Origin of the sequence: Chelatococcus sp. CO-6 (assembly GCF_001271345.1) — a bacterium.
Classification (GTDB): Bacteria; Pseudomonadota; Alphaproteobacteria; order Rhizobiales; family Beijerinckiaceae; genus Chelatococcus_A; species Chelatococcus_A caeni.
In genome coordinates this window covers 1863052-1976562 of sequence record NZ_CP012398.1, presented here as the reverse complement: position 1 = coordinate 1976562, position 113511 = coordinate 1863052, and the positions used below count along the sequence as shown (strand labels likewise).

At 70.0% G+C, this 113511-nt stretch carries 103 protein-coding genes, 2 tRNA genes and 1 pseudogene (2 of these 106 cut by a window edge); 63 read left to right on the top strand and 43 right to left on the bottom strand.

Going from position 1 to position 113511, the window contains the following annotated elements; all coding sequences use genetic code 11:
- The 5 genes from pstA to phaR form a co-directional block, all read right to left on the bottom strand.
- On the bottom strand, window positions 1-525 hold the beginning of the coding sequence (pstA, locus tag AL346_RS09280; RefSeq protein ID WP_019403746.1) for a phosphate ABC transporter permease PstA. 1230 nt of this gene lie to the left of the window's left edge; the window shows 525 of its 1755 coding nt (coding positions 1-525); it begins with the start codon at window positions 523-525; its stop codon lies off the left edge, out of view.
- Window positions 518-1891, bottom strand: a complete 1374-nt coding sequence (pstC, locus tag AL346_RS09275) for a phosphate ABC transporter permease subunit PstC (RefSeq protein ID WP_019403745.1) — start codon at window positions 1889-1891, stop codon at window positions 518-520. Before pstC ends, pstA begins: the two co-directional genes overlap by 8 nt.
- 112 nt (window positions 1892-2003) lie before the next feature.
- Complete coding sequence (locus tag AL346_RS09270; protein ID WP_019403744.1) at window positions 2004-3050, bottom strand: PstS family phosphate ABC transporter substrate-binding protein; 1047 nt, start codon at window positions 3048-3050, stop codon at window positions 2004-2006.
- A gap of 157 nt (window positions 3051-3207) precedes the next feature.
- Window positions 3208-4500: an ATP-binding protein gene (locus tag AL346_RS09265; protein WP_019403743.1), complete on the bottom strand. Its 1293-nt coding sequence runs from the start codon at window positions 4498-4500 to the stop codon at window positions 3208-3210.
- A gap of 121 nt (window positions 4501-4621) precedes the next feature.
- Complete coding sequence (gene phaR, locus AL346_RS09260; RefSeq protein ID WP_019403742.1) at window positions 4622-5227, bottom strand: polyhydroxyalkanoate synthesis repressor PhaR; 606 nt, start codon at window positions 5225-5227, stop codon at window positions 4622-4624.
- 302 nt (window positions 5228-5529) lie between these two features.
- On the opposite strand from phaR, the gene AL346_RS09255 reads away from it, so the two are divergent.
- The gene (locus tag AL346_RS09255; protein ID WP_019403741.1) at window positions 5530-6708 is read left to right on the top strand and encodes an acetyl-CoA C-acetyltransferase; all 1179 of its coding nucleotides are present in this window, start codon (window positions 5530-5532) and stop codon (window positions 6706-6708) included.
- A 77-nt stretch (window positions 6709-6785) separates the two neighbouring features.
- Window positions 6786-7514, top strand: coding sequence for an acetoacetyl-CoA reductase (phbB, locus tag AL346_RS09250; RefSeq protein ID WP_019403740.1), 729 nt, complete (start codon window positions 6786-6788; stop codon window positions 7512-7514).
- Window positions 7515-7530: 16 nt separating this feature from the next.
- Here the strand turns inward: phbB and AL346_RS09245 are convergent, their stop codons facing one another.
- The 3 genes from AL346_RS09245 to AL346_RS09235 form a co-directional block, all read right to left on the bottom strand.
- A complete protein-coding gene (locus tag AL346_RS09245) occupies window positions 7531-8850 on the bottom strand; it encodes an HlyD family type I secretion periplasmic adaptor subunit (protein ID WP_019403739.1) in 1320 nt (439 codons plus the stop codon).
- Complete coding sequence (locus tag AL346_RS09240) at window positions 8847-10586, bottom strand: type I secretion system permease/ATPase (protein ID WP_040405228.1); 1740 nt, start codon at window positions 10584-10586, stop codon at window positions 8847-8849. Before AL346_RS09240 ends, AL346_RS09245 begins: the two co-directional genes overlap by 4 nt.
- Before the next feature lie 382 nt (window positions 10587-10968).
- Entirely contained in the window at window positions 10969-11706 is a 738-nt protein-coding gene (locus AL346_RS09235) for an RluA family pseudouridine synthase (RefSeq protein WP_019403737.1), read from the bottom strand.
- A gap of 57 nt (window positions 11707-11763) precedes the next feature.
- On the opposite strand from AL346_RS09235, the pseudogene ftsY reads away from it, so the two are divergent.
- Together ftsY and AL346_RS09225 are read left to right on the top strand one after the other, a co-directional pair.
- Window positions 11764-12887 (top strand): annotated as a pseudogene (gene ftsY, locus AL346_RS09230) (signal recognition particle-docking protein FtsY).
- A gap of 4 nt (window positions 12888-12891) precedes the next feature.
- Entirely contained in the window at window positions 12892-13554 is a 663-nt protein-coding gene (locus tag AL346_RS09225) for a septation protein A (RefSeq protein WP_019403735.1), read from the top strand.
- Window positions 13555-13563: 9 nt separating this feature from the next.
- On the opposite strand, the gene AL346_RS09220 is transcribed toward AL346_RS09225, so the two are convergent.
- The 6 genes from AL346_RS09220 to ccmA all read right to left on the bottom strand — a co-directional run bounded on the left by AL346_RS09220 (window position 13564) and on the right by ccmA (window position 18062).
- Window positions 13564-14889 carry an adenylate/guanylate cyclase domain-containing protein gene (locus AL346_RS09220; protein ID WP_053193556.1) on the bottom strand — a complete coding sequence of 442 codons (1326 nt, stop codon included), beginning with the start codon at window positions 14887-14889 and terminating at the stop codon, window positions 13564-13566.
- 8 nt (window positions 14890-14897) lie between these two features.
- A complete protein-coding gene (locus AL346_RS09215; RefSeq protein ID WP_019403733.1) occupies window positions 14898-15518 on the bottom strand; it encodes a DsbE family thiol:disulfide interchange protein in 621 nt (206 codons plus the stop codon).
- Window positions 15515-15688 (bottom strand): heme exporter protein CcmD, encoded by a 174-nt coding sequence (gene ccmD / locus AL346_RS24580; RefSeq protein ID WP_082312471.1) that lies wholly within the window; start codon window positions 15686-15688, stop codon window positions 15515-15517. Before ccmD ends, AL346_RS09215 begins: the two co-directional genes overlap by 4 nt.
- Window positions 15685-16461: a heme ABC transporter permease gene (locus AL346_RS09210; RefSeq protein ID WP_019401332.1), complete on the bottom strand. Its 777-nt coding sequence runs from the start codon at window positions 16459-16461 to the stop codon at window positions 15685-15687. Before AL346_RS09210 ends, ccmD begins: the two co-directional genes overlap by 4 nt.
- Window positions 16462-16540: 79 nt before the next feature.
- A complete protein-coding gene (gene ccmB, locus AL346_RS09205) occupies window positions 16541-17209 on the bottom strand; it encodes a heme exporter protein CcmB (RefSeq protein ID WP_019401331.1) in 669 nt (222 codons plus the stop codon).
- A gap of 208 nt (window positions 17210-17417) precedes the next feature.
- Window positions 17418-18062, bottom strand: coding sequence for a heme ABC exporter ATP-binding protein CcmA (gene ccmA, locus AL346_RS09200; RefSeq protein WP_019400866.1), 645 nt, complete (start codon window positions 18060-18062; stop codon window positions 17418-17420).
- Window positions 18063-18265: 203 nt separating this feature from the next.
- On the opposite strand from ccmA, the gene acnA reads away from it, so the two are divergent.
- The 9 genes from acnA to AL346_RS09155 all read left to right on the top strand — a co-directional run bounded on the left by acnA (window position 18266) and on the right by AL346_RS09155 (window position 28146).
- A complete protein-coding gene (gene acnA, locus AL346_RS09195) occupies window positions 18266-20974 on the top strand; it encodes an aconitate hydratase AcnA (protein ID WP_019400865.1) in 2709 nt (902 codons plus the stop codon).
- 195 nt (window positions 20975-21169) lie between these two features.
- Window positions 21170-21448 carry an acyl carrier protein gene (locus AL346_RS09190; RefSeq protein ID WP_019400864.1) on the top strand — a complete coding sequence of 93 codons (279 nt, stop codon included), beginning with the start codon at window positions 21170-21172 and terminating at the stop codon, window positions 21446-21448.
- A 78-nt stretch (window positions 21449-21526) separates the two neighbouring features.
- Complete coding sequence (locus AL346_RS09185; protein ID WP_019400863.1) at window positions 21527-22000, top strand: 3-hydroxyacyl-ACP dehydratase FabZ family protein; 474 nt, start codon at window positions 21527-21529, stop codon at window positions 21998-22000.
- A gap of 1 nt (window position 22001) precedes the next feature.
- Window positions 22002-23138, top strand: coding sequence for a beta-ketoacyl-ACP synthase (locus tag AL346_RS09180; RefSeq protein WP_019400862.1), 1137 nt, complete (start codon window positions 22002-22004; stop codon window positions 23136-23138).
- A gap of 12 nt (window positions 23139-23150) precedes the next feature.
- A complete protein-coding gene (locus tag AL346_RS09175; protein WP_019400861.1) occupies window positions 23151-24434 on the top strand; it encodes a beta-ketoacyl-ACP synthase in 1284 nt (427 codons plus the stop codon).
- Window positions 24431-25192 carry an SDR family oxidoreductase gene (locus tag AL346_RS09170; RefSeq protein WP_019400860.1) on the top strand — a complete coding sequence of 254 codons (762 nt, stop codon included), beginning with the start codon at window positions 24431-24433 and terminating at the stop codon, window positions 25190-25192. The genes AL346_RS09175 and AL346_RS09170 overlap by 4 nt, the downstream gene beginning before the upstream one ends.
- Before the next feature lie 44 nt (window positions 25193-25236).
- Window positions 25237-26259 carry a zinc-binding dehydrogenase gene (locus tag AL346_RS09165; RefSeq protein ID WP_026014898.1) on the top strand — a complete coding sequence of 341 codons (1023 nt, stop codon included), beginning with the start codon at window positions 25237-25239 and terminating at the stop codon, window positions 26257-26259.
- Window positions 26260-26317: 58 nt separating this feature from the next.
- Window positions 26318-27250, top strand: a complete 933-nt coding sequence (locus AL346_RS09160) for a lipid A biosynthesis lauroyl acyltransferase (RefSeq protein WP_019400857.1) — start codon at window positions 26318-26320, stop codon at window positions 27248-27250.
- Between the two features lie 92 nt (window positions 27251-27342).
- Entirely contained in the window at window positions 27343-28146 is an 804-nt protein-coding gene (locus tag AL346_RS09155; protein ID WP_019400856.1) for a thioredoxin family protein, read from the top strand.
- Between the two features lie 14 nt (window positions 28147-28160).
- Here the strand turns inward: AL346_RS09155 and ggt are convergent, their stop codons facing one another.
- On the bottom strand, window positions 28161-29927 hold the full coding sequence (gene ggt, locus AL346_RS09150; RefSeq protein ID WP_019400855.1) for a gamma-glutamyltransferase: 1767 nt from the start codon (window positions 29925-29927) through the stop codon (window positions 28161-28163).
- A 115-nt stretch (window positions 29928-30042) separates the two neighbouring features.
- On the opposite strand from ggt, the gene AL346_RS09145 reads away from it, so the two are divergent.
- The gene (locus AL346_RS09145; RefSeq protein WP_019400854.1) at window positions 30043-30684 is read left to right on the top strand and encodes a LysE family translocator; all 642 of its coding nucleotides are present in this window, start codon (window positions 30043-30045) and stop codon (window positions 30682-30684) included.
- A 17-nt stretch (window positions 30685-30701) separates the two neighbouring features.
- Here the strand turns inward: AL346_RS09145 and AL346_RS25355 are convergent, their stop codons facing one another.
- The 5 genes from AL346_RS25355 to AL346_RS09120 all read right to left on the bottom strand — a co-directional run bounded on the left by AL346_RS25355 (window position 30702) and on the right by AL346_RS09120 (window position 34260).
- On the bottom strand, window positions 30702-31280 hold the full coding sequence (locus tag AL346_RS25355) for a LemA family protein (protein ID WP_019400853.1): 579 nt from the start codon (window positions 31278-31280) through the stop codon (window positions 30702-30704).
- A gap of 31 nt (window positions 31281-31311) precedes the next feature.
- Window positions 31312-31794 (bottom strand): hypothetical protein, encoded by a 483-nt coding sequence (locus AL346_RS25350; RefSeq protein ID WP_019400852.1) that lies wholly within the window; start codon window positions 31792-31794, stop codon window positions 31312-31314.
- A gap of 9 nt (window positions 31795-31803) precedes the next feature.
- Window positions 31804-32988, bottom strand: a complete 1185-nt coding sequence (gene rlmN, locus AL346_RS09130) for a 23S rRNA (adenine(2503)-C(2))-methyltransferase RlmN (RefSeq protein WP_371179625.1) — start codon at window positions 32986-32988, stop codon at window positions 31804-31806.
- A gap of 204 nt (window positions 32989-33192) precedes the next feature.
- Window positions 33193-33744: an invasion associated locus B family protein gene (locus AL346_RS09125; RefSeq protein WP_156332723.1), complete on the bottom strand. Its 552-nt coding sequence runs from the start codon at window positions 33742-33744 to the stop codon at window positions 33193-33195.
- Window positions 33745-33888: 144 nt separating this feature from the next.
- Complete coding sequence (locus AL346_RS09120; protein ID WP_019400849.1) at window positions 33889-34260, bottom strand: YkvA family protein; 372 nt, start codon at window positions 34258-34260, stop codon at window positions 33889-33891.
- A gap of 251 nt (window positions 34261-34511) precedes the next feature.
- Here AL346_RS09120 and AL346_RS09115 point away from each other — a divergent pair, with 251 nt between their 5' ends.
- Together AL346_RS09115 and AL346_RS09110 are read left to right on the top strand one after the other, a co-directional pair.
- The gene (locus AL346_RS09115; RefSeq protein ID WP_019400848.1) at window positions 34512-35297 is read left to right on the top strand and encodes an SDR family NAD(P)-dependent oxidoreductase; all 786 of its coding nucleotides are present in this window, start codon (window positions 34512-34514) and stop codon (window positions 35295-35297) included.
- 216 nt (window positions 35298-35513) lie between these two features.
- Window positions 35514-36503, top strand: coding sequence for an HWE histidine kinase domain-containing protein (locus AL346_RS09110; RefSeq protein ID WP_019400847.1), 990 nt, complete (start codon window positions 35514-35516; stop codon window positions 36501-36503).
- Here AL346_RS09110 and thpR read toward each other — a convergent pair whose 3' ends face one another.
- From thpR to AL346_RS09095, 3 genes are all read right to left on the bottom strand, one after another.
- Complete coding sequence (thpR, locus tag AL346_RS09105) at window positions 36504-37079, bottom strand: RNA 2',3'-cyclic phosphodiesterase (protein WP_026014895.1); 576 nt, start codon at window positions 37077-37079, stop codon at window positions 36504-36506.
- 197 nt (window positions 37080-37276) lie between these two features.
- On the bottom strand, window positions 37277-38323 hold the full coding sequence (locus AL346_RS09100) for an aldo/keto reductase (RefSeq protein WP_019400845.1): 1047 nt from the start codon (window positions 38321-38323) through the stop codon (window positions 37277-37279).
- Window positions 38324-38387: 64 nt separating this feature from the next.
- Window positions 38388-39038, bottom strand: coding sequence for an arylesterase (locus AL346_RS09095; RefSeq protein WP_019400844.1), 651 nt, complete (start codon window positions 39036-39038; stop codon window positions 38388-38390).
- Window positions 39039-39099: 61 nt separating this feature from the next.
- On the opposite strand from AL346_RS09095, the gene AL346_RS09090 reads away from it, so the two are divergent.
- The 3 genes from AL346_RS09090 (at window position 39100) to AL346_RS09080 (ending at window position 43372) form a co-directional block, all read left to right on the top strand.
- Window positions 39100-39819, top strand: a complete 720-nt coding sequence (locus AL346_RS09090) for an ABC transporter ATP-binding protein (protein ID WP_019400843.1) — start codon at window positions 39100-39102, stop codon at window positions 39817-39819.
- An 8-nt stretch (window positions 39820-39827) separates the two neighbouring features.
- Window positions 39828-42407 carry an ABC transporter permease gene (locus AL346_RS09085; protein ID WP_053194049.1) on the top strand — a complete coding sequence of 860 codons (2580 nt, stop codon included), beginning with the start codon at window positions 39828-39830 and terminating at the stop codon, window positions 42405-42407.
- 179 nt (window positions 42408-42586) lie between these two features.
- Complete coding sequence (locus AL346_RS09080; protein ID WP_019402366.1) at window positions 42587-43372, top strand: Bax inhibitor-1/YccA family protein; 786 nt, start codon at window positions 42587-42589, stop codon at window positions 43370-43372.
- A gap of 113 nt (window positions 43373-43485) precedes the next feature.
- Here AL346_RS09080 and AL346_RS09075 read toward each other — a convergent pair whose 3' ends face one another.
- Both AL346_RS09075 and AL346_RS09070 read right to left on the bottom strand, forming a co-directional pair.
- Window positions 43486-43935 carry a DUF2794 domain-containing protein gene (locus AL346_RS09075; RefSeq protein WP_019402365.1) on the bottom strand — a complete coding sequence of 150 codons (450 nt, stop codon included), beginning with the start codon at window positions 43933-43935 and terminating at the stop codon, window positions 43486-43488.
- A 374-nt stretch (window positions 43936-44309) separates the two neighbouring features.
- A complete protein-coding gene (locus AL346_RS09070; RefSeq protein WP_019402364.1) occupies window positions 44310-44918 on the bottom strand; it encodes a peroxidase-related enzyme in 609 nt (202 codons plus the stop codon).
- 143 nt (window positions 44919-45061) lie between these two features.
- Here AL346_RS09070 and AL346_RS09065 point away from each other — a divergent pair, with 143 nt between their 5' ends.
- The 4 genes from AL346_RS09065 (at window position 45062) to AL346_RS09050 (ending at window position 52563) form a co-directional block, all read left to right on the top strand.
- Window positions 45062-49891, top strand: a complete 4830-nt coding sequence (locus AL346_RS09065) for an NAD-glutamate dehydrogenase (RefSeq protein ID WP_371179634.1) — start codon at window positions 45062-45064, stop codon at window positions 49889-49891.
- Window positions 49884-50552, top strand: a complete 669-nt coding sequence (gene bluB, locus AL346_RS09060; RefSeq protein WP_019402362.1) for a 5,6-dimethylbenzimidazole synthase — start codon at window positions 49884-49886, stop codon at window positions 50550-50552. The genes AL346_RS09065 and bluB overlap by 8 nt, the downstream gene beginning before the upstream one ends.
- Entirely contained in the window at window positions 50552-51952 is a 1401-nt protein-coding gene (locus tag AL346_RS09055; RefSeq protein WP_019402361.1) for an MFS transporter, read from the top strand. The genes bluB and AL346_RS09055 overlap by 1 nt, the downstream gene beginning before the upstream one ends.
- A 110-nt stretch (window positions 51953-52062) precedes the next feature.
- Window positions 52063-52563 (top strand): L,D-transpeptidase, encoded by a 501-nt coding sequence (locus tag AL346_RS09050; protein WP_019402360.1) that lies wholly within the window; start codon window positions 52063-52065, stop codon window positions 52561-52563.
- Between the two features lie 944 nt (window positions 52564-53507).
- Here AL346_RS09050 and AL346_RS09045 read toward each other — a convergent pair.
- Complete coding sequence (locus AL346_RS09045) at window positions 53508-54827, bottom strand: cyclopropane-fatty-acyl-phospholipid synthase family protein (protein WP_019402359.1); 1320 nt, start codon at window positions 54825-54827, stop codon at window positions 53508-53510.
- A 255-nt stretch (window positions 54828-55082) separates the two neighbouring features.
- Here AL346_RS09045 and AL346_RS09040 point away from each other — a divergent pair, with 255 nt between their 5' ends.
- On the top strand, window positions 55083-55631 hold the full coding sequence (locus tag AL346_RS09040; protein WP_019402358.1) for an AAA family ATPase: 549 nt from the start codon (window positions 55083-55085) through the stop codon (window positions 55629-55631).
- Here the strand turns inward: AL346_RS09040 and AL346_RS09035 are convergent.
- The 3 genes from AL346_RS09035 to AL346_RS09025 all read right to left on the bottom strand — a co-directional run bounded on the left by AL346_RS09035 (window position 55609) and on the right by AL346_RS09025 (window position 57453).
- Window positions 55609-56151, bottom strand: a complete 543-nt coding sequence (locus tag AL346_RS09035) for a thermonuclease family protein (protein ID WP_082312615.1) — start codon at window positions 56149-56151, stop codon at window positions 55609-55611. The two genes, AL346_RS09040 and AL346_RS09035, sit on opposite strands and share 23 nt — an antisense overlap.
- A gap of 184 nt (window positions 56152-56335) precedes the next feature.
- Window positions 56336-57046, bottom strand: coding sequence for an OmpW family protein (locus AL346_RS09030; RefSeq protein WP_019402356.1), 711 nt, complete (start codon window positions 57044-57046; stop codon window positions 56336-56338).
- Window positions 57047-57216: 170 nt separating this feature from the next.
- Complete coding sequence (locus AL346_RS09025; protein ID WP_019402355.1) at window positions 57217-57453, bottom strand: DUF1674 domain-containing protein; 237 nt, start codon at window positions 57451-57453, stop codon at window positions 57217-57219.
- Window positions 57454-57602: 149 nt separating this feature from the next.
- On the opposite strand from AL346_RS09025, the gene htpX reads away from it, so the two are divergent.
- From htpX to purH, 4 genes are all read left to right on the top strand, one after another.
- On the top strand, window positions 57603-58547 hold the full coding sequence (htpX, locus tag AL346_RS09020; protein ID WP_053193552.1) for a zinc metalloprotease HtpX: 945 nt from the start codon (window positions 57603-57605) through the stop codon (window positions 58545-58547).
- Window positions 58548-58550: 3 nt separating this feature from the next.
- Entirely contained in the window at window positions 58551-59906 is a 1356-nt protein-coding gene (locus AL346_RS09015) for an RsmB/NOP family class I SAM-dependent RNA methyltransferase (RefSeq protein ID WP_053193549.1), read from the top strand.
- Window positions 59907-60073: 167 nt separating this feature from the next.
- Window positions 60074-61822, top strand: coding sequence for a heparinase II/III family protein (locus AL346_RS09010; protein ID WP_245258874.1), 1749 nt, complete (start codon window positions 60074-60076; stop codon window positions 61820-61822).
- Window positions 61823-61947: 125 nt separating this feature from the next.
- On the top strand, window positions 61948-63540 hold the full coding sequence (gene purH / locus AL346_RS09005) for a bifunctional phosphoribosylaminoimidazolecarboxamide formyltransferase/IMP cyclohydrolase (protein WP_019401715.1): 1593 nt from the start codon (window positions 61948-61950) through the stop codon (window positions 63538-63540).
- A 56-nt stretch (window positions 63541-63596) separates the two neighbouring features.
- Here purH and acs read toward each other — a convergent pair whose 3' ends face one another.
- From acs to hemC, 6 genes are all read right to left on the bottom strand, one after another.
- Window positions 63597-65546: an acetate--CoA ligase gene (acs, locus tag AL346_RS09000; protein WP_019401714.1), complete on the bottom strand. Its 1950-nt coding sequence runs from the start codon at window positions 65544-65546 to the stop codon at window positions 63597-63599.
- Between the two features lie 421 nt (window positions 65547-65967).
- Window positions 65968-66043: transfer RNA gene (locus AL346_RS08995), tRNA-Thr, on the bottom strand.
- A gap of 97 nt (window positions 66044-66140) precedes the next feature.
- Window positions 66141-68030 (bottom strand): heme biosynthesis HemY N-terminal domain-containing protein, encoded by a 1890-nt coding sequence (locus AL346_RS08990; protein ID WP_019401713.1) that lies wholly within the window; start codon window positions 68028-68030, stop codon window positions 66141-66143.
- Window positions 68031-68040: 10 nt separating this feature from the next.
- Window positions 68041-69357 (bottom strand): COG4223 family protein, encoded by a 1317-nt coding sequence (locus AL346_RS08985; RefSeq protein ID WP_053193547.1) that lies wholly within the window; start codon window positions 69355-69357, stop codon window positions 68041-68043.
- A gap of 114 nt (window positions 69358-69471) precedes the next feature.
- Complete coding sequence (locus tag AL346_RS08980) at window positions 69472-70191, bottom strand: uroporphyrinogen-III synthase (protein ID WP_019404924.1); 720 nt, start codon at window positions 70189-70191, stop codon at window positions 69472-69474.
- A 2-nt stretch (window positions 70192-70193) separates the two neighbouring features.
- Window positions 70194-71123: a hydroxymethylbilane synthase gene (hemC, locus tag AL346_RS08975; protein WP_019404925.1), complete on the bottom strand. Its 930-nt coding sequence runs from the start codon at window positions 71121-71123 to the stop codon at window positions 70194-70196.
- 214 nt (window positions 71124-71337) lie between these two features.
- Between hemC and tsaD the strand changes: the two genes are divergently transcribed.
- The 10 genes from tsaD (at window position 71338) to AL346_RS08925 (ending at window position 79599) form a co-directional block, all read left to right on the top strand.
- Window positions 71338-72378 carry a tRNA (adenosine(37)-N6)-threonylcarbamoyltransferase complex transferase subunit TsaD gene (gene tsaD, locus AL346_RS08970; RefSeq protein WP_019404926.1) on the top strand — a complete coding sequence of 347 codons (1041 nt, stop codon included), beginning with the start codon at window positions 71338-71340 and terminating at the stop codon, window positions 72376-72378.
- Window positions 72375-73373: an NAD(P)H-dependent glycerol-3-phosphate dehydrogenase gene (locus tag AL346_RS08965; RefSeq protein ID WP_019404927.1), complete on the top strand. Its 999-nt coding sequence runs from the start codon at window positions 72375-72377 to the stop codon at window positions 73371-73373. The genes tsaD and AL346_RS08965 overlap by 4 nt, the downstream gene beginning before the upstream one ends.
- Window positions 73374-73389: 16 nt before the next feature.
- Window positions 73390-73803 carry an EVE domain-containing protein gene (locus AL346_RS08960; protein WP_019404928.1) on the top strand — a complete coding sequence of 138 codons (414 nt, stop codon included), beginning with the start codon at window positions 73390-73392 and terminating at the stop codon, window positions 73801-73803.
- A gap of 66 nt (window positions 73804-73869) precedes the next feature.
- Window positions 73870-74364, top strand: a complete 495-nt coding sequence (locus tag AL346_RS08955; protein ID WP_157672293.1) for a TerB family tellurite resistance protein — start codon at window positions 73870-73872, stop codon at window positions 74362-74364.
- Window positions 74364-75140, top strand: coding sequence for a glutamine amidotransferase (locus AL346_RS08950; protein WP_019404930.1), 777 nt, complete (start codon window positions 74364-74366; stop codon window positions 75138-75140). The genes AL346_RS08955 and AL346_RS08950 overlap by 1 nt, the downstream gene beginning before the upstream one ends.
- A 61-nt stretch (window positions 75141-75201) precedes the next feature.
- Window positions 75202-76608 carry an adenylate/guanylate cyclase domain-containing protein gene (locus tag AL346_RS08945; protein WP_019404931.1) on the top strand — a complete coding sequence of 469 codons (1407 nt, stop codon included), beginning with the start codon at window positions 75202-75204 and terminating at the stop codon, window positions 76606-76608.
- Window positions 76609-76627: 19 nt separating this feature from the next.
- The gene (locus tag AL346_RS08940) at window positions 76628-76975 is read left to right on the top strand and encodes a 4a-hydroxytetrahydrobiopterin dehydratase (RefSeq protein ID WP_019404932.1); all 348 of its coding nucleotides are present in this window, start codon (window positions 76628-76630) and stop codon (window positions 76973-76975) included.
- Between the two features lie 58 nt (window positions 76976-77033).
- Window positions 77034-77666: a MarC family protein gene (locus AL346_RS08935; protein ID WP_019404933.1), complete on the top strand. Its 633-nt coding sequence runs from the start codon at window positions 77034-77036 to the stop codon at window positions 77664-77666.
- Between the two features lie 198 nt (window positions 77667-77864).
- Window positions 77865-79079: an ImmA/IrrE family metallo-endopeptidase gene (locus AL346_RS08930; protein ID WP_019404934.1), complete on the top strand. Its 1215-nt coding sequence runs from the start codon at window positions 77865-77867 to the stop codon at window positions 79077-79079.
- A 10-nt stretch (window positions 79080-79089) separates the two neighbouring features.
- A complete protein-coding gene (locus AL346_RS08925) occupies window positions 79090-79599 on the top strand; it encodes a DUF4411 family protein (protein WP_026015621.1) in 510 nt (169 codons plus the stop codon).
- A 112-nt stretch (window positions 79600-79711) separates the two neighbouring features.
- Here the strand turns inward: AL346_RS08925 and AL346_RS08920 are convergent.
- Window positions 79712-79787 (bottom strand) — tRNA-Ala (locus AL346_RS08920).
- 147 nt (window positions 79788-79934) lie between these two features.
- On the opposite strand from AL346_RS08920, the gene AL346_RS08915 reads away from it, so the two are divergent.
- The 9 genes from AL346_RS08915 (at window position 79935) to AL346_RS08875 (ending at window position 87367) form a co-directional block, all read left to right on the top strand.
- Window positions 79935-80225, top strand: coding sequence for a YggT family protein (locus tag AL346_RS08915; RefSeq protein ID WP_019404936.1), 291 nt, complete (start codon window positions 79935-79937; stop codon window positions 80223-80225).
- A 23-nt stretch (window positions 80226-80248) separates the two neighbouring features.
- Window positions 80249-80575 carry a DUF167 family protein gene (locus AL346_RS08910; protein WP_019404937.1) on the top strand — a complete coding sequence of 109 codons (327 nt, stop codon included), beginning with the start codon at window positions 80249-80251 and terminating at the stop codon, window positions 80573-80575.
- Window positions 80572-81483 (top strand): bifunctional methylenetetrahydrofolate dehydrogenase/methenyltetrahydrofolate cyclohydrolase FolD, encoded by a 912-nt coding sequence (folD, locus tag AL346_RS08905; RefSeq protein WP_019404938.1) that lies wholly within the window; start codon window positions 80572-80574, stop codon window positions 81481-81483. Before AL346_RS08910 ends, folD begins: the two co-directional genes overlap by 4 nt.
- Before the next feature lie 94 nt (window positions 81484-81577).
- Window positions 81578-82624 (top strand): MaoC family dehydratase, encoded by a 1047-nt coding sequence (locus AL346_RS08900; protein ID WP_053193543.1) that lies wholly within the window; start codon window positions 81578-81580, stop codon window positions 82622-82624.
- Window positions 82625-82761: 137 nt separating this feature from the next.
- Window positions 82762-83175, top strand: coding sequence for a succinate dehydrogenase, cytochrome b556 subunit (gene sdhC, locus AL346_RS08895; RefSeq protein WP_019404940.1), 414 nt, complete (start codon window positions 82762-82764; stop codon window positions 83173-83175).
- 11 nt (window positions 83176-83186) lie between these two features.
- Window positions 83187-83582: a succinate dehydrogenase, hydrophobic membrane anchor protein gene (gene sdhD, locus AL346_RS08890; protein WP_019404941.1), complete on the top strand. Its 396-nt coding sequence runs from the start codon at window positions 83187-83189 to the stop codon at window positions 83580-83582.
- A gap of 4 nt (window positions 83583-83586) precedes the next feature.
- Window positions 83587-85623, top strand: coding sequence for a succinate dehydrogenase flavoprotein subunit (sdhA, locus tag AL346_RS08885; RefSeq protein ID WP_019404942.1), 2037 nt, complete (start codon window positions 83587-83589; stop codon window positions 85621-85623).
- A gap of 75 nt (window positions 85624-85698) precedes the next feature.
- Entirely contained in the window at window positions 85699-86484 is a 786-nt protein-coding gene (locus AL346_RS08880; RefSeq protein ID WP_019404943.1) for a succinate dehydrogenase iron-sulfur subunit, read from the top strand.
- Between the two features lie 205 nt (window positions 86485-86689).
- A complete protein-coding gene (locus tag AL346_RS08875) occupies window positions 86690-87367 on the top strand; it encodes an AprI/Inh family metalloprotease inhibitor (RefSeq protein WP_245303229.1) in 678 nt (225 codons plus the stop codon).
- A gap of 43 nt (window positions 87368-87410) precedes the next feature.
- Here the strand turns inward: AL346_RS08875 and AL346_RS08870 are convergent, their stop codons facing one another.
- The gene (locus tag AL346_RS08870) at window positions 87411-87998 is read right to left on the bottom strand and encodes a GNAT family N-acetyltransferase (protein ID WP_019402722.1); all 588 of its coding nucleotides are present in this window, start codon (window positions 87996-87998) and stop codon (window positions 87411-87413) included.
- Here AL346_RS08870 and AL346_RS25345 point away from each other — a divergent pair.
- The 10 genes from AL346_RS25345 (at window position 87991) to lpdA (ending at window position 100129) form a co-directional block, all read left to right on the top strand.
- Window positions 87991-88188, top strand: a complete 198-nt coding sequence (locus AL346_RS25345) for a hypothetical protein (protein WP_157672253.1) — start codon at window positions 87991-87993, stop codon at window positions 88186-88188. The two genes, AL346_RS08870 and AL346_RS25345, sit on opposite strands and share 8 nt — an antisense overlap.
- Window positions 88185-88811, top strand: a complete 627-nt coding sequence (locus AL346_RS08865) for a glutathione S-transferase family protein (protein WP_019402723.1) — start codon at window positions 88185-88187, stop codon at window positions 88809-88811. Before AL346_RS25345 ends, AL346_RS08865 begins: the two co-directional genes overlap by 4 nt.
- Before the next feature lie 39 nt (window positions 88812-88850).
- Entirely contained in the window at window positions 88851-90083 is a 1233-nt protein-coding gene (zapE, locus tag AL346_RS08860; RefSeq protein WP_050996645.1) for a cell division protein ZapE, read from the top strand.
- Window positions 90080-90703 (top strand): TetR/AcrR family transcriptional regulator, encoded by a 624-nt coding sequence (locus AL346_RS08855; protein ID WP_019402725.1) that lies wholly within the window; start codon window positions 90080-90082, stop codon window positions 90701-90703. The genes zapE and AL346_RS08855 overlap by 4 nt, the downstream gene beginning before the upstream one ends.
- Before the next feature lie 303 nt (window positions 90704-91006).
- Window positions 91007-91972 (top strand): malate dehydrogenase, encoded by a 966-nt coding sequence (mdh, locus tag AL346_RS08850; RefSeq protein ID WP_019402726.1) that lies wholly within the window; start codon window positions 91007-91009, stop codon window positions 91970-91972.
- Between the two features lie 100 nt (window positions 91973-92072).
- The gene (gene sucC / locus AL346_RS08845; RefSeq protein ID WP_019402727.1) at window positions 92073-93269 is read left to right on the top strand and encodes an ADP-forming succinate--CoA ligase subunit beta; all 1197 of its coding nucleotides are present in this window, start codon (window positions 92073-92075) and stop codon (window positions 93267-93269) included.
- Window positions 93270-93272: 3 nt separating this feature from the next.
- Window positions 93273-94157, top strand: coding sequence for a succinate--CoA ligase subunit alpha (gene sucD, locus AL346_RS08840; RefSeq protein WP_053193536.1), 885 nt, complete (start codon window positions 93273-93275; stop codon window positions 94155-94157).
- 203 nt (window positions 94158-94360) lie between these two features.
- Window positions 94361-97321: a 2-oxoglutarate dehydrogenase E1 component gene (locus tag AL346_RS08835; RefSeq protein WP_019402729.1), complete on the top strand. Its 2961-nt coding sequence runs from the start codon at window positions 94361-94363 to the stop codon at window positions 97319-97321.
- 73 nt (window positions 97322-97394) lie between these two features.
- Complete coding sequence (gene odhB, locus AL346_RS08830) at window positions 97395-98627, top strand: 2-oxoglutarate dehydrogenase complex dihydrolipoyllysine-residue succinyltransferase (RefSeq protein WP_019402730.1); 1233 nt, start codon at window positions 97395-97397, stop codon at window positions 98625-98627.
- Between the two features lie 101 nt (window positions 98628-98728).
- Window positions 98729-100129 carry a dihydrolipoyl dehydrogenase gene (lpdA, locus tag AL346_RS08825; RefSeq protein ID WP_019402731.1) on the top strand — a complete coding sequence of 467 codons (1401 nt, stop codon included), beginning with the start codon at window positions 98729-98731 and terminating at the stop codon, window positions 100127-100129.
- A gap of 300 nt (window positions 100130-100429) precedes the next feature.
- Here lpdA and AL346_RS08820 read toward each other — a convergent pair whose 3' ends face one another.
- Window positions 100430-101362 carry a tyrosine recombinase XerC gene (locus tag AL346_RS08820; protein ID WP_019402732.1) on the bottom strand — a complete coding sequence of 311 codons (933 nt, stop codon included), beginning with the start codon at window positions 101360-101362 and terminating at the stop codon, window positions 100430-100432.
- 70 nt (window positions 101363-101432) lie between these two features.
- Between AL346_RS08820 and AL346_RS08815 the strand changes: the two genes are divergently transcribed.
- Window positions 101433-103637, top strand: a complete 2205-nt coding sequence (locus AL346_RS08815; RefSeq protein WP_019402733.1) for a primosomal protein N' — start codon at window positions 101433-101435, stop codon at window positions 103635-103637.
- A gap of 21 nt (window positions 103638-103658) precedes the next feature.
- Here the strand turns inward: AL346_RS08815 and AL346_RS08810 are convergent, their stop codons facing one another.
- A complete protein-coding gene (locus AL346_RS08810) occupies window positions 103659-104579 on the bottom strand; it encodes a pseudouridine-5'-phosphate glycosidase (RefSeq protein ID WP_019402734.1) in 921 nt (306 codons plus the stop codon).
- Entirely contained in the window at window positions 104576-105496 is a 921-nt protein-coding gene (locus AL346_RS08805; RefSeq protein WP_019402735.1) for a carbohydrate kinase family protein, read from the bottom strand. The genes AL346_RS08810 and AL346_RS08805 overlap by 4 nt, the downstream gene beginning before the upstream one ends.
- Before the next feature lie 306 nt (window positions 105497-105802).
- Between AL346_RS08805 and AL346_RS08800 the strand changes: the two genes are divergently transcribed.
- The 5 genes from AL346_RS08800 (at window position 105803) to AL346_RS08780 (ending at window position 110797) form a co-directional block, all read left to right on the top strand.
- Entirely contained in the window at window positions 105803-106363 is a 561-nt protein-coding gene (locus AL346_RS08800) for a F0F1 ATP synthase subunit delta (protein ID WP_019402736.1), read from the top strand.
- Entirely contained in the window at window positions 106363-107892 is a 1530-nt protein-coding gene (gene atpA / locus AL346_RS08795; RefSeq protein WP_019402737.1) for a F0F1 ATP synthase subunit alpha, read from the top strand. Before AL346_RS08800 ends, atpA begins: the two co-directional genes overlap by 1 nt.
- Window positions 107893-107948: 56 nt before the next feature.
- A complete protein-coding gene (locus AL346_RS08790) occupies window positions 107949-108830 on the top strand; it encodes a F0F1 ATP synthase subunit gamma (RefSeq protein WP_019402738.1) in 882 nt (293 codons plus the stop codon).
- Between the two features lie 35 nt (window positions 108831-108865).
- The gene (gene atpD / locus AL346_RS08785; protein ID WP_019402739.1) at window positions 108866-110317 is read left to right on the top strand and encodes a F0F1 ATP synthase subunit beta; all 1452 of its coding nucleotides are present in this window, start codon (window positions 108866-108868) and stop codon (window positions 110315-110317) included.
- A gap of 78 nt (window positions 110318-110395) precedes the next feature.
- The gene (locus AL346_RS08780) at window positions 110396-110797 is read left to right on the top strand and encodes a F0F1 ATP synthase subunit epsilon (RefSeq protein ID WP_019402740.1); all 402 of its coding nucleotides are present in this window, start codon (window positions 110396-110398) and stop codon (window positions 110795-110797) included.
- Between the two features lie 67 nt (window positions 110798-110864).
- On the opposite strand, the gene AL346_RS08775 is transcribed toward AL346_RS08780, so the two are convergent.
- From AL346_RS08775 to AL346_RS08765, 3 genes are all read right to left on the bottom strand, one after another.
- Window positions 110865-112481 carry an acyl-CoA synthetase gene (locus AL346_RS08775; RefSeq protein ID WP_019402741.1) on the bottom strand — a complete coding sequence of 539 codons (1617 nt, stop codon included), beginning with the start codon at window positions 112479-112481 and terminating at the stop codon, window positions 110865-110867.
- An 81-nt stretch (window positions 112482-112562) separates the two neighbouring features.
- Window positions 112563-113309 (bottom strand): ABC transporter permease, encoded by a 747-nt coding sequence (locus AL346_RS08770; RefSeq protein ID WP_040404703.1) that lies wholly within the window; start codon window positions 113307-113309, stop codon window positions 112563-112565.
- Window positions 113310-113407: 98 nt separating this feature from the next.
- A protein-coding gene (locus tag AL346_RS08765) for an ABC transporter ATP-binding protein (protein WP_019402743.1) crosses the window boundary here: on the bottom strand, window positions 113408-113511 show its 3' portion. It continues 685 nt past the right edge of the window; the window shows 104 of its 789 coding nt (coding positions 686-789); the start codon falls outside the window, past its right edge; it ends in the stop codon at window positions 113408-113410.

The window sequence follows — 113511 nt, the reverse complement described above, 5'->3', positions numbered from 1 at the left end:
GCCGGCGCTCTCGCGCCGCCCGGTCATCAGGCCCTTGAGATAGAGGTCGGCCGCGTCATCGAACAGCGCCTCGATCGTCACCGGCTGGCCGATGACGGCGGGATCGGCCAGCACCCGATCGCGCAGCGTTATGGCCGCACCGGAGGACAGGAGGTCGTTGTTGAGCTTGCGGCGCAGGGCACGCGTCGTGACCTGCGGGAAGAGCTCCTGCAGGCCCGCGCGCAGCACCGCGTCGTAGTCGCCGCTGCGCAGCGCCTGCGGATCGGTCGTGCCGTCGCTGGAGACCTGCTCCAGCGTCGGCGTCACGGTCATCGTCAGGCGATATTCGGTGAAGGCCGGCATCGCCTTGACGACGACGTCGCTGATCAGGACGACGAGGAAGATCGCCGCGAGCGCGATGGCGCCGATGCCATAGGCACGGAACCGTGCCTCCGCGGCGTGGCGCCGCCTCAGCCGCGCCTGGGCCTCGTCCGAGGAGAGACCGAACCGACGGGCGCCTGGAGGGGGTGCAGCAATGTCAGTCATATTGCTCTCGGTATTTGCGGACGATGCGCAGGGCGATGATGTTGAGCGCCAGCGTGAAGAAGAAGAGCACGAAGCCGAGGGCGAAGGCCGACAGGGTCTTGGCGCTGTCGAACTCCTGGTCGCCGACGAGCAGCGTCTTGATCTGCACGGTGACCGTCGTCACGGCCTCGAGCGGATTGAAGGTGAGATTGCCGGCGAGGCCCGCCGCCATGACGACGATCATCGTCTCGCCGACGGCCCGCGAGATGGCGAGCATGAGGGCCGAGACGATGCCGGGCAGCGCGGCCGGCAGCACGACGCGCTTGATGGTTTCCGACCGGGTCGCGCCCATGCCGTAGGAGCCGTCGCGCAGCGACTGCGGCACGGCGTTGATGACGTCGTCCGACAGGGACGAGACGAAGGGGATGATCATGACGCCCATGACGAGGCCGGCGGCGAGCGCGCTCTCCGACGCGACGGAGAGGCCGAGCGTTTCGCCGACGCTCTTGATGAAGGGCGCCACGGTAAGCGCGGCGAAGAAGCCGAACACCACGGTCGGGATGCCGGCGAGCACCTCCAGCACGGGCTTGGCGACGGCCCGGACGCGCGGTGTCGCGTATTCGGACATGTAGATCGCCGCGAAGAGGCCGACCGGCCCCGCGACCATCATCGCGATCAGCATGATCAAGGTGGTGCCGGCGAAGAGCGGCACGGCGCCGAAGGTGCCGGACTGGCCGACCTGGTCGGCCCGGATCGCCGTCTGCGGCGACCACTGCAGGCCGAAGAGGAAATCGTACCAGGGATAGCGTGCGAAGAAGCGCAGCGTCTCGAACAGCACCGAGAAGACGATGCCAACGGTCGTCAGGATGGCGACGCCCGAGCAGGCGATGAGGACGACCTTGGTGACGTGCTCGAAGCTGTTGCGGGCGCGGAAGTCGGGCGCAAGGCGCCGGCGGCCGAAGGCAAAGCCCGCCGCCGCCCCGGCAAGGCCGAGGACGAGGAGCGCCACCTCCGCCTCCGTGCGCGCGCCCGAGTAGGCGTCGGCCGCAACGGCAATGCCGGGATCGGGCGCGCCCGCGAACTGGCCGAGGGCGACGAGGCGCGCCTCGCGCAGGCGCCCCTCCTGTTCCAGCGCGTTCTGCGGCGCGAGCTCCGCCGGCAGGGCCGCGAGCGTGCGCGCCTCGACGTAGCGCGGCGCCAGCGGCGTCCACACCGCGAGGGCGACGAGCATCGGCAGGACGCAGAGCGTGGCCAGAAACAGGCCGTGATAGACGGGCAACGAATGAAGCCGCGCGCCGCCGCCTACGAACGCACGCCCCCTGGAGCGCCCGAAGGCGAAGGCCGCCAGCGCGACGGCGACAATGAGCAGGAAGAATAAGCTAACCATCTCCGCCCCCGGGAGAGCAGCGGCAGGAGGCCGCGTCGGCGACGGGCTCTACCGCATTTTGACGGCAAAACGAAGCGGGTGGCCGTCCACCCGCTTCGCCTTCGTCAGCGGATCAGAGGCCGGCGTCGGCCGACAGGGGCTTCTGCGCCTCGACGTCCGCCCGCACCTGCGTGAGCTGGTCGGCCGGCAGCGGCACGAGGCCCTTGCGCGAGAGGTAGCCGTCCTCGCCGAGCGCCTTCTCGGAGACGTACTCGCCGATGAACTTGTCCAGGCCCGGCACCACGCCGATGTGCTGCTTCTTGAAGTAGACGAACAGCGGGCGCGACACCGAGTACTTGCCGTCGGCGATGGTGTCGAAGTCCGGCGTCACGCCGTCGATCTTGGCACCCTTGATCTTGGCCGCGTTCTCCTCGAGGAAGGAGTAGCCGAAGATGCCGACCGCCTTCGGGTTGGCGTCGAGCTTCTGGACGATGAGGTTGTCGTTCTCGCCGGCATCGATGTAGGCGCCGTCCTCACGGATCGTCTTCCAGGCAGCGGCGAAGGCCTTCGCATCGCTCTTCTTGAGGTCGGCGAGGATCTTCTCGGCGCCCGGCTCCATGACGAGCTCGAGGAAGGAATCACGCGTGCCGGAGGTCGGCGGCGGGCCGAGCACCTCGATCTTCTCGTTCGGCAGCGCCTTGTCGATGTCCGACCAGTTCTTGTAGGGGTTGGCGACGAGCTTGCCGTCCGCGCCGGGCACTTCCTTGGCGAGGGCGAGGAAGAGCTGCTCCTTGCTCAGGTTGAAGTCCGGGCCGGACTTGGAATTGGCGACGGTCAGGCCGTCGAAGCCGACCTTGAGCTCGATGATGTCGGCGACGCCGTTCTTCTGGCAGTCGTCGAACTCGGACTTCTTGATGCGGCGCGAGGCGTTGGTGGCATCCGGGTGGTCGGTGCCGACGCCGGCGCAGAACAGCTTCATGCCGCCGCCCGTGCCGGTCGACTCGACGACCGGGGCCTTGCCGGCGCCCGAGCGGCCGAACTGCTCGGCGACCGCCGTGGTGAAGGGATAGACCGTCGAGGAGCCGACGATGCGGATCTGGTCGCGCGCCTGAGCGGCACCGGCAGCGGCGACGCCGGCCAGCGTGAGGGCGGCGACGCTGACGAGGGAACGGAAATTCACGGTATATCTCCCTGATCTCTTGGAGCGGGGCGACGATCGCACGGCTGTGACGGGGCCATGCCGCATCCGCTTCGGCGATGCCGCAGGCACCACCGACGGCCCTTTGTCTATGACGGCAAGGTGACAACCGAATGACAGCGTAACAATTTGATTTGTCTTAATTTTGCGATTCGTCGCCGAGCGCTGGCAGCGTCACCGTGAACGAGGCGCCCCGGCCCACGTCGCTGGCGATGGCGAGGCGTCCGCGGTGGCGCATCACGATGTGCTTGACGATGGCGAGGCCGAGGCCCGTGCCGCCCTTGCCCCGGCTGGCCGCGACATCGACGCGGTAGAAGCGCTCGGTCAGGCGCGGCAGGTGCTCGGGCGCGATGCCGGGGCCATAGTCGCGCACCACGACCGACACCTCGCCGCCGCCGCCGCCGCCGGGCGCCGTGGTCACGACCCGCACGTCGACCCGGCCGCCGCCTTCGCCGTATTTCACGGCATTCTCGATGAGGTTCTCGAAGACGCGCAGGAGTTCGTCGCGCTCGCCGCGTACGTTGACCGGTCCCGGCGGGGCCTCGAGCACGATCTCGACCCCGCGCTCGCGCGCCAGCGGCGAGAGCGTGTCGATCATGTGGCGCAGCAGGGCGATGACGTCGACGATCGCCGTCGGCTGCACGTGCACGCTGAGCTCGATGCGCGACAGCGACAGGAGGTCGTCGATGAGCCGCGCCATGCGCTGCGCCTGCTCGCGCATGATGGCGAGGAAGCGCTCGCGCGCGGCCGCGTCGTTGCGGGCCGGCCCCTGCAGGGTCTCGATGAAGCCCATCAGGGAGGCGAGCGGCGTGCGCAGCTCATGGCTCGCATTGGCGACGAAGTCGACCCGCATGTGCTCGAGCCGGCGCGCCGGCGTCAGATCGCGGAAATAGAGGGCGGCGCCGGCACGGCCGGAATCGTCGCCGGCTTCGCCGGACAGGGGGGCGATATGCACTTCGAAGGCGCGCTCCACCGGCACGCGCTCGACATATTCGACCGCCTCGGCCTGGCCGCCCTTCACCACCCGCTCGAGGCCGTCGAGCACATCGGGCGCGCGCAGCGCGAAGGACAGAGGATGGGCGTTGCGCAGGCCCGGCAGCACCGCTGTCGCCGCCCGATTGGCGTCGACCACGAGGCCGCGCCGATCGACGATGACGACAGGATCCGGCAGGGCCGCCAGCACCGCCGCCGGCCCGAAGGCGTGTTTCTGGCGCCGCTCGCTCGTCGTGACGACGCGGCCGCTCAGCGGCCGTCGGTCGCGGAAGGCGAGCCCTGCGACGACGAGGCTGGCAACCGCGGCGAGCGCGGTCGAGATCCCGACCGAGCCGCCGGCGAGCGCGGCGAGCGTGAAGATGGCGCTGCTGAGGCCGGCGGTTCTGAGCGCGATGGCATTGGCGCTAAGCCGCAGGCTGTTCTTGGTCGTCTCGATCATGCCCTTGCCCGAACCGGCCGCTCCCCCGGCAACCGAGGCCGGCGAATCGGGACGGGCGGCACGTTAAGAGATCATCTCAACCGCTCTTCCGCGTCATCCCGATGACAGTGGCGTCGCGCCCTCAGCCGCGGCCGGAGCCCTTGCCGGCCAGTTCGTCCAGCCGCGCCTGCATCTCGAGCACCTGGCGCTTGAGGTCGTCGAGGTCGCCGCCCGGCTGCCGGGCCTCGCCCTCGCGCGGCCTCGCCGCGGCCTCGCCCTGCTGCTCGCCGCGCGGGCTGAAGGGGGAGAACAGCTTGAGCGCCTCGCCGAACATCGCCATGTTCGTGCGCACGTGCTCTTCCATGCTCTTGAAGGCGGCTGCCGGGCCGAAGGCCTCGGCCATCTTCTCGCGCAGCTTCTGCTGCTCGCGCGTGAAGTTCTCGATGGAGAACTCCAGGTAGCTCGGCACGAGCGCCTGCATGCTGTCGCCGTAGAAGCGGATGAGCTGGCGCAGGAAGGCGACCGGAAGCAGGTTCTGCCCGGCCTTGTTCTCTTCCTCGAAGATGATCTGCGTCAGCACCGAACGGGTGATGTCCTCGTTGGTCTTGGCGTCGAAGACGATGAAGTCCTCGCCGTCCCGCACCATCTGCGCGAGATCCTCCAAGGTGACGTATGTGCTGGTTCCCGTGTGATAGAGGCGGCGGTTGGCGTATTTCTTGATGACGGTCGGATTTTCTTCTGTCGCCATGGCTCTGCTTTGTCTCGTCCCGGCCCCGGTAAGGGCTCATGCCGCGGCGCCCGAAGCATTTCCGGCATCGGAACCGGTTGCCTGCGCACGGCCTCCCCGGCGCAGACGATAGGCGCTAATCAGCCCGACGAAAACTCATTTGTGCGACATGGGGGCGCGGTGCGCGCCCGATGTGGCGCTTGACGCTCCGCGGAGGCCCCCCGAAGATGGCTTCGACCCGTCCACATGGCCCCCGTCCAGGCGGTCGCAGCATGACAGCAAGGCCGCCAAGAGCGGCGGAACAAGGAACAAGGGAGATCACCATGGCCTCCACGGACATCGTCATCGTCGCCGCCACGCGCACTGCGGTCGGCTCCTTCAACGGCGCCTTCGCCAACGTGCCCGCGCATGTGCTGGGCGCCACCGCCATCAAGGGCGCCCTCGAGCGGGCGGGCGTCGCCGCCGAGGAGGTCGACGAGGTCATCCTCGGCCAGGTGCTGACGGCCGCCGAAGGACAGAACCCGGCCCGCCAGGCCGCCATGAAGGCGGGCATCCCGGTCGACAAGACGGCTTGGAGCCTCAACCAGGTCTGCGGCTCGGGCCTGCGCGCCGTCGCCCTCGGCATGCAGCAGATCGCCAACGGCGACGCTTCCGTCATCGTCGCCGGCGGGCAGGAATCGATGTCGCTGGCGCCGCACGCGGCCCACATGCGTGCCGGCACGAAGTTCGGCGACGTGCAGTTCGTCGACACGATGATTCGCGACGGGCTGTGGGATGCCTTCCACGGCTACCACATGGGCGTGACGGCCGAGAACGTGGCCCAGAAGTGGCAGATCAGCCGCGAGGAGCAGGACGCCTTCGCCGTCGCCTCCCAGAACAAGGCGGAAGCCGCCAAGAAGGCCGGCCGCTTCGCGAAGGAGATCACGCCCGTGACGGTCGCCTCGCGCAAGGGCGACGTCGTCGTCGACACCGACGAGTACATCCGCGACGGGGCGACCCTCGACGCGGTCGCCAAGCTGCGGCCCGCCTTCCAGAAGGACGGCACGGTGACGGCGGGCAACGCCTCGGGCCTCAACGACGGGGCCGCGGCGCTCGTGCTGATGACAGCGGCCGAAGCCGAGCGGCGCGGCCTCAAGCCGATCGCTCGCATCGCCTCCTGGGCGACGGCCGGCGTCGAGCCCGCCGTCATGGGCTCGGGCCCCATCCCCGCCTCGCGCAAGGCCCTCGAGAAGGCGGGCTGGAAGGCGCAGGACCTCGACCTCGTCGAGGCCAACGAGGCCTTCGCCGCCCAGGCGCTCGCCGTCAACAAGGACATGGGCTGGAACCCGGACATCGTGAACGTCAATGGCGGGGCCATCGCCATCGGCCATCCCATCGGCGCCTCCGGCGCGCGCATCCTGACGACCCTGCTGCACGAGATGGGCCGGCGCGACGCGAAGAAGGGCCTCGCGACGCTGTGCATCGGCGGCGGCATGGGCGTCGCCATGTGCGTGGAGCGCTGAGGAGGGCGGACCCGGAGGGGCGTTCCGGCGGCGGCCACGCCCCTTCCCGACAACGATAACGGCAGAGGGAGAGAAACATGGCACGAGTTGCAGTCGTCACCGGCGGCACGCGCGGCATCGGCTCCGCGATCGCGCGCGCCCTGAAAGCGGCGGGGCACACGGTGGCCGCCAACTATGCGGGCAACGACGAGGCCGCCGCCCGCTTTAAGAGCGAGACCGGCATCGCCGTCTACAAATGGGACGTGGGCGATGCCGGCGCCTGTGCGGACGGGCTCGCGCGCGTCGCGGCCGATCTCGGCCCGGTGGACGTCCTCGTCAACAATGCCGGCATCACCCGCGACGGCATGTTCCACCGCATGAACCTCGAGCAGTGGCAGGCGGTGATCCGCACCAATCTCGATTCCATGTTCACGATGACCCGCCCGGTCATCGAGGGCATGCGCGAGCGCGGCTTCGGCCGCATCATCAACATCTCGTCCATCAACGGCCAGAAGGGTCAGATGGGCCAGTCCAACTATTCCGCCGCCAAGGCCGGCGTCATCGGCTTCACCAAGGCGCTGGCGCAGGAGAACGCCGCCAAGGGCGTCACGGTCAACTGCATCTGCCCCGGCTACATCGATACCGACATGGTGGCGGCGGTGCCGGAGGACGTGCTCAAGAAGATCATCGCCGGCATTCCCGTCGGCCGCCTCGGTCGCGCCGAGGAAATCGCCGCCGCGGTGGTCTATCTCGCCTCCGATACCGCCGCCTTCGCCACCGGCTCGGTGCTGACCATCAACGGCGGCCAGTACATCGCCAACGGCTGAGCCCTGCCGGCGCGCGTCACTCCTCCCGGAAGGCGCGCGCCAGCTGGTCGGTCAGTGGCTTCATCACGTAGGACAGGGCCGAGCGCGAGCCGGTCCGGATATGGACCTCGACCGGCATGCCGGGGACGAGCTTGAGATCCCGCAGGCGGGCGAGCTCCTCCGGCGCGATGTGGATCCGGACCTTGTAGAACGTCTCGCCCGTCGCCGCGACCGTGAGGAGATCGGGCGCGACACCGGTGACGGTGCCGGCGAGTTCGGGCGTGGTGCGCTGGTTGAAGGCCGAAAAGCGGGCCACCGTCGTCTGGCCCGGCGTCACCTGGTCTATGTCGACAGGCGAGACCCGTGCCTCGATGATGAGCTCGTCGCTGCGCGGCACGATGAGCATCATGACCTGTCCCGCGCTGACGACCCCGCCGACCGTGTGTACATCGAGCTGGTGGACGATGCCGTCCTGGGGCGCGCGGATGTCGACGCGCGCGAGCTGGTCCTGCGCCGCGACCCTGCGCTCGACATATTCCCCGATGCGGGTTTCGTAGTCGCGCAACTCCTGCATCACCTCGGTCCGGCGGTTCTGGTCAAGCTGCATGATCTGCAGCTGCGTCTCGGCGATGCGCCCCCGGGCCTGGGCGATGGCGGCGACGATCTGGCCGCGCTCGCCGCCGAGGCGGGCGGCCTCCCGCTGCAGCAGCTTGAGCCGGTTGATCTGGACGAGGTTGCGCTCGAACAGCGCCAGGACCCCGGCGAGCTCGTCCTCGATCAGCGCGATCTCCTCGCTCTTCGCGGCCTGCTGGGCATCGAGGCCCTCGATCTCGCGCAGCGACTGCGAGATGCGCTCGCGCAGCTGCGCCTTCTGCCCCTCCATCGCCAAGCGGCGCGCCCTGAAGAGGCGGCTTTCGCCGTCGATCACCGCGGCGGCCTCTGCGTCCGTGCCGGCCCTGGTGGCCAGCTCCGCCGGGAAGGCGATCTCGGAGAGGCCGTCCCGTTCGGCGGCGAGCCGCGCGACGCGGCCGACCGCCTGGTCGAGCTGCTTGGAGACGAGCTGCAGGCTGGCCGTGGCGACGGTGGCGTCGAGCCGCGCCAGAACGTCGCCCGCCCGCACCACGTCGCTTTCCCTGACATTGAGCTGGCCGATGACGCCGCCCGTCGGATGCTGCACGCGCTTGACGTTCGATTCGACGACGAGAACGCCGGGGGCGATGACGGCGCCGGCCAGCTGCGCCACCGATGCCCAGCCGCCGATCGTGCCGAGCAGCAGGAAGGAGATCGCGAGGCCCAGCGCCATGTTGCGCCGGATCGAGCGTTCCTCGCGGCCGCGGAGGGAGGACGTCGCGCTCATTGCACGCCGGCCTTCCTGTCCTCGACGACCGCGAGCGGCGGACCATTCCGGGCCGGACCGGGCTGCCTGCGCCCGCGCATCACCTCCTGGTGCGTGCCGAAGGCCTGTAGCGCCCCGTCACGGAGGATGGCGATCAGGTCGACCCCGACGAGCACGGCCGGGCGGTGGGCCACGACGACGACGATGCCGCCGCGGGCGCGCACGCCCCGGATGGCTTGCGTCAGCGCCGCTTCCCCCTCCGCATCGAGGTTGGAATTGGGCTCGTCGAGGACCACGAGGAAGGGATCGCGATAGAGCGCCCGGGCGAGCGCCAGGCGCTGGCGCTGACCCGCCGACAGCGCCTCGCCGCCCTCGCCGATCTCGGTCTCGTAGCCGTCCGGCAGGCGCAGGATCATCCCGTGCACGCCCGCTGCCGTGGCGGCAGCGATGACCGCCGCGGCGTCCGGCTCGTCCTCGAAGCGGGCAATGTTGGCGGCGACGGTGCCGGCGAACAGCTCCACGTCCTGGGGCAGGTAGCCGATGTGGCGGCCGAGCGCCGTCTCGTCCCACTGGTCGAGCGCGGCGCCGTCGAGGCGCACCGTTCCCGACAGGAGCGGCCAGACGCCGACGAGGCCGCGCACGAGGGACGACTTGCCGGCGGCGCTCGGGCCGATGATGCCGAGCCCCTGCCCCGCCTGCAGCTTGAAGGAGACGTTGCGCACGCTCGGCCGGCGCTGGCCGGGCGCCGCCACCGAGAGCTGCTCGACGGCGAGGCCGGCGACGGGCGGCGGCAGATCGAGCGGCCGCGCCGGCGGCGGCAGGGCCTGGAGCAGCCCGGCGAGCCGGCGCCAGCTCGCGCGCGCGGCGACGAAGGACTTCCACTGCCCGATGGCGAGCTCCACCGGCGCGAGCGCCCGGGTCGCGGCGATGGAGGCGGCGATGATCGCCCCGGCCGTCACCTCGCCGCGGATGGTCAGCCACGCGCCGAGCGCCAGGATGAGCGACTGCAGCAGGAGGCGCAGGACGCGTGAGGCAGCGCCGAGCCCACCGACGATGTCGCCCGCCCGCCGCTGCTCGGCGAGAAATGCGTCGTTGAGGCGCAGCCAGCGCGCCGTCAGCCGCTCGCCGAAGCCCATGGCGCGCAGCACCTCGGCGTTGCGGCGGCCGGCGAGGCCGAGGCTGATGCGCTGCACGTTCTGCGCGGCCAGCACGCGCTGGGGCCGGCGCGACAGGATCTCGGCCGCCACCGTCAGGCCGACGAGCACCAGGGCGCCCGCCGTCGCGAGGAGGCCGAGGAAGGGATGCAGCACGAAGACGAAGAGCAGGTAGAGCGGCATCCACGGCAGGTCGAAGAAGGCCGAGGGGCCGGGCCCGGCAGCAAAATTGCGCAGGTTGTCGAGGTCGCGCACCGGGGTGAGGCCGTCGTCCTCGATCGCGCTCCTCAGCGGCAGCGCCAGAACGCAGCGGAAGACGCGAGGCCCGAGTTCGGCATGAACCTGACTGGCGATGCGGGCCAGCACCCGGCTGCGCACCGCCTCGAGCAGTCCCTGGAACCCGAACAGGAGCACGACGAGAACGCACAGCGCGGCAAGAGTCGCCTCGCTGCGGCTCGACAGCACCCGGTCGTAGACCTGCAGCATGAAGACGGAGCCAGACAGCGCCAGGCAGTTGACCACGCCGGAGATGAGGGCAAGGCCTCCGAAAACCCAACGCAGTCGCCGAAATGCAGTCGCCAGTTCACTGCGCGGCTCACTCATCGGCTCGTGTCCCTAGGACAGTCCGCCGCAGCGGACGACGTCAGGCAGACGCGGCAATCGCGCAGCCGCCGGGTGCGGAGCCGGGGGGCGGCGTGCTGCGGCACACCGTGGGGGAAGGTGGAAGGACCGCCGCCCCCCGGCCGAAGCGCCCCTGACCGGAAGCGCCCGCACAATCTGTATACGCCTACAATTTTACTCAATAAACCTGAGTGACAAGGGCGCCACATCAATTGCGCTGGAAGCAAAATACCAGCTGAATATTATTGATTGCACCATGAATGACTGAAAGCCCGCCATTCACCCGACACAGGATGGCATGCAGATACGTCGAGCGATATGGCACCGGGACGCAGCGACGTCGTGCGGGCAGCGAATCACCGCCTCAGCGTCCCGCTGCCGTGTCCCCCGGCGTCGTCTCGCACCAGCCGGCGGCGCCGAGGGCGTCGTGCATGTGCGGCGGCGCGGGGGCCGCGATCCGCACGGCCTCGCGGCTGGGATAGAGCGGGATGGCGAGCGCGGCGGCATGCAGGTGCAGCCCCGGCCCGCCGATGCGCGGGGCGTTGCCGTAGATGGTGTCGCCGAGGATCGGAAAGCCCGCCGCAGCGCAATGGACGCGCAACTGGTGGGTGCGGCCGGTCACCGGCGTCAGCGCGAGCCAGGCGAGGCCTTCGCCCCGCCCGAGGACGCGCCAGCGCGTCAGAGCCGGCTGGCCGGCGGCGTCCACCTTCATCCACCAGCCGCGCGCGCGATCGCGCGGGGCGAGCGGCAGGTCGATCTCGCCCGCGTCGCCGGCGGGGCCTCCCTCGACGATGGCCCAGTAGGTCTTCTCGACCTTGCCCGACTGGAACAGGCGTCCCAGCTTGTCGAGCGCCTTGCGATGGCGGCCGAGCACGAGGCAGCCGGAGGTGTCGCGGTCGAGCCGGTGGGCGAGCTCGGGCCGCCGCGGCAGGCCGAAGCGCAGCGCGTCGAGATGGTCGCTCAGCGTCTCGTCGCTCGTCGCCGTGCCGCTGCGCGGGCCGGGATGAACGGGCATGCCCGCCGGCTTGTCGATCACCAGCATCAGCGCGTCGCGATAGAGGAGGCGCGACACTATATCGAACGGCAACTCTTTCTCGTTCATGCGCTTCGGGCTATCGAGGGGGCAGGCCGAGGGCAAGGGAAAAGAACGCGAGGACAGATGAGCGACGGCGACAAGGACAAGCGCGGGATGCTGGCCCGGCTCTTCCGGCGCGGCGAGACCGCCCAGCCGGAGCCGCAGGCGCCGCCTCCCGAAGCCGAGGCGCCGCAGCCGCCATCACCGCCGCAGGAGGCTCCGCCGCAGGAGGCTCCGCCCCAGGCAGCGCCCCAAACGTCGCCCGAGGCCACTCCCCAGCCCGCGCCCCGGCGCAGCTGGTGGCAGCGGCTGAAGGAGGGGCTGGCGCGCACCTCGTCCTCGCTCGGCCTCGGCATCACCGAGCTCTTCTCCAAGCGCCGCCTCGACGCCGCGACCATCGACGACCTCGAGGACATCCTGATCCAGGCCGACCTCGGCATCGAGACTTCCGCTCGCATCACCCGCTCGATCGCCGAGGGGCGCTACGACAAGGCCATCGACCCCGAGGAGGTCAAGGCCGTGCTGGCGCGCGAGGTGGAGGCGGTGCTCGCCCCCGTGGCGCATCCGCTTGCCGTCGACGCCGGCAGGAAGCCCTTCGTCATCCTCATGGTGGGGGTCAACGGCTCGGGCAAGACGACCACCATCGGCAAGCTCGCGGCGAAGTTCCGCGCCGAGGGGCGCAAGGTCATGCTGGCGGCGGGCGACACCTTCCGTGCCGCGGCCATCGAGCAGCTCAAGGTGTGGGGCGAGCGCACCGGCGCGGCGGTGATCGCCCGCGAGCAGGGGCGGATGCGGCGGGCCTCGCCTTCGACGCCCTCAGCGAGGCGCGCGAAACCGGCACGGACATCGTGCTCGTCGACACCGCCGGGCGCCTGCAGAACAAGGCCGGCCTCATGGCCGAGCTCGAGAAGGTGGTGCGCGTGATGAAGAAGCTCGACGAGACGGCGCCGCATGCCGTGCTCCTCGTGCTCGACGCCACGACCGGCCAGAACGCGGTGAACCAGGTGGAGATCTTCGGCAAGACGGCCGGCGTCACCGGCCTCGTCATGACCAAGCTCGACGGCACCGCCCGCGGCGGCATTCTCGTCTCCATCGCCGCCAAGTTCGGCCTGCCCGTGCATTTCATCGGCGTCGGCGAGGGCGTCGAGGACCTCGAACCCTTCACGGCGCGCGATTTCGCCCGCGCCATCGCCGGACTGGAAGCCTAAAAGCATGTCGAAAGAACTCGTGGAAAGCGACCCGAAGGGCCAGCACCTGCCGCCGCTCATCAAGCTCGCGCTGGAGCTCGGGCCGCTCGGGCTGTTCTTCCTCGCCAACACCCGCCCCGAGCTGTTCGCGCCGCTCATGCAGCCGCTCGTGCCGGCCTCGATCCTCGCGGGCGGACAGGCCGGCATCTTTACGGCGACGGCGGTCTTCATGCTGGCGACGCTGGTGGCGCTCGCCCTCCACTACCGGCTGGTCGGCAAGCTGCCGATCATGCCGCTCGTCTCCGGCGTCGTCGTCCTCGTCTTCGGCACGCTGACGCTCGTCCTGCACGACGAACTGTTCATCAAGCTGAAGCCGACCATCGTCAACACGCTGTTCGGCTCGGTGCTGCTCGGCGGGCTCCTATTCGGCAAGTCGCTGCTCGGCTTCGTGCTCGACAGCGTCTTCGAGCTCGACGCCGAGGGCTGGCGCAAGCTGACCCTGCGCTGGGGCCTGTTCTTCTTCTTTCTGGCGCTGCTGAACGAGGTCGTCTGGCGCACGCAGACGACGGACTTCTGGGTGAACTTCAAGGTCTTCGGCGTGATGCCCATCACGCTCGCCTTCGCGCTCGCGCAGACGCCGCTCATCATGCGCCACAGCCCGGCGACGGAAGAGGACCGCAAGCCCTGAGCCGCAGGCTCAGACGGCGCTGTTCTCCAGCGTGTAGATCGGCATCGCCTCGTTGCGCCCGCGCAGGGCCTGCGTTCCGAGGCTGCGCCATGGCGAGCCGGCGCTCTGTGGATCCTCGCCCGCCGCCTTGAGCGCGTCGCGCGAGGCGACCAGCGGCACCTCGAAGGCCTTGGTCGCATCCTCGAGCCGGGCCGCGACGTTCACGGCATCGCCCATGACGGTGAATTCCAGGCGCTGCTCGTCGCCGATGGCGCCGACGAAGGCCGTGCCGAAGTGCACGCCGATGCCGACTGCGACCGGGACGGCGTCGGTTGCCTTGCGCAGGCCGTTCCACTCGTCGACGGACGCGAGCATGGAGCGGCAGAAGGCGAGCGCCCGGGCCGCATCGTCGCCGTTCGTCTGCGGCAGGCCGAAGATGATGAAGGCGCCGTCGCCGATGAACTTGTCGATGACACCGCCGTGCTGGCGCGCCGCCCGCGTGACGCGGGCGCGGAAGGCGCCGATGAAGCCGGTGAGCGCCGCCGGGCTCATCGCCTCGCCCATGGCGGTGGAGCCGCGAATGTCGATGAAGACGAGCGCCACCTCGGCGCGGCGCCCCGTCCGCAGCTCCTCGATGTTGTCGCTCGACAGCACGGGCAGGAGCTCGGCAGGAAGATAGCGCGCGAGGTTGAGCCGACGCGTCGTCTCGGCCACCGCCTGGTTGAGCAGGCGCCGGCCGCGCAGGGCGCCGAGCACGAGCACCGCCCCGCCGAGCGCGAGCATGGCGGCGCGGGCCGTGTTCGCCGGCACGGAATAGAACATCTCCGCATCGCGCAGGAAGGTCTCCGGAGCGAGGTTCGAGCCCCATCCCCCCATGCAGGCGACCAGCGCCAGGCCGACGAGGGTCAGGCAGAGGGCATAGAGCTGCACCCAGGGGCGGATGCGCAAGGCGCTGACCGCAAGCAGCAGCGGGAAGACCCCGACCACCGGGAACATGCTCATGAACGCGACCGGCAGGCGCAGGTCGCGCAGGTCGGCGAGAAGGCTGCCGACGAGGACGGCGATGTCCACCGTCACCGTCACATAGGCCATCCAAGGCCGCCAGCGGCCGAATTTAACGAGGAGATAGACGGCAAGACCCGCGAAGAAGAGCAGGCCGAGCGTCGCCCGCGCCTGGTTGCGCGCCTCGGTGAGGTCGAGCAGCGAGATGTCGTTGCTGCGCTTGAGGACGACCTCGACGGTGACGAGGAGCACGATGGCGATGGCCATGCGGACCACGCTCGCCGCCCGCTCGGCCGACAGGTCGGCCTCGAGCAGCAGGCGTTCGCTGCCATTCGCCGGAAGGGCTGGCGCCATCGGTTCCTCTAGCGTTGCTGCGCCGCTCTCAGTGCCGGCAGGAAAGTGCCGTTCAGGCTGTCCGGCGTCAACGGGCCGATGTGCTTGTGCCTGATGGTGCCGTCGGGGCCGACGATGAAGGTCTCGGGCACGCCGTAGACTCCCCAGTCGATGGCGGCGCGGCCGCTCTCGTCGACGCCGACCGCGCCGAAGGGATTGCCGAGGGCACCGAGGAAGCGGCGCGCGTTCTCGGGATTGTCCTTGTAGTTGAGGCCGAGGAGGCGCACGCCCGGCTGGGCCGCGAGTTCCATCAGCAGGGGATGCTCCTGCCGGCAGGGCGCGCACCAGGAGGCCCAGACGTTGACAATGGTGACCTCGCCCCGCTTCAGGTCCGCGTCGGAAAAGCCCGGGACCGGCGTGCCGCCCGATCCCGACAGCCCCTCGAGCGGCGGCAGGGAGAAGGCCGGCACGGGGCGGCCGGTCAGCGCCGAAGGCACGCGCGAGGGATCGCCCGCGAAGAGCCGCACGAGGAAGAGCGCGGCGAGCAGCAGGAAGACCCCGAGCGGGAGGAGAAGGATGAGCCGGCGGCGGCGCACCTCGGGCGAGCCCGCAGGGTCCTCTGCCGCAATGCCGTTCTCCTGCTCGCTCATCGGACGGCCTCCTGGCGGGCGGAACGGCGGCGCACGCCGCGCGCCTCGAGCTGCTCGAGCGCGCGCCGCAGGGCGCGATGCTCGACGACGGCGCGCAGCACGAGCCCGCCGACGACGAGCCCGGTGAGGGCATAGCTCGCGATGATGAAGCCGGCGTGGGGATCGCTCATCGGACGGCTCCCGCAGCCGTCTCGGCGCCCGCGTCGAGGCGCTCGGCCTCCATCAGCCGCAGGCTGCGCACGCGCCGGCGCAGGATCTCGTTGCGCATGCCGGCGACATGGAGGGCGATGGCGAGCACCGTGAAGGCGAGCGCCATGACGAGGAGCGGCCACAGCATCGAGGGATGGATGGTCGGCCCGTCGATGCGGAAGACGGCCGCCGGCTGGTGCAGCGTGCTCCACCAATCCACCGAGAACTTGATGATCGGGATGTTGACCACGCCGACGAGCGTCAGGACGGCGACGGCCCGCGCGGCGCGGCCGGGATCATCCACCGCCCGCCACAGCGCCATGATGCCGAGATACATGAGGAAGAGCACGAGAACGGAGGTGAGCCGCGCGTCCCACACCCACCAAGTGCCCCACATGGGCTTGCCCCAGAGCGAGCCCGTGACGAGGCAGACGAAGGTGAAGGCGGCGCCGATGGGCGCGGCGGCCTTCTGCGCGACGTCGGCGAGCGGGTGGCGCCACACGAGCGTGCCGAGCGCCGAGGCGCTCATCATCACGTACATGAACAGGCCGAGCCAGGCGGCCGGCACGTGGATGAACATGATGCGCACCGTCTCGCCCTGCTGGTAGTCCGGCGGCGCGACGAAGAACGACAGGTAGAGCCCGACCGCGAGCAGCACGGCCGCGAGCGCAGCGAGCCACGGCAGCAGCCTGTCGGCGAGGCCGAGAAAGCGCGTCGGATTGGCGAGGTTCCAGAGGCTCGAGAGGCGCGGCACGCGGTCGTTCGTTCCAGGTTTCGAGGAATCTTGGGCCTGATCTAACGTCGCGCGATCGTGGCTGCAATTGGGCGCTTCGTCACGCGCTTTGCCGCAGGGCGGCGGCGGCGGCGAAGGTGCCGATCACGATCGCGACAAGAGACAAGGCCGCAAGGATCAGGAAGGGGGTGAGGAAGGCGATGGTGCCGCCCGTCGCCGCATTGGCCGCCGAGACGCCGAAGATGAGGGTGGGCACCATCAGCGGCATGACGAGGATGGCGAGCAGCAGCCCGCCGCGCCCGAGCGAGGCCGTGAGCGCGGCGCCGACGGCACCGATGAAGGTCAGCGCCGGCGTGCCGACGACGAGCGTCGCCGCGACGGCGAGCATCGCCCCGGGCGTCAGCGCCAGGAGCAGGCCGAAGAGCGGCGCGAGAAGCGCGAGCGGCAGGCCGGTGGTCAGCCAGTGCGCCACCCCCTTGGCCGCCACCAGCACCTCGAGCGGCGTGTCGCTCGACAGGATGAGGTCGATGGCGCCGTCCTCGACGTCGGTCTGGAACAGCCGGTCGAGCCCGATGAGCGTGGCGAGCACGGCCGAGAACCACAGAAGCGCCGGGCCGATGCGGGCGAGGAGGTTGAGATCCGGCCCGAGCGCGAAGGGCACCACGGCGACGAGCATCAGGAAGAAGACGAGCCCCATGGCGCCGCTGCCGCCGACGCGGGCCGCGAGCCTGAGATCCCGCAGGACGAGGGCGAGGAAGGCGCGGGTCATGTCAGGGGGCTTTGGGGTTTTAGGAGGGCGGCACGGTCTAGCCCCTCCCCCTTGCGGGGAGGGGGAGGGGTGGGGGTGGTGCCGCATGCAGGACGCCTTGCGCCTCCCTCGCACCTCCCATCACTTCCCCAGCGCCCCCCACCCCCGACCCCTCCCCGCAAGGGGGAGGGGAGAGGCGCGCCTGGCTGAAAGACCGCGTTCTCCATCCTCATGCCCGCTCCCCCTCTGCCCCGCCGGGCAAGTCGACGCCGGGCACATGCGCATCGATGCTCAGCGTCTTCGTCCCCTCGAGCCCGAGCGGCGCATGGGTTGCGGCGATGATGAGGCCGCCCTCGGCCAGATGGCCCTGCATGACCTCGGCGAGCCGGACCTGCGAGGCCGCGTCGAGGGCCGAGGTCGGCTCGTCGAGGAGCCACAGCGGGCGACGGGAGACGAAAAGGCGGGCAAGCGCGACGCGCCGCCGCTGCCCGGCGGAGAGATAGCCCGCCGGCAGGTCCGCGGCGCGGGCGAGGCCGACGCGCGCGAGCGCCTCGCGCGGGGAGAGCCGCGGCCGGCCGAGCATGGCGCCGGCGAAGGCGAGGTTCTCCTCGGCCGTCAGCGCCGCCTTCAGCCCTTCCTTGTGGCCCACGTGGTTGGTGACCTCGGCGAGCGTCGCCTCGCCGATGCCCTCGGCGCGGATCGCTCCAGCCGCCGGCGCGAGGCGGCCGGCGAGCATGGCGATGAGGCTCGACTTGCCGGCGCCGTTGCGACCGGTGACGACGAGCGCCTCGCCGCTCGCCAGCGAGAACGACAGGTCCCTGAACAGGAGACGCTCCCCGCGCCGGCAGGCGAGCCCTTCAACCGAAATGCGCATGAGCCCGCCCCTCTCGCATGCCTGCCTTCTTTAGAATGATTGTCGTCCGTGTAGCGGAACGCAGGAAAATTCTCTATATGACCCGTGGCTGCGCCGCGCGCCTCGTCGCGTGGATCCCCGGGCGCCCCCGGAGCGGCGCGCGCACTTCGCGCATCGGCCGAACGAACCTCTAGTTCGATCATCGTGATGTGAGGATCCCAGCCGTGACGACCATCGACAGTTTCAACAGCCGCAAGACGCTTTCCGTCGGCGGCAAGACCTACACCTACTACTCCCTGGCGGAAGCGGAAAAGAACGGCCTCGAAGGCATCTCGCGCCTGCCCTTCTCGATGAAGGTGCTGCTCGAGAACCTGCTGCGCTTCGAGGACGGCCGCTCGGTGACGAAGGACGACATCGTCGCCGTCAAGGAGTGGCTCGTCAACAAGGGCGCCGCGGGGCGCGAGATCGCCTTCCGCCCGGCGCGCGTTCTGATGCAGGATTTCACCGGCGTGCCGGCGGTGGTGGATCTTGCGGCCATGCGCGACGCCATGAAGCAGCTCGGCGGCGATCCGACGCGCATCAACCCGCTCGTGCCCGTCGACCTCGTCATCGACCACTCGGTGGTCGTCGACTTCTTCGGCTCGTCCTCCTCGCTCGCCCAGAACGTCGCGCGCGAGTATGAGCAGAACCAGGAGCGCTACCGCTTCCTGAAGTGGGGCCAGAGCGCCTTCGACAACTTCCGCGTGGTGCCGCCCGGCACCGGCATCTGCCATCAGGTCAACCTCGAATATCTCGCCCAGACCGTGTGGACGAAGAGCGAGGGCGGCGAGACGACGGCCTATCCCGACACGCTCGTCGGCACCGATTCGCACACCACGATGGTCAACGGCCTCGGCGTGCTCGGCTGGGGCGTCGGCGGCATCGAGGCGGAGGCCGCCATGCTCGGCCAGCCGCTGTCCATGCTGCTGCCCGAGGTCATCGGCTTCAAGCTCACCGGCCGCCTCAAGGAGGGCGTGACGGCGACCGACCTCGTGCTCACCGTCACCCAGATGCTGCGCAAGAAGGGCGTCGTCGGCAAGTTCGTCGAGTTCTACGGCCCCGGCCTCGCGCACATGACGCTCGAGGACAAGGCGACCATCGCCAACATGGCACCGGAATACGGCGCGACCTGCGGCTTCTTCCCGGTCGATGCCGAGACGCTGCGCTATCTCGACAAGACGGGCCGCGACGCCGACCGCATCGCCCTCGTCGGCGAATATGCCAAGGTGCAGGGCATGTTCCGCGAGGACGGCACGCCCGACCCGGTCTTCTCGGACACGCTGGAGCTCGACCTCGACGACGTCGTGCCTTCGCTCGCCGGCCCCAAGCGCCCGCAGGATCGCGTGACGCTGGCCGACGCCAAGGCCGGCTTCCTCACCTCGCTCGAGAACGAGTTCAAGAAGCCGGGCGAGGCCACCAAGACGGCCGCCTCCTCCAACCTGCGCGGCGACACCTTCGAACTCGGCCACGGCGCCGTCGTCATCGCGGCGATCACCTCCTGCACCAACACCTCGAACCCGAGCGTGCTCATCGGCGCCGGCCTCCTCGCCCGCAAGGCGAAGGAAAAGGGCCTGGAGCCGAAGCCGTGGGTGAAGACCTCGCTCGCGCCCGGCTCGCAGGTGGTGGCCGAATATCTCGACAAGTCCGGCCTGCAGACCGACCTCGACGCCATGGGCTTCAACCTTGTCGGCTTCGGCTGCACGACCTGCATCGGCAACTCGGGCCCGCTCGAAGCGCCGATCTCGAAGACCATCAACGAGGCCGACCTCGTCGCCGCGGCGGTGCTCTCCGGCAACCGCAACTTCGAGGGCCGCGTCAATCCGGACGTGAAGGCGAACTACCTCGCCTCGCCGCCGCTCGTCGTGGCCTATTCGATCGCCGGCTCCATGCAGGTCGACCTCACCACCGAGCCGCTCGGCACGGGCTCGGACGGCAAGCCGGTCTACCTCAAGGACATCTGGCCCTCGCCGAAGGAGATCCAGGAGTTCATCGACGCCTACATCACCAACGAGATGTTCCGCACGAAATATGCGGACGTCTTCAAGGGCGACGAGAACTGGCAGAAGATCGACGCCCCGACCGGGAAGACCTATGCCTGGGACGGCCAGTCGACCTATGTCGCCAACCCGCCCTATTTCGTCGGCATGGGCAAGACGCCCGAGGCGACGAGCGACGTCGTCGGGGCGCGGGTGCTCGGCCTCTTCCTCGATTCGATCACGACCGACCACATCTCGCCCGCCGGCTCCATCAAGGCGGCGAGCCCGGCCGGCAAGTACCTGATCGACAACGGCGTCGCGGTGGCCGACTTCAACCAGTACGGCACGCGCCGCGGCAACCACGAGGTCATGATGCGGGGCACCTTCGCCAACATCCGCATCAAGAACCAGATGGTGAAGGACGAGGCGGGCAATGTCGTCGAGGGCGGCCTGACCCTGCACCAGCCGGACGGCGAGCGCCTGCCGATCTACGACGCGGCCATGAAGTACAAGGCCGAGGGCGTGCCGCTCGTGGTCTTCGCCGGCCGCGAATACGGCACCGGCTCATCGCGCGACTGGGCGGCCAAGGGCACCAACCTCCTCGGCGTGCGCGCCGTGATCGCCCAGAGCTTCGAGCGCATCCACCGCTCCAACCTCGTCGGCATGGGCGTCCTGCCGCTCGTCTTCGAGGAAGGAACGTCCTGGGAGACGCTCGGCCTCAAGGGCGACGAGACGGTGACCATCCGCAGCATCTCGGCCGGCCTCAAGCCGCGCCAGAAGCTGGAGGCGGAGATCACCTTCGCCGACGGCACGGTGAAGACGGTGCCGCTGACCTGCCGCATCGACACCCTCGACGAGCTCGAGTACTTCAGGAACCGCGGCATCCTGCACTACGTGCTGCGCCAGCTCGCGGCCTGATCCGGGCCGGCCAGGCCGGCGCTTGCACAGGCACCGGCAGCGGGTTTATGGAGAACAACGACGCCGGCGGTTGGACAACCGCCGGCGCTCATGTATAGGGAACCGCTTTCAACGGAACCTGCGTTCGGCGGATGACGGGGCGCCCATCCGCGACCGCTGCTCCGCCCCGCCGCAAACAGACAGGAGAGAGAAGCGATGGCTTCCACTTTCGAGACCGTCGCCGGCATCATCTCGGAGACGTGCGACATCCCCCGTGAGCAGATCACGCCCGAGAGCCACGCGATCGACGATCTCGGTGTCGACTCGCTCGCCTTTCTCGACATCGCCTTCGCCATCGACAAGGCCTTCGGCATCAAGCTGCCGCTCGAGACGTGGACGCAGGAAGTCAACGAAGGCAAGGTGCCCGCCGAGGAATATTTCGTGCTGAAGAACCTGTGCGCGCGCATCGACGAGCTCGTCGCCGCCAAGGCCTGATGCACGCCTGAACACGTCTTTCCACCGGCGGCGCGGCCTTTCACCGCGGCGCCGGGGCCGGCAGATCCCGAAGAGCCCATGCGCCTCGAATATTTCCAGATGATCGACCGTGTCGCCCTCTTCGACGAGGCGGGCGAGCGGCTCGAAGCCCATTCGACGGTGCCCATGGAAAGCCCCGTCTTCGAGGGGCATTTTCCCGACCACCCGCTGATGCCGGGCGTGCTCCTCACCGAGACCATGGCGCAGGCCTCGGGCTATCTCATCCTGGCGCTGACGCGCTTCACGCACATGCCCTTCCTCGCCGGCGTCGAAAAGGCGAAGTTCCGCTCCTTCGTCGGGCCGGGCGCGTCGCTCGTCATCGAGGCCAGGCGCATCCACCAGGGTTCCGGCTACGCCGTGACCAAGGCGAAGATTTCGAGCGCCGGCAAGGGCATCTGCGACGCCGAGCTCATGTTCCGCATGCTGCCCTTCCCCGAGGGGCTGTCGGGCCGCATGCGCGAGCAGGCCCTTGGGCTCGGCCTTGCGCTCGACGCGCCCGCCCCGGAGGCATGACATGACGCGCGAGGTCTTCATCACCGGCATCGGCATCGTCTCCAATCTCGGCGAAGGCATCGAGGCGCATCTCGCCGCCGTCGATGCCGGCCGCCCGGGGACCGTCGAGGCCGAGCGCTTCAAGCCGCATCTGGTGCATCCGGTCGTGCCGCTCGAATGGGAGCGGCAGATTCCGAAGAAGTCCGACCAGCGGCAGATGGAGGCCTGGCAGAAGCTCGGCGTCTATGCGGCGGGGCTCGCCCTCGACGACGCCGGCATCAAGGAGGACAAGGCGCTCCTCGGCCATCTCCACCTCATCTGCGCAGCCGGCGGCGGCGAGCGCGACTATCAGGTGGACAGCCAGGTGCTCACCGGCCTGCCGCAGGCGGCCGACCCCGGCGCCTTCCTCAACGAGCGGCTGATGGGCGACCTGAGGCCGACGCTCTTTCTCGCCCAGCTGTCGAACCTGCTCGCCGGCAACATCTCCATCGTGCACGGGGTGACCGGCGCGACGCGCACCTTCATGGGCGAGGAGCAGGCCGGCGTCGACGCGCTACGCATCGCCCAGGCGCGCATCGCCGCGGACCAGGGCGACATCTTCCTCGTCGGCGGCTCCTACAATGCCGAGCGGCCGGACGTGCTGCTCGTCTACGAGATGGCCGGCCTCCTGTGGAAGGACAGCTTCGCCGGCGTGTGGGAGCGCGAGGCGAAGGGTGGCGGCTTCATTCCCGGCAGCGGCGCCGCCTTCCTCGTGCTCGAGGCGCGCGACCATGCCGAGGCGCGCGGCGCGACGCCGATCGCCCGGCTGGCGCATGTCGGCGCCGACCAGGTGCGCCGTGCACCCGGCGCGGCGGGCGAGGCGCTCGACGGCCTGTTCGAAAAGGCCGGCGGCTTCGATGCTGCGAGCGGCCTCGTCGTCTCGGGCGCCACCGGCGTCGCCGGCATCACGGCGGAAGAGAAGGCGGTGCTCGACCGGCGCACCGACGGCGCGCGGCGCATCGCCACCGGCGATCTCTTCGGCAACATGCTGGAGCCGCAGTTCCCCGCCGGCGTGGCGCTGGCAGCGGCCCTCGTCAAGCGCGGCGACGCGCGGCAGGCGGCGGTGACCAGCATCGGACATGCCCGCGGCGAGGGCCTCGCCCTCGTCGAGCGCATCTGAGCGGAGGCAGGAATGGCCACGCCACACAGGGACAAGCATGGGCGCCCCCTCGTCGTCGTGACGGGCATGGGCGTCGTCACCTCGCTCGGCGAGGGCAAGGCCGACAACTGGGCGGCGCTGACGGCCGGGCGGTCCGGCATCCACCGCATCAGCCGCTTCGCCACCGACAACCTGCGCACGACCATCGCCGGCACGGTCGATTTCGTCGCCGCCGAGCCGTTCTGCGCCCCTGCCCTTTCGGAGCAGTTCGCCCTGCGCGCGGCGAGCGAGGCCGTGGGCCAGGCCGGCATCGGCCACCCGGGCGACTTTCCGGGGGCGCTGTTCATGGCCGTGCCGCCGGTCGAGATGGAATGGCCGCAGCGCGAGGCGCTTGCCGAAGCCGGCAGGCGCAACGGCGAGGCCGACTACGGCACGCTGCTCGCCGGCGCTCAGACCGGTCGCTTCAAGGCCTGGCACGAGCTGTTCCTCTTCGGCACGGTGGCGGCCCGCATCCAGGACCGCTTCGGCACCAAGGGCTCGCCCGTCTCGCTGTCGACCGCCTGCTCGTCGGGCGCCACCGCCATCCAGCTCGGCGTCGAGGCGATCCGCCGTGGCGAGGTCTCGGCGGCGCTCGCCATCGGCACCGACGGCTCGGTGAACCCGGAATCGCTCATCCGCTTCTCGCTGCTCTCGGCGCTGTCGACCCAGAACGACCCGCCGGAGGAGGCGGCCAAGCCCTTCTCCAAGAACCGCGACGGCTTCGTCATGGGCGAAGGCGCGGCGGCGCTGGTGCTGGAGGACTATGACCACGCGCTCGCGCGCGGGGCGAAGATCCTCGGCTTCGTCCTCGGCTGCGGCGAGAAGGGCGACGGCTTCCACCGCACGCGCTCGAGCCCGGACGGGGCGCCCGCCATCGCCGCCATGCGCGAGGCCATCGCGGATGCGGGGCTGACGCCCGACGACATCGACTACATCAACGCGCACGGCACCTCGACGCCGGAGAACGACAAGATGGAGTCCGCGGGCTGCCTCGCCGTCATGGGCGAGCGCATGCGCGAGGTGCCGATCTCCTCCAACAAGTCGATGATCGGCCACACGCTGACGGCGGCCGGCGCCATCGAGGCGGTGTTCTCGCTCCTGACCATCGGCGAGGGGCGCATTCCGCCCACCATCAACTACAAGGTGCCCGACCCGACGATCCCGCTCGACGTGGTGCCGAACGTGGCGCGGGACGCAAGGGTCGGCCGCGTGCTCTCCAACTCCTTCGGCTTCGGCGGGCAGAACACCTGCCTCGTCTTCGCGGCGGAACCGGCATGAGCGGCGAAACCGCAAGGCGCGTCCTCGTCACCGGCGGCGCCAAGGGCGTCGGCGGGGCCATCGTGCGCGCGCTCGTGGCGCAGGGCTTCGACGTCGATTTCACCTACCGGGCTTCGGCCGAGGCGGCCGAGGCCCTCGCCGCGGAGCTCGAACAGGCCCATCCCGGCCGCTCGGTGCGGACGCTCGCGCTCGACCTGGCCGACCGGGCGGCGCTCGACGCCTTCTGCGCGGCCGTCGAGGAGACGGCCTATTTCGGCCTCGTTCACAATGCCGGCCAGTCCTACGACGCGCTCGCGGCCATGATGGCGCAGGACAAGGCGGAAGCGGCGATGCAGGTCAATTTCTGGTCGCTGACCCAGATCGCCAAGAGCCTGATGCGCACCATGCGGCGGGCGCGGGCCGGGCGCATCGTCGTCATCGGCTCCGTGGCGGCCCTGCAGGGCAACCCGGGCAATGCCGCCTATGCCGCCTCCAAGGGTGCGCTCCTCAGCTACATCCGCACGCTCGCCGTGGAGACGGCCAAGCGCGGCGTCACCGTCAACTACGTGGCGCCGGGCTTCATCGACACGGATATGATGGCGCCCTACGCCGCCTATCGCGCCAATATGGAAAAGCAGATCCCGACCGGCCGCTTCGCCCGGCCGGAAGAGGTCGCCGGGCTCGTCGCCTTTCTTTTCTCGGAGCCGGCGGGCTATATCACGGGTGCGGTCCTGCCGATCGACGGCGGGCTCACCGCACAGATCGGCGTGCACCGCTGAGGCGGCACGCCCCAAAATAGAATTTCGAAGAGACGGCGAGGCTCATGCGCGCATTAAGGCTCCACGGCGACCGCGACCTGAGGCTGGAGGAGGTGGAGAACCCGCCCCATCCCGGCCCCGGCGAGGTGCAGATCCGCGTCCATGCCGTCGGGCTCAACCACATCGACGTGTGGGGCTTCCGCGGCATGGCCTTCGCCAAGCGCAAGATGCCGCTCGTCGTCGGGGCCGAAGCCGCCGGCGCGGTCGTCGCCATCGGCGAGGACGTGACGCATGTCGACGTCGGCGACAAGGTCGTCATGTACGGCGCGCGCACCTGCGGCACCTGCCGGGCCTGCGTCGAGGGCCGCGACAACCTGTGCGAGAACGTCGGCGGCATCATGGGCTTCCACATCGACGGTTTCGCCTGCGATTTCGTCAACATGCCGCAGCGGCTCGTGGTGAAGGTGCCGGACGGCGTCTCCTTCGAGGAGGCGGCCTGCGCGCCGATCGCCTTCGGCACCGTGCAGCACATGCTGTTCGACAATGCGCGGCTGGAGCCGGGCGAGAGCGTGCTGGTGCACGCCGGCGGCTCGGGCATCGGCACCGCCGCCATCAAGATGGCGAAGGCCATCGGCTGCACGGTCTACACCACCGTCGGCGACGACGAGAAGGGCGAGAAGGCGAAGGCGCTCGGCGCCGATTACGTCATCAACTACCGCAACGAGCGTTTCGAGGGCGAGGTCAGGCGCCTCACCAAGCGCAAGGGCGTCGACGTCGTCTTCGAGCATGTGGGCGCGGACACGTGGAACGGCTCGCTGCTCTGCCTCAAGCGCGGCGGCCGGCTCGTCACCTGCGGCTCGACCTCGGGCGTGTCGACGACCATGAACCTGATGCAGCTCTTCCAGCAGCAGTACCGCATCTTCGGATCCTTCGGCTGCTCGATGCGCAACATCAGCGAATCGCTCGACAAGATGGCGTCGGGCCTCACCCCGGTGATCGACACCGTGTTCCCGCTCGAGGATTTCGCGCAAGGGCTGGAGCGGCTCGAGAGCCGCAAGGTCTTCGGCAAGATCCTGGTGCGCTTCTGACGATGCGGCCGAAGGTGCGGCGCATGGCATCGACCCGGCGGCCGGCCCGCGAAGGGGCGTGCGCGTGAGGCCGGCTTCCGCGCTCGAGCGGGCCGGGCTTGCGGTCGTCGAGGTCGTGATGGTCGGCCTCGTGCGGACCGTCTTCGGCTTCCTGCGCCTCCTCGGCCCTGAGCGGGCGAGCAATCTCGGCGGAGCCGTCGCCCGCACCATCGGCCCCCTGCTGCCTGTCCACCGCGTCGGCCTCGCCAATGCGCGCGCGGCCTTTCCTGAGAAGAGCGAGGACGAGATCCGCGCCATCGTGCGCGGCGCGTGGGAGAATCTCGGCCGCACCGGCGCCGAATATGCCCATCTCGACGTGCTCTTCGACTACGACCACTTCAACCCGAAGGCGGACGCGCGGGTGGAGGTGAAGGGCATCGAGCATTTCGAGGCCCTGCGCGACGACGGCAAGCCGGGCATCATCTTCTCCGCCCATCTCGCCAACTGGGAACTGCCGGCCATCTGCGCCGCCCGCTACGGGCTCGACGCCACGGCCGTCTTCCGCGCCCCCAACACGCCGGCCGTCGCCCGCGTGGTGCACGAGGTGCGCAGCGGCACCATGGGCGGGCTCGAGGCGGCGCGGCAGGGCGCAGCCTTCGCCATGCAGAGCGTGCTGGAGCGCGGCGGCCATCTCGGCATGCTGATCGACCAGCACTTCACCCGCGGCGTCACGGTGCCCTTCTTCGGCCGCCCGGCCAAGACCAACCCGATCCTCGCCAAGTTCGCCAGACGCTTCGACTGTCCGGTGCACGGCGTGCGGGTGATCCGCCTCCCCGGCCTGCGCTTTCGCCTGGAGCTGACACCGCCCATCGACCTGCCGCGCGACGCGGACGGCGAGATCGACGTCGAGGGCGCCATGGCCGCCATGACGGCAGTGGTCGAAGGCTGGGTGCGGGAGCACCCGGAGCAATGGCTGTGGATGCACCGGCGCTGGCGGGTTCCGGGGCGATGAGATCGGGCGTCGCCCACGATCAAGGCAAAGTGACTTTCGCAACGGCACGGCTTGCGCTTCATTGTGACCCTTCTGAAAAGGGATCGGTCTTCATGAAGCGCTGGGCCGCCAGCCTCGTCCTCGCAACCATGGTTCTCGCCGCCGCCACCGGGCATCGCGCCCAGGCGGAGCAGGCGGTCCGCGGCGTGGTCGAGCTGTTCACCAGCCAGGGCTGCTCCTCCTGCCCGCCGGCCGACGCGCTGCTCGGCGAGCTCGCGGACGAAACGGGGCTCGTCGCCCTGACGCTGCCGGTGGACTACTGGGACTATCTCGGCTGGAAGGACACGCTCGCGAGCGCCTCCTACACCGCCCGCCAGCGCGGCTATGCCGAACAGCGGGGCGACCGGCAGGTCTACACCCCGCAGATGGTCATCGACGGACAGCGCCACGCCATCGGCTCGGACCGCAAGGCGGTCGAGGCGGCGCTCGCCGCCGAGAAGGAGGCCGGCGCCATGAGCGTACCGCTCACGATCTCGTCAGACGAGACGACGGTACACGTCTCCGTCGCAGCGGCGCCCGAAGGGGATGAGGATGTTGGCCCGGCCGACGTCGCCGCCACGGACGAGGGCGAGGCGAAGAAGGGCCCGCCGAAGGGCGTGCTGTGGCTGATGCCGGTGAAGCGCCGCGAGCGCGTGAAGATCGGCCGTGGCGAGAACACCGGCCGGCAGGTGATCTATACCAACGTGGTGCGCGGCATCATGAAGGTGGGCAAGTGGTATGGCCGCGAGGCCACCTTCATGCTGCCGCAGGACATCGCCCGCCCGGACGGATGCGACGGCTACGTGCTCATCCTGCAGCGCGGCACCGGCAAGGCGCCGGGGCCGATCCTCGGCGCCGCCAAAAGCCCGGGATTGTAAGCCCGGGCCTCTTGTCAGTAGCCGGCGGCGAGCGTACCGCGCTGGCGCGTGTCGGACGCGCCGGCGAGCCCCTCCGGCGTCACCATGATCGAATTCGCCGAGCCCGAGGTGGCGCCGACGGTGATCTTCTGGCCGCGCGCGGTCAGGATCTTCAGCGTGTCGGGAGAAAGGCCGCCCTCGGCCAGCAGCCGGTCGGGCTGCCACTGGTGGTGGATGCGCGGGGCGACCACCGCCTCGGCGAGGTTCATGCCGAAGTCGACCACGTTGACGATGACCTGCAGCACCGTGGTGATGATGCGGCTGCCGCCGGGGCTGCCGGTGACGAGCACGAGCTTGCCGTCCTTGAACAGGATGGTGGGCGTCATCGAGGAGAGCGGGCGGGCGCCCGGGGCGACGCTGTTGGTCTCGCCGCCGACGAGGCCGTAGGCGTTGAGCGCCCCGACCTTGGCGGCGAAATCGTCCATCTCGTTGTTCATCAGCACGCCGGTGCCGGCGGCGACGAAGGCGGCGCCGTAGGAGAAGTTGAGGGTATAGGTGTTGGCGACCGCATTGCCGTCCTTGTCGACCACCGAGAAATGCGTCGTCTGGTCGCTTTCGTGCGGCAGGGGATCCCCGGCCTTGACCTCCTCGGCGCGGCGGGCGCGGTCCTTGTCGAGCGCGACGCGCAGGCTGTCGGCATAGAGCTTCGACGTGAGGCCCCGGACCGGCACGTCGACGCGGTCGGGATCGCCGAGCCAGGCCGCCCGGTCGGCATAGGCCGGCTTCATCGCCTCGGCCATGACGTGCAGCGCGTCGGCGCTGCCGGCGCCCATGGCGGCAAGATCGTAGCCCTCGAGGACGTTGAGGATCTGGACGAGATGCACGCCGCCCGAGCTCGGCGGCGGCATCGACACCACCTCGTGGCCGCGATAGGTGCCGCGCACGGGCTTGCGCTCGATGACGCGGTAGCGGGCGAGATCCTCCACCGTCATGACACCCCCCGCCGTCTTGACGGAGACGGCGATCTTCTCGGCCACGGGGCCGCGGTAGAAGGCATCCGGCCCTCCCCTGGCGATGGCGGCGAGCGTGTCGGCGAGATCGGTCTGCACCAGGCGTTCGCCGCGGTGAAAGGGCCGGCCCTCCTTCAGGAAGATGGCGGCCGTCGCCGGATCACGGCCGAGACGGGCCGCGGCCTGGGGCAGCGAATCAGCGAGATCGTCCTCGACCGCGATGCCCTCGCGCGCCAGCCGCTCGGCCGGGGCGACGAGATCGGCGAGGGTGAACTTGCCCGAGCCGTATTTCTCGAGCGCATGGGCAAGGCCGAGAACAGTGCCCGGCACGCCGACGGCGAGGCCCGAATCGCGTGACTTCTTCGGGTCCGGCTCGCCCTTCTCGTCGAGGAACATGTCGCGGTGCGCGGCGGCGGGCGCGCTTTCGCGATAGTCGATGGCGACGGTCTCGTTGCGCTCGGCAAGATGCACCAGCATGAAGCCGCCCCCGCCGAGATTGCCCGCCCGCGGCAGCGTCACGGCGAGCGCGAAGCCGACCGCGACCGCCGCGTCGACGGCATTGCCACCGTTGCGCAGAACCTCTACGCCGACGCGGGTCGCCTCGGCCTCCTGCGACGAGACCATGCCGTTCGGCGCGATGACCGGCAGCAGCCGCGCCTGGGCGGAGAGGATGGGCTGGCCGGCCGGGGGCGTCGCCGCCGGCTGCTGGGCCAGCGCGAGCGGGGCGGCGACGGCGATGGAAGCGGCGGCAAGAAGCGCCTGGAGCGGCCGGATGGTGCGGAATGACGTCATGGATCTCCTCCACATGCGAAAGTGGAGGTTAGCGTCTTGTCCGCATGCTGATAAACATGCCGCATGTGGTGCGCGCCGTGGAAAAGTGGCAGCCGCTGCCCATACGAGGTCTCGCATGACGTTCCTGCCCGATCCCGCGGTCCTGCTCGCTTATTCGCTCGCCTGTTTCGTGCTGTTCGTCACGCCCGGGCCGGACATGAGCCTCTTCCTCGCCAAGACGATGGCCGAGGGGCGGCGCTCGGGCATCGCCGCCATGCTCGGCGCGCTCACCGGCTGCTGCGTGCACACGTTGCTCGCGGCGCTCGGCGTCTCGGCCCTGCTCGCAGCCTCGGCGACGGCCTTCACCATCCTCAAGGTGGTCGGTGCGCTCTATCTGCTGTGGCTCGCCGTGGATGCCGTCCGCAACGGCTCGGCGCTCAACGTCAAGGCGGGGGCGCGCCCGCCGGCCTCCTTCGCGCGCACCTTCCTCCTCGGCATCGGCGTCAATCTCACCAATCCGAAGATCGTGCTGTTCTTCGTGACCTTCCTGCCGCAGTTCGTCGCGGCCAGCGACCCCCATGCCTCGGCCAAGCTCGTCTTCCTCGGCCTCTACTTCGTCGCCTTCTCGCTGCCGCTCGCCGTGCTGCTCATCCTGGCGGCGGACAAGGTGGTGCACGCCCTCAAGGGCCGCCCGCGAATCATGCGCGGGCTCGACTTCGCCTTCGCCGGCCTCTTCGGCGCCTTCGCGCTGAAGATCCTCGCGACCCAGGGCCGCTGACGGGAGAACGCCTGCCGTCAGCTGTTGCGCGGCCGATCGAAGGTCTCGATCATGAGCGGCTGGGGCCCGAGGAAGGCGAGCGCCACCCAGCGGTCGGGCACGCGGCTGATCGACAGGTTGTAGTTGCGGGCGAGGCTCACGAAATCGCTGCGGGCGACGACGATGCGGTTCTCGCGCGTCTCGAGCGCGTCGAGCACCTGCCGGATCTCGGGGTTGGAGCGCCGGTCGGGATAGAGGTTCATGAGGTCCATGACCTTGCCGAGCGTCCGGGAGAGGTTGTCCTGAGTGTCCATGAAGGTCCGGAAGCGTGCGGGATCCGTCGGCGCCTCCGGCTGGGGCGGCAGGGCAAGAACCGCGGCCTGCGCCTCGCGCAGCCGCTCGATGAGAGCCCCCTGGGTGGTGTTGACCGTCTCCACCATGGCGATGATCTCGGGCACCATGTCGGCGCGGGCACGGAACTGCTGCTCCACCTCGCGCCAGGCCTCGCGCGCCGCCGCGCCGTAATGCGGCGCATTGTTGGCGCTGACGGCTACCCAGGCAGTGGCCGCCACGATCACGGCAAGGCCGGCAACGAGCGCAAATCGGCGCGAGATCATCGACTGAACTCCTTCTTGAAATGATCTGGCCTCATGCCGGAGGCTCGCCGCGCTCATCGCCGGCCGTGCGGCCGGCGATGAGCCAATAGACGAGCCCCGACAGCGTGCCGGTGAGAAACAGAAGCAAGGTGATGCGCAATTCGCCCTCGCCGGCCCGGCCGGCGCCGGCCGCCCACGGCACGGCGGCGCTGATGGCGCCGCTCGCCCCGCCATACCAGACGAAGGAGCGCCAGCCGCCGATCTCGCCGACGACCGCCGCGACCACCGGCGGCAGGACGAGCACCATGAGCGCCATCGTCCACAGCGCGGCGCCGATGGCGAGCGCCGCCGCATCCGGCGCGCCCTCGCTCATGATGGCGTCGAACAGGGCGAAGAAGCCGGCAAAGCCGAGCCCGGCGATGAGCTCGTGCATGGCGGGCTCGCCGAGGCCCGCGATGACCATGAAGATGAAGCCGGCCGTGATGGCGGCCCCGAGCGCGAAGGCGACGACGGCGAGCCGGGCGAGAAAGCGCATGAGGGGCCTTTACTCGGCGGCGGAGAACATGCCCTCGGCGCCGATGCCGGATTCGAGCATCATGCGGGCGCGGGCCCTCAGCTTTTCCGTCTCGCTCTTGAGCTGGCCGCAGGCCGCCAGGATGTCGCGGCCGCGCGGCGTGCGCACGGGGCTCGCATAGCCGGCGTCGAACACGATCTGGGAGAAACGCTCGATGGTCTCCCAGTCCGAGCATTCATACTGGGTGCCCGGCCAGGGATTGAACGGGATGAGGTTGATCTTGGCCGGGATGCCCTTGAGCAGGCGCACGAGGGCGCGGGCGTCCGCCTCGCTGTCGTTGACGCCCTTCAGCATCACATATTCGAAGGTGATGCGCTTGGCGTTGGAGACGCCGGGATAGGTGCGGCAGGCCTCGAGCAGCTCGGCGATGGGATATTTCTTGTTGAGCGGCACCAGCACGTCGCGCAGGTCGTCGCGCACGGCGTGCAGGGAGATGGCCAGCATGCAGCCGATCTCCTCGCCCGCGCGGGCGATCATCGGCACGACGCCGGAGGTCGACAGCGTGATGCGGCGGCGGCCGATGCCGAGGCCCTCGTTGTCGCAGACGACGTCCATCGCCGCCTTGACGTTGTCGAAGTTGTAGAGCGGCTCGCCCATGCCCATGAGGACGATGTTGGTGACGAAGCGCCCGCCGTCGCTCGGCACGAAGGCGCCCTCTGGCGGGCTCTCGTCCGGCCAGTCGCCGAGCCGGTCGCGCGCGACCATCACCTGGGCGACGATCTCGGCGGAGGTGAGATTGCGGACGAGCTTCTGCGTGCCGGTGTGGCAGAAGGAGCAGTTGAGCGTGCAGCCGACCTGGCTCGAGACGCAGAGCGTGCCGCGATCGACCTCGGGAATGTAGACGCACTCGATCTCGGCGCCCTTGTCGAAGGGGCCGGTCGAGGGCATGCGCATGAGCCACTTGCGCGTGCCGTCGCGCGAGACCTGCTCGGTGACCACCTCGGGCCGCGCCAGCGTATAGGCGTCGGCGAGCCGCGCGCGCAGGCCCTTGCCGATGGTCGTCATGACGTCGAAGTCGCGGGCGCCGCGCAGGTAGATCCAGTGCCACAGCTGGCCGACGCGCATGCGCAGCTCGCGCTCGGGGATGTCGAGCGCGGCGAGGCTGTCGCGCAGCTCCTGGCGCGTCATGCCCACGAGCGAGGGCTTGACGGGCATCGCCACGGGGCGCGGTTGTGAAGGGGCGCGGAGCGCCGCCTCCTGCGAGGGCACTTGCATGGGTCCGGTCCAAAACAGAAAGTCCCGGCGCTATAACACGCCGGGGCCGTCATCGTCACCTCGTGCCGGGCGCGCCACGCGCATCCGGCGACGATCGATCGCAGCCGGTCAGCCGCGGCCGCTCAGTTGCTGCTCACCTGCAGCTCACTTGCACTCGTCGTTCACCCGCTTCAGCGCCTGGGTGAAGCCCTGGAGCGAATATTCATCGGTCAGCTTGTTGCCGCGGCGCGATTCAACGTTGATGACCAGCTTCGCGCCTCGCTGCAGGGACGTGATCACCTGGCCCTCCTGCGCCGGGTCCTTGACCCAGGCGTTCTCACCCTTCGTCACGAGCGCGAAGGCCGCATCGCCCACCGTCGCACGGGCGTCGACATTCTCGCGCGTGGGGAAGCCCATCACGAAGCTGACCTCGTTGCGCACGTTCTCGGCCGGCCGCTTCGACACGAAGAGATAGGCCGGATCGCGGTTGAGGCCGGCCGGCAGGCGCTGCTTGGGCTGGGTCATGGCATAGCACACGCGCGCGTTGCCCTGGCCGGAGGCATAGGCGCCCCAGTCGCCATAGGTGGCAAGCAGCGTCGCCTGGCCGCCGGCCGCGCCCTGCGCCGCCGCCGGCTGGCTCGCGACGAGGGCAGCGGCGACAGCCGCGCCGATCATGAAAAGGCCCGCGCCGGGCCGCGCCGAGAATCCTCGAATCATCAGAGCGTCACACTCCCTCGTTCGAGTGGAACACATCCCGCCCGGCGCCTCCTAGGCGTCCGGAAGGGGGCGAAATTATGGTCGCGCCGGCAGGCATCGGTCCCGGTGCGCAGCCGTTCATGAAGCCGAAACGTTAATCGAATTTTATTGAGAGATTATTTCCCGCGCGCGGCGCCTGTGATCATCGGTGATGGCGCCCGCCACCATGGCGATCGCGGCGGCAAGGACGGCCATATCGTCGCTGAAGCCCAGGAGCGGCAGGAAATCGGGAACGGCATCGGTCGGCAGGATGAAGTAGCCGAGCGCGCCGAGCAAGGTGAGCTTGACGCGGCGCGGTGTCGCCGGGTCGGTCGCACAGAAGTAAACGGCGACGAGGTCCTCGGCGAAGGGGGTATTCGCGGCGACACGGCGCAGCGCCTTCCAGAAGCGGCGCGTGACGCTCTCCTCGTCGCGCACCGCACGCCGCATGGCCTGCATCTCCTCGCGCGTCAGCGGGCGCGCGATCGTCACGTCCATTCCCTGTCTCCTTCACGGGCGACAGCGCATCGCCCACCATCGGCTCTGGTGCCGCAAGACCAAGGCCAGAAGATGGTTTGCCGAGGCCGGCCACACAAGGTTTCGCGACCGGCGTCCCATCGGCATTGGCACCGGCGCACCGCCCACGGCGTTTGCACCGGGCCCGAGGTGCGCTAAACCCCGAAGGAGCATCGGACCCTGGCACATCCCGGCAAAGCTTGCCGGCAAGAGAACACGAGGGAGGAGCAGGCATGAAGCTCGACGCATCGATGGCCGCCATCGTCACCGGCGGGGCCTCCGGCCTCGGCGAGGCCACGGCGCGCATGCTCGCGGCGGCTGGCGCCAAGGTGGCGATCCTCGACATGAACGAGGAGCGCGGGCGGGCCGTGGCCGAGGATATCGGCGGGCTCTTCGCGCGCACGGACGTCTCGGACGAGGCTTCCGTCGATGCCGCGCTCGCCGCGGCCAGAGCCGCCCACGGGCCGGCGCGGATCGTCGTCAACTGCGCCGGCATCGCCCCCGGCAAGCGCACCGTGGCGAAGAAGCGCGACACCGGCGAGCCCGTCGCTCACGATATCGCGACCTTCGCCCGCGCCGTGGCGATCAACCTCGTCGGCACGTTCACCGTGGCGGCCAAGGCGGCCGCCGACATGGCGGCCCTCGCGCCCGTCACGCCCGACGGCGGACGCGGCGTGATCGTCTGCACGGCCTCGGTCGCGGCGACCGACGGGCAGATCGGCCAGGCGGCCTATGCCGCCTCCAAGGCGGGCGTGGTGGGCATGACGCTGCCGGTGGCGCGCGACCTTTCGACGCTCGGCATCCGCGTCATGACGATCATGCCCGGGCTGTTCGAGACGCCGATGTTCGCTTCCGTCCCCGAGGATTACCGCACGGCGCTCGAGGCGAGCGTGCCCTTCCCGTCCCGGCTGGGGAAGGCGGAGGAATATGCCGCGCTCGTGCGCGCCATCATCGAGAACGACATGCTCAACGGCTCGGCCATCCGCCTCGACGGGGCCATCCGCCTCGCGCCGAAGTAGCAGCCGGCCGCGCGGCAAGGCCGGCGCGGCCTCGGCCCATTGCTGCCTCAATGCCGCGTTCTGTTGGCGCGCGTTCCGGCCGGGGGCCATTCGAGCCCTCCGGTGACCGGTCGCGCGAACCGCAGGAGACGGCATGACGGGAAACGGCAGCACGGGCGGTTGGTACGGCCCATCGTGAACGCGACCCTTGCTTCCCGGCCCGGGAGCGCCAGTGACGTGCTCGGGGCGTCGCAACGTTTCATCGATCTGCTGCCGGTCGCCATCTATGTCTGCGATCGGGACGGCTTCATCGTGCGGCACAACCGCTCCGCGGCCGAGCTGTGGGGTCGCGAGCCGGCGCCGCAGGACCGCTTCTGCGGCTCCCTCGCCCTTCGCGCGCCCGACGGCACGCCCATCGCGCATGCCTGCTGCCCCATGGCCGACGCCCTGAGGACCGGCCAGGCGGTGAGCGATGCCGAGGTGGTCATCGAGCGTCCCGACGGCGAGACGCTGTTCGTCCTCGTCAACATCGAACCGATCCGTGACGACTCCGGCGCGGTGGTCGGCGCCGTCAACTGCTTCCGCGACATCAGCGAGCGGCGGCGGATGCACGAGCGGCAGGAGCTGCTGCTGCGCGAGATGGACCACCGCGTCAAGAACCTCTTCGCGCTGGCGAGTGGCATCGTCGGTCTCAGCGCCCAGGGCGCCACGACCCCGCAGGAAACCGCCGAGACGGCCCGGCGCCGCCTCGAAGCGCTGGCCCGGGCCCACACCCTGACGCTGCCGGCCGCCGGCCTCGGCCGCGAAGAGGCGCGCAGCGCGACGCTTGCCGCCCTGATCGACACGATCGTCTCGCCGTTCGTCGACGCCCGTCCCGAGGAGCCGCGGATCGTCGTCGACGGGCCTGAGATCACCTTGGGCGGCGGGGGCCTGACCAGCTTTGCCCTGCTGCTGCACGAATTCGCCACCAACGCCGCCAAATACGGCGCGCTGTCCTCATCCCGAGGGCGCGTCATCGTCTCCTGGCGCACGGATGCGGACACGCTGCACCTCGTCTGGCGCGAGGAGGGAGGCCCCGCCGCGTCCGGCGGCACGGCGGACGAAGGCTTCGGCAGCGTGCTCGCCCGCAGCACCGTGCGCAGCCAGCTCGGCGGCTCCCTCGCCCGCGCGTGGCGGCCGGACGGCCTCGTCGTGACGCTGACAGCCCGGCTCGACCGTCTCGCCTGATCAGGCGCCGGCCGCCAGGCGCCGGCCCGACATGTAGGGATGACGCGATAGCGCGTAGGCGGCCTCGACGATGTAGGGGCCGCCGCCGACCGAGGCGCGCGAGGAGAACAGCACGAAGCGGTCGGCGGTGAAGGTCAGCGGCCGGAAGGCGCCCTGCCCGGCAAAGTAATCCGCGACATCGAGCGGCGAAGCATCGCGCAGCCGCGCCAGGGTGACGTGCGGCGTGAACTTGCGCGGCTCGGGCGGCAGGCCGGCGCGGCGCACGCAGCGCTCGTGGTCGGCCTGCAACTCGGTGAGCGCGGAGTTGAGCCGCACGCGCGCGACGATCGCCCGCGGCCGGCCGCCTCCGAAGGAATCCAGCATGTCGAGCGTCACCGTCACCGGCGGACGGTCGATGTCGGCGAGGGAATCGTAGATGTCCGCCGCCGTCGTGGCGTCGACGTCACCGACGAAGCGCAAGGTGATGTGATAGTTCTCGACATCGATCCAGCGCGCGCCGTAGAGGCCGCCGCGGTGGCGCGCGAGCGCCTCGGCGATGTCGGCGGGAATTTCGAGGCCGGTGAACAGACGAGGCATGGCCATCCTCCTTCGTTCCAGAGGCTTCGCGGCACCGGCAGCCGTCACGGATGCCGGGCTCCCCCTCCCGCTGGGCCTTGTATGCCGCAGGCGGCACCGGCCCTAGCGAATCGCTCCCTCACCCAAGGATCGCGCGCCCGCCCGCCCCTGTCCAGAGCGGGGCGGACACGCCTTCGGCCTGCTTCGGCGCCGCGGCCTCAGGGGCAGGGATTGCCCTGGCGCTGGTGGATGGCGTCGATGCGGGCCTCGACCTCCTCGGTGATCTTCACGTCGAGGGCGTCGATGTCGGTGCGCAGCTGCTCCATGGTCGTCGCGCCGATGATGGTCGCGGTGACGAAGGGCCGGCTGGTTGCGAAGGCGATCGCCATCTGCGCCGGGTCGAGACCGAGGTCTGCAGCCAGCGTCACATAGGCGTCGACCGCCTCGGCCGCGCCGGGCTTCTCGTAGCGCTGCAGCCGGTCGAAGAGCTGCTTGCGGCTGCCGGGCGGCAGGGCGCCGTCGCGGTACTTGCCGGTGAGGTAGCCCTGGGCGAGCGTCGAATAGGCGAGAAGGCCGACGTTCTCGCGCATGGCGATCTCGGCGAGGCCCACCTCGAAGGTGCGGTTGACAAGCGAATAGGCGTTCTGGATCGACTGCACCCGCGGCAGGCCCTTCACGGTTGCGTGATGAAGGAAGGTCATCGTGCCCCAGGCGCTCTCGTTGGAGAGACCGATGTGGCGGACCTTGCCGGCCTTCACGAGGTCACCGAGCACGGCGAGAATCTCGTCGATCGGGTTCTCCGGCCCCTCGGCGGCGCGGAAGATGGTGGGGTTGGAGCCGAACTGGGTGACCGCCCGGTCCGGCCAGTGCAGCTGGTAGAGGTCGATGTAGTCGGTCTGGAGCCGCTTGAGGCTCTTGTTCACCGCCTCCTCGATCTGCGCCCGGTTGAGCTCGCCCTTGCGGCCGCCGTCGCGGAACCAGTCCATGTCGGTGCGGCCGACCACCTTGGTGGCGAGGATGACCTTGTCGCGATTGCCGCGCGCCTTGAACCAGGAGCCGATGACGCGTTCGGTGGCGCCCTGCGTCTCGGCCTTGGGCGGAATCGGATAGAGTTCGGCGGTGTCGAAGAAGTTGATGCCGCGCTCGAGGGCGTAGTCCATCTGCGCGTGGCCTTCGGCCTCGGTGTTCTGCTCGCCCCAGGTCATGGTGCCGAGGCACAATTCGCTGACCATGAGATCGGTGCGGCCGAGTTTGCGGTAGTTCATAAGGCAGTCCTCATCGTGCGGCGCCATGGCGCCGCGTCTGGCCCTTGCAAGAGAAAGCGGCCGGTCAGCCGCGGGGAGGCAGGGAGGACACGAAACGCTCGACCGTCGGCAGCATGCGCGCGACGATGCGTTTCACGCCCTCGGCATTGGGGTGCAGTCCGTCGGGGAGGTTGAGGCCGGGATCCGCCGCCACCTCTTCGAGGAAGAAAGGATAGAACACGAGGCCGTGTCGCGCCGCAATATCCTTATAGATGGCGTCGAAGCGGCGCCTGTAATCCTCGCCGAGGTTCGGCGCGGCCACCATGCCGACCAGCATCACGGGGATGTTGCGTGCCTTGAGCCGCGTGACGATGTCCTCGAGCGCCTTGCGCGTCACCTCCGGCGACAGACCCCTCAGCATGTCGTTGGCACCGAGCGCCAGGATGACCGCATCGGTCCCCTCCGGCACCGACCAGTCGAGCCGTGCGAGGCCGCTCGAGGCGGTATCGCCGGAGACGCCGGCATTGGCGATCTCGACCTCCACGCCCCGCTCGCGCAGGGCCTTCTCGAGGACGACGGGGAAGGCCGCCTCCTGCGGCAGGCCATAGCCCGCCGTCAGACTGTCGCCGAGGGCGACGAGGCGCAGCGGCTCGGCGAGCGCGCCGCCGGCCGGGGCAAGGACCAGCATCACATGAAGGAGAGCGAGCGGCAGGGCGCGACGAAGACGTTTGATCATCCCGGACCAGGTCCCATATGACGGGGTGTTCTCATACCCCTCAGCCTCGACGGATCGATTGATGGACAGCGCGACGGATCTGACGCCACCTGCCGATATGGTCATTTCCCTCGCGGATGTCCATTTGAGCCTCGGACGCGGCGCCGCGCGCGTGCACATCCTCCAGGGCGTATCGCTCGGCGTGCGGCGCGGCGAGGCCGTGGGCCTCGTCGGCCCGTCGGGCTCCGGCAAGTCCACCCTGCTCATGACCATGGCCGGGCTCGAGCGGCCGGACAGCGGCACCGTGACCGTCGCCGGCAAGGATCTCGCCCGGCTCGACGAGGACGCGCTCGCCCGCTTCCGCGGCCGCAACGTCGGCATCGTCTTCCAGTCCTTCCATCTCGTGCCGACCATGACGGCGCTCGAGAACGTCGCCCTGCCGCTCGAGCTCGCCGATGCGCCCGACGCCTTCGCCCGGGCCGAGGCGGAGCTTGCGGCCGTCGGGCTCGGCGAGCGGCTGCATCACTATCCCTCCCAGCTGTCGGGCGGCGAGCAGCAGCGCGTCGCCATCGCCCGCGCCATCGTCGCCGACCCGGCCATCCTCGTCGCCGACGAGCCGACCGGCAATCTCGACGAGCGCACCGGGCGCGGCATCGTCGACCTCCTCTTCGCGCTCAAACGCGACAGGGGTGCGACGCTCGTCCTCGTCACGCACGACATGGGCCTCGCCGAGCAGTGCGACCGTGTCGTGCGGCTGCGCTCCGGCACCGTCGTGCCGGACGAAGCGCCCGTGAGCGCATGAGGGCGGCCATGCACGGTTTCGTTGGCGCCTCCGCGTCCCGCCCCGGCCCACGCCTGCCGCTCGTGCTGCGCCTCGCCCTGCGCGAGCTGCGCGGGGGCGTGCGCGGCTTCGGCGTCTTCCTCGCCTGCATCGCGCTCGGCGTCGCAGCCATCGCCGGCGTCTCCTCCGTTTCGCGCAGCCTGACCGAGGGCCTTGCCGTGGAGGGGCGGCGCATCCTCGGCGGCGACCTCTCCTTCAGCCTCGTGCAGCGCGAGGCGAGCCCACAGGAGCGCGCCTTCCTCGACGCTGCGGGGCGCGTCTCCGCCATCGCCACGTTGCGCGCCATGGCGATCGCGGCGAACGGCGAATCCGCCCTCGTCGAGGTCAAGGCCGTCGACGGGGCCTATCCGATGATCGGCGCGGTGGAGAGCGAGCCCGCCGCCCCGGTCGCGGAGCTGCTCGCCGCGCGCGACGGCACCTATGGGGCTCTCGTCGACCCCGTCCTGCTCGATCGCCTCGGCCTTGCGGTCGGCGACGTCGTCAGCCTCGGCAACGCCCGCGTCGCGCTCCGGGCGCGCCTCGTCTCGGAACCGGACAAGATCGCGGCCGGCGTCGGCTTCGGCCCGCGGCTCCTGATGTCGCAGGAGGGGCTCGCGGCGAGCGGCCTCGTGCAACCCGGCAGCCTCGTGCGCTGGACCTACCGCGTGGCGTTGCCCGCCGCGAGCGGGGGCGAGCGCGCCCTGGAGCGCCTCGAAGCCGAGGCGCGGCAGCGCCTGCCCGATGCCGGCTGGCAGATCCGCTCGCGCAACAACGCCTCGCCGCAGTTCGCCCGCAACATCGAGCGCTTCACGCAGTTCCTCACCCTCGTCGGCCTCACCGCCCTCATGGTCGGCGGGGTCGGCGTCGCCAATGCGGTGAACGCCTTCGTCGAACGCAAGCTGCATTCCATCGCCACGCTGAAGAGCCTCGGCGCGCCGGGCGGGCAGGTGGTGGCCGTGTACCTGACCCAGGTCATGATCATCGCCGCGGTCGGCATCGCCATCGGGCTCGTTATCGGCGCGGCGATGCCCTTCGCCGTGGCCCAAGCGGCCAAGAGCCTGCTGCCCCTGCCGCTGACGCCGGCGCTCGCCCCGCTCGAACTCGCCGTCGCCGCGCTCTACGGCCTCCTCACGGCGCTTGCCTTCGCGCTCGGTCCGCTCGGCCGGGCCCACGACGTGCCGGTCTCGGCCCTGTTCCGCGACGAGGTGGATCCTGCCGCGAAGGGGCCGCGCCTGCGCTACCGGCTCGCGAGCCTCGCGGCCGTCGCGGCGCTGGTGGTGGTCGCCGTCGTCTTCGCCTACGACCGGCGCGTCGCGCTCATCTTCATCGCCGCCGCGGCGGGTGCCTTCCTGCTGCTGAGGCTGGTCGCGCTCGGCCTCATGGCGCTCGCCCGCCGCCTGCCGCGCCCGCGGCGCACGGCGCCGCGCCTCGCGCTCGCCAACATCCACCGGCCGGGTGCGCTGACGCCCTCGCTCGTCCTGTCGCTCGGCCTCGGCGTGACGCTGCTCGTCGCGCTCGCGATGATCGACGCCAATATCCGCGGGCAACTGACGCGCGCCCTGCCGGCCCAGGCGCCGAGCTTCTTCTTCCTCGACATCCAGAACGGCGAGGCCGGCCGCTTCGAGGCCTTCCTCGCCCGCGAGGCGCCGCAGGGGACGGTGGACCGGGTGCCGATGATGCGCGGGCGCGTCGTCTCGCTGAAGGGCATCCGGGCGAGCGACTACAAGGCGCCGGAAGAGGCCGCCTGGGTGCTGGAGGGCGACCGCGGCATCACCTATGCCGCAACGCCGCCCGAGGGCTCGACCGTCGTTGCGGGCGAATGGTGGCCGGCCGATTACGCGGGCGAGCCGCTCGTCTCCTTCGACCGCGAGCTTGCGCAGGAGCTCGACCTCGCCGTCGGCGACCGGCTCGTCGTCAACGTGCTCGGGCGCAACATCGAGGCGAGGATCGCCAACCTGCGCACGGTGGAATGGCGCACGCTCGGCATCAATTTCGTCATGGTGTTCTCGCCCAACACCTTCGCCGGCGCGCCGCATACGCATCTTGCCACGCTCACCGCGAACGGGGCGGGCGAGCGGATCGACGAAGGCGCGGTGATGCGGACGCTCGCCAAGGAATTCCCGATGGTGACGAGCGTGCGCGTGCGCGATGCGCTCGATGCGGTCAACGACGTCGTCAGCCAGCTCGCCGTCGCCGTGCGCGCCGCGAGCTCCGTGGCCCTCGCGGCGAGCCTGCTCGTCCTCGGCGGGGCGCTGGCCGCCGGCCATCAGGCCCGGCTGCATGATGCCGTCGTGCTGAAGACGCTCGGGGCGACGCGCGCGCGGCTGATCAGCGCCTTCAGCCTCGAATACGGCGCGCTCGGCATCGCGACCGCCATCTTCGGCTTCATCGCCGGCACGATCAGCGCCTATGTCATCGTGACGCGCGTCATGCGCCTGTCGTTCACCTTCGAGCCGGGCGGGGCGCTCGTCGCGGCGCTGCTCGCCATCGTCGTCACCATCGGCCTCGGGCTCGCCGGCACCTGGCGCATCCTCGGCCAGAAGCCGGCGCCCTACCTGCGCAACCTGTGACCACCGCCGGGGCCGGAGGAAATTCGTCCGAGGGCCTCTTGTCACAGCGTCCCGGGCGCCGCTTTCCCGCGCCCGGCCACCGAATCAGCCTTGTAAGGCGGGCGCGTTCAGCCCATATTTCGGTGCAAGTGCGGCCTCCGGGCCGCGCCGTTCGTGTGATTTAGCTTCGAGAGGGAAAAATGTCCGATCTGAACCGCAACACCTATGCCTACGGCACGGGTGTCGCCCGGGCCGGGACCGCAGAGCTCGACCAGGGCCTGCGGGCTTTCATGCTCGGCGTTTACAACCACATGGTGCTGGGCCTTGCCGTCACCGGCCTTGCCGCCCTCGGCACCTTCATGCTCGCTGTGACGAACGACCCGTCGGCGGCCGTGGCGCAGATGCGCGGCGGCATCATGCTGACGCAGTTCGGCTACGCCCTCTTCGCGAGCCCGCTGAAGTGGGTGGTGATGCTGGCGCCGCTTGCGGCCGTGTTCTTCCTCAGCTTCCGCATCGCCAGCATGCAGCCGGGCACGGCGCGGGCGCTGTTCCTCGTCTATGCGGGGCTCGTCGGCCTGTCGCTGTCGTCGATCTTCCTCGTCTACACGGGCGCGTCCATCGTGCGCGTGTTCTTCATCACGGCGGCCGCCTTCGGTGCGCTGAGCCTCTACGGCTACACGACGAAGAAGAACCTCTCGGCGATCGGCTCCTTCCTGGTGATGGGCCTCTTCGGCCTCATCATCGCCATGCTGGTCAACCTCTTCCTGCAGTCGAGCGCCCTGCAGTTCGCCATCTCGGTGGTGGGCGTGCTCGTCTTCGCGGGCCTGACCGCCTGGGACACGCAGCGCATCAAGGAGATGTACTACGAGCTCGACGAGGGCGACGTCGCCGCCCGCAAGTCGATCCTCGGCGCGCTGATGCTGTACCTCGACTTCATCAACATGTTCGTGATGCTGCTGCAGCTCTTCGGCCAGTCGCGCGAATAAGCGCGGGCGCACAGCGAAGAAACCAGAAACCCCGGCTTGCCGGGGTTTCTTTTTGCGTGCGGCGAGCTCGGCCCGTGCGAGCTTCGTCCTGCTGTAAACGGGGGATAGGCCGGCTACTGCGCCACGAGGCGCACGGGCTTGTCGAGAACCTGCAGCACGCGGGCGAGGTCATGCCCGCGCTTCAGGATGCGGCCGGAGGCCGAGACCACGCTATAGGCGCCCTGGCGGCGGGCGAGCTGCGGATCCTTCTCGATGCGGTAGAGCGGCACCTCGCTCGTTCGGCGAAAGACGGAGAAGACCGCCCGGTCCTTCAGGAAGTCGAGCGCGTAGTCGCGCCATTCGCCGAGCGCCACCATCCGCCCGTAGACATTGAGGATCTCCCTGAGCTCGCGCGCGTCGAACGAGACGACATTGGGCGCGCGGGACGCCGCAGGCGCGATCGGGTGCCCATGCGGCTGGGCAGGGCCCTGGTCCTTCCGCCGGGGGGTGAAGGGCACGACGGCCGCTCCGCCCCCGGTGCGAAAGGGATCGGAAGAGGGATCGCTCGTCTCCGTTTCGCTCATGACCTCCGTCCGGCTTGGCGAGGAGAGCAGGCGGGCTGCCCGCCTGCGTCATGTGCCTGTCATGATGCGACCGCCGCCGGGCCGGCGCAAGCCTCATCGCGGCACGGACCGGACCGGTGAGCGATACAGGCAAATCCGAAAGAAAAACCACAATTTAGCCGCAGAGCGGTCAATCAGGTGCCCTAGTGCGGGGCGATAAAAAGGACGTTGCCTCGATGGTCCGGCGCTCGCCGCCCTGGATCTAGTCAGCCCCCCAGCCCCCGGGGTGGACGAGATGCCGGACCACTCGGTTCCGTGTAAGAGTAACTAGGGCCGGTGTCCCCGCACCGGCCCTATTCTTTTGCGCGCCCGCCCGCGAATCGCGGCCGCTGCCTCTAACGCGCCTCGGCGTGGTATTCGCGGTTCGGCCGCATGTCGACGGCCGAAGCCATCCGATTCGACATGTTGAAGAACGACGCGACGGCGGCGATGTCCCAGACCGCCTTGTCGTCGAAGCCGGCCTCGCGCAGCGCCTGCCGGTCCTCTTCGCCGATCTCGTGCGACCGTTCGGTCAGCTTCGCGGCGAAGTCCAGCATCGCCCGGTGGCGCGGGGAGAGGTCCGCCGCGCGGTAGTTCATCACCATCATCTCGCCGAGGACCGGATCCCCCGAGAGCTGGCGCACCGCTGCCCCATGCGCCGTTAGGCAGTAGTAGCAGCGGTTGATGCTCGACACGACGACGGCGATCATCTCCCGCTCCAGCTTGCTGAGGCCGGACGGCGCCAGCATCAGATCGTTGTAGAAGGCGGCGAAGGCTTCGAGCTTGGCATTGTCGTGCGCATAGGCGGCGAGGACGTTGGGCACGAAGCCGAGCTTCTCCTCGCATTTCGCGAAATAGGCCTGCATCGGCGGCGACAATTCCCCCGGTGCCAGCGACAGCGCCGTCGGCGCCGGTGCCACGTCCTGGCGGGCGGGCTTTTCCTCCTGCCGGTCGACTTTCGACATGCGCGCGTCTCCTCCTTCGCATTTCCTGCTGCCGCAATTGCCTGTGCGGCGTCCGGCCATGCCGAGAATGTCGGCCGCAAGGCTGCATTTGTCCACGACATGATCTAAGGATGAGCAGCTTCGACGCTGTCGGGAGGACGATGATGGAGCTCGCTGCGGCCGACAAACGGGCCGGACTGGTAAAAGCCATTGACGAAGCGCTCGATTCGATGGGTGAGGTCTTGCCACCCGGCTTCGTCGATCTCCTGATCGGCCGCGCCGCCCTCGAGGATCTCGCCGGCTATCCCGTCGCAAGCCTCGCCGCCCTTGCCGTCGCATCCTACCGCCACCTGACCGAGCCGCGCCCGGCCGGCCGGCATGACGTGCGCCTCATCGACCACGAGATCGAGCACGACGGGCACCGCCGTGACATCACCGTGGTCGAGGTCATCAACGACAACATGCCGTTCCTCCTCGATTCGACGCTCGCCGAGATCGTCGATCAGGGATATGAGCCCTATCTCGTCACCCACCCGATCCTCGCCGTGGAGCGGGGGGAGGACGGCGCCTTCCTGCGCTTTGCCGGCGAGGCGGCGGCCGGGGCGCCGCGCGGCGCGCGGCGCGAGAGCCTCATCCACATCCACCTGCCGCGAATCGACGACGAAGCGGTGCGCCTGAGGCTCACCCAGGGGCTCGAGGCGGTCTATACCGACGTCGAGCGGGCGGTGCGCGACTGGAGCGCCATGCGCGGGCGCCTCGCGGGTGCCGCCGAGGCCTACAAGATCAACCCGCCGCCCCTGCCGGCGGAGGAAGTCGCGGAGGCGGTGCGCTTCCTCGAGTGGATCGCGGCGGACAATTTCACCATTCTCGGCGTCCGGGAATATGGCTTTGCCGGCGGCGACGCCGGCTCGGCGCCGATCGAGGGCACCGGGCTCGGCATCCTGCGCGATCCGGAGGTGCGCGTGCTGCGCCGCGGGCGCGAGCTCGTCGTCATGAGCCCCGAGATCACGGCCTTCCTCGCCCGGCCGGTGGCGCTCATCATCACCAAGGCGAATGTCAAGAGCCGGGTGCACCGCCGGGCCCATCTCGACTACATCGGCGTCAAGCTGTTCTCGGAAGAGGGCGAGCTCGCCGGCGAGCTGCGCATCGTCGGGCTGTTCACGGCCAATGCCTATACCGGCTCGACCCGCACCATCCCCTACCTCAGGCACAAGGTGGCGCAGGTCATCCAGCGCGCCGGCTTCGACCCGGCGAGCTATTCCGGCCGCGCGCTCATGCACGTCCTCGAGGACTATCCGCGCGACGAATTGTTCCAGGTCGACATCGAGACGCTCTACCGCTTCTCGCTCGACATCCTGCACCTGACCGAGCGCCCGCGCGTGCGCGCCCTCGCCCGGCTCGACGAATTCGACCGCTTCGTCTCCGTCCTCGTCTTCATCCCGAAGGAGCGCTACGACACGTCCGTGCGCCGGCGGGTGGGCGAGTTCCTCGCCGAGACCTACCAGGGGCGCGTCTCCGCCGCCTATCCGAGCTATCCGGAAGGCCCGTTGGCGCGCACGCACTACATCATCGGCCGCGACGAGGGCAAGACGCCGGACGTCAGCCGCGAAACCCTGGAAGCCGGCATCACGGCCATCGTGCGCACCTGGGCCGACGCTTTGCGCAGCGCACTCGAGAACACCGTCGGCGGCTACAAGGCGCGCGTCGCGGCCCAGCGCTATGCGGAGGCCTTCAGCGCCGCCTACCGCGAGGCCTTTTCCGGCGAGGCGGTGCTCAAGGACATCGGCATCCTCGAGCGGCTGTCCGACAAGCGGCCGCGGGCGGTCGACCTCTACCGGCGCGAGGGCGACGGCGAGGAGCGGGCCAACCTGAAGGTCTTCGCCCGCGGCGCCCCGATGCCGCTGTCGCAGCGCGTGCCGATGCTGGAGCGCTTCGGCTTCCGCGTCGTCAACGAGCGCACCTATCGCGTGCTGCCGGAAGGCGAGCCCAAGAGCGCGCAGGTGTGGCTGCACGACATGGCGCTGGAGCGCAGCGCCGGCGGGCCGATCGACATCGCCGGGCTCGAGCGCCCGCTGGAAGCCGCCCTCATGGCCGTCTTCCGCGACGGCGCCGAATCGGACGGCTTCAACGCGCTCGTTCTGGAGGCCGGGGCCAACTGGCGGGACGTCGCCATGCTGCGCGCCTTCGGCCGCTACATGCAGCAGATCGGCATCCCCTACGACCAGGACTACATCGCCGCCGCGCTCGCCCGCCAGCCGCAGATCGCGCTCGCACTCATCCGCCTGTTCTACGACCGCTTCGACCCGCGCGGCGAAGAGGCGTCGCGCGCCGAAGACTGCGCAGCCGAGCGCGCCAGGATCGAGGAGATGCTGGCCGCGGTCACGAGCCTCGACGACGACCGCATCCTGCGCCGCTTCGTCAATCTGATGGAAGCCGCGGTGCGCACCAGCTTCTTCCAGCTCGGGCCGGACGGGCAGACGCGCGACCCCATCGCCTTCAAGTTCGAATGCGCCCGCGTCGACGGCCTGCCGCTGCCGCGCCCGCTCTACGAGATCTTCGTCTACAGCCCGCGCGTCGAGGGCGTGCACCTGCGCTTCGGCAAGGTGGCGCGCGGCGGCCTGCGCTGGTCGGACCGGCCGCAGGACTTCCGCACCGAGGTGCTCGGGCTCGTCAAGGCGCAGCAGGTGAAGAACGCCGTCATCGTGCCCGTCGGCGCCAAGGGCGGCTTCGTGCCCAAGCGCCTGCCGCCGCCGGGCGACCGGCAGGCGTGGCTCGCCGAGGGCACCGAGGCCTACAAGATCTTCGTCGGCACGTTGCTCGACCTGACCGACAATCTCGACGGCGAAACCATCGTGCCGCCGGCCGACACCGTGCGCCATGACGGCGACGACCCCTATCTCGTCGTCGCCGCCGACAAGGGCACGGCCACCTTCTCCGACATCGCCAACGGTCTTTCCGAGGCTCATCACCATTGGCTGGGCGACGCCTTCGCCTCCGGCGGCAGCCACGGCTACGACCACAAGGGCATGGGCATCACCGCCCGCGGCGCTTGGGAAGCGGTGAAGCGCCACTTCCGCGAGATGGATATCGACATCCAGAGCGAGCCGGTGCGCGTCGTCGGCGTCGGCGACATGTCCGGCGACGTCTTCGGCAACGGCATGCTGCTGTCGCAGGCGTTGAAGGTGGTCGCCGCCTTCGACCACCGCGACATCTTCATCGATCCGGAGCCCGATCCGGCCACGTCCTGGGCCGAGCGCAAGCGGCTGTTCGACCTGCCGCGCTCGAGCTGGCAGGACTACGACAAGAGCCTGATCTCGGAGGGCGGCGGCGTCTTCTCGCGCTCGCTCAAGGCCATCCCGCTTTCGCCGCAGATGCGCGCGCTGCTCGATCTCGACAAGGAGAGCGCCACGCCGAACGAGGTGATGAACGCCATCCTCAAGGCGCGCGTCGACCTGCTCTGGTTCGGCGGCATCGGCACCTATGTGCGCTCGCAGGAGGAGGACAACGAAGACGTCGGCGACCGTGCCAACGATGCCATCCGCATCACGGGCGGCGAGATCCGCGCCCGCGTCGTCGGCGAGGGCGCCAATCTCGGCGCGACCCAGCGCGGGCGCATCGAGGCGGCGCGGCGGGGCGTCCGGCTCAACACCGACGCCATCGACAACTCGGCCGGCGTCAACACCTCGGACGTCGAGGTCAACATCAAGATCGCGCTCAGCCAGCCCGAGCGCGACGGCCGCCTGACAGGCGAGGCGCGCAACGCCCTCCTCGCCGAGATGACGGACGAGGTCGGGGCGCTCGTGCTGCGCAACAACTACCTGCAGACGCTCGCCCTATCGCTGGCCGAGCGGCACGGGGTGGGCGAGATCGGCTTTGCGCGCCGCCTGATGCAGGTGCTCGAACAGCACGGCCGGCTCGACCGCACGGTCGAGAACCTGCCGGACGATGCGAGCCTTGCCGAGCGCGAGCAGCGCGGCGAGGGCCTGACGCGGCCGGAGCTTGCCGTGCTCCTCGCCTATGCCAAGCTCGCCCTGCACGACGCCCTGCTCGACAGCAGCGTGCCGGACGAGCCCTATCTTGCCCGCGAGCTGGCGCGCTACATGCCGGGGCCGGTGCGCGAGCGCTTCCCCGATGCGGTGGAAGGCCACCGGCTGCGGCGCGAGATCATCGCGACGCAGCTCGCCAACGCCATCGTCAACCGCGGCGGGCCGACCATCGTCACGAAACTCGCCGACCAGACGGGCGCCGACGCGCCGGCCATCGCCACAGCCTACGCGGCGACGCGCGACGCCTTCGGCCTCACGGAGCTCAACGCGGCCATCGACGCCCTCGACGGCAAGGTCAGCGGGGCGCTGCAGCTCAGGCTCTACGGCGAGCTGCAGGACATGCTGATCGGCCAACTCGCCTGGTTCATCCGCAATGTCGACCTTGCCGGCGAGGATCTCGATGCCGTCGTCGCGCGCTACCGCGACGGGCTCGCGGAGATCGCGGCCTATCTCGACGCCATCCTGCCGGCCGCGACGCGGGAGGGCCTCAGGGAGCGCACCGAGGCGCTGGTGGCCCAAGGCGTGCCGGAGGAGCTCGCGGGACGCCTCGCGGCGCTGCCCGTGCTCGCGGAAGGCCCCGACATCGTCCGGGTCGCCACGCTCGCCGGCCGGCCGGTGCGCGACGTGGCCGCCACGCATTTCGCCGTGGAGGGCATCTTCCGGCTTGGGGCGCTCGCCGCCCAGGGGCGGGAGATCAAGGTGGCCGACTATTACGACCGTCTGGCGCTCGACCGGGCCATCGACGGCCTGTCCGACGCCCACCGCCGCCTGACGGCCGAGATCGTCGCCGACGGCTCCGGGCCGCAGGCCATCGAGGCGTGGGAGGAGCGCCGCGGCAGCGAGGTCACGCGCATCCGCAGCACCGTCGAGACCATCGCCGCCTCCGGGCTGACGCTGTCGAAGCTGACGGTGGCGGCGAGCCTGCTCGGCGATCTCGCCCGTGGCTGATGCGGGCCATGGCACCGGCGGCCCCGCGCCGCCGGTGTTCGACGCGGCCTTTCGCGCCCGCCTCGCGGAGCTCGTCGCCTGGCGGCGCGACGTGCGCCGTTTCCTCCCGACGCCCGTCGACAGGGACGCGATCAGCGCCCTCCTCGCGCTCGCCGCGCAGGCGCCGTCCGTCGGCAATGCGCAGCCGTGGCGCTTCGTCATGGTCGACGAACCGTCCCGGCGGGCGGCGGTGCGCACGAATTTCGAGCGCTGCAACGCCGAGGCCCTTTCGGACTATGCCGGCGAGCGGGCGCAGCTCTACACCCTGCTGAAGCTGGAAGGCCTCGCGGAAGCACCGGTGCACATCGCCGCCTTCTGCGACGAGGGGGCCGACACCGGTCACGGCCTCGGCCGGCGCACCATGCCGGAGACATTGCATTATTCCGTCGTCACCGCGATCCATACCTTCTGGCTCGCGGCGCGGGCAGCCGGGCTCGGCGTCGGCTGGATCTCGATCCTCGATCCCGGCGAGCTGACGGCGGCGCTCGACGTGCCGGCACACTGGCGCTTCATCGGCTATCTGTGCGTCGGCTATCCTTGCGAGGAACACCTCGATCCCGAACTCGTGCGCCACGGCTGGCAGGACCGGCTGGCGCCCGACAGCACCATCCTGGAGCGCTGATGACCGCCGTGACGACCGACGCGCCGCCTGAGCCGAGCCTTGCCGGGGCCTATCCGCCCCGGCGCTCGGTCGTCGCCTGGCTCTTCTTCGACTGGGCCTGCCAGCCCTTCTTCACGCTGATCACGACCTTCGTGTTCGCGCCCTATTTCGCCGCGCGCCTCGCCGCCAACCCGGCCGAGGGGCAGGCGCTGTGGGGCTATGCGACGGGCCTTGCGGGGCTCACCATCGCCCTTGCCTCCCCCGTCCTCGGGGCGATTGCCGATGCGAGCGGGCCGAAGAAGCCGTGGATCGCCGCCTTCGGCGCCATGATGGCGCTCGCCAGCGCGGCCCTGTGGTGGGCCGCGCCGGGCGTGCCCTTCGCCGTGCCGCTCGCCCTCGTCGCCTTCGCCATCGGCACGATCGGGGCGGAATTCGCGACGGTGTTCAACAATTCCATGATGCCGTGCCTCGTGCCGCCGGAGAAGCTCGGGCGCCTGTCCGGCACCGGCTGGGCCACCGGCTATGTCGGCGGGCTGATCTCGCTCGTCGTCACGCTCGGCTTCCTCGCCGCGAGCCCGGAGACCGGGCGCACGCTCCTGGGCCTCGTCCCGCTCTTCGGCCTCGATCCGGCGACCGCCGCAGGCGACCGGGCGGCGGGGCCGCTGACGGCGCTGTGGTTCGTCGTCTTCGTCATGCCCATGTTCCTGCTGACGCCGGACGTCCCGGCAACGGGAGCTTCGCTGCGCGAGGCGGCCGGGCGGGGCGTGCGCGCGCTCGCCGACACGATTGCCCATGCGAGGCGGCACGGCTCGGTCATGCGCTTCCTCCTCGCCAACATGGTCTACCAGGACGGGCTCGTGGCGCTGTTCGCCTTCGGCGGCATCTACGCGGCCGGCGTCTTCGGCTGGGGCACCATCGAGATCGGCATCTTCGGCATCCTGCTCACCATCACCGGCACCATCGGCGCCTTCGTCGGCGGGCGCCTCGACGACGCCATCGGCTCGAAGCCGGTCATCCTCGGCGCGCTCAGCGTCCTCATCGCCTGCTGCATCGGCATCCTGTCGCTGTCGAGCGACCGCATCCTCTTCATCGTGCCGGCGGAGCCGCCGCAGCCGGGCGACGGGCTCTATGCGAGCCTGCCGGAGAAGGTCTATCTCGGGCTCGGGCTCCTCATCGGGCTCGTGGCGGGACCCATGCAGGCGGCCTCGCGCAGCCTCCTCGTGCGCCTCGCGCCGGAAGGGCGCGCGGGCGAGTTCTTCGGCCTCTTCGCGCTGTCGGGCAAGGTCACGTCCTTCCTCGCGCCGACCATGGTCGCCATCGCCACGCAGGCGAGCGGCACGCAGACGGCGGGGCTCGCCGTGCTCGTCCTCTTCTTCGGTACGGGCGCCCTGATCCTCACCGGCGTCAACCAGCGGACGTAACCGGCCGTTCACCCTCGCGGCCGAAAGCCGTTTTCCGGCAAGAGCCTGTTCACCGCCGTGAGGCTTCAATCGCCACCGACGTTCGCGAGAAGACGAACAGGGTGGCGACGATGAAGATTGTGATGGCGGCGAGCGCGGCCTCGGTCGCGCTCGCCCTTCTGGCGGCGCCGGCAAAGAGCCGGGAGATCGTGTCCTTCTCCGGCTATGCGCCGGGCACGGTGGTGGTGCGCACCAAGGAGCGCCGGCTCTATTTCGTCGCCCGCGAGGGCGTCGCACTGCGCTATCCGGTCGCCGTCGGCAAGCCGGGCAAGCAATGGCGCGGCATCGCCCGTATCGACGGCAAATACGTCAGGCCGGCCTGGTCGCCGCCCGCCGAGGTCAAGCGCGACAACCCGCACCTGCCGGACGTCATCCCCGGCGGCGTGCCGCAGAACCCGATGGGTGAGCGGGCCCTGACGCTGACCGGCGACGAATACGCCATCCACGGCACCAACCGGCCCGATTCAATCGGGCGGTTCGCGTCCTACGGCTGCATCCGCATGCACAACGCCGATATCATCGACCTTTTCGAGCGCGTCGCCGTCGGCACGCCGGTGGTGGTGCTGCCATAGCATCGGGTGCCGGCGAAGCGCCCGGCGCAGGCCGACGCTCCCCGTCCCGTTCCGTCCCCTCCACCGTCATGCCCGCGCTTGTCGCGGGCATCCGCGCGGTGACGCTGGAGCGGAGTCGAAAGGCGTGGATGGCCGGGACAAGCCCGGCCATGACGGGAGGGGAGGTCGTGCTCCGCGCCCGGCCCGGCACCGGCACGCCGTTGCCCTGCCGTCATGCCCGCGCTCGTCGCGGGCATCCACGCCGTGATGCCGGCACCAGGCTGAAGGGCGTGGATGGCGGGACGAGCCCGGCCATGACGGGAGGAGAGGTTGTGCTCGGCCCCCAGCCCGACACCTGCACGCCGTTGCCCTGCCGTCATGCCCGCGCTCGTCGCGGGCATCCACGCCGGTGACGCCGGCGCCAGGCTGGAAGGCGTGGATGGCCGGGACGGGCCCGGCCAGGACGGGTGGGGAGGTCGTGCTCCGCCCCCAGCCCGACACCTGCACGCTGTTTCCCTGCGTCATGCCCGCGCTCGTCGCGGGCATCCACGCCGGTGACGCCGGCGCCAGGCTGAAAGGCGTGGATGGCCGGGACAAGCCCGGCCAGGACAGGTGGGGAGGTCGTGCTCGGCCCCCAGCCCGACACCTGCACGCCGTTTCCCTGCGTCATGCCCGCGCTCGTCGCGGGCATCCACGCCGGTGACGCCGGCGCCAGGCTGAAAGGCGTGGATGGCCGGGACGGGCCCGGCCAGGACGGGTGGGGAGGTCGTGCTCCGCGCCCGGCCCAACACCGGCACGCCGTTGCCCTGCCGTCATGCCCGCGCTCGTCGCGGGCATCCACGCGGTGACGCCGGCACCAGGCTGAAGGGCGTGGATGGCCGGGACGAGCCTGGCCAGGACGGGTGGGGAGGTCGCATTCCGCTCGCGCTCGATGCGTTCGGGCAACGAGTGCGCTTGCGGCAGCCTTACCGGTAAAGGTCCTCGCGCGTCGGGGGCAGGCCCGACGGGCCCTTGGCGCGGCGGGAGGCGAGCGTCTGGAAGATGCCGATGGTGCCGCGCTCGAAGCCGAGCGAGACGCCGGCAAGGTAGAGCAGCCACAGCCGCGTCTTCGCCGCCCCCACCTCGCGCTCGGCCGCCTCGCGGTTGGCGTAGAGGCGCTCGCACCAGAGCCGCGTCGTGCGCGCGTAGTGCTCGCGCCAGGCCTCGACGTCGTGCACCTCGAAGCCGTAGCGTTCGAGGCTCGTCACCGAGCCGCCGATGTGGTCGAGCTCCGAACCCGGGAAGATGTAGTTGACGATGGCGGCATACTCCGGCCGCTTCCGGCGGAAGGCGCGGGCCGACTTCTTGGCCGGGCGCGTGATGGCGTGGTTGAGCAGCAGACCGCGCGGGCGCAGGAGCTCGCGCATCCTGGTGAAATAGGCGCCGTGGTTGTCGAGCCCCACGTGCTCGAACATGCCGATGGAGGCGATCTTGTCGAAGCTGCCGGTGAGTTCGCGGTAATCCTTCAGCTCCACCGTCACCCGGTCCTGAAGGCCGAGGCGGGCGATCTTCTCCTTCGCGAAGGCGAGCTGCGCCTCGCTCAGCGTCACGCCGTGCGCCGTGACGCTGTAATGCTGCGCCGCGTGGCAGACGAGGCCGCCCCAGCCGCAGCCGATGTCGAGGAAGCGCTCGCCCTCCTTCAGCCGCAGCTTGCGGCAGATCATGTCGAGCTTGGCCTTCTGCGCCTCCTCGATGCCGGCGTCCCAGCGCGGGAAATAGGCGCAGGAATATTGCATCTCGGGATCGAGGAAGAGGCCGTAGAAGGCGTTCGACAGGTCGTAGTGGAACTGCACGAGGGCCTTGTTGTCGCGGCCGGCGGCGTCCTTGTCGACCTGGGCGCCCTGATAGGCATGGCTCCCGGCCGGCTTTTGCGCCCGGCCGAAGAGGAACGGCAGCAGGGAGCGAATGAGAAGCCCCTTGTCGAGCCGCTTCAGGAGGCCCTTGGTATTGGCCTCGCCGCGACGCGCCGCGACGTCGAGCAGGGTGCCGCCGTGCAGGTCGATGTCGCCGGCCGCCAGGAGCTCGACCAGCGTCGTCAGCCGGGGCGAGCGCACGAGGCGGGTCACGGCCTCCGGCGCCGCGATGGAGAAGACGAGATCGCCGTTCGCCTTGGGCCCGAGCGGGATCGTCTCACCGTTCCACAGCCTGACGGACAGGTCGGCGCCCAGCCTGTCACCGACGTGCCGCAGCAGCCGCCGCGCCGCATCGAGCCGCTTGTCCACCCCTTCAGCCTCGCGCGTCACCATGCCGTCCCCTCATCACCCGAGTCGGCGCACGTTATAGCCTTTGCGCGGAAAGTGAATCACGCTTCGCCGCCAGGACGAATTTTCAGAACGAATTTTCAGGGCAAGTTTTCAAGACGGATTTCCTGTGGCGGCGGGCTTGCCCCGCCCGGCGCAAACGCCGTAGTCTTGCGTCTCTCCCCCGACATTGCTCAACCCGGCGCGGCGCCGCCGTGGCGCGCGTGCGCGCCATTTCCCCTGTCATCCATGAGGACTGCCATGGCGAACGACGCCACCGATCGCTTCTTCGTGCTCACCGGCGGGCCCGGCGCCGGCAAGACGACCCTTCTTGCCGCGCTCGCGGCGGCGGGCCATACGGTCTCGCCCGAGGCCGGCCGCGCCATCATCCGCGACCAGCAAGCGATCGGCGGGCGGGCCCTGCCGTCCGTGGACCCGGCGCTCTACGCCGAGCTCATGCTGGCGCACGACCTCGCCGCCCATCGCCGCCATCTGAACGGGGATGGCCCGGTCTTCTTCGACCGTGGCATTCCCGACATCGCCGGCTATCTCGACCTCGTCGGCATCGCCCGGTCGTCGCATCTCGGCCGGGCCATCGCACGCTGCCGCTACAACCGGCGCGTCTTCATCTGCCCGCCCTGGCCGGAGATCTTCACGCAGGATGCCGAGCGGCGGCAGACGCTGGAGGAGGCGGAACGCACCCATGCCGCCATGGTCAGGACCTATGGCGAGGCGGGCTACGATCTCGTCACGGTGCCGCGGCTGCCGGTCGGGGATCGTGTCGCCTTCATCCACGCGTCGCTGGGGTGAGGCCCGGCGGGCGGCGCGTCTCCAGGGCCTCGCACCACGGCGCACGCCGCCCGCCGTCATAGGCGCGGGCGTGGCCGGCCTCGCGCATGAGCTGTCCCACGTCCCGCCAAGCAGCATCGGCGACCCGGGCGACGACGCGGCCGAAATACTTGTCCGGCCGGACCTCGGACAGGACGACCGCGCCATCGCCGACGAGACGCGCCAGAGCCTCGCGCGCTGCCGATGCCGCCTGCTTCTCGGCCGCGCACCGTCCGTCCACTTCGGGGGCGTCGATGCCGGCGAGGCGCACCCTGGTCACGATCTCCTGTCCCGGCCAGACCGCGACGCGCGCCTCGAGCGTGTCACCGTCGATGACGCGCACGACCTCGGCCTTGAAGGCGCCCGGCACGGCACCGGCCAGGTGCGGCCCCGCCTGCGCCGCTCCGGCGGCGACGGTCTCGTTTGGCCCCCGCCCGGTGAGCGAAGCAGCACCGAGGCCGGCCGCAAAGGCGAGAAGGGGAAGAGGCGATGGGCATCTCATCCCCTTCTTATAATCCATCCCAAGGATTATGAGAATATCATCCTCTATATAGGCCGAATGTCAGACTGCGCATGAGTGCATGCACAGCCTGCACGACGCGGATAATGGTGGAGACGATCCAGCGCGGCGCACGCCGGGCAGGATTGGAGCCTGAAGGGCCCTCTCGCTTTCCACCGGAGGGGCCTCAGAAGCGGTAGGTGACGCCGGCGGCGACGAGCCACGGGTCGAGCTTCACCTTGCCGGTGACGAGGCCGACGTCCGGGATGTTCGCCTTGACCTTCGGCTCGAGGAAGATCTTCTTCACGTCGAGGTTCACGCCCCAGTGCCGGTCGATCATGACGTCGACGCCGGCCTGCAGCGCCAGGCCGAAGGTGTTCTCGACGCTGAGGCTGGAGAACACGCCGCGCGCCTTCTCATTGTAGAAGATCGTGTAGTTCACGCCGGCGCCGACATAGGGCTTGATGCGGTCGGTGAGGTCGACGTGATACTGCAGCGTCAGCGTCGGCGGCAGCAGCCACACCCGCCCGATCGGCCCGAGCCCGGCGATGGAGCCGCCCGCGCGGATGTTGTGCGGCGTGGTGCCGAGGATGAGCTCCACCGCGATGTTCTTGGTCAGGAAATAGGTGATATCGAGCTCGGGCACGACCGAGTTGCTGACCGACACCTTATCGCCGCCGATGCGCAGGCCGTTGAGCTTCAGCGACGACGATTCGTCCGGAATGACGCCGAGCGCACGCACGCGGATCATCCAGGGGCTCCAGTCGTCGAGCACGGGGGCGCCCGGCGCGGGGGCCGGGCGCGGCAGATCGGCAGCGCCGGCCGAAAAGGCCGACAGGATGGCGGTCCCGGCGATGAAAACGGTCGACAGAATGCGCGTGGAAAAGAAGCGTGTCATGGCAGCCCCGGACGACAGGCGGGGCCACAACGACCCCGCTTCGGCCGGCAATCTGCGCCCGCACCCCGGCGGCCAATTTGAGCTGCATCAATCAAGGCCGCCAGCTACATCGCAGACCGGCGCCTGTTGCTGCAACGCAACAATCGTAGCGGGAGACTATGCGTGCCGCCTCAGAAGTCCGTGGCGATGCCCCTGCGCTCCCAATCGCTGTAGCGCACCGGCTCCGGCCCGTCGCGGCCGTTGACCTCGCGCTGCCGCGTCAGGTCGCGCGTGCGGGCGTCGATCTCGGACCGACGCGCCGCCGCCTCCTCCAGCGCCCGGCGCGCAGCCGGGCTCAGGGCCTTGCCGGGCGCCGCCCCGGGAAGGGTGTCGCTCGCCGGTTCCCCGGCCGGCTTCGTCGTTTCCATCGCCATTCTCCACGCGATCGCGGCGGCGCCTGCGCCGCATGTCCTGCGGCGTCCTCTTGCGGCGCCGGCCGCCCTCCCCCCACATATAGGGGGATTTCGGCGATTGGCACCGGCAAATCGGCGACGCCGGTGCCGGACGGAGGGAAAGGATGAACTACTTCAAAACCGGCCTGCTGCTGGCGGCGCTCACGGCGCTGTTCGGCGTCGTCGGTTTTCTCATCGGCGGCACGGGCGGCATGCTCGTCGCGCTCGGCCTCGCCGCGGCGATGAACATCTTCAGCTACTGGAACTCGGACCGCCTGGCGCTCGCCGCCCATGGCGCGCAGGAGGTCGACGAGCGCACGGCGCCCGAGCTCGTGCGCATGGTGCGGGAGCTCAGCCAGCGCGCCGGCCTGCCGATGCCGCGCGTCTACCTCATCGACAATCCCCAGCCGAATGCCTTCGCCACCGGCCGCAACCCGGAGAATGCCGCCGTGGCGGCGACGACCGGCATCCTGCGCACGCTCTCCTATGAGGAGCTGGCGGGCGTGATGGCGCACGAGCTCGCCCACATCAAGAACCACGACACGCTGACGATGACGATCACGGCGACCATCGCCGGCGCCATCTCGACCATCGCCCAGTTCGGCCTCTTCTTCGGCGGCGGCAACCGTAACAACGGCGGCGGCATCATCGGCACCATCCTGCTCGTCGTGCTCGCGCCCATCGCCGCGATGATCATTCAGATGGCCATCAGCCGCTCGCGCGAGTATGAAGCGGATCGAATCGGCGCCGAGATCTGCGGCAACCCGCTGTGGCTGGCGGGCGCGCTCGGCAAGATCGCCCGCGGCGTCGAGCACATCCCCAACGAGAGCGCCGAGAGCCATCCGGCCACCGCGCCGCTCTTCATCGTCAACCCGCTCAGCGGCCGCAACATGGACAACCTGTTCTCGACCCATCCGGCGACGGAGAACCGCATCGCCGCCCTCACCGACCTCGCCCGCCGCATGGGGCTGGGCTCGGCCGGCGGCTTCTCGCGCCCGGCGCCGACCGGCGGGGACGTGCCGCGCGGCCCGTGGGGCGGCGGCCAGCGGCCCCGCGGACCGTGGGGCTGAGCGCTGAAACCCGCCCGTCACCCCCGCAACGCGCGCACGAGGCCCGCCCAGCCGGCGGGCCTCGCCGCACGCGTCATCGCCGCCGAAGCGCTCGATGCGGTGCTGCGCCAGCGCGCGCCCCTCGACGAGACGCTGGAGCGGCTCGCCGCGCGCCACGAGGAGGCCGGGCCGCGCGACCGGGCGCTCGCTCGCGCCATCGCCACCGTCGCCTTGAGGCGCCTCGGCACCATCCGCCTCGGCCTCAAGCGCTTCCTCGAACGCGGCCTGCCGCGCAATGCCGGGCTTCTCGAGGCGATCCTCATCGGCGGTGCAGCGCAGCTCCTTTTCCTCGACGTGCCCGACCATGCGGCGGTCGACCTCGCCGTGCGCCAGGCGCGGGCGGACAAGCGCGCCTTCCCCTATGCCAAGCTCGTCAACGCCGTACTGAGGCGTGTGGCAGGCGCGCGGGCCGAGATCCTGGCGGCCGGCGAGGCGCCGCGCATCGATACGCCCGACTGGCTGCACCGCCGCTGGGTGGCGGCCTATGGCGAGGCGATTGCCGACGCCATCGCCGCCGCCAACCGCCACGAGGCCGCCGTCGACATCTCGGTCAAGGACGACCTCCCGGGCTGGGCCGAGACGCTCGGCGCCCACATCCTGCCCACCGGCTCGCTGCGCCTGCCGCAGCGCGTGCCCGTGCCGGACCTGCCGGGCTATGCCGAAGGGGCATGGTGGGTGCAGGACGCCGCCGCGGCCCTGCCGGCGCGGTTCATCGCCCCCAAGGCAGGCGAGCGCGTCATCGACCTCTGCGCCGCGCCGGGCGGCAAGACGGCGCAGCTCGCGGCCGCCGGTGCCTCGGTGCTCGCCGTGGACCGCTCGCCCGAGCGCCTGGAGCGGCTCGCCGGGAACATGCGGCGCCTGTCGCTTGCCGTCGAGGCCCTGGCCGCCGACGCGCTGGCCCTCGATGTGCCGCCGGCCGATGCCGTGCTGCTCGACGCGCCGTGCTCGGCGACCGGCACCCTGCGCCGCCACCCGGACGTCGCCTGGACCAAGCGCGAGGACGATATCGCCTCGCTCGCGCAGCTGCAGGCGCAGCTGATCGACAAGGCCGCAAGCCTCGTGCGGCCGGGCGGGCGGCTCGTCTACTGCACCTGCTCGCTCGAGCCGGAAGAGGGCGAGCGCCAGGTCGCGGCCTTCCTCGACCGCCATCGCGACTTCACGCGCGTGCCGGTCGCTGCGGAGGAGATCGGCGGGCTCGCGCAGTTCATCACCGCCGACGGCGACCTGCGTACCCTGCCGCACGCACTGCCCGGCGCGGAGCCGCGCCTGTCCGGCCTCGACGGCTTCTACGCCGCGCGGCTTGTGCGCGCCTCGTCGTGAAAAGCCGGCGGCAGCGGCAAGGGACCGTCAAAGGCCACGTGAGCGCGCACCGAAACGTTAACCATCCTGCAGTAATTTATGTGGGCTAAGTGTTGACGAAAGCGCAAGCGATGCACGCGGACAAGGCGGGAGCGATCGTGGCCGGAAGCGCCGATCGGTGGCGGCTCATGGGACTTGCCCTCGGCGAGCTCGCTCGGCGTGCGCGCAACCTCGCCACCGGCTCGTTGCGCGCCCTGCTGCAGCCCATGCGCCGGCAGGCGCCGAGCCGCCTCATCATCGCCCCGCAGGACCTGCGCACCACCGATCCGACCGTCGCGGGCGACATCTACGCCGGCTATTTCGCCTTCGCCGGCCGCGTCGTGCAGGCGCAGGGGCGCTCGCCCTTCGAGGCGGTGCCGCCGAGCCGGGCCTGGGCCGAGCAGCTCTACAGTTTCGGCTGGCTGCGCCACCTGCGGGCGGCCGATTCCGCCTTGGCCCGCGCCAATGCCCGCGCACTCGTCGATGACTTCCTCGCCGGCGGCCATGACCGGCGCGGCCTCGCGGCCGAGCCAGCCATCGTCGCACGACGGCTCATCGCCTTTCTCACCCAGTCGCCGCTGCTGCTCGAGGGCGCCGACCACGCCTTCTACCGGCGGCTGATGAAGGCGCTCGGCCGCTCGGTCAGCCAGTTGCAGCGGGCGCTCGCCGGCGGCGCGCGCGGCGAGGAGCGGCTGATGACGGCGGTGGCGCTCGCCTATGCGGGCCTGTGCCTCGATGGCTATGCCCGGCTGCATCGCGGCGCCAGCCGCACGCTCGCCGAGGAACTGTCGCGCCAGATCCTGCCCGACGGCGGCCATATCAGCCGCAACCCGCGCGTCCTGATCGACCTCCTCGCCGACCTGCTGCCGCTGCGCCAGACCTATGCGGCGCGCAGCGTCGAGCCGCCGGCGCCGCTCCTGCGCGCCATCGACCGCATGATGCCGATGCTGCGCCTGTTCCGGCACGGCGACGGCTCCATCGCCTTGTTCAACGGCATGGGCGGCACGGCGCCGGATCTCATCGCGACGCTGCTCGTCTATGACGATGCCCGCGCGCAGGGCATGGAGCACGCGCCGCACAGCGGCTACGAGCGGCTTCAGGCCGGTGGTACCGTCGTCATCGTCGACACCGGCCGCCCGCCGCCCGCAGCCTTCTCGGGCGAAGCGCATGCCGGCTGCCTCTCCTTCGAGCTGACGGCGGGCATCAGTCGCATCGTGGTCAATTGCGGCGCGCCGCGCGGCACGGGGCCGGTGCCGGTCGCCACGCGCTCCACCGCCGCCCATTCGACGGCGACGGTGCACGACGCCTCCTCCTGCCACTTCGCCGGTGCGGGCGACGACCTGTCGCTCGGCGCCCGCCTCGGCCGCTGGATCGGCGCGCCCATCCTCTCCGGCCCGCAGGACGTGCCGGTGTCGCGCAAGGGCGAGGACGGCGACGTCGTGCTCGTCGCCGCGCACGACGGCTATGTGCAGCGCTTCGGCATCGTGCACGAGCGCCGCCTGCGCCTTGCCGCCGGCGGCGAGCAGCTCGCGGGCGAGGACATCTTCATCCTCATCGACCCGACGCCGGGCATGACGGATGTCGCCGTCCGCTTCCACCTCCACCCCTCCGTGCGCGCCAGCCGCTTGCAGAGCGGGCAGGCGGTGATGCTGCTCCTGCCCGATGGCGAGGCCTGGACCTTCGAGGCCGAGCACGTGCCCCTCGCCATCGAGGAAAGCGTGTTCTTCGCCGCCCCGGACGGCACGCGCCGGACCGAGCAGATCGTGCTCTCGCTCGATGCGGCCGACACCCATGCGGTGCGCTGGTCCTTCCAGCGCATCGGGCGCCACAACAGCACGGGCGGACGGCGTTCGGCGACGCGTCCGGACGAGGAGCCGCTGCCTCTCGAGGGCATCTGAGGCCCTTCGCACCCGCATCGCGCGTTTTGTCGGCGGCGCATTCGTGCTAAGCGCCGGGGCGACGGCGCCGGCAGAGGGCTCTGCGGCCGGCTGCCGGGAGCCAGAATGCCGAAGGACATCGCGTAATGCCGAGTGAAGTCAGGCGCGTCACCCGCGCCCTCCTGTCCGTCTCCGACAAGACGGGCCTCGTCGAATTCGCCGCCGCGCTCGCGGCCCGGGGCATCGCCCTCGTCTCGACCGGGGGCACGCGCAAGACGCTCGTCGACGCCGGCCTCACCGTCGCCGATGTCTCGGACGTGACGGGCTTTCCCGAGATGATGGACGGGCGCGTCAAGACGCTGCACCCGGCCGTGCACGGCGGGCTTCTCGCCATCCGCGCCAATCCCGAGCATCAGGCGGCCATGCTCGCCCATGGCATCGGGCCCATCGACCTGCTCGTCGTCAACCTCTACCCCTTCGAGGCGACGGTGGCGAAGGGCGCCGCCTATGACGACTGCATCGAGAACATCGACATCGGCGGCCCGGCGATGATCCGCGCCGCCGCCAAGAACCACGACGACGTCGCCGTGGTCGTCGAGCCCGAGGACTATGCCGCGGTGCTGGCCGATCTCGAGGCGCATGACGGCGCGACGACCCTGACGCTGCGCCGCCGCCTGGCGCAGAAGGCCTACGCGCGCACCGCCGCCTACGATTCCGCCATCTCCAACTGGCTCGCCGGCCAGCTCGGCGAGACGGCGCCGGCCTTCCGGGCGCTCGGCGGCGCGCTGGCCGAGCCGATGCGCTACGGCGAGAACCCGCACCAGTGGGCCGCCTTCTACCGCACGCCGGAGCAGCGCCCCGGCGTCGCCACGGCACGCCAGCTGCAGGGCAAGCAGCTCTCCTACAACAACATCAACGACACCGACGCCGCCTTCGAATGCGTGGCCGAGTTCGACCCGGCCCGCACCGCCGCCGTCGTCATCGTCAAGCACGCGAACCCGTGCGGCGTCGCGGAGGGCGCGAACCTCCTCGACGCCTATGAGAAGGCCCTCGCCTGCGATCCCGTCTCCGCCTTCGGCGGCATCGTCGCCCTCAACCGCCGGCTCGATGCGGAAGCGGCGAGGAAAATCGTCGAGATCTTCACCGAGGTGATCATCGCCCCGGAGGCGAGCGAGGAGGCAGTCGCCATCGTCGCGGCGAAGAAGAATCTGCGCCTGCTCGTGACGGGCGGCCTGCCCGATCCGCGCGCCGGCGGGCTCGCCCTGCGCACGGTCGCGGGCGGCTTCCTCGCCCAAGCGCGCGACAGCGCCGTCGTCGACGACATGAGCCTCAAGGTGGTGACGAAGCGCGCCCCGACGGCGACCGAGCTCGCGGACCTCAAGTTCGCCTTCCGCGTCGCCAAGCACGTCAAGTCGAACGCCATCGTCTATGCCAAGGGCGGCGCCACGGTCGGCATCGGCGCCGGGCAGATGAGCCGCGTCGATTCCTCGCGCATCGCGGCCTGGAAGGCGGCGGAAGCGGCGAAGACGGCGGGCCTTCCCGAGACGCTGGCCAAGGGCTCGGTCGTCGCCTCCGACGCCTTCTTCCCCTTCGCCGACGGGCTCCTCGCCGCAGCCGAGGCCGGCGCCACGGCCGTCATCCAGCCCGGCGGCTCCATGCGCGACGACGAGGTGATCAAGGCCGCCGACGAGGCGGGCCTTGCCATGGTCTTCACCGGGCACCGCCACTTCCGGCACTGAGGCGGACCAGCCCTCTCCCCGCTTGCGGGAGAGGGCTCAGAGCTGCGGCAGCGGCCTCAGGCCGGCACGCGCTTGTTCTGCCGGTTGTGGATGAGATCGTCCACCACCGACGGGTCGGCCAGCGTCGAGGTGTCGCCGAGATTCGAGAACTCGTCCTCGGCGATCTTGCGCAGGATGCGGCGCATGATCTTGCCCGAGCGGGTCTTCGGCAGGTTCGGAGCGAACTGCACGAGGTCGGGCGAAGCGATCGGGCCGATTTCCTTGCGCACCCACTGGACGAGCTCCTTGCGCAGCTCCTCCGTCGGCTCCTCGCCCGCCATCAGCGTCACATAGGCGTAGATGCCCTGGCCCTTGATGTCGTGCGGATAGCCGACGACGGCGGCCTCCGACACCTTGGCGTGGGCTACGAGCGCCGATTCGACCTCGGCCGTGCCCATGCGGTGGCCGGAGACATTGATGACGTCGTCGACGCGGCCGGTGATCCAGTAATAGCCGTCGGCGTCGCGCCGGCAGCCGTCACCGGTGAAGTACTTGCCGGGATAGGTCGCGAAATAGGTATCCATGAAGCGCTGGTGGTCGCCGTAGACCGTGCGCATCTGGCCCGGCCAGGAATCGGCGATGCACAGGTTGCCCTCGGTCGCGCCCTCCAGCACCTTGCCCTCGGCATCGACGATCTCGGGCTTCACCCCGAAGAACGGCCGCGTGGCCGAGCCGGGCTTCAGCACGACGGCGCCGGGCAGCGGCGAGATCAGGATGCCGCCGGTCTCGGTCTGCCACCAAGTGTCGACGATGGGGCAGCGCCCGTCGCCGACCACCCGATAGTACCACTCCCAGGCCTCCGGATTGATCGGCTCGCCGACCGAGCCGAGCAGGCGCAGCGAGGCGCGCGAGGTCTTCTTCACCGGCTCGTCGCCGGCCTGCATCAGCGCGCGGATGGCGGTGGGCGCGGTGTAGAAAATATTGACCTGGTGCTTGTCGATCACGCGCCAGAAGCGGGAATTGTCCGGGTAGTTCGGCACGCCCTCGAACATGAGCGTCGTCGCGCCGTTGGCGAGCGGTCCGTAGAGGATGTAGCTGTGCCCGGTCACCCAGCCGACGTCGGCCGTGCACCAGAAGATGTCGCCGTCGTGATAGTCGAAGACGTACTGATGCGTCATCGACGCATAGACCAGATAGCCGCCCGTGGTGTGCAGCACGCCCTTCGGCTTGCCGGTGGAACCCGAGGTGTAGAGGATGAAGAGCGGATCCTCCGCCTCCATGGGCTCGCAGGGGCACTCGCTCGTCACCAGCGCGGCCGCCTCGTGGTACCAGACGTCGCGGCCCGGCTCCATGGCGACATCGGCGCCGGTGCGGCGCACGACGACGACGTGGTCGACGCCGCCCACCTTGGCGATGGCCGCGTCGACATTGGCCTTGAGCGGCACCTTGCGCCCGCCGCGCAGGCCCTCGTCCGCCGTGATGACGACCTTGGATGCGCAGTCCTCGATGCGGCCGGCGAGCGAATCGGGCGAGAAGCCGCCGAAGACGACGGAGTGGATGGCGCCGAGCCGCGCGCAGGCCAGCATGGCGAAGGCCGCCTCGGGGATCATCGGCATGTAGATGGTGACGCGGTCGCCCTTCTCGACGCCGCGGTTGCGCAGCACGTTGGCGAAGCGGCAGACCTCGTCGTGCAGCTCGCGATAGGTGATGAGGCGGGATTCGGACGGATCGTCGCCCTCCCAGATGATGGCCGTCTGGTCGCCGCGCGTCTCCAGATGCCGGTCGATGCAGTTGTAGGCGACGTTGGTGATGCCGTCCTCGAACCAGCGGATGGAGACCTCGCCCGGCGCGTAGGAGACGTTCTTGACCTTCTCGTAGGGCGTGAACCAGTCGATGCGCCGGCCGTGCTCGTCCCAGAACGCTTCGGGATCCCGAATCGAGGCCTCGTACATCTCCCTGTAGCGAGCCTCATCCACGTAGGCGCGCTTCGCCCAATCGGCCGGCACCTCGTAGACCTTCTCCTGCATGACGTCCTCCCGAAACCTCGGCCGGGCCTTCAGTCGGCACCGGTCCAAACGCAGCCTCCGACACGCCATCGGTACGGATGGCGGTCTGGAAACGATCGATCGGGCGGCATTATGCGAAGGGCAACCGGCACCGGCAAGGCGCCAAGGGTCACACTTTCGTCTCTTCGACGTTGGGAGAAGGCTTCACCAGAGGCGCGTGCCGGGCCATCCTCGCGGGTCATGGCCGGACTTGTTCCGGCGATGCGCGCCTTTCAGCCTTGCGCAACGGCGAGACGTGGATGCCCGCGACAAGCGCGGGCATGACGGGGAGGAGCGGTTGCCCTTCACAGCCTCACGGGCCCCTCCGGCAAGGCTCCGTGGCATCCCGCTTCGCTCGGCGAAGACGGACAAATCTGCGTGGTGGGCTTGCGCGAAGCAGGAATGGTGCCGCGGAAGGGATTCGAACCCCCGACCCACGCATTACGAATGCGTTGCTCTACCAGCTGAGCTACCGCGGCACGCGCGCGCCTTCTAGCGTCAATCACCCCGCCTTGGCAAGTGCCTCGCGCGATTCCGCGCCGGCGGCCGCGCGCGGCTGTGCATGAGCGGCCGCGATCAGGTCACGATGGTGCGGCGCACGGGGCCGACCTCGTCCTCCCCGGTCACCGGCCCGGGATCGTCGGGCGGACGGCTGACCGGGAAGATGACCGGGCTCGCCTGCCGGGCCCTGCGGGGAGCGGCGTTGCCGGCAGGCTCCCCAGGCGGCGTCGCCTCCGAAGCGCCGCGCCGCCCCGATCCCTTCGCCGCCTCCTTCACATGCTGCGGCACCGGAGCGGGCGATGGCTTCTCCTCCGGCGGGGCGGGAGGAGCGGGCGACGGCGTCTCAGCGGGCGCGACGGCCTCCTCGACCTCCGGTGCAGGTGCTGCCGCTGCCGGCGGCCGGGCCTTGTCTGCCGGTTCGGACACGGGGGCGGGTTCGGGCTTGGACGACGGTTCGGCCTCCGGCGACCGCTCGGGCTCGGAACGCGCTTCAGGCGGTGAAGTCGGTGTGTGTTCGGAAGCCGGCTGGGCGTCGACGGCAGCGGCGGAAGGCTCCCGGGCGGGTGCCGCCGGCGCCGGCGGCGCGATTTCGGGCAGCGCCTCGGCCGCACGGCGCTCGTCGCCGTCACCGATGACGGCGTCGGCCCGGTGCGTCTCCTGCGCGTCGCGATGCTGGGCGGCGATCTGCTCGCTCGGCGTTCCCCAGACGAAGGCGTCGAGCCGGCCGCTGACCGGCGAGACCGGCGACCAGGTGTCGGAGATGACGCCGTCGGCGAGCCAGGCGGGATCGCGCGGCGCGCGCGAGGCACGGGCCAGCCAGGCGCGTACGGCCCCCGTCTCGCCGTGCTCGGCCTCCTCGATGTCGGCCATCAGCACGCAGGTGCGCAGCGTGGGGCGCTCCGCGATGAGCGGGGCCAGCGCCTCGCGGGCGCGGCCGAATTCGCGCGCGTCGAGCGCGGCCCGGGCCAGCATCAGCCGCGATTCGGCGGAATCCGATGCCAGCCGCGCCAGCGTCTCGGCGCGGGCGAGCCGATCACGCGCCGAATCGCCGGAGCGGATCTCGACATAGGCCGCGGCGATATCAGGATGCGGCAGCCGCACCCAGGCCGCCTCGAGGGTCTTGGCCGCCTTGCGGTATTTGCCGGCGCGGGCGAGAAGCCGGCCGGCCAGCACGGCGGCGGGAACGAGATCGGGCGCGAGCTTGACCGCCTCGCGCACGGCGGTGAGCGCGGCGTCGGGGTCCTTCTCCGCCCGGTCGATGGCGTCGGCCGTCAGGAGCACGGCGCGCTGGCGGCGCGCCTCGGCGCGGTCGATGAGCCGCAGCGCTGCGCGCCGCTCAAGGGTCATGAGCGCCCCGCGCCAGTCGCGTTCGGCGGACTGGAACTCGAGCACCGCCTCGTTGGCCCAGCCGACGCTCGGCGCGAGCTCCGCCGCCTTGGCCGCATGGGCCCGGGCGGCGACGAGATCGCCCTTGCGCCGCGCCTCGACGAACAGGCCGCGCAGGCCGAGCACCCGCGTTTCGGGCTCGTCGAGCATGTCGTTGAAAGCGGCCTCGGCCCCTGCCCGATCGCCGGAGATCTGCGCGGCCTGGGCCTTGAGCAGCAGCGTCAGCGGCTCGCGGCCGAGCCAGCGCTCGGCATCGCCCGCATGGCGGCGCGCGGCGGCGGGATCGCCCGAGCCGACGGCCACCATGCCGCGCGACACGGCGGCGAAGCCGCGCGCCCGGCGGCGAGCCCGCGAGGCGATGGTGACGAGGTCCGGCAGCTTGAAGACGAAGCGCACCACGCTCCACACGATGACGAGCGCCGTGACGATGCCGATGAGCGCCGCCACGGCGACGCTGAGCGGCGTGCTGATGCGGTAGTCCTGCCAGGTGAGCACCACCTCGCCCGGGTGGTCGGCGAGCCAGGCGGCGCCGAGCGCGACGAAGGCGAGAAGGACGAGGAAGACGAGAACGCGAATCATGGCTGCGCCCTCACCCGTTGCCGCCGAAGGCGTCGACGGCGGCACCGCGCACGGCAAGCGCCGCCTGCTCCGCCTCCGCGCGGGCCCTGAGCGCCGCGACCCATTCACGCGTCGCCTGCTGCTCGGCCGGCGACAACCGCTCCCAGGCCGCGAGCGCCGCCGCGGCATCGCCGCGGGCGAGCGCCGCGTCGACGGCATCGGCGGGCTGCTCCCCACTGCCGACGCGCTCGACCCGCACGAGGCCCGCCGCGCTGTCGCTCAGGCGCTCCCAGAGGCTGGCCTCGGGACGCGTGCGGCGCTCGGTTTCGGCCGCACGGGCCAAGCCTTCGCGCAACCCCGGGCGCAGGCTCTCGGTGGTCGGCAGGCCGGCCCGCGCCTGCGGCTTGAGCGGGGACAGGAGCTCCGCCGGCGTGCCGAGGCGCTCGAGCACCGTGATCTCCTTCTCGAAGGGCTGGCCGGAGCGGATCGCGGTCAGCAGCAGCTCCGCCACGGCGAGCCGGCCCGCGGCATTGCCGATCGGCTCGGCGGCGCCGTCGGCGATCTGCCTTTCGGCGGCATCGAGCCGGGCCCCGACGGCCTCCAGCCGGCGCGAGACGTCGCTGATGACGCCCGGATCGAGGCTGCGCACGGCCCCTTCGAGCGCGTCGACACGTCGGCTCAGCTCGTCGCGGATCGCGCGAAGCTCCGCCGGCGACGCGCCCTCGACGGACCGCAGCCCCTCGATCTCGTTGGCGAGGCCGTTGATGCGCGCCGTCAGGCCGTCGTCTTCGCGGGAGGCGGAGGTCATGCGCGCCTCGAGCGCCTCGAGATCCTCACGGCCGACGACATTGGCGAGGCTGCGCTCGACGACGGCAAGGCGCGCCGCGGTGTCGTTGGCCGGACCGACGAGCACCGGCAGCAGCATGGCTGCGGCGGCGCCGACGATGCCGCCGACGGCAGCCGCCACGAGGAGCGAACTCTGGAGGCCCTGGCGGGGCGCCGCAGCCGGTTCGGCCGTTCGCAAATCCCGGGCGTCGCGGTCGGCGGGCCCCTCATCGGCCGGCGCTTCCTCGGCGCGTTCGTCGCCTGGAGGGGTTTCGCCTGCGCCCGGCCCTTCCTCGGTAGCCGACACATCGCCAGGCGGAGTTGGCGCCTCCGGCGGCGGAGCGGCAGGCATGTCCTCGGCCGGCGGGGTCTCCCGGGGCGTGGCCGCCGCCTCAACGGCCGCGACATCGGCGGGCGGCGGCGCGGTGGCCTCGGTCACTTCGCGGTCGGTCGTCTGCGCAACGCGCCCCGCCTTCGTGCGGGCTGTCCGGGGCGTCCGGCCCGTCGGCTTCTCGTCGCTCATGCAGACCTCTCTCCATCATTTGCTCGGCACCGCCGGTGCGCCCGGACGGGCCATGATGAACCCTCAAGCTCTTAACATCAGCCGCCCGCCCATGGCGAGCCCAGCGGCTGCGCGTCATCTGTCGCCATGCGCCGGCAGGAGGGCCAGCAAAGCATCCTCGTGCGGCGTCGCGGCGGCCACGACGTCCCGGACGCCGGCGGCCCGGAGCGGCGCGGCGACATCCTCGGACAGGCACAGGTGGCGCAAGGCACGGAATGCTTCGCCGCAGCCGGCCCGCTCGGCGAGGGCGAGCGCCAGGGCCGCGCTGCGGCGGGAATAATGCAGCGCGATCGCGAGTGTGCCGCCGCCGAGCGCCGCCACGACCGCCGGAGGCAGCGATTGTTCCGCCTCCGCGACATAGGCGATCCACGGCACGACCGCGAAGCCGGCCGCGGCGAGAAGAGCGGGCGTATCGGCCTTGTGATCGCGGCCGAGGACGAGGAGGAGCCGCGCCCCGGACGCGAAAACCGACGGGGCGAGCGCCGCGAGCGCGATGCGGTCGCCCGCCGCCGGCGTGACGGCCGCAAAGCCGGCCTCGCGCGCCACCTCGCCCGTGCGCTCCCCGACGGCGAGGAGGGGCAGCGCCTGGAGCGCCGCGACATCCGCCTCTCGCAGCGCCTCGAAGGCATTGGGGCTGGTGACGACGACGCCGTCGAAGGCTCCCGCCGGGCGCGGCTCATCCGTGGAATGGATGGTCAGGAGCGGAGCGACCACGACGGCATGGCCGCGCTCGCCGAGGCGCTGCGCCGTCCGGCGCGCCGCCCTTTCCGGCCGCAGGACGAGGACGCCCGCCATGCCTATTTTCCCAGGAGCGCCGGGCGCGCGCGGGCCACCACTTCGCGTCCCGCGTCCTCTCCAAGGCCGAGTGCCTCGGCGATCGGGCCGCTGCGTTCGACGGCCACCCAGTCGCTGCCGTCGGGCGCCAGCAGCATGCCGCGGAAGGAGAGGCCTGCCCCCTCCACCCGCGCCAGGCCGGCGATGGGCGTGCGGCACGAGCCGTCGAGCACGCGCAGGAAGGCGCGCTCGGCCTCCAGCGCCACGCCGGTCGCGGGGTCGGTGAAGCGCATCAGCGTCTCGCGCAGGGCAAGATCGTCGGCCCTCGTCACGATGGCGATGGCGCCCTGGCCGATGGCGGGCAGGAAATCCTCGGTGTCGAGCACGGCGGTCGCCTTGTCGGCGAGGCCGAGCCGGCGCAGCCCGGCGAGGGCCAGGAGGGTCGCGTCGATCTCGCCGCTCTCGACCTTGGCGAGGCGGGTGCCGATATTGCCGCGCAGCAGCGTGACCGAGACATCGGGCCGCAGGCGCCGCACCTGCGCCTGCCGGCGCAGCGAGGCGCTGCCGACCACGGCGCCGCGCGGCAACTCGGCGATGCTCCGCGCACCGCGGCTGATCAGCACGTCGCGCACGTCCTCGCGGGCAAGATAGCCGGCAATGACGAGCCCGTCCGGCAGGACGGTCGGCAGATCCTTGGCGGAATGGACGGCAAGGGCGATGCGCCCGTCGAGGAGCGCGCTGTCGAGCTCCTTGGTGAACAGGCCCTTGCCGCCGGCCTCCGACAGCGCCCGGTCCTGGATCATGTCGCCCGTCGTCTTGATGACCGAGAGCGCGACGGCCTCGGCCGGGCAGCCGAGCGCCCCACCGAGGAGCGCCTGCACCTGCCGCGCCTGGGCGAGGGCGAGCGGGCTGCCGCGCGTGCCGATGACAGGTGCGCCGGTCGTTGCAATCATGGTTCCATCCAACTCCGTTCACGGGGCCCGCGGCCGGCGGGCGATTCGTGCAGGCGGGAGGCCACAGAGCCGCTCCCGCACCTCACTATCGCATGCCCTACCACCCTGCTGCGGCGAAAAACCGGTTCCCACGGCTTTACGCCATGCTCTATAGGGGGAAGCGGCGCTTTTGCGAACCGCGACCGATCGCAGCCCCTTCAGAACCCAGCGAATCATGCGCGTTCTTGGCATCGAGACCACCTGTGACGAAACGGCAGCCGCCGTCGTCGGCCTTGCCGGCGACGGGCGCGGCGTCATCCTGTCGAACGAGATCCTCACCCAGATCACGGAACATGCCGCCTATGGCGGCGTGGTGCCGGAGATCGCGGCGCGCGCCCATGTCGAGGTCATCGACCGGCTGGTAGCGCGGGCGCTGAAGGCGGCCGACGTCACGCTGAAGGACATCGACGCCGTCGCCGCCGCGGCCGGCCCCGGCCTCATCGGCGGCGTCATCGTCGGCCTCACCACCGGCAAGGCGCTCGCCCTCGTGTCCGGCAAGCCCTTCATCGCCGTCAATCATCTCGAGGCCCATGCGCTGACGGCGCGGATGACCGACGGCGTCGCCTTTCCCTACCTGCTGCTGCTCGCCTCGGGCGGGCACACGCAATTGCTCGCGGTGCGCGGCGTCGGCGATTACGTGCGCCTCGGCACCACCATCGACGACGCCATCGGCGAGGCCTTCGACAAGACGGCGAAGATGCTCGGCCTGCCCTATCCCGGCGGGCCGGAGGTGGAGCGCCAGGCGCTCCACGGCGACCCGGCGCGCTTCGCTTTGCCGCGGCCGCTGGCCGGCCGGCCGGACCCGGACTTCTCGCTCTCCGGCCTCAAGACCGCCGTGCGCATCGAGGCCGAGCGCATCGCCCCGCTCTCGGCACGCGACGTGGCAGACCTCTGCGCCTCCTTCCAGGCGGCCGTGGTCGACGTCGTCGCCGACCGGGTGCGCATGGGGCTGCGCGCCTTCCGGCAGAAGGCGGGGCACCCGACGGCGCTCGTCGTCGCCGGCGGCGTCGCCGCCAACCAGGCGATCCGCCGCGGCCTGACGCGCCTTGCCTCCGAGGCCGGCCTGCCCCTCGTCACGCCGCCGCCGGCCCTGTGCACCGACAACGGGGCGATGATCGCCTGGGCCGGGCTCGAGCGCCTGCGCCTCGGCCTCACCGACGACCTCACCGCTCCCGCCCGCGCCCGCTGGCCGCTCGAGGCGGCCTCCGCGGCATGATCGCCGATCCGCTCGTCATCGTCGGGGCCGGCGCCTGGGGCACGGCCCTCGCCAATGCGGCGGCCCAGGCCGGGCGTACCGTCACCCTCGTCGCGCGCGATGCCGAGCATGCCGGCACCATGCAGGCCGCGCGCGAGAACTTGCGTTTCCTGCCCGGAGCGCCGCTCCATGCCGCGATCACCGTCACGGCCGACCTCGGCGCGACGGCGGACGCGCGGGCGCTGCTCCTCGTCGTGCCGGCGCAGGCCCTGCGCGAGGCGGCCCGCGCGCTCGCGCCTCGGCTCGCCCCCGGCACGCCGGTCGTCATCTGCGCCAAGGGCATCGAGCGCACGTCGAGCCGCTTCATGAGCGACATCGTCGCCGAGGAGTTGCCGGCGGCAGTGCCCGCCGTCCTGTCGGGCCCGAGCTTCGCCGAGGATGTGGTGCGGGGCCTGCCCACCGCGGTGGTGCTGGCCTGCGCGCAGGAGGAGACCGCCCGCGGTCTCGCCGCGGCGCTCGCGAGCCCCGCCTTCCGCATCTATCACGGCACCGACGTGCGCGGGGTCGAGATCGGCGGCGCGGCCAAGAACGTGCTCGCCATCGCCTGCGGCATCGTCATGGGCTGCGGCCTCGGCGAGAGCGCCCGTGCCGCCATGGTGGCCCGGGGCTTCGCCGAGCTGATGCGCTTCGCCCGCGCCCTCGGCGCCCGGCCCGAGACGCTGATGGGGCTGTCCGGGCTCGGCGACCTCGTGCTCACCTGCGGCTCGACGAAATCGCGCAACTTCGCCTTCGGCGAGGCGCTGGGGCGCGGCGTGTCGCTTTCCGAAGCCTCCGGCGGCAAGCTGGCGGAAGGCGCCTTCACGGCCGCAGCCCTCGTGGCGATGGCCGGCCGGCACGGGGTCGAAATGCCGATCTCGGAAGCCGTCGCCGCGCTCGTCGCGGGGGAAATGTCCGTCGAGGCGGCGATCGGCGCGCTGCTCAACCGGCCGATCCGCGCCGAAAACGAGATCATCTGACGAACGGGGAGAGGTCATGGCGCACTGGCTGTTCAAATCCGAACCGGCGACCTGGTCGTGGGACCGGCAGGTCGCGGAAGGCGAGAAGGGCACGTTCTGGAACGGCGTTCGCAACCATTCCGCCAAGCTCAACATGATGGCCATGAAGAAGGGCGAGACCGGCTTCTTCTACCATTCCAACGAGGGCAAGGCCGTCGTCGGCATCGTCGAGGTGATCAAGGAATACTACCCCGACCACACCGACGCGAGCGGCCGCTTCGGCATGGTCGACATCAAGGCCGTGAAGGCACTGCCCCGGCCGGTGACGCTCGACGAGATCAAGGACACGCCCTCCCTCGCCGAGATGGTGCTCGTCAACAATTCACGCCTGTCGGTGCAACCGGTGAGCGGCGCCGAGTGGGACATCATCTGCAAGATGGGCGGATTGTGAAAAAGGCGGGGTTGAGCGCCGTCGTCCGATCGGACAGGATGGCAGCCTGAAATCGTTCCGATGTCCATGACCCGTCCAGTCCGCCTCATCTCCAGCATCGCCCGCCTCTTCGAACGCTTGCCCCGGCACCAGGCCGCGCCGGCGCGCGAGGATAAGGGCCGCACCCCCGACACCCTGCTGTCGCTCGCCATCGTCCTCGTGCACATCGCCGGGGGCGACGGGCGCCTGACGGGCGACGAGCGCGCCAAGCTCGCCGACCTCGTCGGACGCCGCTTCCGCCTCTCGCCGCGCGAGGCGCTCCGGATCATCGAGGCCGCCATCGTGGCCGAGCGCTCGCGCGAGGACGTGGACGACGCCTTCGAGGACCTGAAGCGCCTGCTGCCGCCGGACGGGCGCCGCGAGCTGATGGCCGCCGCCTGGGAGCTCGCGAAGATCGACGGGCACGTCGCCGAGATCGAGGACGGCCTCCTGTGGCGCTCCGCCCGCCGGCTCGGGCTGAGCGAGCGCGAGGCCGAGGCGCTGCGCCAGAGCGCGCTGGCGGACGTCGACGGAGGGGCCTGATGGCTGAGGCGGCCCGGCTGCCCGTTCTCATCGTCCTGCACCAGGAGCATTCGACGCCCGGCCGGGTCGGCCGGCTCCTTGCAGAGCGCGGCCACCTGCTCGACATCCGCCGCCCGCGCTTCGGCGATCCCTTGCCGCAGACGCTCGAACTGCACGCCGGCGCCGTCGTCTTCGGCGGGCCCATGAGCGCCAACGACCCCGATGACTGGGTGAAGCGCGAGATCGACTGGATCGGCGTCGCGCTCGATGAGAAGAAGCCGCTGCTCGGCCTCTGCCTCGGCGCGCAGATGCTGTCGAAGCACCTCGGCGGGCGCGTCGATCCGCATCCCTCGGGCCTTGCCGAAATCGGCTATTATCCCCTCAAGCCGACGACGACCGGGCGGCGCTTCGCCAGCGAGACGGGCGCGCCGTGGCCCTCGCATGTCTACCAATGGCACCGGGAGGGGCTCGACTGCCCGCCCGGGGGCGAGCTTCTCGCCGAGGGCGCGGATTTTCCGAACCAGGCCTTCCGAGTCGGGCCCGCGGCCTTCGGCCTGCAGTTCCACCCCGAGGTGACGCACGCCATGATCTATCGCTGGACGACACGCGCCAGCGAGCGGCTGAGCCTGCCGGGCGCCCAGGCCTCGCACCTGCACCACCGCGGGCGCTTCATGTACGACCCCGCCGTCGCCCTGTGGCTCGATGCCTTTCTCGACCACTGGCTCGCCGCCGGTGCCGCACCGGCCCGGCCCCAACCGGCCTCGGGCCTGGCGATCGCCCGCGCCCCTGCGGCCTGAGCGCGGCAGCTGCCGCTGATCGTGCTATACTTATAAAATAATGGTTGCGGAGCACCGTCCGATGGCCGAGACGGAAGCGCTCTTTTCCCTGCTGCGTCAGACGGCCGAGCCGGCGGCGGCCGAGGCCATCGAGCGCCTCGTCCGGCACGGCGCGGACCGTATGCTCAACCGCGTCAACGTGCTCGCCTTCGCGGCGCGCGAGGGTCTCGACGAGGAGGCCGCCATCGCCGCCTTCCTCCATGCCGCCCATCTCGGCCTGTTCGACATGTCATGGAACGTATTGTGCCCGGGCTGCGGCGGCGTGCTCGACGCCAATGCGACGCTCGGTACGCTCGACCGCTCCTCCTACAGCTGCACGCTGTGCGCGGCGGGCTACGAGCCGACCCTCGACGAGATGGTGGAGGTGACGTTCACGGTGAACCCGCGCGTGCGGCAGATCGCGGCGCACGAGCCGGACCGCCTGCCGATCCACGAGTATTTCCGCCAGATCTTCTGGAGCTCGGGCGTCGACCTGCCGGAGGAGATCGAGGCGCAGCTCGACGAGATCATCATCGAGGCCATCGAACTGCCGCCCGGGGAGAAGGCCCTCCTCTCGCTGCAGCTGCCGCGGGGCTTCATCATCGTCTTCGATCCGGTCACCCATTCCGTGCAGTTCATCGACGCCGACAGCGACGAGACGCGCGAGCGGCGCTCGCTTTCCCTCGTCATCGACGCCGTGCATGCGCCGAACGAGGCCGTCCGCCTGCAGCCCGGCCCGCTGCGCCTCACGCTCGAGAACCGCACCAGCCGGCGCGTCCTGCCCGGCCTCTTCGCCGCAGGCGAGGCGCTACACACGCTCATCGGCCGGCGCCGGCCGTTCCTCACCGCCAAGCGGCTCCTCAGCAACCAGACCTTCCGCGACATCTACCGGACGGAGACGCTCAACGTCGACCAGCGGCTGAAGATCACCAGCCTCACCTTCCTCTTCACCGACCTCAAGGGATCGACCCGGCTCTATGAGCGCGTGGGCGACCTTGCCGCCTTCGACCTCGTGCGCGAGCACTTCCGTGTGCTCGGCGACATCGTGGCGGCGGAGGCCGGCGCCATCGTCAAGACCATCGGCGATGCAGTGATGGCGACCTTCCCGACGCCGGAACGGGCCGTCGCCGCCGCGCTGCGCATGCGCGACGCCATGCGCCGCCTCAACGCCGCCCACGGCAGCGAGGACCTGATGCTGAAGATCGGCCTGCACGAAGGCCCGTGCCTCGCCGTCAGCCTCAACGAGCGGCAGGACTATTTCGGCCAGACGGTGAACATCGCCTCGCGCGTGCAGGGCCTTGCCGAATCGCAGGCGATCTACGCCACGGGCTCCGTCGTCGAGCGGCCGGAGGTGTCGAACCTGCTTGCCCGCACCGGCCTGACGCCGCTGGCGCAGCGACGCGCCTTGCGCGGCATCGACGACGAGGTCACCCTGTACGAGATTCCGTGACCCGGCAGCGGGAATAGCCATGACCGACGATCTCGCCACCAAGACCTGCACGCCCTGCAAGGGCGGGACGCCGCCTTTGTCCCCCGAAGCCGTCGCGCACTACGCGAAACGGGTGCCGCAGTGGGAGGTCAACGGCGATGCCACGCGCATCGCGCGCACCTTCCGCTTCAGGAACTACGCGGGAGCCTTCGATTTCGTGGCGCGCGTGTCGGAGCTTGCCGAGGAGCAGGGCCACCACCCGGACATCGCCTTCGGCTGGGGCTATGCGACGGTCACGCTGCAGACCCACAAGATCAAGGGCCTGCACGAGAACGACTTCATCATGGCGGCCCGGATCGACGAGATCGGCGGAACCGGGACCGCCTGAGACGTCCGTTCCCCTCCATCCTCGCCCTCGCCGTCACCTTCCTCTTCCGGAGCCGATCGTGCTGATCGACCAGACCCTGCTCGTCACGCAGTTCATGACGCTTCTCGCCGTCCTCGACCCGATCAGCCACACCTCGCTCTTCCTCTCGGTCACCGGCGGGCTCGACCGGGCCGAGCGGCGCAAGGCGGCCCTCATCGCCGTCCCCGTCGCCTTCGTCATCCTCCTCGTCTTCGCCGTCATCGGCCAATATGCGCTGGCGGCGATGAACATCTCGCTCATCTCCTTCCAGATCGCCGGCGGCATCATCCTGCTCATCTTCGCGCTGTCGATGACCCTCGGCGACAAGGGGCCGGCGCCGACGGCCGAGGCGGGCGCAAACGACGCGGCGAGCGTCGCCGTCTACCCGCTGGCGGTGCCGATCATCGCCGGGCCGGGGGCCATGCTCGCCATCGTCATCCTGATGGACAACAACCGCCTGACCTTCATCGAGCAGGTGGAGACGGTCGCCATGCTGGCGCTCAACATGCTCATCCTGTTCGGCCTCTTCCTGTCAGGCGGGACCGTGTCACGCCTCATCGGCCGCCACGGCGCCAACGTGCTGCGCCGCGTGATGGGCATCGTGCTCGCCGCCCTGTCGATCAACCTGATCCTCGAGGCGATGGCGAAATGGCTGGGACTGCCGGCGATTTGAGGGAGGTGCCTGTCGCGGTACACCGCAAAATCGCAGAGTCCGTCCTGTAAGCCCGCGCAGCTTCACCATTTTTGCACCCGGCTGACTTACAGTTTGACGGGCTACCAGATTTGGTGTGGCGTGCATTCAAACGAAAATATCCTTAGTGCGTTAGTTCTAGAAGAGCTGTGGCGGCCGAGCAGGGAGACCGGGGATCCTATGCCAAAGGTGAACCCAACGATATTGCAATGGGCGCGCGAGACGGCAGGACTCACCCTGGGAGAGGCCGTCGAAAAGCTCGGTATCAGGGACGCACGCGGCGTGCCTGCAATTAAGCGGCTGGCGGCGTACGAGAGCGGCGCGGTTGAGCCGAGCCGCCCTTTGCTGCTGAAAATGGTTCAGCACTACCGGCGCCCGCTCCTAACGTTCTATCTGCCGCAACCGCCAAGGGTGAGTGAGCGCGGGCACGATTTCCGCACCCTGCCGCCGGACCATTCCCGGCGCGACGACGCGCTTGTCGATGCACTCATTCGAGATATCAAGGCCCGGCAAGAGATGGTGCGGGCGGTGCTCGAAGCCGAAGACGAGGCGGTTTCGCTGCCGTTCGTCGCCTCCATGACTATGCAGGACGGTGTGTCGGCCGTACTCGATTCCATAGTTCGAACACTGGAACTTGATCGTGAGCAGTTCCGCAACGGGATACGGGGAGACCGCACTGCCCCAAAGGGATTTACTTATCTTCGAGAGCGGGCCGAGCGCGCGGGCATTTTCGTGCTGCTAGTTGGCAATCTGGGGAGCCATCACAGCACCCTAGATGTCGAGATTTTCCGCGGCTTCGCTTTGGCGGATCCCGTTGCGCCGTTCATTGTCATCAACGATCAGGACAGTGACAGGGCGTGGTGCTTTACCCTGCTTCACGAAGTGGCGCATATCTGGCTCGGCGCAACTGGCGTAAGCGGGGCGAACGCTATTTCCGCCATTGAGCAGTTCTGCAACGACGTCGCAGGAAATTTCCTGTTGCCCAATGGCGAGATCGAACGCGAGCGCGCAGTTGGGGGGCTGCCACTGGATGAGGTTGCGATGCGCATCGGCGAAATTGCCGACGCGCGGCAGGTGAGTCGCTCTCTCGTGACCTATAAGCTTTTTCGTGCTGGCATAATTGATCGGTCTCAATGGTCGCAGTTGAGTGCCATGTTTCGGCAGCACTGGCTCCGCAAGCGCCAGTTGGACCGGGAGCGTAGTCGAGACGGTGAGGGGCCGAACTACTACACCGTTCGTCGCCACCGGCTTGGCGGGCGGCTGCTGGACCTATCTCGGCGGATGGTGGCAGATGGGGCCTTGTCGCCCTCGAAGGCTGCACGCATCTTGGCAGTGCGTCCGGCAAACGTGTTTCCGCTGCTTTCCAGCGCGGATCCGTCCGGTCGAGCAGCATAGGGGCTAGAACTTGCTCTATCTGCTCGATGCCAACGTAATGATTACGGCCAACAACTCTTATTATCCCCTCGACCGGGTGCCCGAGTTTTGGGAATGGCTCGTACATATGGGCAATGCCGGCCATCTTAAAATGCCGATCGAAAACCTCGAAGAAATTACCAACGGAACAGACGACTTGGCGGACTGGCTGAAAGCGCCCGAGCACAAGGAAGCAATCTGCTTGGATGAAAGCGTCGACATCACGCTACTGCAGCAGTGCACCGCCCATGGGTACGCGCCAGATCTGAACGACACCGAAGTGGTTAAGCTGGGCAAGGACCCATTTCTGATCGCGTATGCGATGGCTGCACCACAAGCACGTTGCGTTGTGACGACCGAGGTCTCCAAACCCTCACTCATGCGCGCAAATCGCCATGTGCCCGACGTCTGCAACACTCTCGGAATTCAATGGATCAATAGTTTTGGGTTGTTGCGGGCGCTCGATTTCTCAACCGGCTGGAAAACCAAAGTCGCGGTCTAAACAGCGAGCGGACCTAAGGATAGCCGGTGAGGGGCAGAGGGCGCACGTTTCGTCGCAGCGATGCGCCACCCGAAACCCGGCCCGAATTTTCCAGCTTTTCTGCAAAAGAGGGTGGTGGAGCTGAGGGGATTCGAACCCCTGACCTCTGCAGTGCGATTGCAGCGCTCTCCCAACTGAGCTACAGCCCCTAAAGGTCGGCGCGTTTTAGGCCGGCGCGGGGGCGGCTGTCAATTGCTGTTTCGCGTGATCGCGCGGCGAGCGCGACGGGTTGTTCACAGCGGCGGAGAGCGCTAAACGGAAGCTCCCGTCCGTCCTCTCCATCCTCCGGATTTTCAATGCGCGCGATTCTCGATGTTCTCATGGTCGTGCTCGACCTCTACACCTGGCTCGTGATCGCCTCAGCCATCATCAGCTGGCTGGTCGCCTTCAACGTCGTCAACACGCGCAACGACGTGGTGCGGGCGATCTGGAACTTCCTCTACCAGATCACCGAGCCCGCGCTTCGGCCCATCCGCTCCATCCTGCCCAATCTCGGCGGCATCGACGTCTCGCCCATCATCCTGCTGCTCATCATCTTCTTCCTGCAGCGGGTGATCGTGCTCTACGTCTACCCGGCGGTCATCTAAAGCCCGGCCGGCGTGGGGCAGGCATGAGCGGCGCCGTCACGCGCACGGGCGAGGGGCTGACGCTCACGGTGCGCCTGACGCCGCGCGGCGGGCGCGATGCGATCGAGGGCGTCGAGCAGCTGGCGGACGGGCGCGCCGTCATCAAGGTCCGCGTCCGGGCCGTGCCGGAGGACGGGGCGGCCAATGCGGCGCTCACCCGGCTGCTCGCCAAGAGCCTCGGCGTCGCCGCCTCGGCCGTCACGCTCGTCTCCGGGCACACCGCACGCATCAAGATCCTGACCGTCGCCGGCGACGCCGCTATGCTGGAAGCGCGGCTCGCGGCACTCATCAAGCACGAGGACCGGCCATGACGACGCTCCCGACGTCCCGAATCATCGACGGCAAGGCCTTCGCCGAGGGCCTGCGCCGGCGCGTGGCGGAAGCCGCGGCCGACTTCCTCGCCAGGTCCGGCCGCGCGCCTGGCCTTGCCGTCGTGCTCGTCGGCGAGGATCCGGCGAGCAGCGTCTATGTGCGCAACAAGGCGCAGCAGACGGTGGAGGCCGGCATGGCCTCCTTCGAGCACCGCCTGCCGGCGGAGACGGGCGAGGCCGAGCTCCTCGCCCTCGTCGCGCGGCTCAACGCGGACGATGCGGTCGACGGCATCCTCGTACAGCTGCCGCTGCCGGCGCATATCGACGCGCAGAAGGTGATCGAGGCGATCGAGCCGGCGAAGGACGTCGACGGCTTCCACCCGGAGAATGCCGGGCGCCTGATGACCGGCCTTCCCGCGCTCGTGCCCTGCACGCCGCTCGGCTGCCTGATGCTCATCAAGTCCATCGAGCCGGCGCTCGCCGGGCTCGAGGCGGTCGTCGTCGGGCGCTCCAACATCGTCGGCAAGCCGATGGCGCAGCTGCTCCTCGCCGAGAGCTGCACGGTCACCGTCGCCCATTCCAAGACGCGCGACCTGCCGGCCGTGTGCCGCCGCGCCGACATCCTCGTCGCGGCCGTCGGCCGGCCGCAGATGGTGCGCGGCGACTGGGTGAAGCCCGGCGCCATCGTCATCGACGTCGGCATCAACCGCATCCCGGCGCCCGAGCGCGGCGAGGGCAAGACGCGGCTCGTCGGCGACGTGGCCTATGACGAGGCGGTGCAGCATGCCGGCGCCATCACCCCCGTGCCGGGCGGCGTCGGGCCAATGACCATCGCCTGCCTCCTGCGCAACACGCTCGCGGCGGCGGTCGCCCGCACCGGCGTCGTGGTGGACGTGCCGTCGGCCTGAACGCCTCCGCCCAAGGTCGCAATGGCGCAGTGCAGCATGTAGGCTAGTCTCTCGCGAAACAGCGAGGGAGGAGCCGATGGACACAGCATTGCCGATGAAGACCAGCGCCGGCCGGTTCTTCGAGGATTTCCGCCTCGGCGAGGTGATCCGCCACGCGACGCCGCGCACGGTGACGGCGGGCGATGCCGCGCTCTATTCGGCGCTCTACGGCACGCGCTTCGCCGTGCAGTCCTCGGACGTCCTCGCCGCGCAGATCGGCTACGAGCGCAGCCCCCTCGACGATCTCCTCGTCTTCCATGTCGTCTTCGGCAAGACCGTGCCGGACATCTCCCTCAATGCGGTCGCCAACCTCGGCTATGCGGAAGGCCGCTTCCTGAAGCCCGTCTATCCCGGCGAGACGCTGTCGGCCGTCTCCGAGGTCATCGGGCTCAAGGAAAATTCCAACGGCAAGACCGGCGTCGTCTACGTGCGCACGCGCGGGCTGCGCTCCGACGGGGCCGAGGTGCTCGAATATGTGCGCTGGGTGATGGTGAAGAAGCGCGACGAGGCGGCGTCCGTCGCGGACCAGCACGTGCCGCAGCTCGCGGACAGCGTCGAGCCCTCGCACCTCGGCATCGGCTGCCCGCCCATCGACGTCGAGGCCTATGACTTCGGCCTTGCCGGCAGCCCCTGGCGCTGGGGCGACTTCCGCATCGGCGAGCGCATCGACCATGTGGACGGCATGACGGTGGAGGAGGCCGAGCACCAGCTCGCGACCCGGCTCTACCAGAACACCGCCCGGGTGCATTTCGACCAGCACGCCGCCACCGGCTCGCGCTTCGGCCGGCGGCTGATCTACGGCGGCCACGTGATCTCGCTGGCACGGGCGCTGTCCTTCAACGGCCTCGGCAATGCCTTTCACATCGCCGCCATCAACGGCGGGCGCCATGTGGCGCCGCTCTTTGCCGGCGACACCGTCTATTGCTGGAGCGAGGTGCTCGACACCGCCGAGCTCGAGGGCCGCAGCGACATGGGCGCCCTGAGGCTGCGCACCATCGCGGCGAAGAATGCGCCGTGCACCGGTTTTCCGGGCCGAAACGGCTCTGAATACGACCCCGCCGTCGTGCTCGATTTCGACTATTGGGCGCTTCTGCCGCGATAAGGCGGCGCAAGGAAGCGGTTACAAAGCTGGAAAAATGTCACCGCCTTTGGCGGCATGCTGCATTGCGGTTGCCGCCCACATTCGTTACGAAGCCGATAGCTTCGAGCAACTCCAGACTGCAAGCGGGGAGGCCCCACATGGCCGAGGCGAAAGCGCCCGGGACGAGACCGGAAGACATCCGCCCCCTCTCGCCGCACCTCCAGATCTACCGCTGGACGTGGACGATGGCGATGTCGGTAGTCCATCGCGTCACCGGCTCGGCCCTCTATGTGGGCACCCTCCTCCTGGTCGCCTGGCTGCTGGCGCTGGCGAGCGGGCCTGAGGCCTTCGAGACCGCGCAGTGGTTCTTCGGCTCCTTCCTCGGCCGGCTGATCCTCTTCGGCTACACCTGGACGCTGCTGCACCACATGTTCGGCGGCATCCGCCACCTCATCTGGGACGTGGGCCTCGGCTTCGATGCCGCCGCCCGCCAGAACCTCGCCCGCATGACCCTCATCGCCTCGGCCACGCTCACGCTCCTCGTGTGGGTGGTCGGCTACGCGGTCTCGTGAGGAGGCATTTCATGTCATCGACGAAGCACTCGCTGCGCACGCCGCTTGGCCGCGTCCGCGGGCTCGGCTCGGCCAGATCCGGCACCGGGCATTTCTGGCACCAGCGCCTCACGGCGATCTCCAACGCATTGCTGGCGGTGGCCTTCATCGCCATCGTGATCCGCGCGGCGGGCAGCGGCTACGCGGAGGCGATCGCCCTCGTGCGCAGCCCGCTCGTGGCGCTCCTCCTGCTCCTCTTCATCCTCTCGGCGACCTATCACATGCGCATCGGCATGCAGGTCATCATCGAGGACTACGTTCACGGCGGCGCCAAGGTCGCTGCCGTGATCGCCAACACCTTCTTCGCCCTGCTCGTGGCAGCCGCCGCGGTCTTCGCGGTTCTCAAGATCTCCTTCGGCGGGATGTAAGTTCATGGCCAAGGCACCCAGCAACGGAACCACCCCCGGCACCGAGACGAGCGCCCCGGCGCGCCGCAGCACGAGGGCCAAGGCCGCCGCGTCGACCACTGCCGCACCGACCGCCGCCGCACCGGAGGTCGCCGGCACCGCCGTCGAGGCGCCGCCCAAGGCCGTGCGCACGCCGCGCGCGCGGGCGGCGCAGGGCGATGGCGCCGGCCGGGGCAGCATCCTGCGCATTCCCCGCCCGGCCTATACCGGCCAGGCCTATCCGATCACCGACCACACCTTCGACGTGGTGGTCGTCGGCGCCGGCGGCGCCGGGCTGCGTGCCACCGTCGGCTGCGCCCAGGCGGGCCTCAAGACGGCCTGCGTCACCAAGGTCTTCCCCACGCGCTCGCACACCGTGGCGGCCCAGGGCGGCGTCGCCGCCTCGCTCGCCAACATGGGGCCGGACGACTGGCGCTGGCACATGTACGACACCGTGAAGGGGTCGGACTGGCTCGGCGACCAGGATTCCATCGAATATCTGGTGCGCAACGCGCCCGCCGCCGTCTACGAGCTCGAGCACTGGGGCGTGCCCTTCTCCCGCACCGTCGACGGGCGCATCTACCAGCGGCCCTTCGGCGGCATGACGACCGACTTCGGCAAGGGCCCGCCGGCCCAGCGCACCTGCGCCGCCGCCGACCGCACCGGCCATGCCATCCTGCACACGCTCTACGGCCAGGCACTGCGGAACAACACCGAGTTCTTCATCGAATATTTCGCCATCGACCTCATCATGGACGACGAGGGCCGCTGCCGCGGCGTGGTGGCGCTGAAGATGGACGACGGCACCATCCACCGCTTCCGCGCCCATCTCGTCATCCTGGCGACGGGCGGCTACGGCCGCGCCTATTTCTCGGCCACCTCCGCCCACACCTGCACGGGCGACGGCAACGCCATGGTGCTGCGCGCCGGCCTGCCGCTGCAGGACATGGAATTCGTGCAGTTCCACCCCACCGGCATCTACGGCGCCGGCTGCCTCATCACCGAGGGGGCGCGCGGCGAGGGCGGCTATCTCACCAATTCCGAGGGCGAGCGCTTCATGGAGCGCTATGCCCCGTCGGTGAAGGACCTTGCGCCGCGCGACATGGTCTCGCGCTCCATGACCATGGAGATCCGCGAAGGCCGGGGCGTGGGCAAGAACAAGGACCACATCTTCCTGCACCTCGACCACCTCGACCCGGCGGTGCTGCACGAGCGCCTGCCCGGCATCTCGGAGAGCGCCAAGATCTTCGCCGGCGTCGACGTGACGAAGGAGCCGATCCCGGTGCTGCCGACGGTGCACTACAACATGGGCGGCATCCCGACGAACTTCCACGGCGAGGTGGTGACCAAGGCGGGCGACAACCCCGACCATGTCGTGCCGGGGCTGATGGCCATCGGCGAGGCGGCCTGCGTGTCGGTGCACGGGGCGAACCGCCTCGGCTCCAACTCGCTGATCGACCTCGTGGTCTTCGGCCGCGCGGCGGGCCTGCGCGCCGCCGAGATCGTCAAGCCGGGCGAATCGCACGCCGACCTGCCGAAGAACTCGGCCGACCTGTCGCTGTCGCGGCTCGACCGCTTCCGCAATGCGAGCGGCGGAACCCCGACCGCCGAGCTGCGCCTCCAGATGCAGCGCACGATGCAGTCGAACTGCGCCGTCTTCCGCACCGGCGAGGTGCTGGAAGAGGGGCAGAAGCTCATCCGCGAGGTCTGGCACGGCGCGGAGGACGTGCGCGTCACCGACCGCTCGCTCGTCTGGAACTCGGACCTCATCGAGACGCTCGAGTTCGACAACCTCATCACCCAGGCCGTCGTGACGATGGACGGCGCGGCCAACCGCAAGGAAAGCCGCGGCGCCCATGCACGCGAGGACTATTCCGAGCGCGACGACGTCAACTGGATGAAGCACACCCTGGCCTGGGTCGACGACACGGCCAAGACCGTCACCATCGACTACCGCCCGGTGCACAACTACACGATGTCGAACGACATCGAGTACATCGAGCCGAAGGCGCGCGTCTACTGAGGCCGCGCGCGACAGATCCCATCCGGCCCGTGGCGCAGGCCACGGGACGCCGGCAGGTTCGAGGACAGAGACAAGATGGCCAAGTTCTCCCTCCCCAAGAATTCGCAGATCAAGGAAGGCAAGGCCTGGCCGAAGCCGGACGGGGCGGCGAACACGACCGCCTTCCGCATCTATCGCTGGAACCCGGATGACGGACAGAACCCGCGCGTCGACACCTATCACGTCGACCGCGACGACTGCGGCCCGATGGTTCTCGATGCGCTCATCTACATCAAGAACAACATCGACCCGACGCTGACCTTCCGCCGCTCCTGCCGCGAGGGCATCTGCGGCTCCTGCGCCATGAACATCGACGGCGCCAACACGCTCGCCTGCACCAAGGGCATCGACGAATGCACGTCGAAGGGCGACGTCCGCATCTATCCGCTGCCGCACATGCCGGTGGTCAAGGACCTGGTGCCCGACCTCACGCGCTTCTACGCTCAGCACGCCTCGATCGAGCCGTGGCTGAAGACGACGACGCCGGAGCCGGAGAAGGAGTGGCGCCAGAGCCGCGAGGACCGCGAGAAGCTCGACGGCCTCTACGAGTGCATCCTGTGCGCGTGCTGCTCCACCTCCTGCCCGAGCTACTGGTGGAACGGCGACCGCTATCTGGGCCCGGCCGTGCTGCTGCAAGCCTATCGCTGGCTCATCGACAGCCGCGACGAGGCTACCGGCGACCGCCTCGACGATCTCGAGGATCCGTTCCGGCTCTACCGCTGCCACACGATCATGAACTGCGCCAACGTGTGCCCGAAGGGCCTCAATCCGGCGAAGGCCATCGCCGAGATCAAGCAGATGATGGTCACGCGCCAGCTCTGACGGCGCGCCGGACGGCCCCGGGCCGGGTGTGACACGCGCGCCACGCTGGGTGCGCGGCGGCCCTTCCCGCGGCGCTCGCATCAGTCAATTCGCCCGCCCGGGCTTGCCCGATCAGGCCGTTTACGGCATGACGAAAGCGGTGGCTTGCGCGCCTGCGCTGCCTTTCAAGGCAGGCGCGCCGAAAGAAGAGCGGGAGCGGGACAGCATGAGACCGACGATGCACGATGCGACGACCGAAACGGCCCGGCGTGGCGCGAGCGCCATGCGCATCGCCCGGCGTCTGGCCGCCCTCGCGCCGCTCCTGATCGTCGCCGCCTGCGCGTCGGACCGCTTTTCCGGCTCGCCGAGCCCTGGTCCCGGGGCGGGCTATCGCAGCACCGGCGCGGCGGCCGCGGCCGGGTCGGACTTCGAGCCGATGCCGCCCTCCGGCTCCGCCGAGGTGATTGCAAGCCCGCTGCCACCGGCGCCTGGCACGGCGGCCGCGCCCGACGGCTCCATCGTCGCGCCCGGCACGCTCGGCCCGGACGGCACCCTCACCGGCACCGGCGGCACGCCCGGGCCGGTCGCGGGCCTGGGCAGCCAGCCGACGAGCGCGCCGCCCGCGCCGACGCGCAGCACCGTGACCGGGGGCTGGACGGCACGCGAAGCCGCCGGCGGCTCCTGCCGCATCACGCTGTCGAGCGCCCCGGCGCTCGATCTCTACAAGGCCTCCACCTCCGGCTGCGGCGGTCGCGACCTGCAGAGCGTCAACGCCTGGGACCTGCGCGACGGCGAGGTCTATCTCTATTCGCGCGGCAGCGTCGTCGCCCGCCTCAAGGGCGGCGGCAGCTCGTTCAACGGGGTGCTCGCCAAGTCCGGCGCGCCGCTCACCCTGTCCCGCTGAAGGCAGCATCGGCTGACGAAAAAGGGCGCCGCGGCGCCCTTTTTCAGTTTGGAGCCTGCGACGGAGCCATGAAGCGTCGCTGGTAGTCGAGCGCGCTCATGGCAAGGCCGTGCGCATCGTCGATCATCTCTTCGGCGAGGGAGAAGGGCGTCGGTCCAAGGCCCTTGATCGTGCCGATGAGATCCCCGCGCTCGAAGACGATCTCGGCCGAGAAGCGCCGCGCCAGCGCGCGCATGGCGCCGTTCTCGCTCATGCAGTTGACGACGAGCGCCGCAGCGCCGCGGTTGCGGGCGCTGACGATGAGGCGGGCAAAGAGCGCGCTGCCGATGCCGCGCCGGCGCCAGCCGCGCTCGACGCTGAAGGCGGCCTCGGCCCGCCGCTCGCCGCTGATCTCGAAGGGCTGCAGCTCGGCCGCGCCGCGCACGACGCCGTCCTCGACGAAGCCAAAGACGAGCCCCCGCGAGGCGAGGCAGCGGTCGGCATAGCCGGCGAGATAGGCATCGGTCACCGCGCCGATAAAGCGGCTGTGGCGGCTGGCCGGATCGAGGCGCAGCAGATGGGCGCGGAACGCGGGCAAATCGGCCGCGAACAGCTTGCGAATGGTGCCGGAAGGCCCGGAGGATGTGTCCATCGTCGTTCTCTCGGTGGTCGATATTGCTTCGACCCCCGAGGGCGCGGTTTCCCTAGACCCGGCACATATTGTGCAATGCAACATGAAATTCAAGCGCCAGGATGCCGCCCCGGTCTGGCGCGGCCTGCCGGTTTGCGTTCAACTGGCGCGCGAGATCGGCATGCGAAAGAGGCACAGGGCGCGACGATGAGCGACTATATCCTCCACTGTTTCGGCCAGTCCGGGAACGCCTATAAGGTCGCCCTGATGCTGAACCTGTGCGGCTGCGACTGGCAGCCGCGCTTCGTCGACTTCTTCAACGGCGAGACGCGCGGCGCGGCCTTTCGTGACAGCTGCAACGAGATGGGCGAGGTGCCGGTGCTGGAGCACGGCGGACAGCGGCTCACCCAGAGCGGCGCGATCCTCACTCATCTCGCCGAACGGCACGGGCGCTTCGGCGGGCATGATGCCGAGGAGCGCTACGACATCCTGCGCTGGATCCTCTTCGACAATCACAAGTTCACCAGCTATTTCGCCACGCTGCGCTTCATGGTCGGCCTCAAGAAGATGGGCGAGAGCCCGGTGACGGAGTTCCTGCGGGCACGCGCGCTCGCCGCCTTCGACATCGTCGAGAAGCACCTCGCCAAGCGCTCCTTCATGGTCGGCGACACGCCGACCATCGCCGACATCTCCATGGTCGGATATCTCTATTATCCCGAGGAAACCGGCATCGACCGGTCCGCCTTCCCCAATATCGAGGCCTGGACGCGGCGCATCGCCGCCCTGCCCGGCTGGGCCCACCCCTACGATCTCATGCCGCGGGAGCCGGGCTGATCAGCGGCCGGCGCGACAGCGCGGCGATTGTGCGGCGGCATGCGAGACGCTAAATCCCCTCCCGTGACCATCGAGCCCCGCCTTGCCCGGCAGACCGCCGCCAGCGTGCGCGCACGCTACGACGCCCTCGTCAGCGAGGGCGTGATCGAGCGTGACCCGGCGCAGGAACACCTCGTGGCGCGGCTCGACGACCTCGCGCAGCGGCTCGGCGAGCGGCGCCTCGCGCGCAAGGCGAGCCCGCTCGGCTGGCTGTTCGGCAAGCGCAACGAGAAGGCCGAGCCGCTCAAGGGCCTCTACATCTGGGGCTCGGTCGGCCGCGGCAAGACCATGCTGATGGACCTCTTCTTCGAGGTCGCGCCGCCCGAGCGCAAGCGCCGTGCCCATTTCCACGCCTTCATGGCCGATGTGCACGAGCGCATCTTCGCCCACCGCCAGAAGGTCAAGGACGGCCGCGAGAAGGACGGCGACCCCATCCCGCATGTGGCGGACGCGCTGGCGGCCGAGGCCTGGCTCCTGTGCTTCGACGAGTTCACCGTCACGGACATCGCCGATGCGATGATCCTCGGCCGGCTGTTCACGGCCCTCTTCGCGCGCGGCGTCACCGTGGTCGCCACGTCGAACGTGGAGCCGGACCGCCTCTACGAGAACGGGCTCAACCGGGCGCTGTTCCTGCCGTTCATCGACCTGCTGACGCACCGGGTCGAGGTGCTGCGCCTCGATTCCCGCACCGACTTCCGTCTCGAGAAGCTCGCCGGCAGCCCGGTCTATCACGTGCCGGCGGATGCGGCGGCCGAGGCGGCGCTGGACGAAGCGTTCTTCCGCCTCACCGGCCGGCACGAGGGCAAGCCGGCGGCCGTCCACGTCAAGGGCCGCACGGTGCCGGTGCCGAGCGCCAGCGACGGCGTGGCGCGCTTTTCGTTCGCCGAGCTCTGCGAGCGCCCGCTCGGCGCCTCGGACTACCTCGCCCTCGCCGAGCGCTACCACTGCATCATTCTCGCCGGCATCCCGGTGATGGACCTTGCCCAACGCAACGCGGCCAAGCGCTTCATCACGCTCATCGACACGCTCTACGAGAAGCACGTGAAGCTCATCGCCTCCGCCGAAGCGGAGCCGCACGCGCTCTACCGCGCCGACCAGGGCCGCGAGGTCTTCGAGTTCGACCGCACGGTGTCGCGGCTCATCGAGATGCGGTCCGAAGACTATCTCGCCCTGCCGCACGGCCAGGGCGATTCCCGCGCCTCGGGCGACACGACGGGCCTCGTCGAGACATGAGCGCCCCGCGCCGGGCAGCCCGCACGACGCCGCAGACGGCGGACGTGCGGCTGCTCGACATCGCGGCCGAGCATGTGCGCCGCCTCGGGGCGACGCGCGTCACGGTCGTCGGCGTCGCCCAGGAAGCGGGCATGACGCATGCCAATGTCTACCGCTACTTCCCCTCCAAGCGCGACCTGCTCGACGCCGTCGTGCAGGCGGCCCTGCGCCCGGTCGAGACCTTCCTCGCCGACGTCGCGAGCGCGCCGGACCCGGCGGACGACAAGCTGGAGCGGCTCATCCTCGCGCTCGCGCGCGACTATCGCGACCTCGCCGAGAACGACCCGCCGATCTTCGACCTCTTCGTCGCCGCCGCCGAGGCGAACCGCGGCGTCGCCCGGCGCCACCGCGGCCGGGTGCGCATGTTCGTCGGCCGCGTGGTCGACGAGGGGCTGGCGACCGGCGCCTTCAACCCGAAGGACCGCGAGCAGGCGCTGACCTTCCTCACCGACATCCTCTTCCGCTTCACCCACCCGACGGCGGTCAAGCTCGATACGGAGCGCCCGCGCGACATGCTGGAGGAGCGGCTGGCGACGATCATGCGCGTCGCGCTCCGGGCTCTCAAAGCCGGCTACGTATGAGCGCGCTCCGACGCGCCGGCGAGCCCCGGCGGGGAGCCGGGCCTCCTTCGAGTTACAATATCTGAAAACTGTAACAAAAAGACTCGGCGGGCGGCAGGCCCGGGCCATGGGCCGCTGGAAATCGCCAAGCCCTTGCACCATCTTTCTTTTCGCCGCCGGGGCCAGTGGGTGCGAACGGCCCTGGCGGCAAAGGCCATCACCGCGGCGGGTTTTGCACGTCTTGAAGCAGAACCCCGTTTGAGTCAAAGAAACCGCGGTTTTCCGGGATGCGTCCCCTCCTCGAACTGAAGGACGGTTTCTCACATGGCCCGTAAGAAGATCGCGCTGATCGGCGCCGGCCAGATCGGCGGCACCCTCGCCCATCTCGTCGGCTTGAAGGAGCTCGGCGACGTCGTGCTCTTCGACATCGCCGAAGGCATTCCGCAGGGCAAAGGCCTCGACCTCGCCGAGTCCTCCCCGGTGGACGGCTTCGACGCCGCCTACAAGGGCACCCAGTCCTATGCGGATATCGAGGGCGCGGACGTCATCATCGTCACCGCCGGCGTGCCGCGCAAGCCGGGCATGAGCCGCGACGACCTGCTCGGCATCAACCTCAAGGTGATGGAATCGGTCGGCCAGGGCATCAAGCAATATGCCCCGGATGCCTTCGTCATCTGCATCACCAACCCGCTCGACGCCATGGTGTGGGCGCTGCAGAAGGCCTCCGGCCTGCCGAAGAACAAGATCGTCGGCATGGCCGGCGTGCTCGACTCGGCCCGCTTCCGCTACTTCCTCGCCGAGGAGTTCAAGGTCTCGGTGGAGGATGTCACCGCCTTCGTGCTCGGCGGCCACGGCGACGACATGGTGCCGCTGGTGCGCTACTCGACGGTCGCCGGCATCCCGCTGCCGGACCTCGTCAAGATGGGCTGGACCAGCCAGGACAAGCTCGACGCCATCGTCGAGCGCACCCGCAAGGGCGGCGGCGAGATCGTCAACCTCCTGAAGACCGGCTCGGCCTTCTACGCCCCGGCGGCCTCGGCCATCGCCATGGCCGAGAGCTACCTCAAGGACAAGAAGCGCGTGCTGCCCTGCGCCGCCCACCTCGACGGTGAGTACGGCGTCAAGGACATGTTCGTCGGCGTGCCGATCGTCATCGGCGCCGGCGGCGTGGAGCGCGTGGTCGAGATCGCCATGAACGACGCCGAGAAGGCGATGTTCGAGAAGTCGGTCGCGTCCGTGCAGGGCCTCGTCGAGGCCTGCAAGGGCATCAACCCGGCCTTCGCGGGCTGACCCGTCAATCCGATGGCCGGCTCGCCCGGCCATCGCCGTTTCCAGCGCCGCGCCATGAGCGCGCGGGTGCCCCCAAGCGGGCATGACGCGGAGGAATCGCATGAACATTCACGAGTACCAGGCCAAGGCCGTCCTGAAGGAATTCGGCGCCCCGGTCTCGGCCGGCAAGGCCGTCTTCTCCGTCGACGAGGCGGAAGCCGCGGCGAAAGAGCTCGGCGGGCCGCTGTGGGTCGTCAAGAGCCAGATCCACGCCGGCGGGCGCGGCAAGGGCAAGTTCAAGGAGCCCGAGGCGGGCGAGAAGGGCGGCGTGCGCCTCGCCAAGTCGGTGGAGGAGGTGAAGACCTTCGTCGGCCAGATGCTCGGCAACACGCTCGTGACCGTTCAGACCGGCCCGGCCGGCAAGCAGGTCAACCGCATCTACATCGAGGACGGCTCGGACATCGAGCGCGAGTTCTACCTCTCCGCCCTCGTCGACCGCGCCACGAGCCGCGTCGCCTTCGTCGTTTCGACGGAGGGCGGCATGGACATCGAGGAGGTCGCGCACAGCACTCCTGAGAAGATCCTCACCTTCTCGATCGACCCCGCGACCGGCGTGATGCCGCACCACGGCCGCACGGTCGCCAGGGCGCTCGGCCTTTCCGGCGACCTCGCCAAGCAGGCCGGCAGCCTCGTCGAGAAGCTCTACGCCGCCTTCGTCGCCAAGGACATGGCGATGCTCGAGATCAACCCGCTGATCGTCACCAAGGACGGCCAGCTGAAGTGCCTCGACGCCAAGGTGTCCTTCGATTCCAACGCCCTCTACCGGCACCCGGACGTCGTCGCCCTGCGCGACGTGACCGAGGAGGACGAGAAGGAGATCGAGGCGTCCAAGCACGACCTCGCCTACATCGCCCTCGACGGCACCATCGGCTGCATGGTCAACGGCGCCGGCCTCGCCATGGCGACGATGGACATCATCAAGCTCTACGGCGAGGAGCCGGCGAACTTCCTCGACGTCGGCGGCGGCGCATCCAAGGAGAAGGTCACCGCGGCCTTCAAGATCATCACCGCCGACCCGAACGTGCAGGGCATCCTCGTCAACATCTTCGGCGGCATCATGAAGTGCGACGTCATCGCCGAGGGCGTGATCGCCGCGGTGAAGGAGGTCGGCCTCAAGGTGCCGCTCGTCGTGCGCCTCGAGGGCACCAATGTCGAGCTCGGCAAGAAGATCCTGAACGAATCCGGTCTCAACGTCATTTCCGCCGACGACCTCGACGACGCGGCGCAGAAGATCGTCAAGGCCGTGAAGGGAGCCTGATCGATGTCCATCCTCATCGACAAGAACACCAAGGTCATCTGCCAGGGCTTCACCGGCAAGAACGGCACCTTCCACTCCGAACAGGCCATCGCCTACGGCACCAAGATGGTCGGCGGCACCTCGCCGGGCAAAGGCGGCTCGACGCATCTCGGCCTGCCCGTGTTCGACACGGTGGCCGAGGCGCGCGAGAAGACGGGCGCCGACGCCTCCGTCATCTACGTGCCGCCGGCGGGTGCGGCCGACGCCATCTGCGAGGCGATCGCGGCCGAGATCCCGCTCATCGTCTGCATCACCGAGGGCATCCCGGTGCTCGACATGGTGAAGGTCAAGCGCGCCCTCTCCGGCTCGCAGTCGCGCCTCATCGGGCCGAACTGCCCGGGCGTGGTAACGGCGGGCGAATCGAAGATCGGCATCATGCCGGGCAACATCTTCCGCCCCGGCAACGTCGGCATCGTCTCGCGCTCCGGCACGCTGACCTATGAGGCCGTGTTCCAGACGACGCAGGAAGGCCTCGGCCAGACCTCGGCCGTGGGCATCGGCGGCGACCCGGTGAAGGGCACCGAGTTCATCGAGGTGCTCGACCTGTTCCTCTCCGATCCCAAGACCGAGTCGATCATCATGATCGGCGAGATCGGCGGCTCGGCCGAGGAGGAGGCCGCCGAGTTCCTCAAGGCCGAGGCGAAGAAGGGCCGCAAGAAGCCGATGGTGGGCTTCATCGCGGGCCGCACCGCCCCGCCCGGCCGCCGCATGGGCCATGCCGGCGCCATCATCTCCGGCGGCAAGGGCGGCGCCGAGGACAAGATCGCGGCGATGGAGGCGGCGGGCATCCGCGTGTCGCCCTCCCCGGCGCGGCTCGGCAAGACCCTCGTCGAGGTCCTCAAGGGCTGACGAAGCGGCGATGCGTGGGCGACGGCAACCTTTTGCTCACGCATCGTTCATAAGGTTCGACTTGATTTCGCCACTCTCGGACCGCTCTTGGGCGGTCCTCCCACCATCCGCAGCCCAACCGGAGGCTGCGGATCCGGGGCCGGGCAACCGGCCCTGACATCCGTCGAGGATCCTCCTCGAAGGTTCCGGCAGGACCAGGACCAATGGCACGCCAGGACGCCAACGATCTCTTCGCCCAAACCTCGTTCCTCTACGGCGGCAATGCCGCCTACATCGAGGAGCTGTACGCCCGCTACCAGCAGAACCCGACCTCGGTCGATGCCGAGTGGCAGACGTTCTTCGCAGGCCTCAAGGACGATGCCGCGCTGATCACGAAGAACGCGCGGGGAGCATCCTGGAAGAAGCCGCATTGGCCCGTGCCGCTCAACGGCGAGCTCGTCTCGGCGCTCGACGGCAACTGGGCGCCGGTCGACAAGGCCGTCGGCGACAAGATCAAGGCCAAGGCGCAGAAGGCCGGCGTCGAGCTGTCCGAGGCGCAGGTGCTGCAGGCGACGCGCGATTCCGTGCGCGCCCTCATGATGATCCGCGCCTACCGCATGCGCGGCCACCTGCACGCCGACCTCGACCCGCTGGCCATCGAGCCGCGCAAGGACCACGAGGAGCTGCATCCGGCGACCTACGGCTTCACGGAAGCCGACTACGACCGGCCGATCTTCATCGACAACGTGCTCGGCCTCGAGTTCGCGACCATCAACCAGATGCTCTCGATCCTGCGCCGCACCTACTGCCAGACGCTCGGCGTCGAGTTCATGCACATCTCGGACCCGACCGAGAAGGCGTGGATCCAGGAGCGCATCGAGGGGCCGGACAAGGAGATCGCCTTCACCGACCGCGGCAAGCGGGCGATCCTCAACAAGCTCATCGAGGCCGAGGGCTTCGAGAAGTTCCTCGACATCAAGTACACCGGCACCAAGCGCTTCGGCCTCGACGGCAGCGAGGCGATCATCCCGGCGCTGGAGCAGATCATCAAGCGCGGCGGCGCGCTCGGCGTCGAGGACATCGTCTTCGGCATGGCCCACCGCGGCCGCCTCAACGTGCTCGCCCAGGTGATGGGCAAGCCGCACCGCGCCATCTTCCACGAGTTCAAGGGCGGCTCGTTCGCCCCGGACGACGTGGAAGGCTCGGGTGACGTGAAGTACCACCTCGGCGCCTCGGCCGACCGCGAGTTCGACGGCAACAAGGTGCACCTGTCGCTCACCGCCAACCCCTCGCATCTCGAGATCGTCGATCCCGTCGTGCTCGGCAAGGTGCGCGCCAAGCAGGACCAGCTCGGCGACACGGTCGAGCGCTCCAAGGTGCTGCCGCTCCTCATCCACGGCGATGCGGCCTTCGCCGGCCAGGGCGTGGTGGCCGAGTGCCTCGGCCTCTCCGGCCTCAAGGGCCACCGCACCGGCGGCTCGCTGCACTTCATCATCAACAACCAGATCGGCTTCACGACGAACCCGCGCTACTCGCGCTCCTCGCCCTATCCGTCCGACGTGGCGAAGATGGTCGAGGCGCCGGTCTTCCACGTCAACGGCGACGACCCGGAGGCGGTGACCTTCGCCGCCAAGATCGCGACGGAGTTCCGGCAGAAGTTCCACAAGCCGGTCGTCATCGACATGTTCTGCTACCGTCGCTTCGGCCATAACGAGGGCGACGAGCCGGCTTTCACCCAGCCGCTGATGTACAAGAAGATCCGCCAGCATCCCTCGACGCTGGAGATCTACGCCAAGAAGCTCGTCGACGAGAAGGTCGTCACCCAGGCCGAGGTCGACGAGGCGCGCGAGCAGTGGCGTGCCAAGCTCGACACCGAGTTCGAGGCGGCCCAGGCCTACAAGCCCAACAAGGCCGACTGGCTGGACGGGCGCTGGTCCGGCCTCAAGGCCGTGCGCGAGGATGCGGACGATCCGCGCCGCGGCGCCTCGGGCGTGGCCGTCGACACGCTGAAGACGATCGGCGAGCGCATCTGCGACGTGCCGGACGGCTTCAACGTGCATCGCACGATCAAGCGCTTCCTCGACAACCGCCGCAAGATGATCGAGACCGGAGAGGGCATCGACTGGGCAACCGGCGAGGCGCTCGCCTTCGGCTCGCTCGTGCTCGAAGGCCACCCCGTGCGCCTGTCCGGCCAGGACAGCGAACGCGGCACCTTCAGCCAGCGTCATTCCGTGCTCGTCGACCAGGAGAACGAGGACCGCTACACGCCCCTCAACAACATCCGCGACGGCCAGGCGCGCTACGAGGTCATCAACTCGATGCTCTCGGAAGAGGCCGTGCTCGGCTTCGAATACGGCTACACCCTGTCGGAGCCCAATGCGCTGACGCTGTGGGAGGCGCAGTTCGGCGACTTCGCCAACGGCGCGCAGGTGGTCGTCGACCAGTTCATCTCCTCCGGCGAGCGCAAGTGGCTGCGCATGTCGGGCCTCGTGCTCCTGCTGCCGCACGGCTACGAGGGCCAGGGTCCGGAGCACTCCTCCGCCCGCCTCGAGCGCTACCTGCAGATGTGCGCCGAGGACAACATGCAGGTCGCCAACTGCACGACGCCGGCGAACTACTTCCACATCCTGCGCCGGCAGCTCAAGCGCGACTTCCGCAAGCCACTCGTCCTGATGACGCCGAAGTCGCTGCTGCGCCACAAGCGCTGCGTGTCGAGCCTCGCGGAGCTCGGCGAGGGCACCACCTTCCACCGCATCCTCAAGGACGACGCCGAGCGGCTGTCGGGCGAGGCGATCAAGCTCGTCAAGGACGACAAGATCCGCCGCGTCGTGCTGTGCTCGGGCAAGGTCTACTACGACCTCTACGAGGAGCGCGAGAAGCGCGGCATCGACGACGTCTACCTGCTCCGGGCCGAGCAGCTCTACCCGTTCCCGGCCAAGTCGCTGGCCACCGAGCTGCAGCGCTTCCCGCGCGCCGAGGTGGTCTGGTGCCAGGAAGAGCCGAAGAACATGGGCGCCTGGACCTTCGTCGAGCCCTATCTCGAGTGGGTGCTCGACCATGCCGGCTCCAAGGTGAAGCGTCCGCGCTACGTCGGCCGGGCGGCCTCCGCCGCCACCGCCACGGGCCTGATGTCGAAGCACCTCGCCCAGCTGCAGGCCTTCCTCGACGAGGCCTTCGCCGCGTAACGCCGGGGCGGCGGCACGGCCGCCCCCCGCCCTTTCAACCCGGCCGCGTGGCCTAGAGACGAAAACGAAGATCATGGCGACCGAAATCCGCGTGCCCACCCTGGGCGAATCCGTCACCGAGGCCACCATCGGCCGCTGGTTCAAGAAGCCCGGCGAAGCCGTGAAGGCCGACGAGCCGCTCGTCGAGCTCGAGACCGACAAGGTCACGCTCGAGGTCAATGCCCCCTCCGCCGGCGTCCTCGCCGAAGTGGCGGTGAACGAGGGCGACACGGTGGAGGTCGGCGCTCTCCTCGGCTCCATCACCGAGGGTGCGGGCGGCGCGGTCGCCAAGGCGGCCGAGAAGCCCGCCGAGAAGAAGGAAGAGGCGCCCAAGGCGGAAGCCCCCAAGGCCGCGGCCGCAGCGCCCGGCGCCGCCGACGACCACGGCCCGGCCGTGCGCCGCATCGCCGAGGAGACGGGCGTCTCCCCCGCCGCCGTCGGCGGCACCGGCAAGGACGGTCGCGTGACCAAGGGCGACATGCTGGCCGCCGTCGCCTCGGGCGTCTCCGCCCCGCAGGCGCCGTCCGCCCCGGTGCAGGTCCGCGCCCCCTCGGCGCCGGACGATGCCTCGCGCGAGGAGCGCGTGCGCATGACCAAGCTGCGCCAGACCATCGCCCGCCGCCTCAAGGACGCCCAGCAGACCGCCGCCATGCTGACGACGTTCAACGACGTCGACATGTCGGGCGTGATGGCGCTGCGCAGCCAGTACAAGGACGCCTTCGAGAAGAAGCACGGCGTCAAGCTCGGCTTCATGGGCTTCTTCGTGAAGGCCTGCGTGCAGGCGCTGAAGGAGCTGCCGGCCGTCAATGCCGAGATCGACGGCACCGACATCATCTACAAGAACTACTATCACGTCGGCGTCGCCGTCGGCACCGAGAAGGGCCTCGTCGTGCCGGTGGTGCGCGATGCCGACGCGCTCTCGGTCGCCGGCATCGAGAAGACGATCGGCGACTTCGGCAAGCGCGCCCGCGACGGCCAGCTGAAGATCGAGGAGATGCAGGGCGGCACCTTCACCATCTCCAACGGCGGCGTCTACGGCTCGCTGCTCTCGACGCCGATCCTCAACGCGCCGCAGTCGGCCATCCTCGGCATGCACCGCATCGAGGAGCGCCCGGTCGCCCGCAACGGCCAGGTCGTCATCCGCCCGATGATGTATCTCGCGCTCTCCTACGACCACCGCATCATCGACGGCAAGGAAGCCGTCACCTTCCTGGTGCGCGTGAAGGAGAACCTCGAGGACCCGGCGCGTCTCGTGCTCGACCTCTGATCCCTCCCCGCCCGGCATTCCGCCGGATTCTCTCTCGCTCGATCGGGACGCATCGATGGCCGGGGTGACCCGGCCATGACGTCTCACACGGAGCCCGCCCCATGTCCTACGACACGATCGTCATCGGCACCGGCCCCGGCGGCTATGTCTGTGCCATCCGCGCCGCCCAGCTCGGCCAGAAGGTTGCCGTGGTGGAGAAGCGCAAGACGCACGGCGGCACCTGCCTCAACGTCGGCTGCATCCCCTCCAAGGCGCTGCTGCACGCTTCGCACCGTTTCGAGGAAGCCGGGCACGCCTTCGCCGGGATGGGCATCTCCGTCGCCGCGCCGAAGCTCGACCTCAAGCAGATGCTCGCCTTCAAGCAGGAGGGCATCGACGGCAACACCAAGGGTGTCGAGTTCCTGCTGAAGAAGAACAAGATCGACGCCTTCAACGGCACGGGCCGCATCCTCGCCCCCGGCAAGGTGGAGGTGAAGGCCGAGGACGGCACGGTCCAGACGCTGGAGACGAAGAACATCGTCATCGCCACCGGCTCGGACGTCGCCCAGCTGCCGGGCGTGACCATCGACGAGAAGGTCGTCGTCTCGTCCACGGGCGCGCTGGAGCTTTCCAAGGTGCCGGGCAAGCTCGTCGTCGTCGGTGCCGGCGTCATCGGCCTCGAGCTCGGCTCTGTGTGGCGGCGCCTCGGCGCCGAGGTCACGGTGGTCGAGTTCCTCGACCGCATCCTGCCCGGCATGGACGGCGAGGTGGCGAAGAACTTCCAGCGCATGCTGGCCAAGCAGGGCTTCGCCTTCAAGCTCGGCAGCAAGGTGACGAAGGTCGAGACTGGCGCCGGTGGGGCGAAGGTGACGATTGAACCCGCCGCCGGCGGCGCGGCCGAGGTGATCGAGGCCGACATCGTGCTCGTCGCCATCGGCCGCGTGCCCTACACCAAGGGCCTGGGGCTCGACGACGTCGGCATCGAGACCGACAAGCGCGGCCGCATCATCGTCGATGCGCATCTCCAGACCAAGGTGCCGGGCATCTACGCCATCGGCGACGTCATCGCCGGTCCCATGCTCGCCCACAAGGCCGAGGATGAGGGCGTGGCGGTGGCCGAGATCATCGCCGGCAAGGCGGGCCACGTGAACTACGACGTCATCCCGGGCGTGGTCTACACGTTCCCGGAAGTCGCCGCCGTCGGCAAGACGGAGGAGGAGCTGAAGGAGGCCGGCATCGCCTATTCCGTCGGCAAGTTTCCCTTCACCGCCAACGGCCGCGCCAAGGTGAACCAGGAGACCGACGGCTTCGTGAAGGTGCTCGCCGACGCGACCACCGACAAGGTGCTCGGCGTGCACATCGTCGGCGCCGAGGCCGGCGAGATGATCCACGAGGCGGCCGTGCTGATGGAGTTCGGCGGCTCGTCCGAGGATCTCGCCCGCACCTGCCACGCCCACCCCACCCGCTCGGAAGCGGTGAAGGAGGCGGCGATGGCCGTGGAGAAGCGCGCCATTCACATGTGAGCGCGGCGCCCGGTCGGGACGGCGGCTTTCCGCTCCCGCCCGACCGTCCGCTGTTCATGCGTGAGAGCGGAGGAGCCGGCCCTCGCCACCGTCATGGCCGGGCTTGTCCCGGCCATCCACGCCCAGACGTTGCACATCGTGACAGGGCGTGAATGCCCGCGACGAGCGCGGGCATGACGGCCGGAGATGGCGCCTCAACAGGCCAGCAGAACTGCGCCGAAGCGCATGGCGCCGAGCGACAAGGGGACCCGGAGCGTCACTCCGAGCCCTCTCGTTGCCGGGCCTCACGGTTGCAAAGCCTCACGCCCGCGGGTGCGCCGCGTCGTAGGCGGCGAGCAGCCGGGTGGCGTCGACCTTGGTGTAGATCTGCGTCGTCGACAGCGAGGCGTGGCCGAGCAGTTCCTGGATGGCGCGCAGGTCGCCACCGCGGCCGAGCAGGTGGCTGGCGAAGGAATGGCGCAGGGCGTGCGGCGTCGCGCTCGCCGGCAGGCCGAGGGCGCCGCGCAGGCGCTCCATGGCGAGCTGGATGATGCGCGGCGACAGCGGGCCGCCGCGGGCACCGACGAAGAGCGGTCCGTCCGCCTTGAGCTGGTAGGGGCAGGCGGCGACATAGTCCGCCACCGCCCGCGCCACCTGCGGCAGCACCGGCACCTCGCGCATCTTGCCGCCCTTGCCGGTGACGATGAGGCTGCCCGCCGCGAGCGCCTTGACGTCCGTCCCCTTGAGGCCGAGCGCCTCGGAGATGCGCAGGCCGCAGCCGTAGAGCAGGGTCATCACGGCCGCGTCACGTGCGAGGATCCAGCCCTCGCGCGCCTCGCCGGCGCGGCTGTCGGCATCCGCCACGGCGCGCGCGGCCTCGGCCGTCAGTGGGCGGGGCAGGCCTTTCGACACCTTCGGCGCGCGCATGGCGACGAAGGCGGATGCCGTGCCGAGGCCGGCGCGTTCCAGATGCCGGGCGAAGGAGCGCAGCGCCGCGAGCTGGCGCATCAGCGAGCGCCCGGTGACACCGGCCGCGCGGCGGGCGGCGAGGAAGGCGCGCAGGTCCATCGGCTTCAGCCGCGCGATGGCGTCGAGCGTCGGCGGTCCGCCGAAATGATCGGTGAGGAAGGTGAAGAACTGGCGCGCGTCGCGGCCATAGGCTTCCAGCGTCTTCGGCGACAGGCGCCGCTCGCCGGCAAGATGGGCGAGCCACGACTGGCAGGCGCGGAAGGTGTCGTCGGGCAGGTCGATCATGGACGAAGCATCCACCGGCTGCCCTAACGGCGCGTGAACAGGCGGGCGAATCGGTGTTATGCCAGGGCGCATGGACATGCCTTCCGAAAACGGCGCGATCGACGAGGGGCGGGCGGGAAGCCGCATCGCCGACGTCGTCGTGCCCGTGGCGCTCGACAAGGCCTATTCCTACGCCGTGCCCGCCGGCACGGCGCTGGCGGAGGGCGACGTCGTCGTCGTGCCGCTCGGGCCGCGCCAGACCGTCGGCGTGGTCTGGGCGTTGCGCGAGGGCGCCGGCGCCAATCTCAAGAGCGTCCTCGGCCGGGTGGACGTGCCGCCCATGGGGGAGGACCTGCGCCGGCTCATCGACTGGATCGCCTGGTACACGCTCGCCCCGCTCGGGCTCGCCATGCGCCTCGCCCTGCGCATCCCGGGCGAGGACCGGGCGGAACAGGTGCGCGTCGGCGTGCGCCTCGCCGGCGCGCCGCCCGAGCGCCTGACCGCGGCCCGTCTCCGGGTCATCGCCGCGGCCGAGGGCGGGCTCGTCTACACCAAGGGGGACCTCGCCGAGCGCGCCGGCGTGAGCCTTGCCGTGATCAACGGCCTCGTCGATACCGGCACGCTCGAGGCGGTCGCCCTGCCGCCGGAACCGGTGGCGGGCCTGCCGGATCCGGAGCATGCGCCGGCGGCGCTGTCGCCGGATCAGGAGCCGGCCGCGGCGGTGCTGCGCGCGGCCGTCGCCGAGCGCAATTTCTCGGTGACGCTCGTCGAGGGCGTCACCGGCTCGGGCAAGACGGAGGTCTATTTCGAGGCGGTGGCCGAGGCCCTGCGGCAGGGTCGGCAGGCGCTGATCCTGATGCCCGAGATCGCGCTCACGGCACAGTTCCTCGGACGCTTCGCCGCCCGCTTCGGCACGGCCCCGGCCGAATGGCATTCGGGCATCTCCGGCCGCAAGCGCGAGCGCCTGCACCGGGCGGTTGCCGCGGGCGAGGTGAAGGTGGTCGCCGGGGCGCGCTCGGCCCTCTTCCTGCCCTTCAGCGACCTCGGCCTCGTCGTCATCGACGAGGAGCACGAGCAGGCCTACAAGCAGGAGGAAGGGGCGCTCTACCACGCGCGCGACATGGCCATCGTGCGGGCGCGCATCGACAAGGCGCCCGTCGTCCTCGCCTCCGCCACCCCGTCGGTCGAGACGCGCGTCAACGCGGCTCGCGGGCGTTATCGCCATCTCGTGCTGCCCGAGCGCTTCGGCGGCCGTACCTTGCCGACGATGCGCGCCATCGACATGCGCAAGAAGGCCCCCGAGCGCGGCCGCTGGCTGTCGCCGCCGCTGCTTGCCGCCATGCGCGAGACGCGCGCGGCCGGCGAGCAGAGCCTGCTCTTCCTCAACCGGCGCGGCTACGCGCCCTTGACGCTCTGCCGCAGCTGCGGCCACCGCTTCCAGTGCCCCAACTGCTCGGCCTGGCTGGTGGAGCACCGCTTCCGCCGCGCCCTCGTCTGCCACCATTGCGGCCATGTGGAACGGCGGCCGGACAATTGCCCGGAATGCGGCACGGTGGATGCGCTCGCCGCCTGCGGACCGGGCGTCGAGCGGCTCGCCGAGGAGGTCGTGGAGCATTTTCCGGATGCGCGCGTCATCACGCTGTCGAGCGACTTCCCCGGCGGCGTCGAGCGCCTGCGCCGCGAGCTCGAGGCCATCGCCGCGGGCGAGGCCGACATCGTCATCGGCACCCAGCTGGTCGCCAAGGGCCACAACTTCCCGCAATTGACGCTCGTCGGCGTGGTCGATGCCGATGTGGGGCTCGCGAGCGGCGATCCGCGCGCCTCCGAGCGCACCTTCCAGCTCCTGCAGCAGGTGACGGGCCGGGCCGGGCGCGGCGACCGGCCGGGGCGGGCGCTGCTGCAGACCTACCAGCCCGACCATCCCGTGATGCGGGCGCTCCTGTCGGGCGATGCCGCGGCCTTCTACGCCGAGGAGGAGGCGGTGCGCGAGGCCGCCGGCCTGCCGCCCTTCGGGCGCCTCGCCGCCATCATCGTCTCAGCCCCCGACCGCGGCGAGGCCGAGGCGCACACCCGCGCCCTCGCCCGCTCGGCCGAGGCGCCGGATGATATCGACGTGCTCGGCCCGGCGGAGGCGCCGCTCGCCCTCATCCGCGGCCGCTACCGCTTTCGCCTGCTGGTGCGGGCAGCGCGCGACAGCGACCTGCAGGGCTACCTGCGCGCCTGGATCGCACGAACGCCGAAGCCGCCGCAGCGCATCCGCGTGACGGTGGACGTCGACCCGATGAGCTTCATGTGAGGCCCTATCTCAGCCGGCTCCTCACCGGCCCTCTCCGGCAAGCGCCACCGCGATCTGCGCGGCGAGCGCGGCGTTGTTCTCGACGAGCGCGATATTGGCCTTGAGGCTGCGGCCGGCGGTGGCCTCGGCGACGCGCGGCAGGAGGAAGGGCGTCACGTCCTTGCCGGTGATGCCCTGCGCGGCAGCTTCGAGAAGGGCCGATTCGATCACCGGGGCGATCTCGGCGCCCGGGATCTCGTGCTCTGCCGGAATGGGGTTGGCGACAAGCACGCCCGAGGTCAGGCCGAGCGCCCGATGCGCCCGGACGAAGGCGGCGATCTCGCCCGCCGTGTCGAGCCGCGCCGGGGCGGCGAGCCCGCTGTCGCGCGAGTAGAAGGCCGGGAAAATATCCGTGCCGACCGAGACCACCGGCACGCCGAGCGTCTCCAGCATCTCGAGCGTCAGGGCGAGGTCGAGGATGGCCTTCGCCCCGGCCGAGACGACGGCGACCGGCGTGCGCGAGAGCTCCGTCAGGTCGGCGGAGATGTCGAAGCTCGTCGCCGCGCCGCGGTGGACGCCGCCGATACCGCCGGTGGCGAAGACGGCGATGCCGGCCATCGCGGCGAGGCGCATGGTGGAGGCGACGGTCGTCGCGGCGTCGCGCCCGGTGGCGAGGGCGAGCGGCACCTCGCGCGTGCTCGCCTTCATGACGTCGCGGGCGGTGGCGAGCCTCTCGAGGCCGGCGTCGTCGAGGCCGATGCGGATGCGCCGGTCGAGGACGGCGATGGTCGCCGGCACGGCGCCGCCGGCGCGCACGATGGCCTCGACCCGGCGCGCCGTGTCCAGATTGGCGGGATAAGCCATGCCGTGGGCGATGATGGTGGATTCGAGGGCGACCACGGGCCGCCCGGCCGCGAGCGCATCGGCCACCTCGGGCGACAGAACGGGGGTGACGTCGGTCATCGCTCAATCTCCTCCTGCGCGGCGGCATCATCACGCCTGGTCACGACCGCTGCCGCCATTCTCTGCCCTTCGCTCGCCGCTGCCGTAAAGTCCCATCCGCTGACGAGGCCGAAGACGGTGCCGGCGAGCGCCGCATCGCCGGCACCCGTGACGTCGCGCGACTGGCCGGCGGCAAGGGCCGGCAGCAGGGCGGTCTCGCCCTCCGCCGTCGACAGGAAGACGCCATGGGCGCCGAGGCCCACCGCGAGCCGGCGCACGCCGCGCCCGTGGAGCGTGCGCGCCGCAGCCGCAAGGGCCGTCTCGCCGTCGATCGGCAGCCCCGTGAGGGCAGCGAGCTCGTCGCGGTTCGGCGTCATGAGCGCGACGGGCGTGCCCGCGCCGAGGATCGGCCCAAGGCGCGCCGCCTTGGCGACGGAGACCGGCTCCAGCGCCAGCGGGCGACCGTGGGCGGCGGCAAGCCCGGCAAGATGCGCGAGTGCCGGCGGCGACAGGTTGGCGTCGGCGACGACGAAGGCGGCCTCCCGGATCGCCTCCTCCCGCGCGGCGATGGCCGCCGCGTCGAGCGCATCGAGGATGTGCATGGCGGCGACGGCGACGACGAGCTCCCCTTCGGGGTCGAGCACCGCCGTATAGCTGCCCGTCGGCAGGGCGGCGCGGAGGCAGAGCGACATGTCGACGCCCGCTGCCAGCGTCTCGCGCGCGATGCGCTCGCCCGCGGCATCCTCGCCGAGGATCGTCAGGAGGCGCACGGCGGCACCGCGGCGGGCGAGGCGCTCGGCGACGTTGCGGGCGACCCCGCCGCAGGCGACGGTCGCCGTGCCGGGGTTGGAGGTGCGCATCACCACCGGCCGGTCGGCCCGGCACTTCACGTCGAGATTAGCGCCGCCGGCGACGAGGACGGATGGGCCCTGCGTCACGGCCGGCCCCCGGGGGAGGAATGCGGAATCATGCCTTCGTCTCTAACCTCATTCGCCCCTTCCTCCAATGCCGCGCGCCTGGCGCGCAGGCCGGCAGGCGGCTGTGGGGAACTGGCCTTTGTGGCAGCGCGAAGGCGCAAGGAGCGCCTGCGATGTTGCACGCGCCCGATCCTTATGTTAGGGCACCGGCGCCTTCCGGGCAGATCGTGTCTGTCCTCGCCATTTCCGTGTCCCCGCGCGAAGGATCAGGCGCCGCCGAGGCGATCGGTGACGACCGTTGGTTCTTGAGAGCAAGAGAGAAGCCCTGTGGCTCAAGGCGGAACTATCATAGCAGGAGTTGCCGGGCGCTATGCCTCGGCGCTGTTCGACCTGGCCAAGGAAGCCGGCAGCCTCGACGCCGTCGAGAGCGACCTCAAGCGCTTCAATGCGCTCGTGGCCGAGAGCCCGGACCTTGCCCGCCTCGTGACGAGCCCCGCGTTCGGCGCGGAGGAGCAGGAGCGGGGCGTGGCCGCCGTTCTCGCCAAGGCCGGCATCAGCGGGCTCGCCGCCAATTTCATCCGCCTCGTTGCGTCGAAACGTCGCCTCTTCGCGGTCCGCGACATGGTGCGCGCCTACAGCGCGCTCGTCGCCCGCGAGAAGGGCATCGTGCACGCCGAGGTCACCCTCGCCGAGGCGCCCTCGCAGAAGGCGCTCGACGAGATCAAGGCGGCGGTCAAGGCCGTTGCCGGGGGCGAGATCGCCCTCGACGTCAAGATTGATCCCGCCATCCTCGGCGGTCTCATCGTCAAGCTGGGCAGCCGCATGGTCGATGCGAGCCTTCGCTACAAACTGAATTCGATCCGTTTCGCCATGAAAGAGGTCGGCTGATGGACATCCGCGCCGCGGAAATTTCCGCAATCCTCAAGGAGCAGATCAAGAACTTCGGCTCCGAGGCCGAGGTCACCGAGGTCGGCCAGGTTCTGTCGGTCGGTGACGGTATCGCCCGTTGCTACGGCCTCGACAACGTGCAGGCCGGCGAGATGGTCGAGTTCGAGTCGGGCGTGCGCGGCATGACCCTGAACCTCGAAGCCGACAACGTCGGCATCGTCATCTTCGGCTCCGACCGCGAGATCGCGGAAGGCCAGACGGTGAAGCGCACCGGCGCCATCGTGGACGTGCCGGTGGGCAAGGGCCTGCTCGGCCGCGTCGTCGACGCGCTCGGCAACCCGATCGACGGCAAGGGCCCGATCCAGGCCGACGAGCGCCGCCGCGTGGACGTGAAGGCGCCGGGCATCATTCCGCGCAAGTCCGTGCACGAGCCGATGGCGACCGGCCTCAAGTCGATCGACGCGCTCATCCCGATCGGCCGCGGCCAGCGCGAGCTGATCATCGGCGACCGCCAGACCGGCAAGACGGCGATCGCCCTCGACACCATCCTCAACCAAAAGCCGCTGCACGCGACCGGCGACGAGAGCCAGAAGCTCTACTGCGTCTATGTCGCCGTCGGCCAGAAGCGCTCCACCGTCGCCCAGTTCGTGAAGGTGCTGGAGGAGAACGGCGCGCTCGAATATTCGATCATCGTCGCCGCCACCGCCTCCGACCCGGCGCCGATGCAGTTCCTGGCGCCGTTCTCGGGCTGCGCCATGGGCGAGTTCTTCCGCGACAACGGCATGCATGCCGTGATCGTCTATGACGACCTGTCCAAGCAGGCCGTCGCCTACCGCCAGATGTCGCTGCTGCTGCGCCGCCCGCCGGGCCGCGAGGCCTATCCGGGTGACGTGTTCTACCTCCACTCGCGCCTCCTCGAGCGCGCGGCGAAGATGAACGACGAGAACCGCAACGGCTCGCTCACCGCCCTGCCGGTCATCGAGACGCAGGCGAACGACGTGTCGGCCTACATCCCGACGAACGTCATCTCGATCACCGACGGCCAGATCTTCCTCGAGACCGACCTGTTCTACCAGGGCATCCGCCCGGCCGTGAACGTCGGCCTCTCGGTGTCGCGCGTCGGCTCCTCCGCCCAGACCAAGGCGATGAAGAAGGTCGCCGGCAAGATCAAGGGCGAGCTCGCGCAGTACCGCGAGATGGCGGCCTTCGCGCAGTTCGGCTCCGACCTCGACGCCACGACGCAGCGCCTGCTCAACCGCGGCGCGCGCCTCACCGAGCTCCTGAAGCAGCCGCAGTTCTCGCCGCTGAAGATGGAAGAGCAGGTCTGCGTGATCTACGCCGGCGTCAACGGCTACCTCGATCCGCTGCCGGTCAACCGGGTGCGCGATTTCGAGGAGGGGCTGCTCGGCGTCCTGCGCGCCAAGCACACCGACATCCTCGATGCGATCCGCTCCTCGAAGGACCTGTCCGACGAGACGGCCGCCAAGCTCAAGGACGTCGTCGAGGCCTTCGCCAAGACGTTCGCCTGAGGGGCGTCCGCTTGAGCCGCACCTGCCATCGCAGCAACGGGGAATAGGCGCTCGTCATGCCGAGCTTGAAGGATCTGCGCAACCGCATCGCCTCGGTGAAGGCGACGCAGAAGATCACCAAGGCCATGCAGATGGTGGCGGCAGCCAAGCTGCGCCGTGCCCAGACGGCGGCCGAGGCGGCCCGTCCCTATGCCGAGCGCATGGAGACGGTCCTCGCCAACCTCGCCTCGCGCATGACGGTGACGGAAGGCGCGCCGCGCCTTCTCGCCGGCACGGGCCGTGACGAGACGCATCTCTTGATCGTCTGCACGGCCGAGCGCGGCCTGTGCGGCGCCTTCAACAGCTCCATCGCGCGTCTCGCCCGCGACAAGGCCAATGCGCTGATGGCGCAGGGCAAGACGGTGAAGATCCTGTGCGTCGGCAAGAAGGGCTACGACATCCTGCGCCGGCAGTTCAGGGACCAGATCATCGAGCTCATCGAGCTGCGCTCGGTGCGCCAGATCGGCTTCGAGAACGCCGACGCCGTGGGCCGCAAGGTCCTGCAGATGTTCGACGCCGGCGAGTTCGACGTGGCGACGCTGTTCTACAGCAAGTTCAAGTCGGTGATCTCCCAAGTGCCGACGGCGCAGCAGATCATCCCGGCCGAGTTCGACGGCGAGACGAAGGCGGCGACCGGCCTCGATGCCGTCTACGACTACGAGCCGGGCGAGGAGGAGATCCTCGCCGCGCTCCTGCCGCGCAACGTCTCGGTGCAGATCTTCCGGGCGCTGCTCGAGAACGGTGCCTCCGAGCAGGGCGCGCGCATGTCCGCCATGGACAACGCGACGCGCAATGCCGGCGAAATGATCAAGAAGCAGACGCTGACCTACAACCGGACGCGTCAGGCGATGATCACCAAGGAACTCATCGAAATCATCTCGGGCGCCGAGGCTCTTTGAGGCCCCGCTCTGATCGGACCGTGAGGGTTTAGAAAATGGCGAACAAGGCGAGCGACAAGGCGGTCGGACGCATCACCCAGGTCATCGGCGCGGTGGTCGACGTGCAGTTCGACGGGCACCTGCCGGAGATCCTGAACGCCCTCGAGACGACGAACCAGGGCAACCGGCTCGTGCTCGAGGTGGCGCAGCAGCTCGGCGAGAGCACCGTGCGCTGCATCGCGATGGACACCTCCGAGGGTCTCGTGCGCGGCCAGGCGGTGACGGACACCGGCGCCCCGATCAAGGTGCCGGTCGGCGACGGCACGCTCGGCCGCATCATGAACGTCATCGGCGAGCCGGTGGACGAGGCCGGCCCCGTCCCGGCCGAGGATACGCGCGCCATCCACCAGCCGGCCCCGAGCTATGCCGAGCAGTCGACCGAGGCGCAGATCCTCGTCACCGGCATCAAGGTCATCGACCTGCTCGCCCCCTACGCCCGCGGCGGCAAGATCGGCCTCTTCGGCGGCGCCGGCGTCGGCAAGACGGTGCTCATCCAGGAGCTCATCAACAACGTCGCCAAGGCCCACGGCGGCTATTCGGTGTTCGCCGGCGTCGGCGAGCGCACGCGTGAGGGCAACGACCTCTACCACGAGATGATCGAATCGGGCGTGAACAAGGACCCGAAGGAGCACGGCGGCTCGACGGCCGGCTCCAAGTGCGCCCTCGTCTACGGCCAGATGAACGAGCCGCCCGGCGCCCGCGCCCGCGTCGCGCTCACCGGCCTCACCGTCGCCGAGCACTTCCGCGACAAGGGCCAGGACGTGCTGTTCTTCGTCGACAACATCTTCCGCTTCACGCAGGCGGGCTCCGAGGTGTCGGCGCTTCTCGGCCGCATCCCCTCGGCGGTGGGCTACCAGCCGACGCTCGCCACCGACATGGGCGCCCTGCAGGAGCGCATCACGACGACGACGAAGGGCTCGATCACCTCGGTGCAGGCCATCTACGTGCCGGCCGACGACCTGACCGACCCGGCGCCGGCCACGTCCTTCGCCCACCTCGACGCCACGACTGTGCTGTCGCGCGCCATCTCCGAGAAGGGCATCTACCCGGCGGTCGACCCGCTCGACTCCACCTCGCGCATGCTCGACCCGCGCATCGTCGGCGACGAGCACTACCAGGTGGCCCGCCAGGTGCAGCAGATCCTGCAGCGCTACAAGTCGCTGCAGGACATCATCGCCATTCTCGGCATGGACGAGCTCTCGGAAGAGGACAAGCTCACTGTGGCGCGCGCCCGCAAGATCGAGCGCTTCCTGTCGCAGCCGTTCTTCGTCGCCGAGGTGTTCACCGGTGCGCCGGGCCAGCTCGTCGCCATCGAGGACACCATCAAGGGCTTCAAGGGCCTGTGCGAAGGCGCCTATGACCACCTGCCGGAGGCCGCCTTCTACATGGTCGGCACCATCGAGCAGGCGGTCGAGAAGGCCAAGCGCCTCGCCGCCGAAGCCGCGTAAGCTTCAAGCCCCCGGCCGCGGCATCCTGCCCCGGCCGGGCCTGGCGGCCCCAAGTTCCGGTTTCGGAGACAGATCGACATGGCGACCTTTACGTTCGAGCTCGTCTCGCCCGAGCGGCTTCTCTTCTCCGGCGAGGTCGAGAGCGTCGTCGTGCCCTCGAGCGAGGGTGAGATGACGGTGATGGCCGGCCACGCGCCGGTGATGGCCGTGCTCAAGCCCGGCGTCGTCGCCGTCAGCGAGGGCAAGGGCGCCGTGCGCCGCCTCTTCGTGCGCGGCGGCTTCGCCGATGTCGGCCCGGATGGCCTCACCATCCTCGCCGAGGTGGCGCTGCCGATGGAGGAGCTTGACGCCGAGACGCTCGCCCAGCACGTCCGCGATGCCGAGGAAGACGTGGCCGACGCCAAGACCGACCAGGCCCGCCAGGCGGCTGCCGAGCGCCTCTCCCAGCTCACCGAGCTGCGCGACGCGCTGGTGCACTGAGCACTCTCTCCACGCGCTTTTGAAAGGCCGCCCCTCTGGGCGGCCTTTTGCGTTGAGACGTCTTGCGTCAGGCCTCGGACCGCAGCAGCCGGCGGATCACCTTGCCCGTCGTCGTCAGCGGCAGCTCGTCGCGAAAGGCGATCTCGCGCGGGTATTCGTGGGCCGACAGGCGCTCGCGCACGAAGGCCTTGATGTCGGCGACGAGCGCCTCGGACGGCGCGTAGCCGTCGCGCAGCACGATGAAGGCCTTGACGATCTCCGTGCGCACCGGGTCCGGCTTGCCGACCACGGCCGCGAGGGAGACAGCCTCGTGCTTGATGAGGCAATCCTCGATCTCGCCCGGGCCGATGCGATAGCCGGCCGAGGTGATGACGTCGTCGTCGCGGCCGACGAAGTGGACATAGCCGTCGTCGTCCACGCTGCCCTGGTCGCCCGTCGTCATCCAGTCGCCGACGAACTTGTCGCGCGTCGCCTCGGGCCGGCGCCAGTATTCGAGGAACATCACCGGATCGGGCCGCAGCACCGCGATCTGCCCGAGCTCCCCCGGCTCGCAGCGCGTGCCATCCGGCCGGATGACCGCCACGGTGTGGCCCGGCACCGGTTTGCCGATCGCCCCGGCACGCGAGACGCCGATCGCGGCGCAGGAGGCGAGCACCAGGTTGCACTCCGTCTGGCCGTAGAACTCGTTGATGGTGAGCCCAAGCTCCTCCCGGCCCCAGACGAAGGTCGCCTCGCCCAGCGCCTCCCCGCCCGAGGCGAGGGTGCGCAGGCCGAGGTCGAAGCGCGCGCCGGGCCGCGGCACGCTGCGCAGCATCCGGAGCGCCGTCGGCGGGATGAAGGTGTTGCACACCTCAAGGCGCGCCATGAGGTCGAAGGCTTCTTCCGGGTCGAACTTCTCGAACTTGCGCGCCACCACCGGCACGCCGTGGTGCAGGCCCGGCAGCAGCACGTTGAGCAGGCCGCCGGCCCAGGCCCAGTCGGCCGGCGTCCACAGCCTGTCGCCCGGCCGGGGCAGGAACTCGTGCGGCATCTCCACGCCCGGCAGGTGCCCGAGCAGCACGCGATGGCCGTGCAGGGCGCCCTTGGGATTGCCGGTGGTGCCCGAGGTATAGATCATCATGGCCGGATCGTCCGGCCCCGTGGCGCGCGGCGCGAAATCCTCATCCGCCTCCGCGAGCATCTCGTCGAAGCCGATCGCGGCGCCGTCCGGCCCGTCGGTGCTGACGATGACGGCGAGGTCGGGCAGCGGCACGTCGATGGCCTTGAGCGTCGCAAGGCCGGCGGCATTGGTGATGACGGCGCGGGCGCCTGCATCCGCGAGGCGATAGCTCAGCGCGTCGACGCCGAAGAGCATGGCGAGCGGCAGGGCAATGGCGCCGAGCTTGTAGATGGCGATGTGGGCGATCGCCACCTGCTGCGACTGCGGCAGGAGGATCGCCACCCGGTCGCCGGCCGCGATGCCGCGGCGGCCGAGCGCGTTGGCGAGACGGTTCGAGCGGCGCCGCAGGGCGCCGTAGGTCAGGGCTTCGACCGTGCCGTCGCGGGCGACCTCGAGGATGGCCGGCCGCTCGGGCTGCGCCGCCGCCCAGCGGTCGCAGCAGTCGACGCCGATGTTGTAGCGCTCGGGAATGCGCCAGCGGAAGCCGGCAACGAGCGCATCATAGTCGCGAATGTCGGGCAGCATCGGCACCCCTCATGTGGGACGTGCCGTGTTTATAGGCAAAGCGCCGCAAAATCACCATGCTGGCCGCAGCCGCCGGGACGATCAGGCGGCGAACTGCGAGCGCTGGGCCCAGCCGGTCATGCGCCGCTCCAGCCAGGCCATCACGGCGTAGATCATGATGCCGAGGACGGCGAGCGCGATGAGGGCGGCGAAGAGCAGCGGTACGTTGAAGTCCGCGCTGGCGCGCGCCATCAGGTTGCCGATGCCGTTGCGCGAGGCGTTGTACTCAGCGATCACCGAGCCGACATAGGCGAGCGTGATCGCCACCTTCAGCGAGCCGAAGAAATAGGGCAGCGAGCGCGGCACGCCCACCTTGAGCATGATGTCGAGCTTCCTCGCGCCGAGCGCCCTGAGCACGTCCTCCACCTCCGGCTCGATGGTGGCGAGGCCGGTGGCGACATTCACGACGATGGGGAAGAAGGAGATCATGAAGGCGGTGAGCACCGCCGGGAGCCAGCCGACGCCGAACCAGATGACGAGGATCGGCACCACCGCCACCTTGGGAATGGCGTTGAAGCCGACGAGGAGCGGATAGAGCCCGGCGTGGACGAAGCGCGAGGCGCCGAGCGCGAGCCCGAGCACCAGACCGAAGACGATGGCGAGGATGAAGCCGGCCGTGGTCATCCACAGCGTGTGGAAGGAGTGGAACAGGAGCGGCCACCAATAGGCGATGGTCGCATCGAGAATGTCGCTCGGCGCCGGCAGCACGTAGGAGGAGACGCGGAAGACCCGGCAGAACACCTCCCACAGCAGGAAGAAGCCGATTGTGCAGAGCCAGGGCGCCAGCATGAGCCGTCGCGCCTGCGACGCCCGGGCGCGCGCGGCGGCGTCACGCACGGCGCGCGCATCGGCCTCGGCGGCAGCGGAGACGGTGTCGGCCTCGGCGCTCATGCTGTCTTCCTCGCATCGGCGATGTGACCGCGCAGCTCGTGCACGATGTCGATGAACGCCTTGGTGTAGGTGACCTCGAGGTCGCGCGGACGGGGAAAGT

Coding starts and splice junctions, on each gene's coding strand:
- AL346_RS09255 (WP_019403741.1), top strand. CDS start 5,530: ATGGCCTCCACGGACATCGTCATCGTCGCCGCCACGCGCACTGCGGTC.
- AL346_RS09180 (WP_019400862.1), top strand. CDS start 22,002: ATGACGCGCGAGGTCTTCATCACCGGCATCGGCATCGTCTCCAATCTC.
- sdhA (WP_019404942.1), top strand. CDS start 83,587: ATGGCCAAGGCACCCAGCAACGGAACCACCCCCGGCACCGAGACGAGC.
- AL346_RS09155 (WP_019400856.1), top strand. CDS start 27,343: ATGAAGCGCTGGGCCGCCAGCCTCGTCCTCGCAACCATGGTTCTCGCC.
- AL346_RS08965 (WP_019404927.1), top strand. CDS start 72,375: ATGATCGCCGATCCGCTCGTCATCGTCGGGGCCGGCGCCTGGGGCACG.
- AL346_RS09035 (WP_082312615.1), bottom strand. CDS start 56,151: ATGAGATGCCCATCGCCTCTTCCCCTTCTCGCCTTTGCGGCCGGCCTC.
- AL346_RS09165 (WP_026014898.1), top strand. CDS start 25,237: ATGCGCGCATTAAGGCTCCACGGCGACCGCGACCTGAGGCTGGAGGAG.
- AL346_RS09185 (WP_019400863.1), top strand. CDS start 21,527: ATGCGCCTCGAATATTTCCAGATGATCGACCGTGTCGCCCTCTTCGAC.
- AL346_RS09175 (WP_019400861.1), top strand. CDS start 23,151: ATGGCCACGCCACACAGGGACAAGCATGGGCGCCCCCTCGTCGTCGTG.
- AL346_RS08865 (WP_019402723.1), top strand. CDS start 88,185: ATGAGCGACTATATCCTCCACTGTTTCGGCCAGTCCGGGAACGCCTAT.
- purH (WP_019401715.1), top strand. CDS start 61,948: ATGCCGAGTGAAGTCAGGCGCGTCACCCGCGCCCTCCTGTCCGTCTCC.
- AL346_RS09010 (WP_245258874.1), top strand. CDS start 60,074: ATGGGACTTGCCCTCGGCGAGCTCGCTCGGCGTGCGCGCAACCTCGCC.
- AL346_RS08960 (WP_019404928.1), top strand. CDS start 73,390: ATGGCGCACTGGCTGTTCAAATCCGAACCGGCGACCTGGTCGTGGGAC.
- AL346_RS09215 (WP_019403733.1), bottom strand. CDS start 15,518: ATGAGCGAGCAGGAGAACGGCATTGCGGCAGAGGACCCTGCGGGCTCG.
- AL346_RS09100 (WP_019400845.1), bottom strand. CDS start 38,323: ATGAACTACCGCAAACTCGGCCGCACCGATCTCATGGTCAGCGAATTG.
- AL346_RS09040 (WP_019402358.1), top strand. CDS start 55,083: ATGGCGAACGACGCCACCGATCGCTTCTTCGTGCTCACCGGCGGGCCC.
- AL346_RS25350 (WP_019400852.1), bottom strand. CDS start 31,794: ATGCGCTTTCTCGCCCGGCTCGCCGTCGTCGCCTTCGCGCTCGGGGCC.
- ccmB (WP_019401331.1), bottom strand. CDS start 17,209: ATGACCCGCGCCTTCCTCGCCCTCGTCCTGCGGGATCTCAGGCTCGCG.
- AL346_RS09240 (WP_040405228.1), bottom strand. CDS start 10,586: ATGAGTGAGCCGCGCAGTGAACTGGCGACTGCATTTCGGCGACTGCGT.
- thpR (WP_026014895.1), bottom strand. CDS start 37,079: ATGCCTCGTCTGTTCACCGGCCTCGAAATTCCCGCCGACATCGCCGAG.
- AL346_RS08880 (WP_019404943.1), top strand. CDS start 85,699: ATGGCCAAGTTCTCCCTCCCCAAGAATTCGCAGATCAAGGAAGGCAAG.
- AL346_RS08770 (WP_040404703.1), bottom strand. CDS start 113,309: ATGCTGGCGCCCTGGCTCTGCACAATCGGCTTCTTCCTGCTGTGGGAG.
- odhB (WP_019402730.1), top strand. CDS start 97,395: ATGGCGACCGAAATCCGCGTGCCCACCCTGGGCGAATCCGTCACCGAG.
- AL346_RS09120 (WP_019400849.1), bottom strand. CDS start 34,260: ATGGACGTGACGATCGCGCGCCCGCTGACGCGCGAGGAGATGCAGGCC.
- zapE (WP_050996645.1), top strand. CDS start 88,851: ATGCGAGACGCTAAATCCCCTCCCGTGACCATCGAGCCCCGCCTTGCC.
- rlmN (WP_371179625.1), bottom strand. CDS start 32,988: ATGCCCGTCAAGCCCTCGCTCGTGGGCATGACGCGCCAGGAGCTGCGC.
- AL346_RS08930 (WP_019404934.1), top strand. CDS start 77,865: ATGCCAAAGGTGAACCCAACGATATTGCAATGGGCGCGCGAGACGGCA.
- AL346_RS08870 (WP_019402722.1), bottom strand. CDS start 87,998: ATGGACACATCCTCCGGGCCTTCCGGCACCATTCGCAAGCTGTTCGCG.
- AL346_RS09265 (WP_019403743.1), bottom strand. CDS start 4,500: ATGATCGAGACGACCAAGAACAGCCTGCGGCTTAGCGCCAATGCCATC.
- sucC (WP_019402727.1), top strand. CDS start 92,073: ATGAACATTCACGAGTACCAGGCCAAGGCCGTCCTGAAGGAATTCGGC.
- AL346_RS09225 (WP_019403735.1), top strand. CDS start 12,892: ATGTCGAAAGAACTCGTGGAAAGCGACCCGAAGGGCCAGCACCTGCCG.
- AL346_RS25355 (WP_019400853.1), bottom strand. CDS start 31,280: ATGATCTCGCGCCGATTTGCGCTCGTTGCCGGCCTTGCCGTGATCGTG.
- AL346_RS09065 (WP_371179634.1), top strand. CDS start 45,062: ATGGAGCTCGCTGCGGCCGACAAACGGGCCGGACTGGTAAAAGCCATT.
- folD (WP_019404938.1), top strand. CDS start 80,572: ATGACGACGCTCCCGACGTCCCGAATCATCGACGGCAAGGCCTTCGCC.
- ccmD (WP_082312471.1), bottom strand. CDS start 15,688: ATGAGCGATCCCCACGCCGGCTTCATCATCGCGAGCTATGCCCTCACC.
- AL346_RS08820 (WP_019402732.1), bottom strand. CDS start 101,362: ATGATCGACCTGCCCGACGACACCTTCCGCGCCTGCCAGTCGTGGCTC.
- AL346_RS08940 (WP_019404932.1), top strand. CDS start 76,628: ATGACCGACGATCTCGCCACCAAGACCTGCACGCCCTGCAAGGGCGGG.
- AL346_RS08900 (WP_053193543.1), top strand. CDS start 81,578: ATGAAGACCAGCGCCGGCCGGTTCTTCGAGGATTTCCGCCTCGGCGAG.
- AL346_RS08990 (WP_019401713.1), bottom strand. CDS start 68,030: ATGATTCGCGTTCTCGTCTTCCTCGTCCTTCTCGCCTTCGTCGCGCTC.
- AL346_RS08835 (WP_019402729.1), top strand. CDS start 94,361: ATGGCACGCCAGGACGCCAACGATCTCTTCGCCCAAACCTCGTTCCTC.
- atpD (WP_019402739.1), top strand. CDS start 108,866: ATGGCGAACAAGGCGAGCGACAAGGCGGTCGGACGCATCACCCAGGTC.
- AL346_RS09095 (WP_019400844.1), bottom strand. CDS start 39,038: ATGATCAAACGTCTTCGTCGCGCCCTGCCGCTCGCTCTCCTTCATGTG.
- AL346_RS09125 (WP_156332723.1), bottom strand. CDS start 33,744: ATGATTCGAGGATTCTCGGCGCGGCCCGGCGCGGGCCTTTTCATGATC.
- AL346_RS08950 (WP_019404930.1), top strand. CDS start 74,364: ATGGCTGAGGCGGCCCGGCTGCCCGTTCTCATCGTCCTGCACCAGGAG.
- AL346_RS08780 (WP_019402740.1), top strand. CDS start 110,396: ATGGCGACCTTTACGTTCGAGCTCGTCTCGCCCGAGCGGCTTCTCTTC.
- AL346_RS09220 (WP_053193556.1), bottom strand. CDS start 14,889: ATGGCGCCAGCCCTTCCGGCGAATGGCAGCGAACGCCTGCTGCTCGAG.
- AL346_RS09080 (WP_019402366.1), top strand. CDS start 42,587: ATGTCCGATCTGAACCGCAACACCTATGCCTACGGCACGGGTGTCGCC.
- AL346_RS08985 (WP_053193547.1), bottom strand. CDS start 69,357: ATGAGCGACGAGAAGCCGACGGGCCGGACGCCCCGGACAGCCCGCACG.
- sdhD (WP_019404941.1), top strand. CDS start 83,187: ATGTCATCGACGAAGCACTCGCTGCGCACGCCGCTTGGCCGCGTCCGC.
- AL346_RS09245 (WP_019403739.1), bottom strand. CDS start 8,850: ATGAGCGCGACGTCCTCCCTCCGCGGCCGCGAGGAACGCTCGATCCGG.
- phbB (WP_019403740.1), top strand. CDS start 6,786: ATGGCACGAGTTGCAGTCGTCACCGGCGGCACGCGCGGCATCGGCTCC.
- AL346_RS08875 (WP_245303229.1), top strand. CDS start 86,690: ATGAGACCGACGATGCACGATGCGACGACCGAAACGGCCCGGCGTGGC.
- atpA (WP_019402737.1), top strand. CDS start 106,363: ATGGACATCCGCGCCGCGGAAATTTCCGCAATCCTCAAGGAGCAGATC.
- AL346_RS09045 (WP_019402359.1), bottom strand. CDS start 54,827: ATGGTGACGCGCGAGGCTGAAGGGGTGGACAAGCGGCTCGATGCGGCG.
- ccmA (WP_019400866.1), bottom strand. CDS start 18,062: ATGCGCATTTCGGTTGAAGGGCTCGCCTGCCGGCGCGGGGAGCGTCTC.
- AL346_RS09115 (WP_019400848.1), top strand. CDS start 34,512: ATGAAGCTCGACGCATCGATGGCCGCCATCGTCACCGGCGGGGCCTCC.
- AL346_RS09170 (WP_019400860.1), top strand. CDS start 24,431: ATGAGCGGCGAAACCGCAAGGCGCGTCCTCGTCACCGGCGGCGCCAAG.
- phaR (WP_019403742.1), bottom strand. CDS start 5,227: ATGGCGACAGAAGAAAATCCGACCGTCATCAAGAAATACGCCAACCGC.
- AL346_RS09050 (WP_019402360.1), top strand. CDS start 52,063: ATGAAGATTGTGATGGCGGCGAGCGCGGCCTCGGTCGCGCTCGCCCTT.
- acs (WP_019401714.1), bottom strand. CDS start 65,546: ATGCAGGAGAAGGTCTACGAGGTGCCGGCCGATTGGGCGAAGCGCGCC.
- AL346_RS09145 (WP_019400854.1), top strand. CDS start 30,043: ATGACGTTCCTGCCCGATCCCGCGGTCCTGCTCGCTTATTCGCTCGCC.
- AL346_RS09070 (WP_019402364.1), bottom strand. CDS start 44,918: ATGTCGAAAGTCGACCGGCAGGAGGAAAAGCCCGCCCGCCAGGACGTG.
- mdh (WP_019402726.1), top strand. CDS start 91,007: ATGGCCCGTAAGAAGATCGCGCTGATCGGCGCCGGCCAGATCGGCGGC.
- sdhC (WP_019404940.1), top strand. CDS start 82,762: ATGGCCGAGGCGAAAGCGCCCGGGACGAGACCGGAAGACATCCGCCCC.
- pstC (WP_019403745.1), bottom strand. CDS start 1,891: ATGGTTAGCTTATTCTTCCTGCTCATTGTCGCCGTCGCGCTGGCGGCC.
- AL346_RS08945 (WP_019404931.1), top strand. CDS start 75,202: ATGGCCGAGACGGAAGCGCTCTTTTCCCTGCTGCGTCAGACGGCCGAG.
- hemC (WP_019404925.1), bottom strand. CDS start 71,123: ATGATTGCAACGACCGGCGCACCTGTCATCGGCACGCGCGGCAGCCCG.
- AL346_RS08775 (WP_019402741.1), bottom strand. CDS start 112,481: ATGCTGCCCGACATTCGCGACTATGATGCGCTCGTTGCCGGCTTCCGC.
- AL346_RS08790 (WP_019402738.1), top strand. CDS start 107,949: ATGCCGAGCTTGAAGGATCTGCGCAACCGCATCGCCTCGGTGAAGGCG.
- htpX (WP_053193552.1), top strand. CDS start 57,603: ATGAACTACTTCAAAACCGGCCTGCTGCTGGCGGCGCTCACGGCGCTG.
- ggt (WP_019400855.1), bottom strand. CDS start 29,927: ATGACGTCATTCCGCACCATCCGGCCGCTCCAGGCGCTTCTTGCCGCC.
- AL346_RS09055 (WP_019402361.1), top strand. CDS start 50,552: ATGACCGCCGTGACGACCGACGCGCCGCCTGAGCCGAGCCTTGCCGGG.
- AL346_RS09030 (WP_019402356.1), bottom strand. CDS start 57,046: ATGACACGCTTCTTTTCCACGCGCATTCTGTCGACCGTTTTCATCGCC.
- AL346_RS09025 (WP_019402355.1), bottom strand. CDS start 57,453: ATGGAAACGACGAAGCCGGCCGGGGAACCGGCGAGCGACACCCTTCCC.
- AL346_RS09090 (WP_019400843.1), top strand. CDS start 39,100: ATGGACAGCGCGACGGATCTGACGCCACCTGCCGATATGGTCATTTCC.
- sucD (WP_053193536.1), top strand. CDS start 93,273: ATGTCCATCCTCATCGACAAGAACACCAAGGTCATCTGCCAGGGCTTC.
- AL346_RS08855 (WP_019402725.1), top strand. CDS start 90,080: ATGAGCGCCCCGCGCCGGGCAGCCCGCACGACGCCGCAGACGGCGGAC.
- AL346_RS09190 (WP_019400864.1), top strand. CDS start 21,170: ATGGCTTCCACTTTCGAGACCGTCGCCGGCATCATCTCGGAGACGTGC.
- tsaD (WP_019404926.1), top strand. CDS start 71,338: ATGCGCGTTCTTGGCATCGAGACCACCTGTGACGAAACGGCAGCCGCC.
- AL346_RS09085 (WP_053194049.1), top strand. CDS start 39,828: ATGCACGGTTTCGTTGGCGCCTCCGCGTCCCGCCCCGGCCCACGCCTG.
- lpdA (WP_019402731.1), top strand. CDS start 98,729: ATGTCCTACGACACGATCGTCATCGGCACCGGCCCCGGCGGCTATGTC.
- AL346_RS09235 (WP_019403737.1), bottom strand. CDS start 11,706: ATGAACGAGAAAGAGTTGCCGTTCGATATAGTGTCGCGCCTCCTCTAT.
- AL346_RS08955 (WP_157672293.1), top strand. CDS start 73,870: ATGACCCGTCCAGTCCGCCTCATCTCCAGCATCGCCCGCCTCTTCGAA.
- AL346_RS08815 (WP_019402733.1), top strand. CDS start 101,433: ATGGACATGCCTTCCGAAAACGGCGCGATCGACGAGGGGCGGGCGGGA.
- AL346_RS08810 (WP_019402734.1), bottom strand. CDS start 104,579: ATGACCGACGTCACCCCCGTTCTGTCGCCCGAGGTGGCCGATGCGCTC.
- AL346_RS09075 (WP_019402365.1), bottom strand. CDS start 43,935: ATGAGCGAAACGGAGACGAGCGATCCCTCTTCCGATCCCTTTCGCACC.
- AL346_RS08910 (WP_019404937.1), top strand. CDS start 80,249: ATGAGCGGCGCCGTCACGCGCACGGGCGAGGGGCTGACGCTCACGGTG.
- AL346_RS08980 (WP_019404924.1), bottom strand. CDS start 70,191: ATGGCGGGCGTCCTCGTCCTGCGGCCGGAAAGGGCGGCGCGCCGGACG.
- AL346_RS08915 (WP_019404936.1), top strand. CDS start 79,935: ATGCGCGCGATTCTCGATGTTCTCATGGTCGTGCTCGACCTCTACACC.